The organism is Halorhabdus sp. CUG00001, from assembly GCF_009797925.1.
Lineage (GTDB): Archaea > Halobacteriota > Halobacteria > Halobacteriales > Haloarculaceae > Halorhabdus.
On record NZ_VOLB01000001.1, the window covers coordinates 1,638,174 to 1,750,361 of the forward strand.

Consider the following 112,188-nt stretch of genomic DNA (forward strand, 5'->3'; position numbering starts at 1 on the left):
GCCAGAAATTGGGGATCGAGACGCCCAGCAGTGCCCCGACTTGAGCGGTATGATCGATCCACGTATCGTAATGCACTGCGCTGAGAATGCCAAGCGGAATCGCGATCACGACCGCAACGACGATCGCCGCGATGGCCAACTCGGCCGTGTTTGGCAGGTGCAACGCCAGCAGTTCTCGGACGGACTGGCTGCTGTAATACGACGACCCGAAGTCACCGTGGGCCACGTTCACGAGCCAGGAGAGGTACTGCTGGACGAACGACTCGTCCAGTCCTTGCTCGGCGCGAAAGGCAGCCATTTCCGCGGCGGTCGGTTCACGCCGTAGCTGCTGGGCGAGAATCGTATGGGCCGGATCGCCGGGTGTCAGATAGATCAGGCCGTAGGTGAGCAGTGACGCGCCGAACGCGACGACTGTGACAGACCACAGCCGCGAGAGACCACCGTAGAGAGCGCCCGATAGATCCACGTTGTCGACCATTGTCTTCGCAGTCGACCCCGTCACAGCGGCTTTTCGTAGAAGATAACCTCCCCATCGAGTACCGGATGGGGCTCCCGATGCGTCTCCTCGTAGCCGTGGGCCTCGTACAACGATTGGGCGACGGTCAACACGTCGTCAGTGTGGAGGGTGATGCGATCGAACGCTTCCCGGCGGGCGAACGCTTCCAACTCCTCAAGCAATGCAGTCCCGTAGCCCTGCTGCTGGTGGTCGGGCATCACCCGCAACCGTCGCAGTTCGATCGCATTCTCGTCTTCGGGTCGCATCCCGCCGGTCGCGATCACCGTGTCATCGAGACAGCCGACGAGGAACGTCCCGCCAGTCTCGAAGTAGTGCTCCGGAACGTTCCGGAGATCCTCGTCGAAAGAGGGCTTCGAAACGAACGGGAGCGGTGAGGACTGGATCGTCCGTTTGTGGACGTGCCAGACTCGATCGGCGTCGGCGGATCGAAAGCAGCGGACGGTGAGTGGCGTCACTTCGTCGTCGGGAACCGGGGACTGGCTCATGTGCGATTGCTGTAACAGACCGGAAAAAAGTATTACGGAACTATGATCCAGTAATACTATATCACACTTTATTGTCTCAATATGATACTCTATGACTGGTCCACCGGACAATTGTTCTCGGGCAGATCATCGGAAACGCAAGGACCATCTCGCTCGGTCAAAAGACGCTGCCGGATACCGAGACGCACCCGTTCTCACAGTGAGTGAGGACACACGCTGCTGATCGTGGCCTGTGAGTTGCCAGCAGAAAGAAAGGAGCCAGGTCGCCGCTTACTCTTCGAAGGGCAGTTCCGGCTCGTACCCGACGGCCTCGATCGCTGCATCGAGGACGCCATCGACGTTGTCGTTTTCGGTGACGCTCATGTAGTGATCGGCCGCGACGTCACGGGCTCGGTCGCTCTTGTTGCAAACCGTCAGGACGGGAGCGTCCTCGAAACGTTGGACAACATCGTCTCGGAGGTCGAGTTGGACCTCGATCGGGAAGCCACACTCACCACTGGCATCGACCATGACAAGCACAGCGTCGGCGAGGTGCTCTAAGGCACTGATCGCCTGGTTCTCGATATCGTTGCGCTCCTCCGGGCGGCGATCGAGCAGTCCGGGGGTGTCTACCAGTTGATACCGGATATGGTCGCGTTCGATGTGCCCGACGTGGATCTGCGTCGTCGTGAACGGGTAGGCGGCGATCTCGTTGTCCGCCCGCGTCACGCGGTTGACGAACGACGACTTCCCGACGTTGGGATAGCCCGCGACGACGATCGCCGGTTCGTCGGGACGGATGTCCGGGAACACCCGAAGCGCGTTCCGGGCCTCCCCAAGCGCCGCGAGGTCATCACTCACCTCGCGAGTGACGTCCGCCAGGCGGGCAAAGGCCTGCTTGCGGAGTTTGCGGGCGCCGTCGGTGTCAGCGTTGCGCAGTCGGGATTGGTACTCGTCGCGGATATCGTCGGTCTTCCGGCTGGCCCACGTGACCTCCGAGAGGTGCTGGCGCAACTCGTCGACGTCGCTCTCGGCGTCGGCCAGCTCCCGATAGAACGGGTCGAGTTCGTCGAAGTCCGGCCAGGCCGTGACGACGTTCTCCAAGTTGTCCGAGAGGATGTTCGAGGCGGTCTGGAGCATCGACTCCTGGGCCTCGTGGCCTTGCTTGGCCCGGCCCGCCCGGGCGGCCCGTGAGAAGGCTTTGTCGATGAGTTCCTCCGACGTGGGCGTCGTCGGCAGGGCTTCGAAAGGATGGCTCATTGTCCACGCATAGACCGTGCGACGGGAAAAGGACCGCGAAACGGGCTCGTCCAGGCCGGAAGCCTGCTGTACTGGGATATCACTGGAGCTGACAGTGCCCGCCGGGATCGATGGCTCGGGACAGCCGTTTTTGTCGCTGTGGCCCAAACTGGGGACATGGCACACAGAGACGCCACCGAGATCCTTCCAGGCGGGCATCTTACCGCGCAGGTACTGGACGGCGACGTGACCCAGATCCACCGCGGGCAGGCCTACGCCGCGGAGGGCGACACCTTCGATATCGACGGCACCACGTTCGAAGTCACCGACGTGGCCGAGCGGACGCTCGGGGATCTGACCGACGAGGACGCACAGCGCGAGGGATCTGAGAACTTAGCGGCCTACAAGCAACGCCTCGCGCGGGTCCACGACGAGTTCGAGTGGAACCCCGACAGCGAAGTCGTCCGCCATCGTTTCGAGCCAGCCGAAGAGTGAGCGACGGGCCACGGCGAGTGGGTCCTTGAAGAGGTCGCCGAGTCACCGCTGGAGCGAGTCGCCGACCAGCGGGCAGAGAGTCAGTCGTCGGGCAGGTCTAAGACCCACGCTGCGCCGGAGGTCAGTCCTTGCTCGCCGTCCCGCGTCGCGCCGACGAGACCGACAGTTCCGTCCGCCGAGATGTCGACGCGAGCCCCGAAGCTATCGTTGACCGTTCGGTTGGGAAACTGCGTATACTGTTCGCGCTGTGTCCAGGCGTCCCCGTCGGCTTCGAGCAGATGGACGGACCCGACATCGATGTCTCCGAGACTCCCACCGCCGCCGCTCCCCACGAGTGCCCGTGTCCCGTCGTCGGTGAGGGCGACGGCGTCGCCGAACCGCTCGTTGCCCTCGATGGTGTCGGGCACGACGGTGGCCTGCTGTGTCCACGCCCCGCCGTCAGCCGCGAAGACCGACACCGACCCGGAGGAGTCGCCGGTGGCGGTGTTGTCCAGCTGATCCCCGACCATCGCTGTCGTGCCGTCGCCGGACAGCGACACCGTACTTCCAAACTCGTTGTACTCCTCGCCGCCCTCGGGAACGAGTTTGTCCTGCTGGCCCCAGTCGCTCCCCTCGCCGGAAAAGACGTAGGCAGCGCCGGCCTCCTCGCCGTTCTCGTTTGATTCCTTGCTGGCTCCCAGCAGAGCCGTGGTGCCGTCCGCGGACAGCGCCGCCCGCAGCCCGAAGCCGTGGGCGTCCTCGCTGTCCTCGGCGGTGAGTCGCGTCCGATGTTCCCAGGTTCCGTCGACCCGTTCGAGAACGTGAGCAGATCCGTCGAGGTACTCGTTCGGGTTCTCCTGGGAAAACTGATTTGCGCCGACGAGTGCTGTTGTGCCGTTGGCCGACAGCGCCGCCGAGAGGCCGAATCGCTCGCCCGGCCGTTCTTCGGCCGAGGTCAGTCTGGCCTCGCGGGTCCACTCGCCACCCTCGGCGGAGAGAACGTATACCGTCCCGATGGGAGCGGTCCCCCCTCTCGCACCCGCCGGCACGCCGACCAGCGCCGTCAACCCATCGGCCGACAGCGCCACGGCGTTGCCCAGCAGTCCCGGCGTGTCCTGCTCGTCCGGGCTGACGCTCCTGGCTTGGGTCCATCCGCTTCCGTTCCACTCGAAGATGAAGGCCTGACCGTTGTCTTCGTTCGTCGTCACGTCCCCCACCGCGCCGACGATGGCCGTCGTCCCGTCGCGGGACAGGGCCACGTCGTTGCCCATCCGGTCGTTCTCCCCGATGCTGTCGGGCAACAGTTTCGTGGTCCCCGACGGTTCAGGAACGGGAGTCGATGTCGGAGTGGGTGTGGCGGTTGTCTCGGTCTTCGTCGACCTGTCGGTAGGCTCTGGGGAGGGATTCGCCGACTGCGTCGATGTGTCTGACGGCGTTGGGGTAAGCGTCGCCGACGGTGTGGACGTGCCCCGGTCGCTACTCACCGTCTCGTCGGGCGTCCCAGTCAGCGTGTCGTCTGACGAACCCGCAGTATTGCACCCGGCGATTCCACCGACGACCGCAAACCCGATTGCTCGTAAAAGGTTCCGTCTACTCTGCTTCACGGGGGCAGTGAAGACCTGATGCTCAAAGAATGTTGGTAAGATGCTATGCGCGTCATCTGGGGCGTCACCGCCGCTCGCGCAATTCCGCTCGCAAATCGCTCAAATCCATATCGCTTCCACCTTTTAGTCATCGGGGTCGCAAGCGACCCGCTCGTCGCAAAAGCTGGGCCAAAACTCCTTCGACCTCGCTTCACTCGGTCGAGTGAAACGCCGGCTCCACGCTGGAGATTAGCGACGTTCCCGCAATTCCGCCCGCAGATCCGCCAGATCCATGTCTTTCATCGCCAGCAAAACGAGCAGGTGATAGACGATATCGGCACTCTCGTGGGCAATTTCTTCCCGGTCGTCGTCTTTGGCCGCGAGTAGCAACTCGGTCGACTCCTCGCCCAGCTTCTCCAGAACGGCGTTCTCGCCTTTCTCGTGGGAGAACAGATCGGCCGTGTAGGAGTCCTCGGGCAGCGTCTCCTTGCGGTCCTCGATTACCGCGAACAGCTCGTCGAGAATCGCTTTCTCGTCAGTCATGCTCGGGAGAACACACCACTGGCCCCTAAGCGCGTCGAAGCGATGACGGGGCCGAGACCGAAGACGCCGACTTAGGCGCCGTATCCCTCAGTTTCGATCGGCCCACTGAAGACGCCATAGAGGAATTTGAAGTACCACAACACGACCACCAGCACCGGGAACCCGAGGACGGTCGTGAGGTTCAGCGCGAGCGGTGAGACCACCGCGTCGCTCACGGTCAGCTCCAACCCTGTCGCCGTTGCGGGATAGATCGTCGGATACAACAGGAGAGCGACGAGCGCGCTCAACAGCGTGGGCAAGGCGAGCGCGGTCGCGAGCCACGCCCGGTACCGATCGCGGAGTGCGAGGACGATCCCACTGAGGCCTGCGACCACCGAGAGGCCGACGATAGCGATCCCAGGAGCCGAGAGGATCGTTCCGGCGGCCTCGCCGGCGTCGGTCCAGACGACGACCGCCAGCAAGACGACCACGCCACCGAGGTACGCAAGCGTGGCGACGACGCCGAGATCGCGCATCTCTCCGGCGAGGGCCGGCCCAGTCTTTGCCGCCAGGAACGCCGCGCCGGTGACCGCCGAGACGGCGACCAGACCAACGCCAGTCAGAATCGCAGGCAGCGAGAGCGCACCCACGCTGAACACCCACGAGCCGGCCAGGACGCCAAACAGGAACGGCGCGAGGACACTCCCGCCGACAAAGGAGTAATCACAGGCCCGTTGCCAGTGCTCGTCTTCGCGCTGTTCGCGAAGCTCCGGGCCGATACCGCGGAACAACAACGCCAGGACGAACCCGAGGGCGATCAGGTAGTTGTCGGCCAGTAGCCGCGAGTAGACGTCCGGAAAGGCAGCGAGTGTCATCGTGCCGAACGCGATCAGCCACACCTCGTTGGCGTCCCAGATCGGCCCGAACGCCGCCAGGAGGGTCTCGCGCTCGTGATCGTTGTCGCGGGTCGCATACAGCATCCCGATCCCGAAGTCGAACCCGTCTAAGACGATGTACATCGCCAGGGCGAACATCACGACCCCGAACCAGACGTCCGGCAGGGACGGGACGAGATACGTCTCGACCGGGATGAACAGGGGCTCAATCATCGCTGGTCACCCCCGGGATCGGCCCGTACCAGTGATCGGTGGCCGACTCTGTAACACCCAGTTCGGTGAGCTCGCCCTCGATCAGCCACCGGAGGGTGTACAGCGCGGCCAGGACCAGGCCGATATAGATCACCACGAACGCGGTCAGGCTCGCGGTGGCTTCCGTCGAAGTCAAGGTCGAGGAGACGGCCTCGCTCGTTTTGAGGACGTCTTGAATGACCCAGGGTTGGCGGCCGATTTCGGTGACGTACCAGCCAGTGAGCAAGGCGGCATAGCCCAGTGGCGAGGCGAGTATCATCGCCTTCAGGTACCGGCTGCTGTCGGCAAGCCGGTCGCGGTAGATCAGATAGCCACCCCAGAAGGCCAGCCCGATAAACAGGAAGCCGAGCCCGACCATGAGCCGGAACGACCAGAATACCAGCGCCACGGGCGGGTTATCCTCGTACTCGTTGAGCCCGATCACCTCCGCATCGAAGTCACCCCCGCTGGCGAGGAACGAGCCGACTCGCGGGAGACTGATCGTAAAGAGGTTCTCCGCCCGCGGATCGGTCAGCGCAGAGAGGTCAGTCGGGACAGCAAAGAGGTGGAGATCGGCAGTCCCGGTTTCGTAGTGGCCCTCCATCGCAGCGAACTTCTGTGGCTGAGTGTCCTCGACGTGGCGGGCGTAGGCATCACCGTGGACGGCCTGCAGCGGTGCGGCAACGATCAAGATCAGAATAGCGATTTTCAGTGCCGTCTGCCAGGCTTTCGCGTCGCGTTTCTTCCAGAGGATGTACGCGGCGACACCGGCGACCAGCAACGCGACGGCGATCACCGAGGCGTTGATCATGTGGACGTACATCCAGGTCATCCGCGGCGTGAGGAACGCGGCGATCGGATCGGTCAACTGGGCGACCTCCATCCCGTTGCGTGTGATCATCTCGTAGCCCTTTGGCGTCTGCATCCAGGCGTTGACGACCAGGATCCAAAAGCCCGACAGCCAGGCTCCGAAGCCGACAAGCGCCGAGGAAAGCACGTACAGCCGGTCGCTGACCCGCTCGCGGCCAAACAGCAACACACCGAGGAAGACAGCTTCGAGGAAAAATGCCATCTTCGCCTCGAAGGCCAAGGGGCCGCCGATCAACTCGCCGGCGACCGCCGAGAACTGCGGGAAGTTCGTCCCGAACTGGAAACTCATCGGAATGCCGGTGACTGTTCCCATGACGAACCCGACGGCAAAGACCTTCAGCCAGAACGAGCGCAGCCGTTCGTAACGCTCGCTGTCGGTCCGAACTGCTTTCCACGTGAAATAGACGATAAACGGGGCAAGTCCGATCGAGAGAGCGGCAAAGAGGATGTGGACGCTGATCGTCCAGCCGAACTGGACGCGGCTGGCGAGCTCGGCCGGCAAGAACAGCGCCGTCCCGTCGAGTGCCGCCCCGGCCCCGAACGCGACATCGAGTACGTTAGTGGCTGATTCCATCCGTTGGGCCGCGTTCGAACTACCGAACCGATAAGCTGGCGGTATGCTCTCGCCCGATGGGAATTGGCGAAAATATTTTTATGTTTGGGTAAACTGTATTTCCATAACCGGCAAAATCTGAGGGAAGCAGTCCGGCCTACTCGGTTGCCATCGGAGACAGCCCACCACACCGACCGAGTGAGGCGTCCTGTGGGCTATGCGAAGAACGCGAGATCGTGAATCCGGTGATCGCCGGTCAATTCTGGATGGAAGGAGGTTCCGACGACCGGCCCATCCCGGACTGCAACGGGTCGGCCTTCCCAGGTAGCCAAGACCTCCGCGTCGCCGACTGCGCTGATGACCGGCGCGCGGATAAACACCGCATGAAACGGGTCGTCTAGGCCTTCGACGGAGATCGGTGCCTCGAAGCTGTCTTTCTGGCGGCCAAAGGCGTTGCGCTCGACGGTGAGATCGAGTACGTCGAGAGTGTCGACGCGCTCGTCACCGGCGTCGCGGGCAGCGACGATCAGCCCGGCACAGGTCGCCAAAACGGGCTTGCCGCTGTCGACGTGGGTGCGGATCTCCGACGCGATGCCTTCACGATGGAGCAGTCGAGAGATGGTTGTCGATTCACCCCCAGGTAGCAGAAGGACGTCACACGTCGGCACGAGGCCGGCCTCCCGGATCTCGACGACTTCGACGTCCTCGCCGTGGGTCTCAGCAGCCGACCTGACGGCCTCGGCGTGTTCGCTGACGTCACCCTGGACGGCGACGACACCCGCGTGAAGCGTCATATCGATCGCTATCCGATCGAGCGACAAAACCCTCCCGTTACGCCCCGGGGTCCGAACCGAACCGCTCGGCGAGTTGGCGACCGGCCCGGAGCCCACTCGCCAGGGCAGCGTGAGCCTGCCCGACGTCGGCCACCCAGTCACCGGCGATAGCGAGGCCAAATTCGAGTGGCCGCTCGTAGAGCGCGGCGTCTACGCCGTCCGTCGGGACGCCCTGCCCCCATCGGTGGTGATCCCACCAGTCGGGTTCGCGGAGGCGATCGTCACCGACGAGTCTGGCGACGTAGTGGGCCGACTCGATCGCCGTCTCCCGGGCCGAAGCGTTCGCGTTGGCTGCAGACCACAGCGAGCCGAGTTGCAGCGTCAGGACGGACTCGCCGTCGGGGACGTGACCGCGTTTGCACTGCTCGCGACCCATCCAGACGACGTCACTTGCGCGTTCGATGCTGACGAGCCCGTAGTAATCAGCCCCGAAGGCAAACGGATAGTGGAGGGCCACGACGTCGATCGACCGGTGGGCAATGTCGTCGGCCGCTCTGGCGAGTTCTCTCCGAAGAGTCGCGTCCCAGTCGGCCCCCTCGAACAGCACGACTGCGGCGGCAGCCGGGACAGCGAGGACCGCCGCGTCGAAGGCGCGTCGGTGGCCCGCGGCGGTCACGACCCACTGTCCGCCTCGGCGATCCAGGGCCGTCACTGTCGCCCCTTCTTCGATGCGTGCGCCGCTGGTCTCGAACAGCGACTGAACGAGGGTGTCGATGCCGTCCCGGCCGGAAAAGCGCGGGAACTCCGCCGGTCGTTCGCTGATCGTCCCGTCCGCGTCGAACTGCTTGACGGGGCGATCGATCTCGACGAGGGAGTCACCGGCAGCGTCAGCGACCAGCTCCCGAAGGTCCCCATCAGCCAGCAGCACGTGGTCGGTCCCCACGTCGTAGATGCAGCCCTCACGACGACGGCTGGCGAGACGGCCACCGACTGCACGCGATTCGAAGACGGTCACGTCCAGGGCATCGGGAAGCGCGAGTGCTGCCCCTGCCCCGGCGATCCCGCCACCGATCACGCAGACCGACCGATCCATACGTCGGCTTCGGCCGCCAGCGTTTAAAATCGATGGGCGAGGGACCGTCCGCCCCCACCGACTGGGGGCTGGATAAGCGGCGAGGATACGTGTCTCGGTCGCGGGGTCGACCGCCGGCAGACACTTCCCGACGCCACGCCGAGCAACCAGCATGCCCAAGCGCGATCCGATCCAGCAGTCCCAGGACGGATCCATCGACCGCTACGACATCGTCGAGTGGCAGCCCCGCTCGTGGCTCGACCACCTCGCGATCGGCATCCATCGACGCCTGGCCGTCCTGGCTCGGTCAATCGTCATCGTCCTGGCGGTGGTGATTCTCGCGACGCAACTGCTACTTGGCGGCCTCGGGACCGTGACCGATCCCGTCGTCGGCACGCTGACCGCCCTCTCGGCCGTGCCCGCACTCCTGTTGGCAGTCTACGTCTGGCGGGCCGACGTGACGACCAACGAGCCCATCAGCCTGCTCGTCAGCACGTTCCTACTCGGGGTGCTGTTCGCGGGCTTTGCGGGAATTGTCAATTCGATCTTCGATCCGGTCTTTCTCGCAGTCGGTGCGTTGGTAGGCGATCCGTTCTTCGGCCTGGTGGCGATGTTCTACCTCGTGGTCGGCCCGGTCGAGGAAGGCGTCAAACTCCTGGCGGTCCGACTCGGCGCGTTCCGGGACGATCGCTTCGACGCCGTCGTCGACGGGGCCGTCTACGGCGCGGTCGCAGGCCTCGGTTTCGCGACCATCGAGAACGCGATCTACATCACCGGCCAGACGATGGGCGAGGGCGGGCTGGCCGTCCTCGCGACCGGTGGCTCGACCGCCACGGTTCGAGCGCTGGCTGGGCCGGGCCACGTCATCTACTCGGCGATCGCAGGCTATTATCTCGGCCTGGCGAAGTTCAATCCCGACGACGCGGGACCAATCGTCATCAAAGGACTCGTCGTGGCCACCCTGATGCATGCCACCTACAACGCGCTGGTTTCGGTCGTGCCCTTCGCCCTGGCCGAGGCCCTCCCGATCGGACCGCTGGCAGCGATCGTGATCTTCGTCCTCGCTTTCGACGGGCTGTTCGGGTACGTCCTCCTGGGGAAGCTACGAGCCTACCGACGGGCCTACGAGGCGACGAATGCCGACCAGCAGCCGGCCCTCGACTCCGAGCTGACCGAATTCGACCCGTGACGGCCACGGCGAGATGCTTTTGCCGACCGAGACGAAAGCAACCCCCATGGCTGCCGGACTCTTAGAGACGATCGGGCGCGTGGGAACGGCGGTCGTCGTCGCCCCGATCGCCGTCATCGCGGTCGATTTCCTCGCCAGCGGCCGGGTCGTCGGAGGACTTACCTTTCTTGGAATTATCGGCCTCATCATCGCTGTCGAACGGTACGTCGTCACGCCGGGAGATCTACTACAGCGTGGCCTCTCCGGGCTGGCCGGAACCATCGTCAAAACTGAATCGGCCGACGACGAGTGAGGACGAACGGACGTGCCGCGTAGTCGGTGATCAGTGATTCTCGTTGTAGGCGTCGACCAGATCCTGCATCGACTGCTTGGCGTCGCCAAAGAGCATGCTCGTGTTGTCCTTGGCGAACAGGGGGTTGGGGATCCCCGAGAAGCCGGGCGAGAGGCTGCGCTTGTTGACGATCACCGACCGAGCGTCCCACACTTCGAGCACCGGCATCCCGGCGATCGGGCTATCCTCGTCCTCGTTGGCCGAGGGGTTGACCACGTCGTTGGCGCCGGTGATGATCACCACGTCCGTCTGGGAGAAGGTGGGGTTGACCGACTCCAGTTCCCGCATCTTCTCGTAGTCGACGTCCGCCTCGGCCAGCAGAGCGTTCATGTGGCCCGGCATCCGGCCAGCGACCGGGTGGATGCCGAACTCGACGTCGACGCCGGTCTCTTCGAGCAGGTCAGCCAGTTCGGCAACGGCGTGCTGGGCCTGGGCGACCGCCATCCCGTAGCCCGGCACGATCACGACCCGCTCGGCGGCGTCGAGCATCATCTCGACTTCTTCGGGCGAGGTCTCGGTGATGTTGCCCTCGTAGATGTCGGCCATATCCTCGCCATCGCCGCCCTCGGCCATGCTGCCAAAGAGGACGTTCGTCAGCGACCGATTCATCGAATCACACATGATGAACGTCAAGATGAGTCCGGCCGCGCCGACGAGCGTCCCGGCGACGATCAGGGCCGTGTTGTCGAGGACGAACCCGGTGGTGGCGGCGGCCAGACCGGACATGGAGTTCAGGAGGGCAATCACGACCGGCATGTCTGCACCGCCGATCGGGTACACCAGCAGGATGCCGAAGATCGCCGCGGCGGCGACCAGGACCCAGTAGGCGGGCAGCCACTCGGCCAGGGGCGCCTCACCGAGCAGTCCGGACTGGACGATCAAGAAGAGTCCAGCCAGGACAGCACCGGCGAAAAAGAGCGCCTGCATGACCTGGTTGGTCCGGCCCGTGATCGGCGAATCCCCGACCAGGCCGTGGAGTTTGCCCGCGGCGACGAGACTGCCAAAGAACGTGACTGTCCCGACGATCCCCGCGATGGCCGCCGTGGTGGTCAACTCCAGCCCGAGCCCGCCACCGGTCGCGTCGACGAGTTCAGCACCCGCGACAAGCGTCGAGGCCCCCCCGCCGAAGCCGTTGAACAGCCCGACGAGCTGGGGCATCTCCGTCGTCTCGACGCTCACCGCGAGCCACGCGCCGATCACACCACCGACCAGCAGCGAGGCCGCAAGCAGGATCGGGGAGAGAATCTCGAAATAGAGGACTGTCGCGAGGACAGCCAGGAACATGCCGCCCGAGGAAAGGAGGTTCCCGCGCGTGGCTGTCCGTGGATGGGTCATGTCCCGCAGGCCCTGGACGAAGAAGATCGCCGCGACCAGGTAGGCGAGTTCCAGCGCCGAGGCCGGCAGATGGCCCAAAAGTCCGTCGGCCATTCAGCGCCCACCCCGGTTGAACTGCGAGAGCATAAAGTGACTCACGAGGTACCCGCCGACGACGTTGATCGTCGCCATGACGACCGCGAGTACGCCAAGCGCCGTCGCCAGCATCGTATCGCCCGAGCCAGCCACCAGTACCGACCCGATGAGCGTGATGCCCGAGATGGCGTTCGCCCCGGACATCAGCGGCGTATGGAGGTTCGTCGGGATCTTCGTGATGATCTCATAGCCCAGAAACGCCGCCAGCACGAACAGCGTGAGGTTAGTGACGAGGCTCACGTCCCATCACCTCCGTCGGCGTCCGCTTGGGCTGGGGCCGCGTCTTCGCCGTCTGACGGTTCGTCGTCAGAGCCGTCGTCTCTGTGTGGGTTCCGGACGGTCCCGTCGTGGGTGAGTAAGGTGGCGTCGACGATCTCGTCGTCGGTGTCGATCACCAGTTCGTCGTCTTCGAGCATGTTCTCTAGGAAGTTCACCAGATTGTTAGCGTACAGTTGACTCGCCGTCCGCGGGACCGTCGCCGGCAGATTCGTGGGGCCAAAGACGGTCACGCCCTCGTAGTCGACACGCTCGTCGGGCACCGTCGGGTCGCAGTTGCCGCCGCCGCCCGCGGCCAGGTCGACGACGACCGAGCCGTCGTCCATCCCGGCGATCGCCTCGTCGGTGACGAGTCGCGGCGCATCGCCGCTCGCGACCGCTGCGGTCGTGATCAGCGCATCGGACTCGGCGACGACTTCGCCGAGTTGGGTGCGCTGTTTGCGGTAGAATTCCTCGTCTTGCTCGGTGGCGTGGCCCTCCTCGTCGGAGGCGTCCTCGGCATGGACGTCCAGTTCGACGAACTCCGCACCGACACTCGTGATCTCCTCGGCGGCTTCGGGCCGGATATCGTAGGCCTTCACCGAGGCACCGAGGCGGTTGGCCGTCGAAATGGCCTGCAAGCCGGCGACGCCAGCCCCGATGACGAACACCTCGGCGGGCTGGACGGTGCCGGCTGCAGTCATCTGCATCGGAACCATGCGATCGAGTTCGCCGGCGGCCTGGACAGCAGCCTTGTAGCCGGCGACGTTGGCCTGTGAGGAGTTTGCGTCCATGCTCTGGGCCCGACTGGTCCGGGGGACGAGTTCGAGCGCAAACGCGTCGACGCCCGTCTCGGCCATCTGTTGGACCTGCTGGTCGGCGACATCGAACGGTCCAAGCAATCCGATCACGGCCTGGTCGGCACGGTACTGCTCGGGGTTTGCCTCCTCGACGGCACCGAGTGCCGCGACTTCGAAGACCACGTCGGCGTCGGCGAGAATTTGCCCGCGATCGTCACTGATCTCACAGCCGACGTCCCGATAGGCGTCGTCGGCCCAGCCAGCGCCGTCACCGGCCCCACTCTCGACGTGGACCGCGTGGCCGGCGTCGATCAGGTCAGCCGCGACGGCAGGGACCATCCCAACGCGCGTTTCGTCGTCCGGGGCTGACGGGACCCCGACGATCATGATTTACCTCTCGATACGATCCCGTCGCTGTCGTGCGACTTCGACCGTCCGGTCCGACATGTAATGACGTAGTTCAACATGGACAGTCAGGTAGCGGAGTCACTAGCCTAGCAGTATTATGCCTTTCGTAAATACTGCACCAACCACAACGAGAAGACGACGTGCTCCAGCGACCGACAACACACCAGCCACGATCACGCGACACGCTCGCCAGCGGCCAGATACTCTTCGAGCAGCGGCGGGAACGACCGCCCACGGAGATAGCGGAGCCCAAAATCCTCGGCCCAGTTGATGATCCCAGTATCTTCCGTGACGACCCCGGCATCGAGTTCCCGCGCCAACAGTAACAGGTCGAAGTCCTCCCGGGAGTCTAACACGCCCTGCCGGAGCGCACGACGGTACTCGTCGCGCAGATCGGAGATGACCTGATCCACCTCGCTCATGTGCTCGTGATCTGGCTCCTCGTCACGGGACTGTTCGGCCTTCCGGACGGCCTTCTCGGAGACGCGCAATCCACGGTTGACGCGATCGCTCATCTCGTCGATGAACCCGTAGACGATCTCGGCGGGGATCATCACCTCGTACTGGGCCGGGCTCTTGGTGATGACCCAGGTGTCGAGTTTCTCGATCGTTCCCTCGCTGACGTCGCGGTCTTCGAGCATCGTCGTCAGTTCCTCGTTGATCGAGGGCGGCATGTAACAGGAGATGTTGTGTTCGAGTTTCACTTCGGCGACGAGATCCAACAGCCGCTGTACGGCCGCCTCCAGATCTTCGTTCCCGTCACGGATCTCCGGGGTGATGAACACCGACGTGTCGAGGACGAAGCGCTGTTTCAGCGGGTGCTCGGCCATAGTGGTACTTGACAGGCCTCGGAGAAAGGTGCTCCGGCGGCAACGTCATGTGGTATGGCACCACACCTATATCATCGGCCAACCTACAGGGACATATGGACGCCGATCGCGAACTCGCGGCAACGCTCGGCGTACCCGAGGCCGACCTCGACGCGCTGCTGGAGCAATTCCAACGGGACACGTTCGAGGGGCGGCCCTACCGCCATCTCCCTGACGCCCGCCACGGCATCGAACGCGGGACGGCGATCGTCGACGGCGTGGTCGTCCGCGGCTTCCCCTCGATCCCGCGAACGCTGGTCCTCGATCCGGGCATTGAACGGCACTTCGACGGTCGCCTCACAGTCGAGGAAAAACGCAACGGCTACAACGTCCGGATCGCCCGGATCGACGGCGACATCCTCGGATTCACCCGGAGTGGCTACTGCTGTCCGTACACCACGAGCAAAGTCCGTGACCTGCTCGCTCCCGGCGACTTCTTCGAGGACCATCCCGACTGCATGCTGTGTGGCGAGTTGATCGGCCCCGAGAACCCCTACACCCCACACGACTACCCCGAAGTGGACTCGGCAACCGTCGAGATCTTCGACGTCCGCCACCGGGAGTCCGGGACACCACTCGCGGTCGAGAGACGGCGAGATCTCTGTGAGACGTTCGCGCTAAAACAGGTCCCCGACTTCGGTGAGTTCGCGCCCACAGCCGCACCCGATGCCGTCCGGGAGATCATCGCCGACCTCGACCGAGAGGGCCGGGAAGGAGTCGTCATGCAATCTCTCGATGGGACCCGACAGCTGAAGTACACGACCTCGGCGACCCACCGGGCCGACCTCGAACACGCGTTCTCATTGCCGTTCGATTACGGGCGAGACTTCCTGGTTTCTCGGCTCATCCGGGAGGTGTTCCAGGCGGTCGAACTCGATCACTCGAAAGGCCAGTCTCGCCAGCGAGCCCGGGAACTTGGCGAAGCGATCCTCCTGCCCGCCATCGAGACCGTCCGGGCGGTCGAACGGGACGAAGCCGTCGGCGAGAGACACACGGTCCGTGGCGAGCCGGCCGTAATCGAGGCACTGCTCTCACATCTGCGCGATCAGGGCCTTCCCCTCGAAATCGAGCGGGATACACGCGAGGACGGGACACGCGTCGTCACGTTCGTCAAAGTTGCGGCCGCGACCCGTGACAACACCCGCGATTATCTCGACGGAAAATTGATCGACGAATAGTGGCGTCTGGCAGCGACATCCCGGTCCAAGACGATCGGGCGCCTACACGGCGTGAGAAGCCAGTCTCAGTGGACGACCGTGGCTTCCTCGCCGAGGATGTCACGCAGCATCTCGGCGGGGTCGGTGTCGGTCGGTTCGTCGTTGAGCAAGACGTCGATCGGCAACGTCGGCGCGCCGTCGACGAGGTTCTCCATGACGACCAGTCGTTCCCGTGCCCGGGACATACCCACGTAGAAAACCCGCCGTTCGTTGTCGGTCAGCGTCGGCACCGGGGTAGTGTGTTTGGTGAACTCCTCGTCGCCGGGGATGTCGATCCCTTCCTGTTCTGCGGTCGCGGCCATCTGCTCGACGACCTTCTCGGTCAGATCCGTCGCGACGAAAACGTGGTCGGCTTCGCGGCCCTTCGCGCTGTGGATCGTCCCGACCCGAACACGATCCGGGCTGACATCCTGGTAATCGCCACGGAAGTACGCCTCGATGGTGCGTTCCTGAAAGCTCGTCACTTTTCGGACCATATCGGCCGCTGCGGCTGGTTCAGGGAGGAAGGGGGCGTGTTCTCGCACCAGGTCGGGTTCGAGGTCGATCTCGGCGAGATCGTCCGTGTCGGCGGCCTCGGAGCGCTCGTCGATCGCGTCGAAGAGATCGTCGCGCTCGCCCGTCCCGAAGGCGGTATCGGCGAGCATATCTGCCAGCCGGCGAGCCTCCAGGGCGGTCAGTGGCTCGTCGGTCGAGAGCGATTCGATCCCGCTGACGTAATCGCTCAGTCGGTCGGTCCACATGCGCTGGTCGGTCATCACCGAGAACGGAATCCCGTCGCCGATGAACTCATCGATAAACTGGAACATCTGATAGCGCGCCCGGAAGAGGATCATCAACGTCCCGTCGTCTTCCTCGACAGTGTCCCGGACGTTGCGGACCAGATCGAGCATCGACGGGCGCTTTACCGCGGCGACTCGACCGCCCTCTTTACGTGGCGAGAGGTTCTTCTCCTGGCGCTGATCGATGTGGCTGACCTCCTGTTGGACCACTTCCAGGATCTTCGACGGCAAGCGATAGGACGTATCGAGGATGACGTCTTCACCCTCTTCTTCGAGGAGGAGTCGCGGATCGGCACCTTGCCAGGCGTAGACGACCTGATCGTCGTCACCGCCGATCAACACGCCGTCCATATGGGGTTTCCACTCCTCGTAAACGTCGTACTGCAAGGTCGTGATGTCCTGAAACTCGTCGATGGCCAGATAGTCGACATTGGGTAGCAGCGACCGCTGGGCGACACGTTCGAGCATATCCGCGAAGCCGACGATCCCCTCTTCGCCCTTGTAGGATCGCCAGGCGCGGATGACTTCGGGGACATCGATGCGATCGTCGTCGCTGGGCCAGGTCGGCGTGTACTTGTTACCCGTCTGGGCCGCATCGTCGATCTCAGGGGGGAGCCGAACCGTCTCGTCGTCCCACTTGAAGGGCACGTCGTACCAGTCGCCCACGTCACGGCGAGTTCGCTGGAGCCACTGGCTCGTGGCAATGATCTTGTTCCCGATCGTCGTCGACCGGGCCGATCGACGACGTGAGCCTTCGTACTCGTCCTCGTATTCGATGCCGAACTGTTCACAGAAGTCCTGCTTGTCGGACTCGCCGACGACATCACCACGCGAGAGATTCAATAGCTCGTAGGCTTTCGCGTGCATCGTCGAGACGTTTCCCTTCAGCGACCGCGGCGAGATGTCGAGGCGCTCGGCGAGTCGTTCTCGGACTTCTGAGGCCGCGGCCCGGGTATACGAGACGACCAGAATGTCTCTGACGTCGACGTCTTCCTCCGTAAGCAACTGCTCGACCCGATCCAGCAGGGCTGTCGTCTTCCCGCTCCCTGGCCCGCCAAACAGCCGCGTCACCTGCTCATCGTCGTTCATTGCACAGTTACTAGAGCTACTCCCTCATAAGGGTCGTGACTTTTGCCAGGACCCGGAAATGCGACTCACCGATACAAAGAGAGGTACAGCATCGCGAATCCGATGATGAACGGAACGACCTGGGTGATGTTGAAGAACAATCGCGCCCCGGGGCCGGGATCGGTAGTGAACATCTGAGAGACGATATTGCTCACTGCCACGCCCATGCTGATAAAGGCGAATCCGATGAACGCAAACTGGAGGCGATCGCTCTTGCGTTGCTGGTAGGCCTGGAAGCTGATGACGGTGATCCCCAGCGTCAACCCGAACAAAATGAGCCGCAACAACACCAGAAACGCCTGGCCGTACTGCACGAGACTAGAGACCATCTATGCACCACGGAGTTGACTACCCCCCTATATCAATGTGACTAAATGTCGGCAGAGCTGAAGCGAGACCGGACCACGCTGCCAGGCCGCCATGGGAATCGCAGGCTACCCGACACCCAGTAGAGCCTCACCGACGGGGACGAACACGCGAACGTCGAAGGCGACCACCAGCACGGCACCGACCACGTCGAAGACGAGATCGAGGGCGGTGTCGAGCCACCCGTAGTGGACTAACACCGGTTCGACGTCGAGCCGGTCACCGATGGCCCTGGCGAGGAGTTCGAGTCCCTCCCAGAGAACGCCAACCAGAAGCGTTGTGGTCACTGTAATCACTCTCGGCGACATCGTAGCCCCAGTCGTCTCGCCGAGCGAGACAACGGCTCCGCCGTAGACGAGCGCCGCGACGAGCGCCGCCGAGACGGTATGCGTGAGATGGTCCCACCACCACGTCGATTCGTAGACGCCGAGCATACCGATGGCGTGTAGCAGACTCGCGAGCGCGATCCAACTGGGCAACAACGGCCCGATGGCAGGCCGCTGAGAGCCGATTGCATCGAGCAGCGGGGCAGCAACGAACGGCGTCACGACCAGAAGTGCGCCGGCGAATGCGTTGGTCGCTACCGCGAGATCCCGGCGGCGGATCGCCCACACGAGAATAGCGACCACCGCCGCTTCCATTCCCAGCGCTGGGATCCAGCGCGGATCGACCATACGTGAGGCCCCTGTCTAGATCCGTCACTGCAAGCTGACAATATTCTTTGGGTCAGCGAGCACCGGACCGGCACGCAGCGGCTAGGCGTTTCCGTCAGTCGTCGCCTGTAGTTCGCCGTCGATGCCGTCCCGGTAGCGGTCCGGCAGTCGATCAACGACGGGGCCGGGCACTCGCTCCGCGAGATCGGTCAACACCACCAGCCCAATCGAAGGTAAGTGTCGTCGGACGGCAGTATAGACGACGGCAATCCCCAGCGAGGCGATCACGAGCACTTCGAGCCAGCCATCGGTGATGACGAGCAACGGTACCGCCGAAACGGCTGACAACGCCAGGTCGCTCGGTGACCCATCGTAGCCGATCCAGCGACGCGGCCCAATCCAGCGTCCCCGGTAGTGGTCGTACACCGCCCGGTCGGAGGTTCCTTCCCAGGGACGCAGTTCTAGCCCACCGCCGTAGACGTCGCTGCGACTGTGCAGCGCCGCCCCAGTCACGCCCACGGCGAGCGCGATCGTCAGCGTGCTCGGAACGAAGATCCCGACCGCCACGGCGGGCACAGCAAGACCCGTGTAGACGACCGGGTAGTGGAGGGTCTTCCGGTGGCCCACGTACATATCGAGATCAGGGAACACGCCGCCGAGAAAGCCCGCAAGCAGCCCAATGCCGGCGTACTCCGGGGCGGTCCAGACGACCGGGAGCGCCAGAACCATGCCCCAGAGGGCATGGGTGGGAAGCATCATCGTCCTCCCGTAGCGCGCCGAACGAGTTTAGTATGTCGGTCTCGTGAGGTGTGTTCACAAGAGCCATTCGAACGCAACCCAACGAACAACGCTATTCGGCCGGCAGATCCGGTTTATCGATCACCGCGGGGTCCAACACACCGTCACATCGTCCGTCGTCGGTCGGTGTCACCTCGAATCCGAGAGCTTCGTAGAAGGGACACACACCAGGATCGAATCGGGCGAGCAGCCGCTCGCGCTCGCTGGCAGCGTCTCGAAGCAGTGCCGTCCCGATCCCCTGACTGCGCCGGCGTCGACGGACGGCGATCGAGACGATTTCTGGCCCATCCAGGACGCACGCGCCGATCACCCGTTCGCTGTCTGTGCCTGCGACGGCGACGCGGACGTCGTCCGCTCGAAGGCGGGCGAGAATCCGCTCACGGTCGGTTTCCAGAGCAGCCCCATCGAGGACGTTCAGCACCGCAACCAGCTCCTCGGGTGTCGCCACCCGGACGTAGACGGCCATCAGCCACCTTTGACGACCCGCAGGACTTCGACGCGATCGGCGCTGACCTCGCCGTCCTCGGGCACCGGGCGGCCATCGACCAGGACGGACGCCTCGTGGGGGCTGACGTCACACGCCGCCAGCAAGTCGGCGTAGGTCGCCCCCGATTCGACGTCAAGCTCGCGCGTCTCCTCACCGACGACTTCGACCGTGACGTGCATGTGCGGACGTTCGCCCGCGCGACCATGAGCCCTTCGGCGACGGCCGCCATCGTCCGATCGCGGAGCCGCTTTGCCGGACCGACTCGCGAGGTTTTTCCCCCCGCCCCTCCACATCCGGACCATGAGTGAGGCCGAGCCAGCCCGGGCGGGCCGCCAGGAAGTCTGGATCGAGAAATACCGCCCACAGACTCTGGCGGACATCGCGGGCCACGAGGCGATCACCGAACGCCTCCAGAGCTACGTCGACAGCAACGACCTCAGCCACATGCTGTTCGCCGGGCCGGCCGGCACCGGCAAGACCACCGCCGCCATGGCCATCGCCAAGGAACTGTACGGCGAGGAGTGGGAAGAGAACTTCCTCGAACTCAACGCCTCCGACGAGCGCGGGATCGACGTGGTGCGAGATCGCGTGAAGTCCTTCGCGCGTACTTCTTTTGGCGGCCACGACTACCGCATTATCTTTCTCGACGAGGCTGACGCGCTGTGCGTGCCACCTGGAACCGAAGTCGTTACCGGATATCCTTCGGCTCCGGAAGTGAAAAAGATCGAAGACGTGGCCGAAGACGGAGAGCCGATTCCGTCCGTCGATTTCGAGACCAACGAGATCCAATCCGACAAGGGACACCGCGTCGATTCCGGCGTCGCGGATTTCTTCGAACTCGAACTTGCGGACGGACGGACCATCCAGGCGAGCCTCTCGCATCCGTTTTTCGTAGTCGGTGACGGTGGTAAACTCATCGAGAAAGAGCTACAGGAGCTGGAGCCGGGTGACGAGATCGCGGATTTCAAAGACGACATCGGCGTTTCGCGGTGTGATACTTGTGGTGACTGGACGACGGGCCGGTTCTGCTCGGTCCCGTGCAAGGACGAAGGCCACAGCCGCGAGATGCAAGGGAGCAGTAATCCGATGCACGGGACGGAGTGGTCCGAGGAGCGACGTGAGAAGATCGTCGAGAAGCTCTCCGACGGGAGACTCGAAGGCGAGAACAACCCGAATTACGGGGGCGATTTCCACGGCGTCTCCGTCTGGGAGATGGACGAAGAAAGCATAGAACGATTCTGTGATAATCTCAGCGAGAAACGATCTGGAACGTCCTGGGACGAGTGGGTTGTCGAAGCCGATCCGGAGGCGGTAAAATCGGACATTAGCCAGTCCATGTCCGAGTGGTGGGACAATCTGGACCCGGAGGAGAAGCAAAAACTGATCGAGAAAGCCACCGAGAATTGCGAGTATCCCGTCTGTGACATCACGGGAGACAACAATCCGATGCGTGATCCCGAGGTCGCACAGAAGGTTTCGGACGCGCTACAGGGCCACGAACCGACGGGTGGAAACATCAGGCACAGCGACGAACTCGGCCATCTCGTCCGATCCGACTGGGAGTACGAGGTCGCGAAGGCGTTGCAAGATGCTGGCGTCGAATACGAGTACGAACCGGAGTTCGAACTCTCCGAGTCAGTGTTCCATCCCGATTTCCTCATCGGCGATACTGTCGTGGAGGTCAAAGGCGTCGCCGAGCTGTGGGGCCAGACCGAGAAGGTGAAGGAATTCCTGGACACCTACGGTGAGGAGTACACGTTTGTCGTCGTCGGGGACGGCGAACTACCACACCACGAACACTACGAGAGAGACGATTTCGAACCTGCTCTCGTGACCGACGGTGGACTGGAGGCCGTCGACACGGTTGTGATTGAAAACATCGAATATAGCCATCGTGGGAAGGCGTACAACATCAGCATGGAGGGGACGCCGAACTTCATGCTCGCCAACGGGATTTTGACCCACAACACCAGCGACGCCCAGTCAGCGCTTCGCCGGACGATGGAGCAGTTCTCGAATAACGTCCGGTTCATCCTCTCGTGTAACTACTCCAGTCAAATTATCGATCCGATCCAGTCCCGCTGTGCCGTCTTCCGGTTCTCGCCGCTTGCCGACGATGCCGTCGAGAGCACGATCCACACGATCGCCGAGGAAGAAGCGATCGAGATCACCGAGGATGGCATGGACGCGCTGGTCTACGTGGCCGGCGGGGACATGCGCAAAGCGATCAACGGCCTCCAAGCCGCCTCGATGTCCGGGGATCGGGTCGACGAAGAGGGGGTCTTCGAGATCACCTCGACGGCCCGCCCCGAGGAGATCCGCGAGATGGTCGAGCGCGCACTGGATGGGGATTTCACCGCCGCGCGATCGCAACTGGACACCTTACTGACCGAGGAGGGCATCGCCGGCGGCGACATCATCGATCAACTCCATCGCTCGGTCTGGGAGTTCGGGCTGGAGGACGACGCGGCCGTCCGGATCCTCGATCGGGTCGGCGAGGCCGACTATCGCATTACTGCGGGTGCAAGCGAGCGGATCCAGCTCGAAGCGTTGCTTGCAGCACTGGCTCTCGAAGAGTAAGTAGTGGTCCCGGCGACTCAATCCATAACGGTATCGAGCCGGGTTTCGACACGTTCGAGATTGTCTTCGAGCGTGTCTATCTGGTGTGTTTGGGTGTCGGTTTCGGCTGCGATCGCTTCGACAGCCTCGGCGACCTCGTCGGCTCGATCGGCAACTGTATCGATCATGCTCGCGATCTGTTCGGCGCTTGCTGCCTGGTCGTCCGTCGCACTTGCGATCTCGGTGACGCCCTCGTCAGTCTCCTGAATGGCGGCCCGAATCGTCTCCTGATTCTCGATGATCGCCTCGATGTCCGCCTCGACAGCCTGGATGGAATCGTTGGTCTCCCTGACGCGCTCGGCCGTCTCGGTCGCCATGCCCCGGATCTCCTCGACGGTCGTTTCGATCTCGGTGGCATGTTGTTTCGACTCGTCAGCCAGCTCTTTGATCTCGTCGGCGACGACGGCGAACCCGTCGTTGTTGCCCTCGCTGCGGGCCGCCTCGATGTTTGCGTTCAGCGCGAGCATGTTCGTCTGATCGGCGATGTCGTCGATCACGGCGACGAATTCCTGAATCTCGTCGATCCGTTGGCTGAGACGCTCGGTTTCGGTCGCGACGTCCGCCGCTTCGGTAGCGACGTCGCCGACTTGCTCACTCACATCCGTCGCAGTCTGGACGGAATCGGCAGCCAGTTCGGTAGCCTTGGAACTTTGATTGCTGACTTCCTCGGCACTGGAGGCGATCTCCTCGATGGTCGCACTGAATCCCGAAACTTCCGACTGGACGTCCGTCAAATCCGTTGCCTGCTCGGCAGCGAGGTCGCTGATCTGGCGTGACTGTTGGGCGACGTCACTTGTCGACTCACCGAGTTCGTCGACCGAGGACTGGACACTTTCCGAAAACTCGACCTGTAAGTCGTGTAGCGTCTCACGTTGTTCGACGACTTCACTCACGTCCAAGAGGATCTCGACGGCACCGTGGACTGACCCATCGGGTGCTCGAAGCGGAACCCCGATCGCACGCGCATGGGCCTGTTCCCCGTCTGCATCCCCGGCCGAGCGAAACTCTGACTCTCTGACCGCTTCACCGGTCCGAACGACTGTCTCGGCGAGTGTCTCGGAGTGGCCTTCGGTCCCGAAGATGTCGTAGGCATCCATCCCGATCGCTTCCGAGGCCGGGAGACCGATGAGTGACGCGACGGCGTCGTTCCAATACGTAATCGTCCCCTCCGCGTCGATGGCGAACGCAGCTTCCGGGAGTCCATCGAGCAGCGATTCGAACATGGACCGCCAAACAGTCGAATCGTCGGTTGCGCCAGCGAGTGAGGGTGTGTTGTCGGTCGTCATTTGTGAGAGCAAGCCGATCGAGACGGATAAATACCCGTAATCGATTTCGGCATTTGTCAGCGTCATGGCGTCTCAAACGCTACTCTAGTCCTCGACGGCCCATCCCCGTCGACGAACGTCGTGCTGGAAACGCCGTCCGAGAGATCCGTGCCAGCCGTTGGAAGGAAAACACCGACGAGACAGGCGTTGTCGGGTGAATATTCCAGAACGAGCCCTTCGGAACTGATTTACGCCAGGATGGGCCACAATACACCCAACGAATGAGCGACCTCGAGGAGGAATACCGGCTCGAGTATTTCGAGGAGCACGGATTCCGACGCACAGAGTGTTCAGAATGTGGGGACAACTTCTGGACGCTCGACCCCGACCGGGAAACTTGCGGTGAACCGCCCTGTGAGGAATACAGCTTCATCGACGACGCCGGCTTCGAGGCGGCATTCGAACTGGGAGAGATGCGCGAGGCGTTTCTCTCCTTTTTCGAGGCCCACGACCACGAGCGTATCGACCCGTATCCAGTCGCAGCCAATCGCTGGCGTGACGACGTATTGCTCACGCAAGCGTCGATCTACGACTTCCAGCCACTGGTCACGTCGGGGACGACCCCACCGCCAGCCAATCCCCTCACCGTCAGCCAGCCCTGCATCCGGATGCAGGACATCGACAACGTCGGCGTGACCGGCCGGCACACGATGGCCTTCGAGATGATGGCCCACCACGCGTTCAACGCGCGCGAAGACATCGACGACCCGGACCAGTACGCCTACGAGGGCGAGGTCTACTGGAAAGAAGAGACGGTTGCCTACTGCCTGGAACTGTTCGAGGAACTGGGTGCCGATCCCGCCGAGGTCACGCTGATCGAGGACCCCTGGGTCGGTGGCGGCAACGCCGGCCCGGCCTTCGAAGTGATCTACAAAGGGGCCGAACTGGCGACGCTGGTGTTCATGCAGTTCGAACAGGACCCTGACGGGGACTACGAGATGAAAGACGGCAACCGCTACAGCCCGATGGATACCTACATCGTCGATACGGGCTACGGACTAGAGCGGTGGGCCTGGGTCTCTCAGGGGACCCCGACGGTCTACGAGGCCGTCTACCCCGACACGATCGACTTCCTCACGGACAACGCAGGGATCGATCACACCGACGAAGAAGAGGAGATCGTCCACAAGGCCGCGAAACTCGCCGGCCGGATGGACATCGACGAGGCCGAGGACGTCGAGGCCGCCCGAGACGACATCGCCGCCGAAATCGGTGTCGAGACCGAGCGGCTGCGTGAACTCGTCGAACCGCTGGAGTCGATCTACGCGATCGCCGATCACTCGCGGACGCTCGCGTACATGCTCGGGGACGGAATCGTCCCGAGTAACGTCGGCACGGGCTATCTCGCGCGGATGGTTCTCCGGCGGACAAAGCGACTGGTCGACACTGTGGGCATCGATGCCCCGATGGACGAGCTCGTCGACATGCAGGCCGAGCGCCTGGGCTATTCGAATCGCGATACGATCCGCGATATCGTCCGGACGGAGGTCCAGAAGTACCGCGAAACCCTCGAACGCGGGTCCCGGCGCGTCGAATCGCTCGCCGACGAGTACGCCGAGACGGGCGATCCGATTCCGACCGAGGAACTCGTCGAGCTGTACGATAGCCACGGCATCCAGCCGGACATGGTCGAAGAGATCGCCGCCGAGCGCGGGGTCGACGTCGACGTCCCGGAGGATTTCTACTCGGTGGTAGCCCAGCGCCACGGGCAAGAAGACGCCGCCTCAGCGGCCGAGACGGCCGGCTACGAAGATCGGATCGCGGACCTGCCCGAGACCGAGCGACTCTACTACGAGGACCAGGATCGAGCCGAGTTCGAGGCCGTCGTACTGGAGGTCTTCGAGCGTGATGACGGCGAGTACGACGTCGTGCTCGATCAGACGATGTTCTACCCCGAAGGCGGGGGCCAACCGGCAGACCACGGGACGCTCTCGACGGACGACGTCACCGCCGACGTGACCGACGTCCAGGTCTACGACGGCGTGATCGTCCACCGTGCGGACGAAGATCCCGGGACGGGTGATTTCGTGACCGGACAGGTCGAGTGGTCGCGCCGTCGCCGATTGATGCAACACCACACGGCGACCCACGTCGTCGGCCACGCTGCCCGGCAAGTGCTTGGCGAACACGTCCGCCAGGCCGGTGCCCAAAAGCGGGTCGACTCGGCACGCCTGGACATCCGTCACTACGAGCCGGTTACCCGCAAAGAGGTCAAAGAGATCGAACGCCTCGCCAACGACCTCGTCACCGACAACAGCCACGTGACCCAGGAGTGGCCCGACCGCCACGCGGCCGAAGCCGAACACGGCTTTGATCTCTACCAGGGTGGGATCCCCGAAGGCGAGCAGATACGGCTCATCACGGTCGGCGAAGACGTCCAGGCCTGCGGTGGCACCCACGTCTCCCGGACCGGCGATATCGGGACGATCAAGCTTCTCTCGACGGAGCGTATTCAAGACGGTGTCGTCAGATTGAGCTTCGCGGCGGGCGAGGCCGCCATCGACGCGACCCAGGAGACCGAAGACGCCCTCTACGAAGCAGGTGACGCCCTCGACGTGGACCCGATGGACGTCCCCGAGACGGCCGAGCGGTTCTTCGAGGCCTGGAAAGACCGGGGCAAGGAGATCGAGGAGCTACAGGCACAACTCGCAGCGGCCCGTGCCTCCGGTGCCAGTGACGGCAAAGAAGTCGAGCTCGACGGGACGAAAGCGGTCATCCAGCGAGTCGACGCCGAGATGGACGAGTTGCGGGCGACGGCCAACGCCATCGCCGAAGACGGTTCGGTCGCCGTCATCGGGTCAGGGGCCGACGGTGCACAGTTCGTCGTCGCCGCCCCGGAAGGGAGCGGCGTCGATGCCGGCGCAGTCGTGAGTGAACTCGCCGATCGGGTCGGTGGCGGCGGCGGCGGGCCGTCTGAGTTCGCACAGGGCGGTGGCCCCGATGTGGCGACTCTCGAAGATGCCCTCGCAGACGCCCCGGACGTGCTTCGGCAAGTGATGGACGCCTGAGCAGCCAATCAAGGTCGACAGTAGCCGGTCTATTGTTCGGGTAACGGAACTAGCGTTTGCCGTCCCGTGTCACGACCACGAGAGGGGACCCCTCGATGAGCGCGGCCGATTTGCCCGCCACCGACGAGGACACGTCGCGGGATCGGGGTCGTGCCTGAGAGGTGTCATGGTCTGTCCGGTTCAGAGATCAACTCGGCTGAAAAGCAGTTACTGCCCGTAGGTCGTTTCGAGGTGACCCAGGATTTCGTCGACTAACTGCGGTTCGAACGTCCAGTAGCCCCGGTACTCGTTGGAGCCGATCTCCTCGGCAACCAAGGCAGCCTTGCGGTCGTCGTTGCCGCCGCCGTCGTGGACGACGAACCACGAGGTCTGCAACTCCTTGGAGTCCCCAGCGTGGACAGTCAAATCGTCGGCAAACGACGGAGACTCCCAGCCGCCGATACCGTAGACGTGCGTATCCACGTCCGACGCCGCCAGCGTCCGGTAAGTGGCCTCGGTCCCACGTTCGTCCCGGATCCGGGAGAGTTGCTGAAACGAGGAGTGGAGAGTGCCATCGTCAGTTTCGAGGGCGAGCGATTCGATATGTCTGGAGATGTGGATCAACAGGAATTTCTGTTTGTCCTCGACGGTGAAGGTGACGTCAGAGAGATGGGCAACGACTTCCGGCGTCTCGACATCCTCGACGGGGACGGTCCCGGTCACGTACAGGTCCGAGTTGACCAACAACAGCGTGTCACTGACGTCGTTCATCCGTGAAACCGCAAGCGACCCCGTCTGTTCGTCCTGCAACAGGACGACGTCGCTCGGGGCATCGGGATCGTCGGACTCAGAGACAGTGACTGTCTCCGCGTCGAACATATCAGACAGCATTCGATAGAGCGGATCGACGGACTCCCGGTTGAGGACGGTCACCGTCTTTTCCCGGTCGTCGAACGCATCGATAAATGCCGAAATCCCCATTAGAAGCGTATAGGGACCCAGTACCTAAAGATTCAGTGGTCGGGACAACACGGGCGTCCGTCAGCGGCCTCGCCGCACAGAGTCGGACCCAATGTGCGACCGGCGACCATAAATCAGCCCCGATCTAACTAGAGCGTATGCCGACAGTACGGAACGGCGAGGTCTCCCTCAGGTATGCGACGGCCGGGGAGGGACCGACCGTCGTCTTCGTCAACGACGTCGGGCTCGGGGCGTGGTACTGGAGTTATCTACAGCCGGCCATCGCCGGCCCCTACGAGACGGTCGTCTGGGACCTGCGCGGGACGGGTGACTCAGACACGCCCGATGGCCCATACGCGATGACAACGCTCGTCGAGGATCTGGCGACGGTGGTCGCGGCCCTGGAAGCGCGTCGAATCCACGTGGTCGGGGCCGGACTCGGCGGGGCCATCGCCCTGGAGTACGCGCGAGGCAACGACAACGTGGCGTCGCTGGCTCTACTGGGAGTCGCCGAAGGAGCGGCCGTCGACGCCGACAGGCTGGCGTCGCTGGCAGCGCCATTGGACGACCCCGACGCCTTGCGGGAATCGCTATCGGCCGGGTTCACACGGAGCGTCCCTGCCGAGTATCCGGACGAAATCGAGCGGATGGCCAACTGGCGAGCGACAGACGACGCCGACCCGGACGGTCACGCGGCCCAGCGGGCGGCGTGGCGCGAGGCCGATCTGCCCGATCGCTACGAGGTCACGACGCCCACGCTTCTCGTCAGTGGCGCTGCAGACCGGATCGTCGATCCGGCGGCGACGGCGAGACTGGCAGCCGATCTCCCCCGTGGCGAACACACCCGGATCGAAGGGGGCCATCTGTTTCCCGTCAGCGAGAGCCAGGTCGTTGGCGACGAACTGCGTGCGTGGCTGGACGAACAGACCGAAAGCCGCCTGGAGTAAAGCGGACCGTCGGCGAGCGGGGCGAATGCTGCCAGTACTGAGACGTTTTTACTCATTGGACCCCGACGACGGGCAATGGCACGGCCACGGCTCGCGTTACTCAACGCTGCCCACGACGGCACGGATACCCGGCGAAACTTCCGGCGCGAACTCGACGCCGATCTCGTCGAGTTCGACGCCACCGGGCGTGAGTTACCGGAGACGTTCGCGTTCGATGGCTTCGTGGTGACGGGTTCGCGGGCGTCGGTCTACTGGGCGGAGCCGTGGATCGCGGATCTGAAGGCGTGGGTCGAGGAAGCCATCGAGACAGGTCTTGGCGGCCTGGGCGTCTGTTTCGGCCACCAGCTCGTGGCTGCTGTCCTCGGTGGCGACGTCGAGGCGATGGACGACTACGAGATCGGCTATCGGGAGATCGAACGGACCGGCCCCTCGAGGCTGCTGTCGGGGATCGACCGCACGTTCACCGCGTTTACGACCCACGCCGATCGGGTCGCTACGCTGCCACCGGGCGCGACGCGTTTGGCCGAAAACGAGTACGGCATCCATGCCTTCCGGGCGGGGACCGTCTTCGGCGTCCAGTTCCACCCCGAATACGACCAGGCGACCGCACGCGCCGTTACCCGGAGCAAAGACGAACTCACAGACGAGCGCAAAGCCGCCGTCCTCGATGGCATCACGCGACCGAGCTATCTGGCTGCCTGTACAGCCAAACAGGTCTTCGAAAACGTCACACAGGAGTTGGGAGACAACGAGCACGGCGCTGGGAGCGGGACGGTCGCGGGCGACTGAACGGGCGAAAGTACACCTGAGAGAACAACCGTTGCTGGCTGACGCTTACGAGCGGTCGATATCGAGGTCGAGATCGTCCTCGACGCCCGCAATCCAGTCGCCGTCGGCGAGTTCCGACATCCGCTGATGGAAGTGCTCCTCACAGAGTCCCACCTTCAGGGCATCTTTCTCGACCGCGACCTCGGCCCCGCGGTCACAATAGTGACACTGCATACCTGATACCTGGACGGCAAGCACATTGAAGGCACCGCTGTTGTCTGACAGAAGGCAGACGGTTCGACAGGAGACAGGCAGTCAATACGCCAGCCGAGCGCGAAATCGCTCGTGGGCCGGCCGATCGAGTCCAGCCGTCCCGAGCGTCGTCCCGTGGGCGTCGCTGCCGCCAGTCCCAAGCAGGTCGTCTTCGTCGATCGCGCGCTCGACTGGCGTCCGATCGACGCGCCCGTCGTACGGATAGGCCAGTTCGATTGCATCGAGATCACGAGCGTGTGCGAGCGCAGCGTCCGGATCGTCGTACCGCAACGGATGGGCGAGGCTGACGAGCGAACAGGCCGCGGTCAGCAATTCGTGCCCTCGCTCGAAAGACGGGATCTCGCGGGCAACGTAACACGGGCCGTCCTCGCCGATCAAGTGTTCGAAGGCACCCGCGACGTCGTAGGGGGCCTCGCTGTCGGCGATGGCCGCCGCGATGTGTGGCCGGCCCACGCCCGGCTCGAAGGAGACGTCGAGTTCGACGTCGAGACGGGCCTCGACCTGCGCGACGATCTCTCGGGCGCGCTCGATCCGGTTGGCCTGCAAGCGCTCGAGTTCCGTTCGTAACGCCGCCGTCGGGGTGAGGCCGTAGCCGAGCAGATCGAGCAACTGGTCGTCGGCCCGGACCCGGAGTTCGATCCCGGCGATGACGGTCACACCCTGGCGCTCGACCCATCGTTCCGTAACCGGGGGCAGGCGATCGTGATCTGTGATCGCTACTGCATCCAGCGACGCCCGCCGTGCGGCCTCGGCGACCGATGTGGGCGATAGCTGCCCGTCCGAGCGCGTCGTATGGACGTGCAAGTCGGCGACGACCATGTGTGGCCTTCGAGCGGGCGCGCATTTTCCGGTTCCGGTTGTCCCACCTAACTGTGAGTGACACTCACCCGCAATAATTGTATGATTAATTGTGAAGGTTTATTAGCGTCCGTGACGTGCACAGTCGTATGCGAACGATCCAAGACGCGAGCGATCGACTCGGCATGCACCGGTATCCAACCACGAGAGACGAACTCCTAGCCGCTCACGGTGACATGGAAATCGAGTTTTCCGACGGGTCAGAGACCCTAGCCGAGATCCTCGGTCGCCTCGACAGCGAAACCTACGATAGTCACGAAGAGGCGACAGCTGCGATGTACTCGGCGGTCAGCAGCATGGCCATCGGGCGGAAGTACTACAGCGACAGGGACCCGTTCAGTCCGGGGACAGACGGACGCGACCAGGCCTCGCTGTAACTCACTTTCTGAGGAACTCGGGTAGTCGTTCCCGTTCGAGTTCGTCATCGAGCGGCCGGTCCAGCAGGTCCAGATCGTCCAGTACGGACGGGAGGCCATCCCGCCCACCCGTGGGCACGTCGTCTTCGTCGACCGTCGTTTTCGGCCCGTCGTCCTCGACGAGTGACTCCCAGACGGTCTCGTCGTCATCGATTTCGTCACGCTGTCCGGAGGCCTTTCGCTTGCCCTCCTGGTAAGCGAGTTCGACGATACTACGGTCGTAGGAGTTTGCGACCGTTTCCAGAATCCGTTCGTATTCGTCAGGACGTGGCTCGCCCAGCACGGCCGCGACCCCGAGAGCAAAGGCCCGTTCGGTGGCTGCTGGCTTCTCGAGTGTCTCCCAGTCGGTACCGTAGCTGCGTTCGTACATGTCAGGTCTTGACTTTCCGGTCTGCGTGGACGTGGAGCCCGCCGTCCGAGAATTCGATCTCGCGAATGTCACAGTCGATGGCGGTCCCGCGCATCTTGATCACCTGAATACCCCGTTGCATCCCACCGGACTCTAAGAAGTTGTGGAAGAAGATAACACCGTGGGCCAGATAGTGCTCGTCGGAGTAGGCACTGGGGTCGGTCATCTCCGAGATGAGGATGATCGTCGCGTCAGTCTGTTTCAGCGCCGAGAGAAACCCCGTGATCTCGTCGTCGACGTCACTGAAAAAGTGCTGGAGTAGCATCGTCGAATCGATAACGACCCGATCGATCGCGTTTGACTCGATATACGCGACCAGCCGATTGGTCAGTCCGCCTTCCTTGCCGAACTGCGAGATGGCCCGTTTGCCGGGTTCGGTCACGAGGTTCAGAAACTGCACGGCATTGGACTGGATCGCCCGGTCGAAGCCGAATTCGAAGCCAGCCATGTCCTCGCGTAGTTCCGATTTCGTCTCGTGCATCGTCACGTACAAGCAGTTTTCGCCCGCCTTGGCGCCCTGCGTGATGAACATCGAAGAGAACGTCGTCTTGCCACTGCCCGGCGGCCCGCTGACAACGTAGAGGCGATCGGCCAACAATCCGCCATCGACGAGTTCGTCGAACCCAGGCACGCCACTGGCGACACGCATATCGGTACCGACGGGACCTCGCCACTAAGGTGTTTTCTTCGGCATTCTCAGCGCTGAAAGACCGATCTCTCAACGAAGTTGCCCCAGACACTCCCGGCAGTAAGTGTAGGGCGGTTCGCGCTCGTTGTCCGTCCCGCAGTGGCGACACTGGATCGTCTCCCCAGAATCGGTACCCGGTGGCGCACGCTCACCAGTCTCGGCCGCCGGCCGGACGGGTGAGTCCCGATCGATCGGACTCGAAGACGGGCCATCCAGAGACGCCCCGTCCCCCCGAAGATACCAGTAGATGAGCGCCTGAAAAAACAGGAATCCCAGGAGGGACACCAGGAGCCAGCCCCAGATGGATGGCATGTGGTAACTTATGTCGTCATCGTACTTGTGCGTTGCCCTCAGGCCAAAGCCGAAGTCGACACGAGAGACAGTTCACTCGGAGTGATCCTGGAATTCCGTGAACATAGCCGGGAAGTCCGCGTCATCGACGGAGTGCAGCGTCTCGTCGAGTTGTGCCCGGAGAGTATCCCGGTGGTCGATGAGGTCCTGAAAGGCGTCGCTGCGCCGCAGTTCCGCCTCACTCTTGTTTGCCCGGAGCGTCGCCAGCTTCGTCGTGATGCGATAGAACTTCTGGAACTGCGCCTCGTAGGAGCGAAAGGTGAGCAATCGTTCGATGGTCTCGAACAGTTCCTCACGGGAGACTGGCTTCGTCACGTAGTCGTCGAAGGGCATCTCGATAACGTCGAAATCGGGGTCGACAGCAGTGACCATGGCCACGCGGGAGTCGAGGCCACGGTCGCGGACCGTCGAAAGCACCTCGTCTCCGGAGATGCCCGGCATGCGCCGGTCGAGCAAGACGACGTCGACGGTCTCGTCGACGGTCTCTAAAGCCTCCTGGCCGCTGTAGGCGGTCAACACCGTATACCGCTCTTCGAGTTGGGCCGCGTACGCGTCTGCGACGTCGCTCTCGTCGTCGACGACCAGCACAATCGGTGCGACACTGGCTGACATCTAACGATGAATACTGGCATGGCCCACCAGATAAGGTTTCTGGCGTGCCACCGGACAGCGCCGGGTCGAACGGGTTCTCGACAAGACGTGGGCCGGATGCTCGACTGATACCCCCCATCGTGTCACCGACGGCCGCGAACGCTCGCCGGTATCCCGTGGCTTAAGCCCGACTCGCTACCACGTGCGAGCATGACTGACGACGACGCCGAAGAGTGGCCCCTCCAACGGCTGCTGACCGAGGTCGTCGGCTCCGGCCACAAGTCGGCCGACGACATGACTCGGGAACAGGCCCGGCAAGCGATGGCGCGCATCCTCCGTCGTGACCCGGCCGAAACGACGCTCGGTGCCTTCTGGCTGGCCAACCGCTGGAAGCGCAATACGCCGACCGAACTCGCGGCCTTTCTCGACGTGCTCGAGGCAGAAACGGTCACGCGAGTCCGCCCGGACGTCGATCCCGTCGACTGCGGGGCCAACTACGACGGGAAAGGATCGACGGCCCTGCTTGGGGTCGCTGCGGGGCTGGTCGCCGCCGCGGCCGGGACGCCCGTCGTCGTCCACAGCGGCGATCGCATCCCGACCCAAAAACAGCCGGCCTACAAACACGTACTCGACGAGCTCGGAGTCCGGACCGATCTCGACCCGGACGCGAGCGCCCGAATGGTCGAGGAAGTTGGCTTCGGGTTCTACTACCAGCCCCGGTTCGCACCAGCGGTGACCGCGTTGGCAACCCGGCGCGAAGAGATGGGCGTCAGGACGTTTCTGAACACCATCGAGACGCTTTCCAATCCCGCCGGGTCGTCCGTTCACCTGGGGAGTTTCTACCACCTCGCGTTCGCGAAGAAACTCGCCGGGACGCTCGACCGATCTCGTGAATCGACGTTCGAGCGTGCCCTGTTCATCCAGGGACTGGAAGGCTACGACGACGTTCGCCCAGGTTCGACGACGATCGCCGAGTGGGACGGCGGCGATGGCGTCGCGGACGCGACAATCGAGACCGCCGAGTACGGCTTGGGCGCGAGCGAGGACGCCCTCGAAGTGGCGGACGTGATTGGGGACTCGGCCGCGATCACCGAGGCGGTCCTGGCCGGCGATCGGACCGACGCCTTCGCCGACGCCGTTGCCCTCAACGCGGCACTTCGCATGTACGCCCGCGAGGACGTTCCCGACATCGCAGCCGGCGTCGACACTGCACGCGATATTCTCGACCGTGGTGAGGCGACGGCGAAGCTGGCGGCATTGCGGTCGTTTTGAGTCCCCAGCCAACGCCCGCGGATCTATAGTGGTCCGGACCGTTGTCTCGTGTATGGTCGAAGTTTCGTATTACTGCCCGTACTGTGGGGCGGTCACGAGCATCGAGCGAAGCCCGGAACTCCGGGACGGGTCGGTCCGGCCACAGCCGGACACCGACCGGGAGTACGCGGCGACGACCGGCGACCTCGCGGCCGCCGATGGCATCGAGTTTGTCTGCCTCGGGGACGTCGATGCGCCCGAACGGGCCGTCGAGGACGTTGCCACGTCGACGACCGGCCGGCCAGACGGCCCCATCCCTGGCAAGGACGGCTGTGGCCGGACGTTCTATCTCAATTACTACCGCTCGCCGACGTACGACGATCGACTGTCCTAAGCGGCGAGGACCCAGCCCCCACCCTGATGAAAGCATGGATCCGAAAACCCTGCCCGAACGAGTCGTGCCGGCGTGGTTCCAGGCGGGCCTAGTCGCCCTCGAAGCATTCCTCGAACCGCGGCCGCTGCCGGAATCGGATGCCGTCCTGTGGGCGGTCGTCCTCGTCGGTGCGGCGATCGACGTCGTGACCACGATGGTTGGGGTCGCTGCGGGCGTGCCCGAAGGGAACGCAGTTGCGCGCGCGTTCATGGAAACCTACGGGACGCCGGGCATCGGGGCGTTGAAACTCCTGGCCCTCGTGGTGCTCGTGTTGACCTGGCACTATCTGGATGGCCGGTCGGCACGCCTCGTCCTGTTTGGGTTCGGTATCGTGACGCTGGTGGTAGTCGCCCTCAATACGGTGACACTGGCGGGCCTGTAAACATCTGCCCGCCGCCGACCACCACGGTTATCCATCCCCCACTCGTCGACACAGCCATGAGCGATCTGACTGCGACCCTCGAAACGACACACGGCGATATCGAAGTCGAGCTGTACGACGAGCGTGCGCCCCGCACCGTCGAGAACTTCGTCAACCTCGCGACCCACGACCCGGCGGCAAACGCCGATCCCGCCCCCGACACGCCGACCTGGGAAGATCCCGAAACCGGCGAGACCCGCGGTGACGCCTTCTACGAAGACATCGAGATCCACCGCGTCATCGAGGACTTCATGCTCCAGATGGGCGACCCCACGGGCACCGGCCGGGGCGGCCCGGGCTACACCTTCGACGACGAGTTCCACGACGAATTGGGCCACGACGGCCCCGGCGTCCTCTCGATGGCCAACCGCGGCCCCGACACGAACGGCTCGCAGTTCTTCATCACGCTCGATGCCCAACCGCACCTCGACGGCGACCACCCCGTCTTCGGCGAAGTGATCGACGGGATGGACGTGGTGCGGGAGATCGGCAGCGTCGAGACCGGCCCCCAGGACAACCCGGTCGAAGACGTCCGGCTCGAATCGGTCACGATTCAGGACTGAAGTGGCCCTGCAGTTCGGGCGTGATTTGTGGCGACCGCTAGTGGCATACCGCCGGCGACTGATTGGGTTGATATGAGCGACGACGGGCCAAACGAGGGGGCGATCGATCCCGCCTCGGTCGGTGAGCGCGACGCGCCACCGATCGCGGAAAAACCCTACAAGATCATCTTCGAGGCCAACAAGTGTATCGGCGCGGGCAAGTGCGCTCAGGTGGCCGACAACTGGGACCTCGATCTGGAGACGGGCATCGCCCGGCCGAAGGGCTACTTCATCGACGAGACGGAGCTCGAAGAGAACGTCCGCGCCGCGGCGGTCTGTCCGGCCAAGAAAGACGACGGCGTGATCCACGTGATCGATCGCCGGACTGACGAGGAGATCGCCCCCGATCCTCACGGAGACGGAACCGTCTCGGTCGACTGGTAACGACGCCGGAAGTCACCTCACTCGACGTCGAGATCCCACTCGTCTGCGAGCAGGCCGTACCAGTGGACGTCCCGAAACCCGCCATCGGAGAAGACTGCCTCGCGGTGAACGCCTTCGTGCGTGAATCCGAGATTTTCGAGAACGGTTCGTGAAGGGCCGTTACCGTCGAATACCTTCGCTTCGATGCGGTGAAAGCCCAGGTCGCGAAAGCCGTACTCGACGAGCGTGCCGACGGCATCGGTCGCGTACCCGTTACCGTGATGCTCCGTCGCCACCCAATAGCCGAGTTCTCCACGCCAGGCGTCCGCTGAGACTTCGTGGAAGCTCACCATACCGACCGGCTCTTCGGCGACCGTGATCAGGAGGTGAATCGTCTCCTCGTCGGAGATGGTCTCCTCGTAGAACTCCTGGAGTTGCTCGCTGTTGGAAGGAAACGGCCACCCAAGTGTCCGCCAGACGCCCGGGGCCGAGCGCTCGCGTTGGATGAACCCGAGGTCTTCGTCCTCGATCGTCCGCAGCGTCACCGTCTCTCCGTCCAGAAAGACTGGTCCCGGCATGTCGGCGTCGTTCGACCGATCTGTGGTTAACTGTATCGGAACAACGACCGCTGCGTGTTGTTTCCTGCTGGAGAGAAATGTGAAGGCTTTTTTCATCACAAGTACAAGCGCGGATAGATGAACGAAATCGGTCCGGCTGGTGGGCGAGCATGCTGAGCGACGAGCGTCGCTACCAGTTGCTGTATCTGGTGTTGTACGCCGCTGGAAACGGCATCGCCGGGTATCGAAATATATTCTTCGAGGACATCGGGCTCTCGGAGTCCCAGATGGGACTCATCGGTGCGGTACTGGTCGGTGCAGGCATCGTCGCCCAGCCGATCTGGGGGATGGTGGCCGACGCGTATGGTCGGACGAAACTCGCGATGGCCATCGGCGCAGTGGTGTCGATACTCGGGGGGCTCCTGTTCCCTCTCGGGATGGTTATCGAGTCGCCGTTCGTCCTGATGGTCGTCGCCGCCGGGATCTACTCGGCGTTCCGCTCGCCGATCGTCCCCCTGGCGAACTCGATGGTCCTGTCCAGTGGCATCGACTACGGCAACGTCCGGGCCTTTGGGAGCATCGCTTTCGGTGTCGGGATCCTCGCGCTTGGCCCGCTCGTCGAAACCTTCGGGACGGCGACGATCTTCGCGGTCTACGCGATCGGGATGGTCGTGTTCGTCATCTCGCTTCGCGGGCTCCCGAAGCCGCCGGCGAGCGAGTTGTCGCCGGACTTACGCGAGGACAGTTTACAGCTGTTGACCAAGCCTGCGTTCGTGTTGCTGTTGGCGGTCGGCCTGCTCATCGGCGCCTCAACCACGACGGCAAATTCGTTCTTCTCGGTGTACATCCGCGCGATCGAGGCCAGCGACGCGATGACGGGTGCAGCCTGGTTCGTCCGCACACTGGCCGAGGCGGCCGTGTTCGTCTGGATCGTGCGCCTGGGCTGGCGCCACCGGACGCAGTTGCTCGTGGGAGCGATCGTCCTTGCTCTCAGTTTCGTCCTGTACGTCGTCCCGGGAACGCTTCCCGCCGTCTTCCTGGCCCAAGTTCCACAGGGGGCAGGGTTTGCCCTCTTCACGCTCGCGTCAGTATCACTCGCCCACGAGTACGCGCCCGATGCGATGAGCGCCTCGGCCCAAGCGCTGCTTGCAGCACTCGGCCTCGGAACGGGGCGGGTGTTCGGCCAGGTCGTGGGTGGCTGGATCGCCAACCTGGTCGGCGTCCAAGACATGTACATCTTCGTCGTACTCGGAACAGGACTGGCCGCCCTGTTGACCGTCGGGTTCTTCCATCGAGGCATTCGGGCCACCCAGTGATGCCATTCCAGCCTGCCAGTTGCTCTCCCGGGAGAAACAGCGGTGCCGAGCGGCCTGGCTCGGTCGTGGAGTCGGGCGATTCCGTTTCGAAACCTTCAATTGCATCTGCGAGAGAGACAGAAATGCATCGAACCGAACGGGTTGGTGGTCTAGGTTGGTTATGACACCTCCTTGACATGGAGGAGGTCGGCGGTTCAAATCCGCCCCAACCCACTTCTACGGGCGCTACGTCACCAGCAAAGCGAATGATCAGCGCCGGCTGTTGGCGCAAGCGGATTTGAAGCAGGGAGTGGAACGTGAGCGAGCGGTAGCGAGTGACGTTCAGGCGGTTCAAATCCACGCCCGTCGTTCTGTTCAGGCTGACGGCAGCGATGGAAGACGAAACCGGCAGCGTGGCAAGCAGATATGATCCAGAGAGAACAGACACAGAGAGTGAGTCGTAAGTGAAGCCAGCCCCGACAGAAGCCAGAGATTCGTCACTACCAGCAGTACCGAGCCACGCGGCCCGATAGCATGCTAAATAGTGACACGTTAGGAAGTCAGATTAAAGCGTGGCCGGGAGCCGCCAAAAGAAGAGGAATTATAATTATACTATAGAATAAATATGGCCAAATGCCCGGCACGCCGTCTCATCAACTCGAAATCAGATATAAATGTAGCCAGTACCAGTAAATATAAACGTTCGTCTTTGTTACGTGGTCACATCATGTCTGACGACAGTGAAATGAACCGGCGGCGGTTCCTCAAAGCGACCGGAGCTGCAACGGTGAGTATCGGACTGGCCGGCTGTGGTGGCGGAGACACCGAAACCGAGAGCGGCGAGACGGCAACCGAGACCGAGACCGAAAGCGACGGTGGAGACACCGGAACCGAGGCCGAGAATGACGGATACGAGCCCCCAAGTTCCTACCCCTATGGCCTCAACGAGGCGAAAATCGGTGAAGCCAAGCGGGTGATGGAAGAGGCAGGCTACGGGCCAGACAACAACTACGATCTCGACTGGCTGCAGTACCAGAGCCCGGCGTGGAAGGAGATGGCGAACACGATCCGTGCACGCCTGGAATCCGCACACATCAACATGAACATCAGCGACTCGGACTTCGGGTCGCTGCTCGAAACCACCCAGAGCGGGAACCACGAGGCCTACACGCTCGGGTGGGTCGCCGACTACCCTGGCGCCCAGAACTTCCTCCAGCTCGTCGACCCGGAGAACACGATCTACGACGCCGAAAGCTACACACCGAACGGCGAGACGTTGTTCTGGTCCGAAGACACGAAGGGCGATGAGGAAATTCGCCAGTACGTCACCGAGCAGTTCGATCGGGTCCAGAACAACCCCGGTCTGGGTGACGAGGCCCAGAGCATCCGTGACGAGGCCACCATCAACATCGAGCGAGCGCTGTGGGACTCGGCGGCACTACTCCCGGTCTATCACACCGTCGACCAGCTGTTCTGGTACGATCGCGTCGACTACAACCCGCCGGGCGGGATGGGTCCCTCGCGAGCGAAAGACAGCATCTCTGTCAACAGCTTAGAAGGCGATGACGTCCTCAATGGGACCTCGAGCACGTTCAGCTCCCTGGACCCGACCGCGTCTGGGAACACCCAGAGCGGGGACAAGGTAATGAACATGTTCGACGCGCCGATGAACTACGTCAACGGGACGACGGAAGTCGAATCCCTCCTCGTCGAGGACTACACCGTCAGCGACGATCTCACCGAGTACGAGTTTACGCTCAAAGAGGGGATTCAGTTCCACGGCGACTACGGCGAGGTGACCGCTGACGACGTCGTCTACTCGATGCGGCGACTCATCGAGTCGGACAATTCCACGAACACGTACTTCCCGCTGTCGGTGCTCCAGATCGAACACGAGACCGACGACGACGGTAACGTCGTCGCCGAGACGGCCGCCGTCGAAGCGACGGGCGAGTACACGTTCACGATTTCGCTCGCCGCGCCGTTCGGCTACGCGCTCGAAGTGCTCGCCTACTCGGCGTTCTCGGTCGTCCCCGAAGGGATCGTCGGAGACATCGAAGGCTACGATGGCGATATGGCCTGGGAAGAGTTCTCGACGAGTCCGGTCGGTTGTGGACCGTTCGTCTTCGAGCAGTGGCAAGAGGGCAACGGTGGCGAGTTCCGCGCGACAGCCTTCGAGGACTACCACGGCAAAGTCCCTGACTTCGACCTCCACGACGCGATCATCACCGATACCACCGCCCTTTACAGCTACTTCCAGAACGGGAACGCCGACGTCGCTGGGATCCCGACGGCCCAGTACGATCCCGAGCTGGCTACCGAAGAGTCGACCAACGAGCAGGGCCAGACGCTGGGGACGTACGGGCCGATGAGCGATGGGACGGAAGTGAACATGGTCTCGACACCCTCGATCAACACGTACTACATCGGCTTCAACATGGAGAAGGTGCCAAAGCCCGTCCGCGAGGCAATGGCCTACGTGCTCACCCGTGAGGACTTCGTCGAGAGCGTCTTCAAGGGCCGCGGTGAAGCGGCCTACCACTTGGTTCCCAAACAGGTCTTCCCCGGTGGAGCCGAAGGGTACGACTCGAATTACCAGGAATAGGCACGGACACAGCCGCGATACGAACCCGCTGCTGGACTCCAATCGATATTGTTAAACCGATATAGCCGATACCACGATCGGATAACTTAGTCATGCCCTCGATGGAGCCATCGTCGTGGCTGACGATACCGTCCCCTGAACGACAAGGTATCGTACTGTCGTCTCGATCGTCACCGGACCACCGGAAAGACACAGATAACGACGCTCTCCAGAGTGGCAGGACACACGACCGTCTCAGACAGACGCTGCGTGGAGGGATGAAATGAACCGTTTACTGTACCTGTTCAAACGGCTGTTGCTCGCTGTCCCCGTGTTCCTGTTCGGGATCACGATGAGTTTCATGGTCCTCTATCTGGGGCCGATCGACCCCGTATTGAACATCCTCGGACAGGACGCGACACCGGAAGACATCCGTCAACTGAAAGTTGCACTCGGACTCATCTACCAAGACGGCTCGACAGTCCCACTCTGGTCGCAGTATCTGAAGGTCCTCACCGACCTCCTCACGTTCGATTTCGGCCAGTCGTGGATCATCCAGCGTGGCACGCCAGTCGGTGACCTCATCCTGAACCGAATGCCTGTGACGCTGTGGCTCGGGTTCTGGTCAGTCGCCGTCGCATTGGTGGTCGGTATTCCCGGCGGGCTGTACGCCGGTCTCCGGGCCAACACCTGGCGAGACTACATCGCCTCGGGCGGAGGCATCATCTGGCGGGCGATGCCGAACTTCTGGCTCGCGGTGATGGTAGTCGGATTACTCTCTGCCGGCGGTCTCCTGTCGTTTTACCCCGATCTCTGGATTTCGACCGACGTGATCGGGACGTCCGACGCAGTGTCGAATATGTTCGGAAGCATACATCTATTTGCTGGCATTCCACTGCTAGAAGCGATCTGGATCCCCGTCCCGAAGTGGACAAACATCGCCACTGCAATCAAGTGGATCCTTCCGGCAGCACTCGTCTTGGGATCGTCCTCGATGGGCAACGAGATCCGAATCGGTCGCACAGCCGTCCTCGAGAGTATCAACTCGAAGTACGTCGAGACCGCAAAGGCAAAGGGCGTCTCCGGGCGGCGAATCGTGACCAAACACGTCGGCCGCAACGCCTTGATCCCACTCCTCCCGATCATCATGGGCGAGTTCTATCTGCTGATCGGAGGTTCCGTCCTCGTCGAGAAGGTCTTCTCGATCCGGGGACTTGGCAACATGTTCTTCCGGGGCGTCCTGGGGCCTGACATCCCGCTCGTGATGGCGCTTGTCTTCTTGTTCATCATCGTGCAGGTGACCGTGAACATTGCCCAAGACATCCTGTATACGTTCATCGATCCGCGGATCACGTTGGAGGACACAGAGAGGTGACATCGATGTCGGATACTACAGCTACCACGACGCGCGAGGAGTTGACCGGGTTCGAACGCGTGCGGCTCCGAACGCGAATCGCCGAATCGCCACGGCCGTTCCTCCGGTGGCTCGCCGTGCTACTCGCCTTGATCGCCGTCGAGTTCGGCACGTACGCGGCACTCCTGTTCGCCACACTCGAACGGACGTTCGTCGGCGTGACGGCTCTCGTCGAGTTGCTCGTCGGGGCCGTCGCCGGGGGTGCAACGAGTACAGTCCTCGACGTTCAAGCAGCCGGCTCGACGTTTTTGACGGGTCTGGCGGAGTGGGCCGGCTCGCTCCCGACGCTGTTGGGCCGGGAAACGATCCCCAATCAGGGGTATATGGCCGGCCCGAACGGCCCGTGGAAAGGGACGTTCCTGGGACTGGAGCCTGCACTCGCATGGGCACTGCGACTCACGCTGATCGTCGTCTACGCACTGCTCGTGAGCTACTGGCTGTACCGTGGCTGGAAGGTCTATCGCGATCACTACCGGCAGGCCGACTGGACACCGACCGACGACATGGTCAGACGGCTCCGGGGCCACCGCTGGGGACAGTTCGGCATTCTCGTCCTCTTGTTGTACCTGACGATGGCGATTTTCGGGCCGGCACTCGGGCCGACGACCGTCGAACAGAACATCCAGAGTTCCTACAGCCACGAGATCAAGTACTACGACGCAGAAGCCGAATCAGTCGAAACAGTCTTCGTCGGCGACGCCAACTTCAACTCGAAATCCAAGGGGAGCGGTGAGAACGTGGGGCCGATGACCTACGACAACTTCGACCGGTTCCATCCATTCGGGACACTGAGTAACGGGCGCGATCTGTTCACGTTCCTCATGGGTGGCGCCCGGATCACGATGATCGTCGCTGGGATGGCAATCGGGATTGCGACACTCATCGCGGCCGTACTGTCGATGGTCTCGGCGTACTACGGCGGTTCGATCGATCTGGGCATCCTCACCACTGCCGACGGGATCGTCTCAGTCCCACGGTTGATCCTGTTGATCATGGTGAGTGCGGTCTTCGCGAACCACTGGCTCGGGAACATCTTAGACGGCGGGTTCATCCTCGCGCTCGTGTTCGCGTTTACGACCTGGCCGCTTCTCTGGCGGGCTGTACGTGGGCCGGCCCTCCAGGTGGCCCAAGAGGAGTGGGTCGATGCCGCACGAAGCTTCGGGCAGCGCCCGCGCACGATCATGCGCAAACACATGCTCCCGTACATCGTGGGCTACCTGCTCGTGTACGCCTCGATGACGACCGGTGGTATCATCATCAGCCTCTCGGCGCTGTCGTTCCTCGGTAACGGGCTCGGGATCAGTGCGCCGACGCCGGCCTGGGGACGGGCTGTCTCGCTCGGCCAGAGCTACGTCGCGACGTCATCGTGGCACATCTCGCTGCTCTCTGGGCTGATCATCGTCGTGCTGGTGACCGGCCTCAACGCCTTCGGCGACGGCATTCGGGATGCGATCGATCCCGAGACCGAAAGCGCCGAAGCCAAAGAGGCGGCTGCAGGGGGTGGTGCCTGATGTCCCGTGAGGAAGCTGCCGAGAGCGCACGCGGGGAAGGTGAGCCGCTGCTTTCGGTCCGAGATCTCCAGACAGTCTTCCATACCGACCGGGAGACGATCCGGGCCGTCGACAGCGTGAACTTCGATGTCTATCCCGGCGAAACGGTCGGTATCGTCGGTGAATCGGGCTCGGGCAAGAGCGTCACCGCCCGCTCGATCATGGGTCTGGTCGACTCCCCGGGAGAGGTACTTCCGGAATCGTCGATCCGATTCAAGGGCCAAGAGTTGACGGCATTCTCCGATGCCGAGTATCGGCAAATCCGTGGAAGCGGGATCGGTATGGTCTTTCAGGACCCCCAGCAGTCGCTCAATCCCGTCTATACGATCGGCAATCAGATCCGGGAAGCCTTGGAGATCAATCGCGGGATCACAGGCGCACAAGCAACCAAAGAGGCGACAAAACTACTGGAATCAGTGGGTATCCCCGACGCGAAACGCCGTCTCGACGAGCACCCACACGAGTTTTCCGGAGGGATGCGCCAACGGGCAGTCATCGCGATGATGCTGGCCTGTGAACCAGACCTGCTGATCGCCGACGAGCCGACGACCGCACTCGACGTGACGATTCAAGCACAGATACTGGATCTGCTAAAGGACCTCCAGGCGGAGCGTGACCTTGCAATCCTGTTCATCACGCACGACATGGGAGTCATCGCCGATATCTCCGATCGCGTGAACGTGATGTACGCTGGACAGATCGTCGAGAAGGCGTCAGTCGAGAACCTCTTCGATCGACCAGAGCACCCATACACGCGTGCCCTCATCGAGTCGATACCGGGCGAACACTCCCGTGGAGAGGGGCTCAACACCATCGAAGGCGAAGTGCCGACCCCGAACGCCCCGGCCGACCACTGTCGGTTTGCGCCTCGGTGTCCACAGGCGTTTGGCGCCTGCGACGAGATGGCACCCCAACACATCGACGTCGGCGAGACAGTCGAACACACCGCAGCATGTCTGCTCTATCCCGAAGACAAGACAGAAGACGAGCGGCTCAAGCACCACAGAGCACTAGCAGACCGGGAAGATGTCGAAACAGAGGTGACTACAGATGAGTAGCGGGATCGAACAGCCCGAACAGGCGGCACAGTTGGGTGAGACGCTGATCGAGGTCGAGAATCTGAAAAAACACTACGGTGACGGCGGTATGTTCGCCAGTTCCTCCGTCAAAGCCGTCGACGGCGTGAGCTTCTCGATCAAACGCGGGGAGACACTGGGACTGGTCGGTGAGTCTGGCTGTGGGAAAAGCACGCTCGGGCGAACGCTCGTTCGCCTCGAAGAGGCGACCGAGGGGACCATTTCCTTCGACGGGACTGACATTACGACACTATCGGGCGAGGAGCTGAAAGACTGGCGTCGGAACGCCCAGATGGTCTTTCAGGACCCCCAGTCTAGCCTGAACGACCGGATGACAGTCGGAGAGATCATTCGCGAACCGCTCGACGCCCACGACTGGAAGACCAAAACGGAGCGCCAAGAGCGAGTGTTGGACCTGCTGACGTCGGTCGGGCTCCGGGAGGAACACTACTATCGGTATCCCCACCAGTTCTCGGGCGGCCAGCGCCAGCGAGTCGGCATCGCACGAGCGTTAGCCCTCGAGCCGGAGTTTCTGGTCCTCGACGAACCAGTCAGTGCACTCGACGTCTCCGTGCAAGCGAAGATCATCACGCTGCTCGAGGATCTCCAAGAAGAGTTCGATCTCACGTACCTGTTTATCGCCCACGACTTGGCGGTCGTGAGGCACATCTGTGATCGGGTCGCAGTCATGTACCTCGGGAAAATAATGGAGATAAGCGACACCGAGGCAGTCTATGCGGACGCGCACAATCCCTACACGCGGTCACTCCTCTCGGCGATCCCACATCCGGATCCGTCGGCATCTTCCCGTCGCATCACGCTACCGGGGACTCCACCAAGTCCCCGCGATCCGCCGACAGGCTGTCAGTTCTCGACGCGGTGTCCGGCCAAGATCCGGCCAGAGGGATACGAAGACGTCGACGAGGCGGTCTGGGACGCGATCGAACGCTTCCGGGAAGTCGTCCGTGAGCGGTCACGAATGAATCTCAGTGCCGTCAATCGCCTCAAACGTCAGCTCGGACGGTTCTCGGCGTACGACGACATCGACGAGACAGTCGCAGACTTCTTTGGCGACCTCGATGTCCCGGCAGACGTCGACGAACACATCGAAACGGCTGCCCAACTGGTAAAAGAGGGACGGCCGACAGATGCACGCGACCATCTGAACGACGCGTTCAACGGCGTCTGTGACCTCAAGCGGCCGGACTTTCACCCTGTCGGGGAAGCCGATCACATGAGCTACTGCCACCGTCACGAATCTGACTACGAGGACGTAAAGCCGGTCATCGAACGTCGTACCAGTGACTCTTAGCAGGTTGCGGTACGCCGAGTTCGCGCTGTGGGTCGGGTACGTCTCGGCAGTCGTGGTGCTTGTGCTGGCCATTCTATCGCTAGTGTTTGGCGATGGGCTGATAACACTCAAGTACGCGCTGTTCGTGGTCGGATTTCTGTTGTTCGGCGTTGGCACGTTCGGCATCCAGCCGACGCCACACGGACGTGGGCCGGTCTCCCGGCTGTTCGGGATGAGCGTCGAAGGGGACCAAGCCTTCGGGTTCGAACAACGGATCCACACGTTGCCGCCGCTTGCGGGCACGCACCTCCCACGCGAGGCTTGTGTGAGCCGCGACGTGAAGGTGTTCGTCACCAGCCTCGTCTTGCTGGGTGTTTCGATCCTGCTCGAAGTCGGACTCGGCGTTACCGCCGGGTAAGGGCCACGGCGATGGGCACTCCTTAATGGTGTGGGGCTGTATCAGTACCCATGGTCAGACTCGGCCCCGACGACGTGTCCTTAGACGACGGCGAACGATTGCTCGCGACCAGCGAACAGGCCCACAGTGGGTGGGAACAGACACTACAGGACGCCGAGGCGATGGCGAGAGACCGGGCCGCCAACGGCTTCGAGACGCTCGTACTCACATCCGACGATACGACGCCCAAACCCCCCGACTCGGGCGAGGACGAAGAGTGGGGACTGGTCTACATCGTCCCGAGCAACCAGGCTGGAGAGTTGGAGTCGTTCGCTGATCGGGCAACCTTCGAGGAAACGGTCGTCTACCAGGCGACGAGTAGCGGTCACGCCTTCGTCGTCACAGAATGTCTCGACCTCGACGAACAGCTGGCGCTGTTCGTTGCCGGGACCTACCGGATGCAACACGCCCCGCCACTGGTCCGGGCGGCCCTCGAACGCGAAAAGATGTTCACACACGTCAAACAGCTCGATGGCACGCCGGTGGGAACAATCGAGCACGACGATCCCGAGCAGTTTTTCCCCGATCCCGAGCAGTTCTACGCCTTCGAGATGTAGTCCACTCCAATTACAGGTGATGATATAGTCATTCACACGTAACAGATTTGGCGCTGGGTAGCGAACAGCCACTGTATGGAGTACACGACACTCGGTTCGACCGGAATGGAAGTCAGTGAGCTGTGCCTCGGGGCCATGAGCTTTGGCGACGAGGAGCCCTGGATGCTCGACGAGCAAGCAAGTCGGGAGATCATCGAACGTGCAATCGATCTTGGCGTCAACTTCTTCGATACCGCGAACGCGTATTCCGACGGCAAAAGCGAGGCGATTCTGGGCGATATTCTCGACGAATACGACCGTGACGAGCAAGTTGTCGCGACGAAGGTTCGCTTTCCCGTCGGCGAGGAGACGCCCAACGCCGCCGGGCTCTCACGTAAGACGATCCAACAGGAACTAGCGAACAGTCTCGATCGGTTGGGCATGGACACGATCGATCTCTATCAGACTCACCGAGTCGATCCGAACACGCCACCAGAGACGACGTTGCGGGCGCTGGACGATGCCGTCCGGCAGGGAAAAGTCCGGCACGTCGGGACCTCCTCGATGTGGGCCTATCAACTGGCCGAGCGCCTGCAGGTGAGCGAGCGCGAAGATCTCGTGAGCTACGAGACGATGCAAAACCACTACCACCTGGCTTACCGCGAAGAAGAGCGGGAAATGTTGCCCCTGACCGACGAGGAAGACATGGGTGTGATCCCGTGGGGGCCGCTCGGCCAGGGCTTCCTGACGCGCCCGTTCGAAGAGCTAGAGGCGACCGACCGCGGCGACCCCGAGAACTTCCACAATCCGACCGACCAGTACACCCGTGGCGGAGGCAGAGAGATCAACGAGCGTGTTCAGGAACTGGCCGACGAATACGGCGTGACGATGGCCCAGATCGCCCTGGCCTGGCAGTATCAAAACGAGTACGTTACGGCTCCGATCGTCGGGACGACCAGCGTCGAACACTTAGAGGACGCCGTCGAGGCCATGGAGATCGATCTCACCGAGTCGGACGTCGAGTATCTAGAAGAACCGTACGAGCCCCAACCGATCATCGGTCACGAGTGAGAGCAACTCGGAGGGTTCAAGAGGGCACCGACGAACGCTCAGACGTGGATCGACAGCGCCTGCACGCCCGGCTTGTCGAGCGGTTCGAGGCCGACCAAGACGTTGCTCGGATCGTGGCCCGAGAAGCAACCGACCTGGCGGACCGAGGGGTGTACGAGGCTGATTTCGACGAGTCACTGGGTGTCGAGATCGTCATCACGAATCTGGCCGACGCGCCCGACGGATCGACACTCGCCGAGCGCTGGAACTGGTGGCTCGGGGCATTGGAACTGTCTCACGGAGCCTATCAGCGCTTTCGGGTTCGTCCCGACGTGGTCTGAACTCGCAAACGCCGCGTGTTTCTCAGCGGCCGATACTGTCAGGACCAAAAGCGTAATTGAGGCCCTGTGAGACAATCACGACGAGAACCGATGGGTCCCACAGCAGTCCAGGTAGCCGACCTGGAAAAACGATACGACGACGTACAGGCCCTCCAGGGCGTCTCCTTCAGCGTCGAGCCCGGCGAGATATTCGGACTGGTCGGCCCCAACGGCGCTGGCAAGACCACGACGCTACGGACACTCTCGACACTGTTGAACGTTGACAGCGGAACCGTGTCCGTGTTCGGCACTGACGTCCAGAGCGATCCCAACGCGGTACGTAAGCGTATCCGGTACCTGCCCGAAGACGCCGGGTCCTACGACAACCTCACCGGCCGGCAGTATCTGGAGTTCGTCGCGGACTTCTACAGCGACAGGCCCGAGGAACTCGTCGAGCGTGGCATCGAAATCGCCGACCTGGACGAACGCATCGAGAGCAAGACCAGCGAGTATTCGAAGGGAATGACCCGGAAGCTCCTGCTTGCGAGTACGATCATGACCGAACCGGACCTGGCGATCTTAGACGAGCCGACGTCGGGGTTAGACGTCGAAAACGCCAGGACGATCCGGAAAACGGTCAAGGAATTTCCCGGCCAGGATCGCAGCGTCCTGCTGTCGAGTCACAACATGCTCGAAGTCGAATACTTGTGTGACCGGATCGGGCTACTCAACGACGGCCAGATCGTCGCCGACGGTGCCCCACAGGACGTGATCGAAACGTACGACGCCGAAAATCTCGAAGAGGCCTTTCTGGAGGCGGTGGCATGAATCACTTCTGGCGACTACTCTGGAAGGAGACTCGCGAACTCCTCCGGCCACGGTACCTCCTCCCGATCCTACTGATTCCCGTGATATTCGTCGGGCTGGGTCAAGGAATCGGAGGCATCGACGATACCACAGCTGGTCAACCCGAGATCGGCATCCTCAACGAAGACGACGGCCAGTACGGCGAACTCGTCAACGCGACCATCGGTCAGAACGCCTCGGTCGTCTACTACGCCGAATCGGGCGACCCAGCCGCTGCTGTCGAGATGGTCGACGAACGGGGTGGTGAAGCATTGATCGTCATCCCCGACGGGTTCACCGAACGCATCCACCAGCGGAAGGCTGGCACCGTCGGCGTTCACTCGGTCGTCAGGTCGCTCAGCCTCTCGGGCATCTCGTCGTCGGCACAGGTCGATCAGCGCCTCCAAGCGACCGGTCGCGTCCTGACACTGAACGTCACCGGAACGACACCAGCGATGCTCGATCCGATCCGGCCGGCGTACACGACGTATCTGGAAGGCACGACGCTCGAAAATACCTCGCCCGGGACACTCTCGGGGTCGTTCGCCACGCAGTTCATCTTCATCCCCGTTGTCATCATGTTCGTGATCATCTTCTCCGGCCAGATGGTAATCAACTCGATGGGGGCCGAAAAAGAGAACAAAACGCTCGAAACCCTGTTGACGATGCCCGTCAAACGATCGACGATTGTCGCGGCGAAACTCGTCGGCAGCGCCTCGATCGGACTGCTCGGGGCGGCCCTCTATACAGTCTCGATTTACTACTATCAGTCGTCGTTCACCGACGGCACAGCGAGTGCAGCCCTCTCGCTGGGGATTGTCGACTACGCGATCGTCGGGATCTCGCTGTTCCTCTCGCTGGTCGGCGTCCTCGCGCTAGCACTCGTGTTGGGCATTTTCGCCGGCGACCGCCAGGGTGCACAGATGCTGCTGTTTCCCATCTCCATTCTGGCGATCGTGCCCATGTTCGCGACGATGTTCACCGACGTCGCCAAATTGTCGCTGCCGCTCCGGGCGATCCTGCTCGCGATTCCGTTCACCCACCCGGCGATCGCCCCCAAACGACTGCTGTTGAACGACACCACGATGGTTATCGGCGGGATCGTCTACGAAGCGATCTTCGCGATCGGGATGATCTGGCTCGCGATCCGGGTCTTCAACTCCGATCGGCTCGTGACGGGTAGTTCCGGCCGCGTCGGTCAGTGGTTGAGTCGCCTCCAACAGTAAGCGAGGGCGGCAGGATGCCGCGGGCATCCTATGGTGTTGAGTGAGACGCGCAATACCGTTAACTGTCCGGGGGCCGTATCGACGCGTGATGAGCACCGAAGATTACAGCCAGCGAATTCGCGAACAGCGTGGGGAAAAGGAGACGTATTTCGCCGATCATCCGCGATCCCCGATCCCGAATCACGCCGCGTTCCCCGGACTCGAGTACTACGAGGTAGACCGGGCCTATCGCTTCGAAGTCCCGCTGGAAGAACACGACGAGAAAGCGGAGCTCACGGTCGAAACGACCGCAGACGGCAAGCAACGGTACGTCCGGTACGGCACATTCACTGTCGAGATCGACGACGAATCCGTCACGTTACAGGCCTACCGGCCCGCATCGGGCGAGGATCGCTTCTGGGTGCCGTTCCGCGACGCGACGAACGACGGCGAAACGTACGGCGCTGGCCGGTATCTCGACCTCGAACCCGAAAGCCAGCAGACGGACGACGGCGAATGGATCCTTGACTTCAACCAGGCGTATAACCCAACCTGTGCGTACAATGGGGCCTACGAGTGTCCACTCGTTCCCACGGCAAACTGGCTCGATATCCGTATCGAGGCTGGCGAGAAAGACTATCCAGGCGAAACGGTCGGTCACGACGACTGAGCAGCCAGCCGTGACAGGCAGCTCGCGGGCGATCGGGACCGACAGTTCCTTTGAGCCAGGTCCCGCGACGATACACCATGGACATCGACCGTTCGGAACTTGCGATATACGTCTACAACGTCGCACTCGTCATGTCCGGTGGGTTCCTCGTCGCGGAACTCGGGATCGAGGATCCGCTGGCGATGGGTGGAATGGCCGCCGTGGTCGGCCTCGTCTGGAGTGTCTACTACCATTTCAGTATGATGCCGCGGCTCGAAGCGATGCGACAGGGCGTGTTCATTCCCGAAGACGAGGAGTTCCTCGACGAGGACGACGGTGACGGGCCGGACGAAGACGAAGATCACGAAGGAGCACAGGCACCGTGGGAGGCCTAGTGGCCGGCAGCGTGTCACCACCTCGTGTGGCAACCACGAGTGCCAGCTGTGATCGGGTCGATATCGCGTCTCCAGCCACAAGGAGACAGGATTCTGCCGGGATGTTCACTGCTGTTTCCAGCACGTGGGAACGCGCGCCTGAACTAAACAGGCCGAGCAACAAGTCACAGTTGGAAGTGATACGATGGTAGAAGTTGATCAAAACCTCTGTACGGGCTGTGAGATCTGCGCGAGCGTCGCGCCGGAAACGTTCGAGATGGACGGCGGGCTAGCCAAAGCCGTCAGCGACGAAGTGACGCCGGAGGCCGAACAGGCCGAACAGCAGTGTCCGGTCGACGCGATCTCGCTGTAACGGCACTCGGTATTTTGCCGTCCAGAAATCACATCGAGCGGCAGGACTGGCCGACGACCAACCAATCGGCTCGGTAGGCACGCTTGGACTAGCGAGACTACCTCGGGATGGTGCGCCCATCCCGTTTGCCGTCCACGAGAGTTGTCCACTCGTGACAATACTTTAGCGCTGCCAGGTCGAACGGCCGATATGGGCGAGACACTCGTGGTGATCGGCGGCGACGCGGCCGGGATGAGCGCGGCGAGCAAGGCAAAGCGGGACGACCCTGGGCGGGAGGTTGTGGTCCTCGAACGTGGCGAGTGGGTTTCTTACGGTGCCTGTGGCCTCCCGTACTACGTCAAAGACGAGATCGAGCGGCTCGAAGATCTCGTGGCGATCCCGGCCGACCGATTCAGAGACGAACGAGACGTCGACCTGCGGACCGGTACAGAAGCGACAGCGATCGACCCCGACGAGCGGGAAGTGACGGTGACGACCGGAGATGAAACGTACCAGCAGTCCTACGACGACCTTCTGGTATCGACAGGTGCGAAAGCGATCGAGCCGCCCATCGAGGGACTCGATCGTGATGACGTCTTCACGTTACACACGATGGAGTCCGGTCGTGCGCTCAAAGCCTACGCCGACGAGGCGACCGGCCAGGAGACCGTCGCCATCGTCGGCGGTGGCTACGTCGGTATCGAGATGGCCGAAGCCTTCCGCGGCCGCGGTCTCGACGTCGAAATGTTCGAGATGCGCGAGCACGTACTTTCACCGTTCGGCAGCACGGTCGGCAAAACCGTCGCCGAAACACTCGAGCGCAACGGAATCGATGTCCACACCGGCACACAGGTCAACCGAATCGACGGCAGGAACGGAGTCGAGGCTATCGTCACCGACAAGGGCGAACAGGCGATCGACGCGGCGCTCGTCGCAGCCGGTGTTGCACCGAGGGTGACGGTCGCTGAGACAGCAGGTATCGAGCTGGGTGCAACGGGCGCGATCGCGACCGACGACTATGGGCGAACGAGCGCGGAAGACGTCTATGCCGCGGGCGATTGCGCCGAGATGACGCACGCGGTTACCGGCCAGCCAGCCCACGTTCCGCTGGCACTGACGGCAAACCGGGCCGGCCGCGCGGTCGGGGCGACGGTCGCCGGTGAGCCGACACCAGTCGGAGAGATCGCTGGCACAGCCACGCTCAAAGCCTTCGACCTGGAAGTCGCCCGGACCGGCTTGCTCGATGGCGAACGGCTACGCGCTGCCGGCTTCGACCCGGTGTCGACCTCGATTACCGCACCGTCCCGTGCCCACTACTACCCAGGGGGAGCCGATATCGAGATAACACTCGTCGGCGATGCCGACTCTGGTCGGGTCCTGGGTGCGAGTATGGTCGGCGAGGAGGGCGTCGCCAAGCGGATCGATACGGTCGCCACAGCGATCCAGAACGAAATGACGGTCACCGAACTCGAATACTTAGATCTCTCCTACGCGCCGCCGTTCGGGCCGACGTGGGACCCCATCCTCACGGCAGCGAAAGTGCTTGGAAGCGACCTGGGCAAGTGAACACGGCCGGCGACTCAGCGTTCCCGGGCGACGACGAACGTCGCCAGGTCTTGTAAGTACTGTAGTGCCTGCTGGTTTTCGGCCGCGAGCGCATCGAGTTGATCGAGGGCTGCCTGTGATTCCTCGCGAGCGCGTTCGTCGGCTTCGGCAGGTGACAGGTCGGTCACCTGCACGATCGAGGGCCGTTCCATCGCGGCGTCGTGACCGGTGGGCTTGCCCAACTGGTCTGCATCGGCCGTCGCATCGAGGACATCATCACGCATCTGAAAGGCGACGCCGACGCGTTCAGCGTACTGGCCGAAAGCTTCGACCGTATGAGCATCCGCGTCGGCAGCGATCGCGCCCAGTTCGGCCGCGGCCCGGAACAACGCTCCCGTCTTGCGCTGGGCGAGTTGGCGATAGCCCGCCTCCGAGTCAGGCCTGGCGACGAGTTCAGTCGCTTCGCCTTCGCCGAGATCGACCATCGCTTCCGAGACCGCTCGCATCGCGCGTTCGTCGGTCGAAAACAGTGCAAAGGCCTCACCGAGTAAGCCGTCGCTGGCGACGATCGCTGGCCCGTGACCGAACGCCGACCACGCGCTGGGGGCGTCGCGTCGCAGCTCGGAGTCGTCGATGATGTCGTCGACGACCAGCGAGGCGTTGTGGACGAGCTCGACGCCGACAGCATAATCGACCGCCTCTTCCGGTTTGCCACCCGCGGCCTCACAGACCAACAGGGTCACCGTCGGTCGGACTCGTTTGCCGCCTGAAAGCACGACGTGTTCGAGTTCCGTCGAAAGCGTCTCGGGATCGACCCGTGACAGCACTGCTTCGAGTCGGTCCTCGATGAGACCCCGTCGTCGCTCCAAATACTCCATTGGGGGCTGTAACGGGCTGGTTGACCAAGTACGTGACGAAGGCGTCTATCTTCCGGCACCGAGACGCACGACCCCAGGTCAGTTACTCTTCGTTTTCAAACTCCGGCAGTGAGATGAGGTTTTCGCGGCCGATCCGGAGTTTCTCGACGCGATCATCGTCGGCCATCGAGGAGAGCAACTGAGAAACCTTTGCGTTCGACCAGTCGGTCTCTGAGACGATAGCCGCTTGTTTCATCCGGCCGCCGTTGTGCTCGAGTAACGCCTCGACGTACTCTTCGTCGCTCAACAACTCACGGTCCGGAAGCGAGCCGGCGTCGGTGCCGTCGTCAGTGTCGTCAGCTGGTTGCTCGTCGGGGCCGTCGGCCGGCGCATCTGTGGGTTCCTGGGCGGGTGCTTCGAGCGCCTGCTCGTCGTTGGTGGCCGACGACGAGTCAGCAGCCGTGTCGGATCCATCGGACGCCGGGAACTCGCCACGACGGAACACGTAGATTGAGCCGCCCCCCACGATCAACAGGAAGAGGACAATGGGCACTGGACCGATGCTCCCATCGCTGTCTACCGATCCAGCTGTCGTTTCGGTCACGGTCGGTGTGTTCGTCGTCGCATCGAAACGATACGTGATCGACAGGTACGACGGCTCGAATGCAGTCGGCCCGGCCCAGCGGATCGTCTTGTTGGTAAAGCCCTTGGGAGCGCTGGTAATCTCGAAGCTATCTGGCGCCTCGATCAGGAGTTGCTGGTTGGCAGCCAATCCGTCGAGCCACGTCCCGGTCGGCGATTCGAAAACATCGTCGACATAGAGGTACGTCCCTTCGGCGCGTCCGAAGTTCCGCCAGGTGAACGACAGCGCAAGCTGTCCGGTCCCGTTGTCGACGCTCGCCGTACGAGTAACGTTATCGAGAGCCATCTCTCGATCGGTCGCCTGGCTTGCCAGCGCCCCAAATTGCCGGAACGTCTCGATCGAGAGGACGTCACTGTCACCGGCTTCGAACGCTTTGCCCGTCTGTCTGAACGACTCGATTGCCATCGGGTCCTCCAGAGAGACAGACATTGTCACGTTCCAACGCGCATCGCCGTCGGCCTGGAGGGCGATCGTCATCGTCGTATTACCGTCAACAGCACCATCAGCGACAGCATAGCCATTAGTGCTAGATACAGGCGCACCCGCGGCGATCCCGACCTGAAGGACGATGACGACACCCAGCGCCAGGGCCGCCACGCGGAACAGCGGGGCCATGTACTGCCCACCTATCCTGCCTGGTGGAAAAACCCTTTCCATCTGTGAAACGTTAGCGGGCGGGATAAATCGTCTCGCGGCGTTAAACTGCGTCCCAAAGGCGGCCTTGGAATGCCAAAGCGGCGACTGAACGGACGGTGACGTCAGTGTAGCTGGGTTTTTGTATCCCGCCGCATAATCGAACGCTGATGCGACGACGCTCGGTCCTCGCGACGTGCGGCCTGGTTGCCCTCCTGCTGGTCGGCACTGTCGCTGCCGTCCCATCCCCCGCGAGCACCGGGACGGCCGATTTCCAGACAGTCAGCGCCGAAAACGAGACGATCAACCGGCTGCAGCTCCAAAACGGCGCGACTGGCAGCCAACACACTGTCGATGCCGATCTCTCCAGCACGCTGGCGAGCGATCGTGAGCAGCTCCAGAGTCGTGTAGCTAGCGGAACGTTCCAGCGACAGTTTGCAACCGCCGAGAGTCGATCTGCTCAGATCGACACAGTTCGGAGAGCCGTCGAGCAGTTGCGAACCCGGGGCCAAGGGTTACGAACTGCACGCATCGACGCGGTTCGGGCCTACAACCGGGGCGAGATGACTGCAACCAAACTGTTCGGTACCCTCACCCGGATCGAAGCGGCGGCCCACACCGTCAGAATGCGCGCAGATACCATCGATCGCGTCACGCAACGACACGATGTCTCGTTACCCCCGGCACTGGCCGTCAGTCTCGCCCGTATTGATGCCGAGATCGTCTCGTTGACCGGGCCGCTGATGGAAACCGTCGCCGGCGCGACACGGGGTAACCGGGATCCGGCCCGCGTCGTGACCAGCACGGCTGATGGTGGTATCGTCCTGGCAGGGATCGACGGCAGCACGTACGTCCGGGAAGCGACACGGTGGACAGCGCGTGCCGACAGTGGGACGAACGAGTTCGCGACGAACGGTTCGTCACCGTTGGTCAGCGCCCATCAACGCGCCCAAGCGGTCTATCCGTGGGCGTTCGACAACCTGGTGTCGAACCCGAGTATCAGCGGATTCGGTGACTCGGCGATCTATCCGGTCAGACTCAGCCACGCCCACGGTACTCTGGATGCCTACTTCGATGGACGAACGACGGCTGTCTTCCACGAAGTCCATCGCCTCCAGTTATCCCGGTTGCCGACGACCACCGTCGCCGCAAACGAAACCGAGACACTGGCGATCGAGATCAACCGAACGACGGCTGAGGGGCCCGCAAAGATCGTAGTCAGTACTCCCGAGAGAACCGAACCAGTGGCGGCGACCCTCTCGGTGGAGGACACAACCGTCGGGACGACTGGGGCTGACGGACAATTGTGGCTCGCTCGACTCGACGGCCAGACAGTCACGGCGTCGACGGCACGGGGCAACAGCATCTCGGTCACGATGGGGTGACTGACCGGCGACTTACAGCCACTCGAAGCTACCGTTGAAGTACCAGAGTGGGGCCACCCCTGCTAATGGCCCAGCGCGCCATATCGCCGGTTGTCGGGACAGTTCTCTTGGTGGCGATAACGATCGTGCTGGCGGGGACGGTCGGCGCAGTCGTCTTTACGCCAGACGTCGAGCCTTCGATACCGGCGACTCGGTTCAGCGCCACGGCGGACGCGAGTGCTGACAGTATCACGCTCACACACGAGGGCGGACAAGCGCTAGATCCGGACACCTTGGACGTCCGAATCACAGTCGACGGTCGATCGCTCGATCACCAGCCGCCGATCCCGTTCTTTGCCGCTACGGGATTCGAGAGCGGGCCGACCGGGCCGTTCAACAGCGCAACGCGCGGGAACTGGACCGCAGGCGAAACCGGGGTCCTCGAACTCGCGACTTCGAACGCACCGCTGGTAAGTGATGGTGCAAGCGTCGAGATAACGGTTCGTCGAGACGGGCATGTCCTCACAGAGCTCGAAGTCATCGCCGAGTGACTGGCGGTGGGGCACAGTCGGCTCAGACCGCAGGGACCGGTCACTCGGGAACGCGGGCGACGGTCGTGATCGCGATTTCGGGGTTGTACGAGGGTCCCATCGTCACGTGGTCGACCGACTGGAAGCCGGCTGCCTCGAACATTCGGTCTGCCTCTTGGGCGTCGTAAAACAGCATGATCGCGTCGGCGAGCTTCTGGAAGATCGTCGAGCCAGGGTAGTTCGGGCCAACGATGAGTACCTGCCCGCCCGGGCGGGCGACGCGACGACACTCTTCGAGCGCATCGACGGGATTGGGCCAGTATTCGATCGAACCCGACGACCAAACGACGTCGAAGGTATCCTCGGCGAAGGGCAGGCGCTCGGCGTCACCGAGAGAGAACTGGACTGGGCCGCGAGTCCCGAACTTCTCGAAGGCTTCCGCGAGCTGGTGTGGACTCTGATCGAGTCCGTAGACGTTCTCAGTGTGTTCGAGGAGGCCCTCTGTAGCGAAGCCAGTCCCACAACCGACATCGAGGACACGATCGTCGGCCTCGATCTCGAGGAGATCCAGCGCCTCGGTACGCATCGCCTCGTTCCAGATGAACGGATTGATTCGGTCGTACACCGTCGAGAGGTACTTGTAGAACAGCCGCGCGCGGTCCTTGTCTTCGAGCAGCCCCATTAGGGCTCGCTTGGGGCCACATCGGGTTAATTCCCCGGATCGAACCGAGCAACCCTTGCCGCCAATTTCCAGTGATCGGGACAGACACTTCGCAACACCCATATGGGCGCTCTGGCAAACGACGACTGATAGATGCCCAGGCCCGAGGTTCTCGACCGTATCAAGGAGGCCGAGCGGGAGGCAGAGGAGATCGTCGCTGACGCCGAAGACGAACGCGACCAGCGCCTCGAAGAAGCACGGAACGAAGGCGAGCAGATCCGCGAGCGGGCCCACGAGGAGGCCGAACAGATGGCCGACGAGCGCCTCGAAGCGGCCCGTGAAGAGATCGATGCCGAGCGCGAAGCACGGCTCGAAGAGGGGCAGAAGGCTCGCGAGCGGCTAGAAGCCCAGGCCGATGAACGCGTCGACGAGGTGGTAGAACACGTCATCGAATCCTTCGAGGAGGCGGTACATGCTCAGACCTGAGCGGATGAGCCGGGTCTCGGTGACCGGCTCCAAGGCCGTCATGGCCGACGTAATCGAGACTGTCCACGAACTCGACTTGCTCCACATCACCGAGTACGACGGCTCGTTCGACGGGTTCGAACCGGGAAACCCGACAGAAGGGGCCGACCAAGCGTCGGATAAGCTGGTCACCGTCCGTGCCCTGCAGTCGACGCTCGGAATCGAACCCGAGGATGCCGGGCCAACCCGGCTCGTCACCGACGAGGCCCTAGAAGAGGAACTCGAAGAGATCCGCCAGGAGGTCAACGAACTCGACGACAGACGCGAGGAACTCGAGCACGATCTGCGAGAGGTCGAAGACGGGATCGATCGTATGGAGTTTTTCGTCCGGCTCGGGATCGACCTCGACCTCCTGAAGGGATACGAATCACTGTCCGTTGCGGTCGGCGAGGGAGACCCGGACGGACTACGAAAAGCGCTTGCAGATGCCGACGCGATCGAGGCCTTCGAGGTGTTCGCCGAAGGGTCGACACTGGCGGCCTTCGCCTACCCAGCCGACGAGCAGGCGCTGGATGATGCCCTCGTCGGGGCCGAATTCACGGCTGTCGAACTCCCAGACGGAGAGGGCGATCCCGAAACCTACCTCGAAGAGATCCACCACCGCCGCCAGCAGTTGGAGTCCCAGCTATCGACCGTCGAGAACGAACTCGAAGAACTGAAACTCGACGTCGCAGGGTTCCTACTGGCAGCCGAAGAGAAGCTCACGATCGAGGTCCAAAAACGCGAGGCACCGCTGACCTTCGCGACGACCGACAACGCCTTCGTCGCGGAGGGATGGATCCCGACCGACGAAGTTGCGGACTTCGAGGCCGCGCTCCGGGACACCGTCGGCGAGCACGTCGACATCGACGAGCTCGAACGGGCCGACTACGACGGCGACGGTCATCCGACCGAGAGTGAACCAGTCCCAGAGGCAACACCCGACGCGGACGACGATGAAGCCGCCGAGGTAGCCGCCGACGGTGGCGAATCGACCGCAGCCACCGACGGGGGGACGAGCGGGATCCTGCCGATGAGTACCGGTATGCCACCGGTCGTCCAAGAGAACCCCGGCTCGGTCCGCCCGTTCGAATCGCTGGTCGAAGTCATCAACCGGCCGAAGTACACGGAGCTCGACCCCACGGTCGCGCTGTTCCTGACGTTCCCGCTGTTCTTCGGGTTCATGATCGGCGATCTCGGGTACGGGATCCTGTACTTCCTGCTCGGATATGTGATCTACTCTCGTATGGAAAGCGACGTGCTTCGGAGTCTCGGAGGCGTCGGCATGTGGGCCGGCGGTTTCACCGCGCTCTTTGGCGTCCTCTATGGCGAATTCTTCGGACTCCACCAGCTCGGTGAGATCGTCTGGAACGGCCACCCGCCGATCCACAAAGGGCTCCAGCCACACTACATCGTCTTCGCCCAGGCGTGGCTGTTGGCTAGCATCGTCGCCGGCATCGTGCACCTGATCGGCGGCCGGGTGCTTGACTTTATCAACAACGTACATCACGGCGTCGGCGAGGCGTTCATCGAGAGTGGTTCGTGGATCATGCTCACCGCCGGGATCTGGCTGTGGGTATTCAGTACCGAAGCCCGTGGCCCCAAGCCGGACTTTATGTTCACGGTCTTCTCCAGCGGTGAGGCGGCGGCGCTGCCGCTTGGCTTTACCGGCTTCTCGCCGACGGTCGGGACAGCCGGACTGGTGATGACGGGAGTCGGCCTCGCCCTGGCGATCTACGCCGAAGGTGGGATCGCCCTGGTCGAGAGCATCACACAAGCGTTCGGTCACGTGGTGTCCTATACCCGGCTCGCGGCGGTGTTGCTGGCGAAGGCTGGCATGGCACTGGTCGTCAATCTGCTGGTCTTCGGCGCGACGCTGCATGGAGGAGAGTTCCACTTCATCTTCTTCATGGAGAGTGCGCCAAATCCCGAGTACGTGGTTTTCTCGGGACTGGTCAACGGGAGCGGACCCGTGATGCTCGTCCTTGGCTGGCTCGCCGGCATCATCGTCCTGGTACTCGGGCACCTCGTGGTTCTCCTGCTTGGCGTGTCCTCAGCCGGTCTCCAGGGCGTTCGCCTGGAGTACGTCGAGTTCTTCGGGAAGTTCTACGAGGGCGGCGGGACGGCCTACCGGCCGTTCGGACACGAACGCGAGTACACGGCTGGAGATTGAGCCGCCGGGGAAAGTAGTACGTTGCCGGGAGCGTTCGTTTGCGCTTGACCCCCATCAGCCGGCCGAATTCGACCAGACGGGTGCCTCTCGCCCCGACCGCTTTGAGAAGCTTTATGATGGTTGTGATCCGAAATCAGGATGCTCGAAACCAATGTTCCTGAACCGAACAGGAGCTAGTCGCAAACCTATGACTATGACACTACTTTCGACCGACGATAACGGCGTATCGCGTACCGAACGAGCTGGCCAGTTCTCGGAGGGGTACTGAACATGCCCCTTCTCGAACCGCTTGCGGCCGCGGCACTGGGCGTCGGTCTTGCCTCCCTGGCTGCTGGGTATGCCGAGCGAGGCATCGGATCGGCCGCCGTCGGCGCGCTCGCCGAGGACGACAGCCTGTTCGGACAGGTACTCATCCTGACCGTCCTCCCGGAGACGCTCGTCATTCTAGCACTGGTCGTCGTCTTCTTGACGCTGTAACCGAGGGTCTCGAGATTCATGAGCCTCGAAACGGTCGTCGAAGACATCCGAGAGGAAGCCCGCGCGCGTGCCGAGGAGATCACGTCCGACGCTGACCAGCGGGCCGAGGAGATCATCAGCGAGGCCGAATCCGACGCCGAACAGATCGTCGCCGAGCGAGAACGCGAGATCGAACGCCAGATCGACCAGGAGCGTGAGCGGCGACTCTCGAGTGCGACCCTCGAAGCCAAACAGGAGCGACTCGCCGCCCGACGCGAGGTTCTCGGGACGGTTCGAGAACGCGTCGAATCGGCGCTTGCGTCCCTGGAGGGCGATCGGCGCGAGGAGCTGACCCGGACACTGCTCGAAAGCGGGCTCGAAGAGTTCGAGGACGGCGAGATCGAGGTCTACGGCAGATCGGAGGACGCCGCGATGCTCGAGTCGATCCTCGAGAGTTACGACGCAACGCTTGCGGGCGAGCAGGACTGCCTGGGCGGCGTCGTCATCGAGAGCAGTGCCTCCCGCGTCCGCGTCAAAAACACGTTCGATTCGGTCCTCAATGACGTCTGGGAATCGGAGATCCGCTCGATCAGCGATCGGCTCTTCGGAGACATCGACGACGATCTCGAGGACGTCACGAGCAACGCCGATTCGGACCAATGAGCGGGCGAAGGTCCTTTTCAGCCGACGGACAGACCAACTACGAATACGTCGTCGCCCGGGTTCGTTCCCGGCGAGCCGCGCTGTTCGACGAGAACGACTACCGGAAACTGGTACGGATGGGGACCGGTGAGATCGCCCGGTTCATGGAAGAATCCGAGTACGAGCGCGAGATGAACGCCCTGGGGGCGCGTTACTCCGGGGTCGACCTCATCGAATACGCGCTCACCGAGAACATGGCCAGGCACTTCGAAGACCTGCTCCGGTGGGCCGACGGCGAAGTGTATAACTACGTCGCACGGTACCTCCGGCGGTTCGACGCCTGGAACGTCAAGACGGTGCTCCGTGGAATCTACTCGGGGGCCGACGCCGACGCGATCGATTCGGACCTCATCCGGGCCGGGGAACTCGACGCTGAGACGCTCGACCGGCTCGAAAACGCGGACACGATCGAGGCGGCGATCGAGGGCCTCGAGGGGACGATCTTTCAGGAGCCGTTGGTGTCGGCCTTCGATGACTTCGAAGCCCAAGAGTTGCTCGTCCCCTTAGAGAACGCGGTCGATCGGTCGTTCTACGAGCAACTGATCGAAGGGTTGCCAGACGAGAATCGAGCCGACCGCGCGACCCAGCTGTACCTCGAATTCCTCCAGGCGGAGATCGACTTCCGGAACCTTCGAAACGCGCTGCGGCTGGCCCGGAGCGGGGCGGACATGGACCCAGCCGAATACTACATCGACGGCGGGCAGCTCTTTGACGCCGGCGAAGTCCGGACACTCGTCGGAGACGTCGAGCGCCTGGTCGAACACGTCCGGGAGAGTACGTACGGTGAGGACCTCTCGACCGCACTGGACGATCTCGAATCCGCGGTGGATCTAATCGGGTTCGAACACGCCCTGGACGCTGCACTGTTAGAGTACGCCGATACGCTGTCCTATCGGTATCCGGTGTCGATCACCGCGGTGCTATCGTACATCCTCGCGAAGGAACGGGAGATCGACAACATTCGCGCGATCGCCCGCGGCCGTGAAAGCGGCCTCGAACCGGACGAGATCGAACGAGATCTGGTGATGCTATGAGCAAGGAGATCGCCGTCATCGGGAGTGCCGATTTCACGACCGGCTTCCGGTTGGCCGGCGTCCGCAAGTTCGCGAACGTGCCAGCCGAGCCGGACCGCGAGGAGATGGACGCGGCCGTCACGGAACTACTTGAGGACGAGGAAGTCGGGATCATCGTCATGCACGAGCCGGACCTCGAACACCTGTCGCGTGAAGTACGCGACCGCGTCGAGACGAGCGTCGATCCCGTCTTGGTGACGCTGGGCGGCGGCGCCGGCAGTGGCGGGTTGCGCGACCAGATCAAACGCGCCATCGGTATCGACCTGATGGACGAAGAGGAGCAAACATGAGTCAAGCTACACAATCCGACGTCCGTGAAGACGGCGTCATCGAGAGCGTGAGCGGTCCCGTCGTCACGGCGACGGGCCTTTCCGCCCGGATGAACGACGTGGTCTACGTCGGTTCAGAAGGGCTGATGGGCGAGATCATCGAGATCGAGGGCGACCTGACGACGATTCAGGTCTACGAGGAGACCTCCGACGTCGCCCCCGGCGAACCCGTCGAGAGTACGGGTGCGCCGCTGTCGGTCGACCTCGGGCCGGGGATTCTGGACAACATCTATGACGGTGTCCAGCGCCCCCTCGAAGGGCTCGAAGAGAAGATGGACTCGGCGTTTCTCGACCGTGGGGTCGACGCCCCCGGCATCGACATCGAGAAGACCTGGGAGTTTACCCCCACCGTCGAGGAAGGCGACGAGGTCACCGCCGGTGACATCGTCGGGACCGTTCCCGAAACGGAGAGTATCGAGCACAAAGTGATGGTGCCGCCCGATTACGACGGCGGCGAGGTCATCGACGCCAAGAAGGGGAACTTCACCGTCGACGAGACGGTCGTCGAACTCGACAACGGCGAGGAGATCACCATGCACCAGGAGTGGCCGGTCCGCCAGGCTCGGCCGGCCGGTGACAAGGAGACCCCGACCGACCCGCTGGTGACCGGTCAGCGCATCCTCGATGGCCTGTTTCCCGTCGCGAAAGGTGGGACAGCCGCGATTCCGGGCCCGTTCGGGTCCGGGAAGACGGTCACCCAGCATCAACTCGCCAAGTGGGCCGACGCAGACATCGTCGTCTACGTCGGCTGTGGCGAGCGTGGCAACGAGATGACCGAGGTCATCGAGGACTTCCCCGAGCTGGAAGACCCCAAAACGGGAAAACCCCTCATGTCACGGACGAGTCTCATCGCCAACACGTCGAACATGCCCGTCGCGGCGCGTGAATCGTCGGTCTACACCGGCATCACGATCGCCGAGTACTATCGGGACATGGGCTACGACGTGGCGCTGATGGCCGATTCGACCTCGCGGTGGGCCGAGGCCCTGCGGGAGATTTCTTCGCGACTGGAAGAGATGCCCGGCGAAGAGGGGTATCCGGCGTATCTCGGGGCTCGCCTCAGCGAGTTCTACGAGCGGGCCGGCTACTACCAGAACGCAAACGGCACCGAGGGGTCAGTTACGGTCGTCGGCGCAGTGTCGCCGCCCGGCGGTGACTTCTCGGAACCGGTGACCCAGAACACCCTGCGGATCGTCAAGACCTTCTGGGCGCTTGACGCCGACCTCGCCGAACGGCGACACTTCCCGGCGATCAACTGGGACGAGTCCTACTCGTTGTACCGCGACCAGCTCGACCCGTGGTTCACCGACGAGGTGGCTGACGACTGGCCGGCGATTCGCCAGTGGGTAATCGACACCCTAGACGAGGAAAGCGAGTTACAGGAGATCGTCCAGCTGGTCGGCCAAGATGCGCTGCCGGCCGACCAGCAGTTGACCCTGGAGGTCGCCCGGTACATCCGAGAGGCCTACCTCCAGCAAAACGCGCTGCACGACGTCGACACCTACTGTGAGCCGGCAAAGACCTATCGGATGATGCAGGCCATCAAGACGTTCAACGACGAGGCCTTCGATGCGTTGGACGCGGGTGTCCCGGTCGACGAGATCACGGACCTCGACGCGACGCCGAGGCTCAACCGGATCGGGACGACCGAAGAGTACGAGGCCTTCATCGAGGAGATCGAAGCCGACATTGCAGAGGAGCTACGGGGGATGTACCAATGAAAGAGTATCAGACGATTACCGAAGTCTCGGGGCCACTGGTGTTCGTCGAGACGGACGAACCAGTCGGCTACGACGAAATCGTCGAGATCGAAACCGGCGACGGCGAGATCCGCCGGGGCCAGGTGCTGGAATCGACCAGCGACCACGTCGCCATTCAGGTCTTCGAGAGTACCCAGGGGATCGATCGGGAGTGTTCGGTCCGGTTCCTCGGCGAGACGATGAAAATGCCCGTCACCGAGGATCTCCTCGGTCGGGTACTGGACGGGACCGGTCAGCCGATCGACGACGGCCCAGACATCGTCCCGGATGAGCGCCAGGACATCGTCGGCAAGGCGATCAATCCCGTCTCCCGAGAGTATCCGCGGGAGTTCATCCAGACCGGCATTTCCGCTATCGACGGTATGAACACCCTCGTTCGGGGCCAGAAGCTCCCGCTGTTCTCCGGCTCGGGGTTGCCCCACAACGAACTCGCCCTCCAGATCGCCCGTCAGGCAGAGGTACCAGAAGAGGAAGAAGAAGAAGACGAGGAAAGCGAGTTCGCGGTCGTCTTCGCGGCGATGGGGATCACCGCCGAGGAGGCAAACGAGTTCATGGACGACTTCGAGCGTACGGGCGCACTCGAACGGTCGGTCGTGTTCATGAATCTCGCGGACGACCCCGCGGTCGAGCGGACGATCACGCCGCGGCTGGCGCTGACGACCGCCGAATACCTGGCCTTCGAGAAGGGGTATCACGTCCTGACGATCATGACGAACATGACCAACTACTGTGAGGCCCTGCGGGAGATCGGGGCCGCACGCGAGGAAGTCCCGGGTCGCCGGGGCTACCCCGGGTACATGTACACCGACCTGGCGGGCCTGTACGAACGGGCCGGTCGGATCGAGGGCGTCGAGGGGTCGATCACGCAGATCCCGATCTTGACGATGCCCAGCGACGACGACACCCACCCGATCCCGGACCTCACCGGATACATTACCGAGGGCCAGATCTACGTCAACCGCGACCTCAACAGCCAGGGCGTCCGGCCGCCGATCAACGTCCTGCCATCGCTGTCCCGACTGATGGACGAGGGGATCGGAGAGGGGCTGACCCGCGAGGACCACGGCGACGTCTCCGACCAGTTGTTCGCTGCCTACGCCGAGGGTGAGGATCTGCGTGACCTGGTGAACATCGTCGGTCGCGAGGCCCTCTCGGAACGTGACAACAAGTATCTGGACTTCGCCGATCGCTTCGAGAGCGAGTTCGTCGATCAGGGCTACGACACCGACCGGACGATCGACGAGACACTCGATATCGCCTGGGATCTGCTGTCGATGCTGCCCAAAGAAGAGCTCAACCGCATCGACGAGGACTTCATCGCGGCCAACTACGTCGAGGAAGCGACCGAGACGTCGCCGGAAGCGACGGCCGACTGATCCCCAGCGGTAAGTACCCGCTGTGTGAACGTTTCGGTCATGGTCGAAGCCGACCCAGTTATGCGCGGGGCGCGAAACGGATTTCTCGTTACGGTCGTGGTTTTGGTCGCGATCGGTGGCTATCAGTTCGCCACGGAAGGGACCGTGACAGTGCCGATCGTCGTGACCTGGATCGTTGCCGTGCTCACCTATTACGGCTCACAGTATTACTATCGCTACAGCGAGGACTCGAGAGCCACCGAGCGCTGACCTGCCAGTCGCTCCCCCACCGCCGAAACCTTCCTGCCAGACGACCACCAATCGTGGGCTGTGTCTTCCGTTACCCGGATTTCGGCCGCGACTCGAACCGACGATCCACGTCGGCTGGCCAGCCTGCTCCAGTGGACCGGGTGGCTCCCGCTTGCCGGACTCGCAGTCGCCTATCCGCTGGCAGCGCCCGTGTCTGACCCGGTTCGATATCTGCCATTGCTGGCCAGCGCCGTGGTGTTCGGGATGCCACACGGCGCACTGGATTACGTAGCGCTACCCCGGGCGCTCGATGGGGGGGTCACCCGGCGAGGACTCGGAATCGTTGGTGTCCTCTATGCCGTTCTGGGGGTGGGCTATCTAGCGCTGTGGTGGCTGGTTCCGATCGTGGCTGCGACCGTGTTTATACTATTGACATGGTTTCACTGGGGGCAAGGCGAGCTGTACGTCCTCCGAGACGTCTTCGGAGCGTCCTACGTCGATCGAACCCAGCAAGTGCTGACGACGGGTGTCCGGGGCGGCCTGCCCATGTTAGTGCCGCTGATAGCCTTCCCGGACCGGTATAGCGCCGTCCTAGAGACGTTCGTCGCGCCGTTTGGTGGGGCAGTCGGGACGTGGCCGCTGTTCGAGCCGAACGCCAGGGTCGCGCTGGCAGCGGCTTTTGGCATGCTAACTATCGCCACGCTAGTGCGCGGTCGTCGTCGTTCGGGTAGCTCTCGGGCCTGGCGGCTCGATGCCACCGAGGTGGTGGTGCTGTGGGTCGTGTTCTTGCTTGTCGAGCCGATCCTGGCGATCGGGGTGTACTTCTGTCTGTGGCATTCGGTGCGACATCTCGCTCGGGTCGGGTGGCTCGATGGGCGCGTCCGAACGGCCGTCGAGGATGGCCAGTGGTGGCGGGCGATCGGCCGGGTCGGGCTAGAAGCCGCACCGCTTTCGATCGCCGCGCTCGCACTCATCGGTGGGCTCTTTACTCTGGTCCCGACCGGTAGCTCGATCGGCGGAGCTGTGGGGCTGTATCTCGTCGGGATTGCCGTCTTGACACTCCCACACACGGTTGTCGTCACGTGGATCGACCGTAAGCAAGGCTTCTGGCTCTGAAGCGTTCCCACTGTCAGAAACAGGGGGCTTGGCCGTTCGCGCGCGGACTGAAAAGGATTAACTGGATGGGTTGGGTAAGCCCGAGTAATGGCACAGGACGTCAAACCGACCCGGAAAAACCTCATGCAGATCGAGGACCGGATCGAACTCTCAGAACGGGGCCACGATACCCTAGAGAAGAAGCGAGATGGCCTCATCATGGAGTTTATGGATATCCTCGATCAGGCCCAGGACGTCCGGGCGGATCTAGAGGACACCTACGAAGACGCTCAAGAGCGCATCGACATGGCACGGGCGATGGACGGCGACGTCGCCGTCCGCGGGGCCGCTGCCGCGCTCAAGGAGCATCCCGAAATCTCCACCCAGTCGAAAAACATCATGGGCGTGGTCGTCCCGCAGATCGAGTCGACGAAAGTACGCAAGAGCCTAGACGAGCGGGGCTACGGCGTCCTCGGAACGAGCGCCCGGATCGACGAAGTCGCCGAATCCTACGAGAAACTCCTCGAACAGATCATCCTAGCCGCGGAAGTCGAGACCGCGATGAAAGAGCTGCTCGAAGAGATCGAGACGACCAAGCGTCGGGTCAACGCCCTGGAGTTTACGCTCTTGCCCCAGCTCAACGAGAACAAAGAGTACATCGAGCAGAAACTCGAAGAACAAGAGCGCGAGGAGATCTTCCGGATGAAAAAGATCAAGGCCAACAAGGAAGCCGCCGAGAAAGAAGAGCGAGAAGCAGCCCGCGAAGCCGAGCAAGCGGCGACCCAGTGAGCCGGCGACACGTCAATTGCGACGTAGTTTTTTGTCGTTCAGGCACCCAGGACTGGTATGGACTGTCCGGACTGTGATGCCGCGTTACTTGCCTTTCGAGTCCCGCCGGAGCAACGGGAGTACGTACCGGGCGAACAACCGGGTGCGGCGATCTGCTCGCAGTGTCTCCGACTCCGCCCTGTCGAGGACCCGCCAGCCGAGCCGCCCGATTTCCGGGCGATCGACGATTCCTTCCCCGGGGAAACCGAAGCGGCGATTCCGATGGCACTGGTGGTCGGCCTGTTGTCCTCGCTGGCCGTCTATCGTCAGGAGATCTCGGCACTACTCGAGGTCGTCGAACGCGCCGGCGTCGATCCGCTACTCGTCGTCGACCGCCTCGCTATCGCAGAGGGCATCGAGACATCGATCGATCTCGAAGGACGACGCCGTCAACTCGAGCAGTTGCTCTGAGGGGCACCCAACTGATTGGGCACCGTAGCTTTTCAGGAGGGATGAGAACAAATGGCGTGCAGTGGCCCAGCCACTGTAACTACACCGAGCGCCCGGACGAAATCCGGTGTCGACCCCCCATTCCCACTGGCGCTTCGATGGCGCGTCGCCGGGGTGTCCCGGCGACGATCGCTACGTTCACGCTCCGATAGGGGCCGCTGGCGGTTAGATGCCGGTCGAGTAACGGAGAATGCCCGCGATGCCGCCAAAGGCCGTCAATAGCTGTTCGCCCTTCTCGAAGTCAGTCGAGACAAAGACCGTCTCGGTGCCGCGCTGTTCAGCCAGTTCGATGAGGTGTTCGATGGCGTCTTGGCGTGCTTCGACATCCATCGACTCACCGCAGGTCGAACAGGTCCGTTCTGGCGGTTGTTCGTCCGGGTCGACGAGTTCGTACTCGTCGTGGTCGTTCGGACAGGCATACGAGAGAGCTTCCTTCCGGAGGTCTTCGCTGATGAGGAGTTGCTCGACCGAGCCCATATTGAGGTTCTGTCTGGTTTGCTCGAAGCCGTAGGTCGCTAAGTCACCGTCGTGCAGTTCCTTGAAGAACTGCTCCATGACCTGCTTGTCCTGGAGGATCTCGTGTTCGGCGAGCACGTCCTCGGCAGCATCTACCAGGTCATAGAGGCCAGACTCGTCAGTGTAGGAGACGTCGAATTTCCCCAGAACCATATCCTGAAGTTCGTGATGGAGATAATCGCCATCGAGGAACTCGTCTTTGGTCGGTGAGGGACCGCCGACGAGAATGCCGTCCAGATCGTGGCGCTCGGGGACGAACAGCTCGTTTGCCATCTCGGCGACCTCCTGATAGAAGTTGTCGATAGCCTCCAAACGCAGGCGGGCGAACCGCTGGGCGGACTGGCCCCCTTTGCGCTGTTTGCCCGGGACCAGCGAGGAGGCCGACTTGACTGGGTCGACACGTTTGCCCCGCAGCCAGCCGACGTTGGCTTCGCGGCGGTCGAGAACGACCAACCCGAACAGGCCTTTGTCGGTCAGCATCTCCGCGAGGGGTTCGGTCAGAAACTCCGAGTCGCAATGATACCGAAACGACTGGATCGGCTGGGGCGGATTTTCGAGAACGCGGGTGATCATGTCCGTCCGGCCGCCACCGGTGTCGACAGCACCCGAAAACAGCACCATTCCGTTTTCGGGTGGATACGTCTCGTAGTATCGCAGTCGGTCCTTGATGCTCTTGAGGGCGTCTTGGACGTTCGTTCGGGTGTCTTTGGACTTGATATTGCTGGCCTCACTGTGTTCCTGGGTAACGTGGGCCACTACTTCGCTCACCTGCGTATCGTCCGGGACGTAGATCGTCACGAGCTGGGTACCGGATCCCCGGTAGTCTTCCAGTTCCTCGATGACCTTCCGGAACTCGTATTTCTGCCGGTCGGTCTGGTCGCCTTCCTGTTCCTGGCTACTCATTACCCGTTCTAGCCGGATGCGGGGTAAGTATCCTTTGCCCTCCAGGTTTCGCCCAGGCCGGGGCCGATCGATGCGGTCACGACCGAGGGTGGCCAGGTCAAACACCGAGGGGGTTCCCGGAGACGACAGTGCAAACGCCCTCACGCAGAAGTCTGACGGACAAACGGCTTTATATGCATGCCACGTGAGTGTTCTGACAGTAGCGATGACGGGACACGTCTTTACGATCGCTGGCGGCAAGGGCGGGGTGGGGAAGACCACGACAGCCGTCAACGTCGGGGTCGCACTCCAAGAGGCAGGCCACGACGTCGCGGTCGTCGACGCGGACCTGGGGATGGCGAACCTGGCAGCCATGCTCGACGTGGAGTACGACCATAGTCTCCACGAAGTCCTCGCCGAGGACGCGACAGTCAGCGATACCCTGACGGAAGCACCGGGCGATATCACGGTCGTACCGGGCGAACAGAGTCTGGAGGCGTTCGCCGACGCCGACCCCGCAAAGCTCAACAAGGTGATACGGACGTTGATCAACGCCTACGACGCGGTGTTGATCGACACCGGGGCGGGCCTGAGCCACGAGGCGACGGTGCCACTCGGCCTGGCAGACAGTGTCGTGTTAGTGACGACCCCGGACAGCGTCGCGATCGGGGACGCAAACAAGACAGGCGACCTCGCAGCTCGGGTCGACGGTGAGGTGATCGGCTCGATCCTGACGCGGGCGACCGATCCAAAAGACATCGACGCTGTCGCCGCCGAGATCCAGCACGACCTGCTTGCGGTCATCCCGGACGATCCGGAAGCGACGAGACGGGAACCGCACGTGCTCAACGCGCCGGACAGTCCCGCCGCCACGGCCTACCGGCGACTGGCAGCCTCACTCGAAGGTGTCCTGAGAGGCGAAGCGGCCAAAGCGGTCGTAGCCGAAGAGACGGACTGGTTCCCCACAGAAGACGACGGAGACGAGGACACAGACGAAGGGGACGAATCAGGTGGCGTTTTCGGGCTTTTCAGCCGCTGAGCACGCAATTTTCGTGCCACCCGTTCTCAGCCCACTTGCCGTAGCAGCGTCGCCACAATGCTTACATCGAGTCCGGCGCGGCGACGCCGAGGACGTCGAGTGCGTTCGCGATCGTCGTCTGGGAAGCGGCAACTAACGCCAGTCGCGCCTCCCGGCGATCTTCCTCGGCCTCGAGCACCGGACACTCCCGGTAGAAGGCGTTGAACGCTTCCGCGAAGTCACGCGTGTATGTCGCGACGACGTGTGGGCGCAGGTCCTCTGCCGCCTGTTCGATCACGGCTGGGAAGCGAGCGATCTCACGCAGGAGATCACGTTCCTCGGGGGCCGATAACAGGCCAGCGTCGACCGACGCAGGAACCGCGTGTCCGGCCCCACTCGCTTCCTCGAGGATACCACAGCAGCGAGCGTGGACGTACTGGACGTACGGGGCCGACTGGGCCTCGAAATCCAGCGCGCGATCCCACTCGAAGGTAATTCCCTTGGTCGGTTGTTTGGCGACGATATCGAAGCGAACGGCCCCGATGCCGACCTGGTGGGCGATCCGATCGAGGTCTTCCTCGGTGAGGTCGTCGTTCCGGAGACGGTCGTCGAGTCGGGATTCGACCTCCTCGCGAGCGCGGTCGATCGCCTCGTCGAGCAGGTCGTCGAGGTCGATCCCGGTCCCTTCACGGGTGCTCATCCCACCTTCAGGGAGGTTGACCCACGAGTAGAACACCTGATCGAGACAGTCAGTATCGTGATCGAGCAGATCGAGCGTCGCCGAGAGCTGGTCGGCCTGGAGCTTGTGATCTTCCCCGAGTACCGTCACGGCCCGATCGTAGTTGTCGAACTTCCACTCGTGGTGGGCCAGATCGCGGGTCGTGTACAACGAGGTACCGTCCGACCGCAGGAACACGAGGTTCTTCTCGAAGTCCGGAAGGTCGAGTTGCCAGGCATCGTCCTCGTAGACGGCACACTCCAGGTCCCGGAGACGCTCGACGACGTCGTCGGTCGAGTCGTCACGCATGAACCGAGTTTCCTTGACGAATCGGTCGAAGGCGGCTGGCAACCGCTGGAGCGTGTCGCGCATGCCGCTCAAGACCGTATCGACGACCTCGCTGACCCGTTCGTAGGTTTCCTCGTCGCCATCCTCCAAGCCCTGGAGGATCGCCTGGATCGCCTCCTCGGCGGCCTCACGGTCGGCCTCGTCGGCGTCTTCGAGGTAGGTGTTGCCTTTCCGGTAGTACCGGACCATCTCGTATTCGGGCGAGTTCCGTTCGGGTTCGGGCAACTCTGCTTCGTCGAACGTCTCGTAGGCCCAGGTGAACAACGCGAGCTGACGGCCAGCGTCGTTGACGTAGTAGTGGGTCTCGACATCGTTGCCGGCGTACTCGAGGACGCGGGCCAGTGCGTCGCCGACGATCGGGTTGCGCGCGCGCCCGACGTGGACCGGGCCAGTCGGATTAGCACTGGTGTGCTCGACGACGAGCGAGTCACCGGTCGCGGGCAAGCGCCCGTATTCGTCGTCCTGGGCGGCTTCGAGGGTTTCCTCGAAGTACGTCTCTGCGGGCAGGAAGTTGACGTACGGGCCTTGGGTCTCGATGCTACCCAGGTAGGCGTACTCCGTCGGGTCGATCGTTTGGGCGATGTCGGCAGCGATCTTTGGCGGGGGCGAACCGGCCGCCTCGGCCAGCCGGTAGGCGACGCTAGATGCGATCACCGCGGGGACATCCTCGGGCGGGCGTTCGATCCCGAGATCGTCAACGGGGAGATCCAGCGTCGCGAGCGCGTCTTCGAGCGCGTCGGCCGCCGACGCGCGGAACTCGCGGAACATACCTCTGTTTCCCCATCGGCGACTATAGGGATTACGAGATGGGTGAAAGAGTCCCGGATGTCCCAAACGCTCACGCCGACGGGTCCCAGACAGGTGCCACGCCGTTGTGGGTATCCGTATCCTTATCCGGATCGGCAGGCTATCGGGCGTCGATGAGCGATCAGGCCCGCCAAGTCTCCGATCCCGACTACCACAGCGAGGGCCACACTGCTGCCCAGACCTGCGGGTGGACCGACAACGCCCTCCAGGGTGAGGGCCAGTGCTATAAGTACGCCTTCTATGGCATTCGGTCCCACCGGTGTATCCAGATGACACCCGTCGTCCGGTGTAACGAGCGCTGTGTCTTTTGCTGGCGCGATCACGCCGGTCACACCTACGAACTCGACGACATACAGTGGGACGACCCCGAAGCGGTCGTCGACGCCTCGATCGCCCTCCAGCGGAAACTCCTCTCGGGCTATGGCGGCAACAGCGAGGTTCCCAGAGAGCGCTTCGAGGAGGCGATGGAGCCGCGCCACGTTGCGATTTCCCTGGACGGCGAGCCAACACTGTACCCCCACCTGCCGGAACTGATCGAGGCCTTTCACGACCGGGGCATTACGACGTTTCTCGTCTCGAACGGCACCGATCCCGAGATGCTGGCGAAGTGTGAGCCCACCCAACTGTACGTCTCCGTCGACGGGGCCGATCGGCGGACCTTCGACGATGTGGTCAAGCCCGTCGAGGACGAGGCCTGGGGGCGGTTGATCGAGACGCTGGACGTCCTCGCCGCGAAGGACGACACCCGGACAGTCCTGCGGACGACGCTGATCGACGGCTACAACATGCATCGACCGGCGTGGTACGCCGGCATGGCCGCACGCGCGGATGTCGACTTCTACGAGCTAAAGGCCTACATGCACGTCGGCCACTCCCGGGGCCGACTCGACCGATCGGCGATGCCCGACCACGCCGACGTGATCGATTTCACCGAGGCGGTCGGCGAGCATCTGCCCGAGCACGACGTCATCAAAGAGTCGGCCGATTCTCGGGTCGCGATGCTGGCCCGCAAAGAGGACACCTGGGTGGAGAAACTCGCACCCGAGAGTGACTTCTGGGAGCAGGAAGCGGCCGACTGGACGCCGAAAGGCGGGCGGCCCTGAGATCAATATAGCGGAAGTATCGACCAAGCAGATCACGGAGCCCTGAACGACGAAAATCGGCTACTGCATAGAGAAACTGCATCGGCATACCACTGATTCACGCGAAAATCCCAAACTATACTATCACAACGTCGGCACTATGGCGCATGCCCTCCCCCGATTCGCAGCCCAACTGGACGCGTCCGGAATACGTCGCAACTGTCGTCGGTGTCCTCGCTACGGGCGCTCTCGTGTTCTACAGTTCGCTCGCGCAAACTGGCCCGACCGTTGATGAGATTCTGTTTGTTGTATTAGGTATCACCGTTCCCATGACCATCGCTTACGAGGTGGCTCGTCGGTGGCCGTGACCGATACGCGCCCGATACCTTGCTGCTAGTTGACTGAACTCGGAAAATGAGTGAGCGAGTAGACGAATGCGACGGAACTCCCGAGAAAACCGTCCGTGAGAACGCCCGCCGCCCGATCCCGGTGTGCTTATCCGTCGCCCCGGCCAACCGTCTGGCGATGGTCGAACTCCCGGACGAGGACATCGGGTACGCCGAACTGGCGACGCTGAAGCTGTTGGCGCTGGCCGGGGCCGTCGACGGCGACGCCAAGATCTCCTGTGCCGGGCTGGCGTCGAAACTCGACGCCTCGAACCAGACTGCATCCCGCCGGTTGCAGCGGCTCGAAGATGGGGGCCTGCTGGCCCGGGAGATCGTCAGCGACGGCCAGTGGGTCCGGGTGACCGACGACGGCGAACGGCTCCTTCAAGAGGAGTACGCCGAGTATCAACGCATCTTCGAGCACGGCATCGGCGTAACGCTGTCGGGTAGCGTCTCCAGTGGCATGGGTGAGGGTCGACATTACGTCTCGCTATCGGGCTATCACGACCAGTTCGTCGAAAAACTGGGCTACGAACCCTATCCAGGGACGTTCAATCTGGATCTCGACGACCGCAGTGCGCGCGCCCGAGCGCGGATGAACGCGCTGGATCCGGTCGAGATCGAGGGCTGGGAAGACGGGGACCGGACGTACGGGCCGGCGTACTGTTACCCGATCACCCTAGAGAGCGAAAGTGCAACCTACGAGAACGCCCACGTCATCACGCCCGAACGCACCCACTACGACGACGCCGAACTGGAAATCATCGCCCCGGGCCAACTCCGGACCGTTCTCGACGTCGAAGACGACGACGTGGTGACAGTCCACGTCCACGAGCGGTAACGAGAGATTGCAGTAGGTAGTTCCGCCGCCAGCGAAGCGTGAAGACTCTTAACGGAGGGGTCCTAGGAGGGGCGTATGAGTTTCGACGACATGGACGTCGGGACGATCTGGATGGACGGGGAATTCGTCGACTGGGAAGACGCCCAGGTGCACGTCCTCACGCACGGTCTGCACTACGGAACCGGCGTCTTCGAAGGGGTCCGGTGTTACGACACCGAGAACGGGCCGGCAATCTTCCGGTGGGACGAGCACCTCGATCGGCTCTATCAGTCGGCAAAGCCCTACGACATGGAGATCCCGTTCGAAAAGGACGAACTCACCGAGGCCACGATCGAGTTGATCGACCGCGAGGATCTCCCGTCGTGTTACATTCGCCCGATCGCTTTCTACGGCTACGACATGCTCGGGCTGGATCCCGGCGACGCGCCGGTCAAGGTGTCGATCGCCGCCTGGCCGTGGGGGACGTATCTGGGTGAAGACGCCCTCGAAGAAGGCGTCGACGTGGCAGTCTCGTCCTGGCGAAAGTACGCCTCCAGCCAGATGCCGACCAACGCCAAGACCACGGGGACGTACGTCAACAGCGTGCTGGCGAGTCTGGAAGCCGACAGCAACGACTACACCGAGGCCATTCTGCTCAACAAGGACGGCCAGGTCGCCGAAGGACCGGGCGAGAACCTGTTTCTGGTCCGGGACGGCGAGATCTACACGCCCGGCCTCGCCGAATCGAACCTCGACGGCATTACACGCCGGACGGTGATCGAGTTGGTCAAAGAGCAGGGTTATACAGTCCACGACGACGCGACGATCTCGCGAGGTGAGCTGTACACAGCCGACGAGCTGTTCTTCTCTGGCACCGCAGCAGAAGTGACGCCGATCCGGAGCGTCGACGACGTCGAAATCGGGACCAAAGGTCCAGTCACCGACGATATCCAGCAGACGTTCTTCGATGTGGTCGAGTCGGGCGACCGCGAGGAGTGGTTCACGTACGTCTAAAGCGGTCTCGCTGCCTCGAAAACACCGATCAAGACGAGTCGCTTTCGGCTAGTTCTTCGACGTCGATCTGGGCCGCCTGTTCGTCACTCTCGCCGAATCCAGCCGAGAGGATCCGTGTGAGTGCTTCCTCGACGCGCTCGTCGGTCTTCGTATACTGCTCGGGTTCAACCTCGATGACGAAGCCAGTCGTGATGTTCGGGGCCGTCGGTAAGAACAGCACCTCACGCCCGTCTTCGGTCGTTTTCCCCGTCAAAAACGCGGTCATTCGCATCCCGTTCCACGGTTCGAGCTTCACCGGTGCCTGCAACTCGTCAGTCCCAGTCAAGGCAGTCTCGGCTGCCATCTTCGAGGCGTTGTAGACGACGCGAAGCCCCGGCAGTCGGTTCATCAGATCGTCGATCGCCGATTCGACGATCGCGCCGAAGGCCGTTCGCATCAGATAGCCAACGGCAAACACCAGCAAAACGAACACGACGATCGTCAAAAGCACGCCCAGGGGCTCCGGACTCAGATCGATCTCGGCACCGAAGATGAAAAACGGGTCAGGATCGATCCGGATTGGGACGGCCTTCAAGCGGTTGTACAGCCACACCAGGACGACGACCGTCACGAGCAAGGGAGCCAAGACGATCAAGCCGCTGGCGAAATCACGCTTCCACGTCGAAGCCATCGACTCATGTCTGTAGGGGCATCGTAATCAGCCTTCCTGTTGGGCTCGTGACGGGCACGGACGAGTGGTCTCGATCGGCGTGGCTCGACCGAAACGAAAACCCGTGATCCCCACCGATTCGAATCCGAACAGTGCGCTATCGGAATGCCCTGCTGTTCGTCGTGCTGGCCGCGGTCTGGGGCAGTGCGTTCGTCGCGATCAAGGCCGGATTAGCGGCGTTCCCGCCGGTGCTGTTCGCCGCGATCCGCTACGATATCGCTGGGATCCTCGTGTTGGCCTACGCGGCCATCGTGACTGATCCGCTCCCGCGCTCACGGCGTGATCTGGCGGCGATCGCCGTCGGTGCGACGCTGCTGATCGCCGGCTATCACGCGTTGCTGTTCGTCGGTGAGCAGTCGACGACCAGCGCTGCCGCCGCGGTCGTCGTTAGCCTCTCGCCGGTGTTGACGACCGGGATCGCCCGGCTCGCGCTACCCAGCGAGCGACTTGCGAGGACCGGACTACTGGGGGTCGCCCTCGGATTCGTCGGCGCCGTGATCGTCGCCAGCCCGGACCCAACACAGCTGCTTGCCAGCGACGTGATCGGGAACCTGTTGATCTTCGGCGCGGCGTTGAGTTTCGCCGCCGGCAGCGTCCTGACGCGTTGGCTCGACGCCGAGGTCTCGATCGAGACGATGGAAGCGTGGTCGATGGTCGGCGGGGCGGTAGTGATGCACGCGATCAGCGTCGGTATTGGGGAATCACCCGCCGCAATCACGTGGTCACCACGTGCTCTCGCGGCGCTGGGGTACCTCTCGCTGGTGGCAAGTGCGGCCGGGTTCTTGGTGTATTTCGACCTGCTGGACCGGCTGGGCCCGGTCGAGATCAATCTCGTCTCCTACGTCGCGCCGATCTTCGCTGCGATTGCTGGCCTGGTCGTCCTCGACGAGCAGATCGCGCCGGGCACGGCTGGGGGATTCGTGGTCGTCTTGCTTGGGTTCGTGCTCGTCAAACGCGACGCGATCCGGGCAACCTACGAGCGCCATCGGAGCGGTCGGTCGCCCCAATAGCGGCGACCGAAAACGGGAGTTACTCGCGCTGGTAGGCGTGGCCGACGTACAGCGTGAACACGTTCAGGGCCAGTAAAGCGAGAAACGCCGCGGCGGTCGAGGGCTGTTGCAGTCCGGAGACAAGCAGGGGCAACTGGACGAACGGGAGAGCAATCGCAGCCCAGAACGCCACGCCACGGACTGGTTCGAGCAACCAGCGTCGCGAGCGGGCGGATTGTCTCTCGGCAGGCGGTCCGCGGTCAGAGAGTGGAGGTGTTGAACCGGACATTGGGGACACCGTCTATCCAACCCATCGACCGGCATATCCTTATAGATGCCAGAGCCTTCGGGTACTTTCGGGCCGTTTTATCCTCACGAGGGCACGGAGGCAGTCATTTTATAACTGCTTCTGAGAATCGAAGACATTTTATCGAGTGTTTTCACGCGGTTTCAGGGAGAGGGGCAGTAGCAGGCAACGTGGATACTGACGGGACCGCTCGATCGCCAGTCAGAACGCGACAGCGAATCGCTCACTGAGTAGAGATGGTCAGTTGTGGGCACTCGGAAGCCGCGCTCGCTTGGCAGTGCCGGTCACAGCCGTGGTCGACCAGCGACGCCAGGCGGTCGAGGCCTTCCACAGGGAGTTCGAAGCCGATGTGATAGGCACGGTCGACGTCGATATCGAGGCCGAGTTCGCCCTCGAAGAAGCGTTGCGTGACACAACGACGCCACTGGAGATGGCGTGCCAAAGCCTCACCGTCCGCCGTCAGCGTCGCGCCCCGGTAGTGTTCGTGATCGACGAGCGTGCCGGCACCGAATTTCTCGATCATCTCGGTAACGCTTGCGCGACTGACGTCGAGACGTGTCGCGAGCGTGCCAGTAGCGACGCGATCGCGACCGGCCAGCGCACACCGAAACAGCCCACAGAGGTACTTGCCGCCGGTCCGCGTGATCGAGTGGTCCGAAAGCGTTACGCCGTCGTTGGTCTGTCGAGTGCTGGTCATGATGAGCCCCCCAGTCGGCTGTCACAGCGAGCCACGTCGAACTACCACGAACCGACCGATAATCTTTCGGACGATCCTCACGCGCGTAGAATGCACTCGGGGAGTCAGCCGAGCGCGAGGACGAGACTGGAGGCCCCCTCGACGATCGTCTCCCAAACGGAGACATCGACCGTGACGGCGAGAACGGTATCGGCGGCGAAGAACACGAAAATCGCTGCGCCGGCGAGGTGGGCTTTCCTGAGGTTTACCAAGTGGGCAAAGCGATGGAAGACGTAGGCGTTGAGCAGGCTGATGGGGATGATCGCCAGCATCTCGCCAACCCAGATGGCCGAGGTCGCACCGTACTGGGCTGCCAGATCGATCGTGATAAGCTGGGTCTTATCGCCGAACTCGCCGGCGGCCATCATGACGAAGATCGGCACCCAGCCGCCCAGGAGGGGCGGGACGCTGACGCCGAGGATCGACACGTCGAGATCACCCATCGCAGTGACCCCGCCATCGGTCGTGACTGACTCGGCGTCCGGTGCCGGCATCGAGCGGATCAACAGGACGGCAAACAACAGGAACAGGCCAACGGTGAACGCGTCGAGGTACAGTTCCGGGAGGGCAGTCTTGATCGCGTTCCCGAAGAGGATCTCTAATGCCGTCCAGCCGGCAAAGGCACTGCCGGCCGCCGAGACGACGACGAGCGGGTGATACCGCGTCGACAATCCGGCGATGATGAGCTGTACCTTCTCGCCGGGCAGCACCGACAGCTGGAAGGCAAAGGCGACGACGAGAATTTCGAGGTACTCGCTCACAGCCCCGGCACCTCCTCGCTGAGAGCGTCCTCGCCGGCGCCAGCCGAACGCACGTAGATCCGCTCGGCCGTCGATTCCGGAAGCTGGCGGCTGTCACACGCACATTCGAGGATATAGGTCCCGACGGGCGTGATATCGGCGATCGTCAATTCTCGGCCGGGCACGATCCCCTCCGCTTCGAGATAGCGAAGAGTCTCGGCGTCGCGTTCCCGGACACTCGCGACGACGACAGTGTCGCCTTCCCGACAGGCCGAAAGGGGGTCGACATCGGTCTCGGCGGGTGCCTCCAGATCCGCGTTCGGGATCGGCTCGCCGTGTGGGTCGACCGGCGGGTGGTCGAGTTCCTGGGCGATGCGTTCCTCGAAATCCTCGCTGATGTGGTGTTCGAGCCGCTCGGCCTCGTCGTGGACTTCCTCCCACTCGTAATCGAGGTGCTCGACGAGATAGGCCTCCAGCAACCGGTGATGGCGGATCGTCTCGATGGCGATCGCCCGCCCGTGGTCAGTCAACTCGACGCCGCTGTATTTCTCCCGCTCGATCAGGTCCTCCTCGGCCAATTTCTCCAACATTCGCGTCGCCGTCGGCGCCGTCACGGAGAGTACATCCGCGATTGCCGAGGTTCCCACCGGCGGCCCGTCCTCGCGTTCGCACTCGTAGATCGTCTTGAGATAGTCTTCCATGACAGCCGTATCCATGTTGGCCGAAGTTAGATACGTCTAACTCTTAAGCCTGCCGGATGCAAAGATAGAGTTACAGACCGAAGAACTCAGCGCCGGCCGGGAATACCGGCGCGGTCGAGGAACGTCTCGGCGTCGAGATCGAACCGCAACGCCGGCTTTCGTGTCAGCGCCACCGGATCGGCGTCGGGATCGACCAGATTCCACTCCTCGGCGATCCGATCGATGAGATAGTAGCCCGCCCGTTCGTTGCCCGGTTTGACGTACTTCTCGCTCAGACGAATGGGATCGCGTTCGAACAGTCCGCCGGGTTCCCGACCCGCGACGATGACGACGTATTTGCCCTCGGCACCGTGTCGGTCATGATAGAGAACGCCGTCCACAGCCCGTTTCGCGTGAGCGTTCTCGGCGTGTTCGGCGAGCAGTCGTCGCTGTTCGTCGCGGTCGAGACCCTCGGTACTGACGACCGACTCGACGGTGAAATAGCCGATCAGGTAGCGGTGTGGATCACCACCATCGGCAGGTGCCAGCCCGGCGTAGAACCCGACGATATCGCCCGGATCCAGGGCCTCCAGTAGCGGGACGTAGCGCTGTCTGCGGTCGACACTACCGCGGTGCTCGCCGTAGGTCATCGCCTCGAAGTTCGGGTCCCGGTGGAGCGGCCAGTCGGCGATCCGGTCGCGGTCAGTGATCCAGGACTCGTCGCGGCCGGGCGCAGGTCTGATCTTCGAAAAGAGATCGGCGGCGACACCGCCCTCGCGCAGTTCCCAGGCCCCGACCGTGTCGCGCTCGTCGGTCGCGTCCGTCTTCTCGGGGATGGGAATGTACTCGAACGTGCCGTCGTCGTACAGCGGGAGATTACGGCCGACGTTGGACTGATCGGCCCCGACGCCGGCGAGAACGACTGTCATGGGGGGAGGACGACGGCCACGCGCAAAGTTCCCGCGGCCTCAGAACTCGCCGAGCAAGTCGGCCATCTCGATGGCACTCTCGGCGGCCTCGCTGCCCTTGTTGCCCTGCTTGACGCCCGCCCGATCGATCGCCTGCTCGGTCGTGTCCGTCGTGAGCACGCCGAACGTGATCGGGACGTCTGTGTCCAGGGTCGCCTTGGCGACGCCCTTGGTAGCTTCGTTAGAGACGTATTCGAAGTGTGGCGTCTCCCCGCGGATGACCGCGCCCAGGGCTATCACGGCGTCGTACTCGCCGCTTTCGGCCATCTGCTTGGCCATCAACGGGATTTCCCACGAGCCCGGGACACGGGCCACGTCGATGGCGTCCTCGTCGGCCCCGTGACGCGTCAGCGTATCCAGGGCGCCATCGAGCAGCTTGCCCGTAATGAGGTCGTTGAAGCGGCTGACCACGATACCGAATTCGCGGCCGCTCGCGTCCAGTTCGCCTTCCAGTTCCGTCACTTCGTAGTCTGTCATGGCTAGTCGGTGTTGAAGACGTCGAGTTGATGGCCGAGCTTTTCGGCCTTGGTTGCGAGATACGATTCGTTTTCCGGATTGGGCTCGATCTCCAGCGAGTCGGTCTCGACGTCGAAGCCAAACCGCTGTAAGGCCGTGATTTTTCGGGGGTTGTTCGTCAACAGACGCACCCGGTCGAGGCCGATATCGTGGAGCATCTGAGCAGCGGCATCGAAACGCCGTTCGTCGGGTTCGAACCCGAGTTCACGGTTGGCCTCGACAGTATCGTAGCCCTCTTCCTGGAGTTGGTAGGCTTTGAGCTTGTTCAGCAAGCCGATACCCCGGCCCTCCTGGTCGAGATACAGCAAGACGCCACCCTCCTCGCTGATGCGGGCCATCGTCTCCTCGAGTTGGAAGCCACAGTCACACTTCAGCGAGTGCAACGCATCACCCGTCAGGCACTTCGAGTGGATGCGAACGAGTGGGCGGTCAGTCGCCGGATCGATATCCGCGAGGTTGGCTAAGGCGACGTGGGTTTCACCACGATACTCGTAGCCGTAGAGATCGAACTCGCCAAACTCCGTGGGGAGTCGGGTCTCGACCTCGCGGGAAACCAACGTCTCGTTCAAGTAGCGGTACTCGACGACGTCCGCGACAGTCACGATCGGCAGATCGTGTTCCTCGGCGAATGCGAGGAGACGGTCCTCGCGGGCCATCGTGCCATCGTCGTCGACGACCTCACAGATCACGCCCGCAGGCCGATAGCCGGCGATCCGGGCTAAATCGACCGCCGCTTCGGTGTGGCCGGCCCGGTCGAGAACGCCGTCGGCTCGGGCTTCCAGGGGGAACACGTGGCCCGGCTTCTCGAAGTCGGACGGGTCGCTCTCGGGATCGGCCAGCGCCTGGACCGTCTCTGCGCGGTCGTACGCCGAGATGCCAGTGCCCGTCGAGCCGGCATCGACCGAGACGGTGAAGGCGGTACCCATCTCCTCGGTGTTCTGCGAGCGGGGCACCATCTGTTCGAGCCCGAGGTCGGCAGTCAGCTCCGGGGCCATCGGCGCACAGACCAGCCCGCGCCCGTCCGTGAGCATGAAGTTGAGCTGTTCGGCGGTGGCCGCCTCGGCCGGGACATAGAGGTCACCCTCGTTTTCCCGGCCCGCCTCGTCGACGATCAAGACCATCTCGCCGGCTTCGAGTGCGGCGATCACGTCATCGATGTCGTCGTAGCGGGATCGATCGCGGTCGGAATCGACGATACTCACTGTCTGCCCTCCATTGATGCTAATTTCTCCATGAGATCACCAGAGCCGGTCTCGCCGCTGCCGGCCAGTCGTTCGAGATACCGGGCGATGACGTCGACTTCGATGTTGACCGCATCGCCGACGCTGGTCTCCCGGAGGAGCGTCTCTTCTTCGGTGAAGTCCGTGATCGAGACCCGAAAGGTTCGATCGACGTCGACGACGGTCAAACTGACGCCGTCGATAGCGACCGACCCTTTCGGGGCCAGGTACGGCAGTACGTCTGCTGGGGGCCGGATCGAATAGATCCGGGCTTTCTCTTCGCGGCGGAGATCCGTTACGACGCCAGTGCCGTCGACGTGGCCCGTCACGAGGTGGCCGCCAAGTTCGTCCGACAGCGCCAAGGCTGATTCGAGATTGACTGGGCTATCCGGGCCGAGTTCCTCCAGTGTCGTCCGCCGGTAAGTCTCGGGTGTCACTTCGACGGTGAACGTCTGGGCCGCCCGGTCGACCTCGACGACGGTCAGGCACGGACCGTTAACGGCCACGCTGTCGCCGAGTTCGGGTGCGATCTCCTCGCTGTGAATCGTCACCACTAACGCTTCTGCCCGTCGATCGATCGCCTCGACGGTGCCGACATCTTCGATTATACCCGTGAACATCGCTTGCCCCCATGACTGGATGAGTCAGTCTGCGGACGGTCACTCCGACCGACCGTCGCCGGTCGCCGTCCGTCAGGTCGCTTCATTCCGTTCGTGCTTAGTCACACGCCCGTATAAAATAATTGGAATCGATCCCAATTGTGAAGGTAGCCAGTATCGCTCGTGATTGTTGAGGGTGGGCAGGCGATAGCTGTCAGAACGGGCCGTTTCTACTACCGTCGTGCTCAGAGTGGCAACGGCAAGACCATCCCAGGGTGGGTGGACTTGGGCGCACGTACCGTCGGCCGTCACGCGACTTACACGCTGAGACGTGCCGACAACTCCGGCTACCGACCCACACGAGGTCGCGAAGTCACCGCGCTCTCACGGCCCGTTTATGTCGATCACTCTTTGGAGAAGCAGGTTCGAACCCCACGCCGTCTTTGGATTCTTGTTCCCAGATTGTGAGGACAAGCGGTGCGTATTAGACTGCATCTCCGCTACACGAAACCGATGAGACCGACACAGACTCGACGGCAGTTTCTCACAGCGGGTGGTAGCGCCGTAGCACTCGGCGTTGCCGGGTGCCTGGGATCGCCAAGCGGGGACGACACAGTGAGAGCCGACGATCGGGCCAGCGAGACACCACTGTCGGTGAGTGGCGTCAAGCAGTACAATTCACCCGGTTGTAGCTGCTGTGAACAGTACGCATCGTACCTCCGTAAGAACATCACCGGTGACGTCACCGATACGGTGCCCGCAGACATCGCCGCGATCAAGCGTGACCACGGTGTACCCGCGGAGGTCGAAAGCTGCCATACGACTCTCCTCGGAGACTACGCCGTGGAGGGACACGTCCCTGTACCAGCCATCGCGACGCTTCTCGAAGAGTCGCCGGCGATCGACGGAATCGCACTCCCAGGGATGCCACCGGGGTCGCCCGGGATGGGCGGGACAAAATCCGAACCGTTCGTCGTCGAGAAATTCGTCGACGGAGAGACAAGCGGACGCATGGGGACATTCTAACTGCGATCGCGTTCCCCCTCGCCGACCGGTCGTCGAACGGCGATACTCACGACGACCGGCTCGTGTAGATCACAGATTGCAACTCGAAACCCTGGACTGGCGTAGCCCCTCGATGCCCGCTTAGTCGCTGGCCGGCACCCACGCTACTTCAGGCGGACTTTTCGTTCGCTGTATCTGTTACGTTGCCGACTGCGATCACGAACGCGAGACGCTACCGTAGCGGGTGTGAGGTATCAAAAGGGCCGCAGACACAGGGTGTCTGTTGTGGACTATGGGTGGACAACCTGTAGCTCGCGGCCACGAAATCGTTATTTACCCCAGTACATGAAAGTTTCGAAATATTTCCGAGACAAGTTAGCACACGTACGCCGACCAGACAGTCACGTTCTGAATAAGATGGCCCAACCGGGAGGATCACTAGCGCCGCCGTGAGAGAGTCTGTTCAGCCTCTCGTCGCTGCAATCGATGGGTTCGCGTACAGGGGGGCGGCCGACATCGGGTCACTGACCGGCGTTGTCGGGTTCGGACTTGTGATCGCTGGAACGGTCTCTATTCTCTCAAGGAGCCGAAGTACGTGGCCCTCGCTGGCCGTTCTCACTCTCGTTGTGCGATGGCTATCGATAGCGTGGTGTCCACGAAGCGGCGTGAGTCTGGAAACAATCCCGAAACGCTGACCATCCCTTCTTCGTGGATAGACGAGGTTACAGAAGAGTGCCCGGGGAGGGCTACCGAACGACGAGAACCCGAATATGTCTCTCCCTCAGAGGATTCTCCGCCCGCCACAACGCATTCTCAGAGCAGTGGCTCGCCGACGCGAGCCACGGATAAAGTATGCCCGGGGAGGGCTCCGAACCCTCGATCTCCGCATAACCCAGGTCCGAGGGGACGACCCTCGAGGGCATGCAGACGCACACACGTGGAAAGACCCTATGAGTGCGGCGCTATGTCCAGCTAAGCCACCCGGGCGCGTTTCTGGATTGCGCAAGGGGAGTCTTTAAGCTTCTCATCTTCGAGTCGCCGGAGGGGGCGCCGACCGGAACCCGGCCAGTGGCTGCAAGGACCAGCCCCTCGACAGCCCGACTGGAAGTGCCGGCCAACGCCGTCTACCCGCGGATTTAAGCCGCCGGACTGGCACACCTTGAGCATGGAGATTCCAGACCTCGTCCGGGAGGAACTCGGTGACGAGGAACTTCGGGCAGGCGTGCCGATCGGCGACGAGGACGTGGTCTGTGCGACCCCTTCACGGACGCTCGTCTACAACGCCGAGGGACTGTTGAGCGACGAACGCGTCGATGCGTTCCCCCACGACGCCGACCGCCTCGAACTCACCGAGGGACGGCGCAAGACGACGTTCGAGTTTACCTACGTCGACGGGACGCGTTCGTTTTCTGTGCCCGGCGATCACACGCGGGACGTCCTGACGCTCCTGCTCGAAGGGATCCTCAAGACACACGGCGTCATCGCTGCTGGAGAGTCGGTCGTCGGGGCCTTCCGGTTTAGTGAATTGACACTGGTAATCGCCGAAGACCGCCTCATCAGGCACATCGGCGCGACTGTCTGGGACGACGACTTCCAGACCTACGCCTACGAGGATCTCACGGGCCTGGCTTTCGAAGAGGGGAGCGTCGCCACCGAGCTCGTCGTCTGGATCGACGGCCGGCCCCAACGCATCAAGACGCCACGTGACGACGCACGCCTCGTCGAGGAGACACTCAAGACGGCCGTCTTCGAGTACTACGACGTGGCGACGCTTGCCGAACTCGATCGTATCGTCGGTGTCGACGACGATCCCGAAACCACTCCAGACGGGAACGACCTCGGACTCGGCTCGGACATCGATCCCCTCGTCGCCGAGGGCGACGCCACGGAGTCCCCGGCAGAGCCAGCGACCGATACGGACGCCGGGACAGACGTCGAAGCGACACCCCCCACAAGCAACCCCGACCAGACAGAACCACAGCAGACGGAGCAATCGGCGGCCGAGACGAGCCAAAGCGTGGCCGACGACAGCCCCATCGACACCGATATCGGCGACGGCGAGCGTGGCAGCCCGGACCGCAACGACGAGTCGCTTGAGGTATCTGCCGAGCCAGATCCCGCGGTTGCGACCGCCAAAGAAGTCGAAGAGCTCCGAGAACAGATGGACGAACTCTCGACGGCGGTCGACCGACAGAACCAGCTGCTGAAAAAACAGCACAACGCCATCAAGGAACTGGTCGAGCAGTTGCGCAACCAGTGATCGCTCGTCGAAGGGCCATCACTCCCGACCAGTCACCTTCCGGATGCACGACGAGCCAAAGGGACCGAGTTCGCCTGCATCGAAGTTGACAAAGTGACCCGTCGAGATCTCGGCTCCGCATCGTTGGCAGGTAAACTCCCCGTCTCGGACGATTATCTGGCGGTCGAAGTTGACGTAGTTGCCACCGACAGGTTCGATCGTCGTCTCCTCGCGTTCGATGATCCCGTCTGCCTCGGCCGTCTCTAAGATTTCGCGAGTGACGCGGGGATCGGTCGTGATCGTCTCTAGGCGATCGACCGCCTCGGCGACCGACAACGCCGGATCCTCACAATGGGCCAGCAACGCCACCCCGAGTTCGACCGGATCTGGGTCCCCGGGGTCTGGCCCGCCAGACTCGGCCGGCATCCCCGGGTTAGCGGGGCCAGCGGTACGGCGATCGACTGGTTCGTCCGGGTCGGCTTCACGCTTGTCGGTCACGGTCGACGATTCGGGCGCGAGCGCAAAGAATCATCGGGCAGCGACCACAAGAGGTTTGCCAGGCTCACCCCCACTACCCAGTGATGCACCCGGCGGTCCGACGACAGGCGGTGGCAATCGGGGTGGTCCTCGTGGTCGCTGCGCTCGCGACCGTGACGAGTTCGCCCACAGACGTACTCGCCGCCGTCGAAGCTGTCACGGACTCGCCACTCGCGTTCATCGGCGTCCTCACTGTCTGCTATGCCGTCCGGCCGCTGGTTCTCTGGCCGATCTCGCTTCTCTCGATTCTCGCCGGCTACGGACTGGGCGCGGCCATCGGTGTCCCCGTCGCACTGGTTGGGGCGGTACTCACCTGTCTGCCACCCTACGTCCTGGCCAGGCGTGCTCCCCGAGAGACAGGCCTGTTCGGTCGCCTCCACCGGCGAAGCCGCGAGGCCGTCACAGCGGTGGGTGAGCGCCGTGGAGTCGTCGCCGCCCGCCTGTTACCCGTGCCCGCCGATGTGATCTCGTACGGTGCCGGACTCTCGACGGTATCGACCCGCGCGTTCGTCACCGGCACCTTCCTCGGCGAGATTCCGTGGGTCGCCGCGGGCGTCCTGACTGGCTCGTCGATGCGGACGCTCACGCTTGCGGGAGCCAGCGAGAGCTTGCCGCTACTGCTCGGTGCAGGTGGACTGGGGATCCTCGTCCTGGCTGGCCCGACGATCCGCCATCTCCAGCGCCGGGATCGACTCCCGACGCTGGACTCGCTGAGTTCCTGAGCCAGCAGCCGAACGGAGTCAATAGAACGTGTCCGCACAGTCGTAGACGACGCCGTGGGCCGGGCAGACGTACTTGCAGTGGCGCGAAAAGAGGGGGCGACCACAGCGGGGACAGGGACGGCCACCGGTCTCGCTCATACGGTGATGTCGACAGCCGGGGCGCTTGACAGTTCGGAAAGCGGAAAAACCGGGCGGCCGGGACCGCTACCGTCTACGGTCGCTACTCAGCACTCAGACCAGCCACAGGACTCGCAGGTCTTGCAACCCTCAGAGTAGTACAGCGACATCGAGCCACACTCGGGACACTCGGGACTCTCGCCGTTGGCAATGATGTCTTGCTGATCGGCAAGCGAAGGCGAGTCGGTAGCTGTTGCCCCGCCGTCGGTCGAGCGGTCGTCCGGACTGGACATCGCGACCGCTTCCTCGGCGGAGACGTCCTCGTCGGCCGTCTCCTCTAAGGTGCGCTGTTGTGGGTACGTGCGGTCGATCTCGTCGTCGAGATACCGCCGCAGTGCCGTCCCGAAGGCATCTGGGATGGAGTTGATCTGCTCGCCTTTGTCCCAGGCGACCTTCGGTGACCGGATGCCCTGGAGCTTGTCGACGATCTCGTCGGGATCGACACCCGACCGGAGGGCGACGGAGATCGTCTTCGCCAGCGCGTCGGTAAAGGAGTTGGTGAACCCACCGGAGTGGCCCGTGTTAGCGAACAACTCGAACGGTTCGCCGGTCTGGGGGTCCTCGTTGATCGTCACGTAGAGTTTGCCGTAGCCCGTCTCGATGCGCTGGGTGACGCCGTGGAGCTGATCGGGCCGGGGCTTCTTTTCGGCGTACTTGCGCGCGGTATCGCCGTTGAGGAGGTCCTCGATGTCCGCGGTGAGTTGGGCACGCACGTCGTCGTTCTCGAGGAACGCCTCCAGCCCGCCAAAGACCTCGTCGATGCGTGTAACGATCGTCTCGGCTGCCTCGTCTTCGTCCATGTCCGCGAAGTCGGTGTTTTCGGCTCGCGTCGTCAACACCTGCTTGCTCCGGGTGCCGTCACGGTAGTAGGTGACGCCCTTGCCACCGTGTTCGTAGATGTACTCGAAGACGTCCTTGGCATCCTCGACGTTCGAGTCGTTGGGCGCGTTGACCGTCTTGGAGATGGCCGAGTCGACACCATCCTGCAAGGCACACTGGATCGAAGCGTGTTGCTTGGGCGAGAGGTCGCCCGTCGTGACGAACAGTTCGCCGATGGCGTCGGGTACCGTCGACAGCCCTTCGACGCCGTCGAACTCGTTTGTGGCCATCTGCTCTTGGGCCTCGCGCTTGACGGCCTCGACGTCGATGTCGTTCTCCTCTAAGACCCGCAGGAAGTAGTCGTCGAACTCGACGAGCATCTCCTCGCCCTGGACGTCATCGGAGACGTTCTTGTAGTAGGCGACGTTGTAGACGGGTTCACACCCGCCGGTCGTGTTGCCGACCATCGAGGTCGTCCCGGTCGGGGCGATCGTCGTCGTGTTGTGATTGCGGATCGCGAACCCCTCTGTCCAGTCCTCGGCGTCTTCACCGACGTAGTGTTCGAACCACTCGTCGTACTCGGTGGGATCGGCGTACTTCGAATCGTCCCACTCCGCAAAGGAGCCCCGTTCCTCGGCGAGTTCGTGACTCGCCCACTTGGACTCGTAGTTGATGTGTTGCATGACCTGACGAGCGATCTCGTCGGCTTCGTCGCTGCCGTACTTGACGCCGAGTTGGATGTACAGCTGGGCCAGGCCCATGATGCCCAGGCCGATCTTACGCATGTTCCGGACCTTCTCCTCGATCTCTGTGACCGGGAAGTCCGACATGGTAACGACGTTTTCGAGGAACCGCGTCCCCATCGCGATACGGTGATCGAGTTCCGCGAAGTCGATGGCCTCGTCGAGATAGGCCTCGACCGCATCATCGAAGTCATCGTACTCCTCGGCGTGACGGTCGGCCCAGACCCGCCAGTCTGGCGCGTCGGTGTCGGCGACCGTCGAGAGGTTGATGTGCCCGAGGTTGCAGGCCTCGTACTCCTCCAACGGTTGCTCACCGCAGTTGTGGGTCACGAGACCGTTCGCGACGAACGAATGCGTCTCCGGTTCCGTCAGATCGTAGACGGCTTCGTGTCCGTCATGCACGACGGATTCGACTGTCGCGTCGAACGATTCACTGTAGGGACCGCGATCGTACGCATCGAGACGGTCATCGAGCGTCTCGTTCTTGGAATCGAGCAGGAAGCCGATCTCGTTACGGAATCGGAGGAGATCGTCCTTCGAGATCAGGAGGTCGTGATCGGCCTGCCGCTCGTACTCGGCAGTACCGCCATTTCCGTCAGGCATTTCCTGCAGGCCTGGCTCGTGACGTTCTTCGTAGATCTTGCTGAAGATCCCGAAGTTGAGCAACAGCCGCTGGACGTCTTTGAGCATAGCGACGTCAGTGCTCGTCAGTCGAACCGAGACGCCCTTCTCGACGTTGCCCTGTACGCTCCCGTCGGCACTGAACAATGCCTGCAAGAATCCGCGAGCCATCTCCTCGCTACCGCGCATGACGGCGTCGGGAACCTGCAGTTTGTCTTCGACTAAACCAGCCTCTTGAGCGTATTCGTAGAGCCGCGTCGATCGAATGCGTTGTTCGATAGCTTGCGCGCCTCGGTAGTCGTCGTTCCGGGAAACATCGTTGACACCGATCTCGTAATCTGCATTCCCGGTCGGCTCTCGAACTACCTCGTTAACATCCTCCGAGAACTGTTCGGAGATCTCTGCGTCCTCGTCATAGAAGTTGAGGACTGCTCGCTCTTCCCCATTCTTGAGATGGCCGTCGCCGACGAGCCAGCCGAGGACGCGGCCCTCTTCGGCCGACCCGTGTTGACCGAATTCGCCCTTCTGGTTTTGGACGTGAACAGTATCTCCAGGTTCGAGGTTCCCCGCTTCGATCCAGCCATCGTCGGCCATCACGCGATGGTCAGCTGTCAGGCGGAGTTCGTAGCCCTCCTCGGTCGTCAACTCGTAGACGTCCTTCTCGCCGGTCTTGAAGACGCTACTGGCCTCCTTGACGCGGTCCTCGCTCAGACGGCCGTCGACGACGACATCCTGTGCGACGCCCTGTTCGTACAGTTCTTCGGCCGGGACGAGCCCGTTTTCGGTACTGATGAGCGTTTCTCCGGTAACACACGGATTGGTCGCGAGGATCTGGTGGTCCGGATTCGCCTCGACGTCGAATGAGTGTTCCTTGTTGACACGCTCTAAGTAGATCACGCCAGGTTCGCCGTTCTCGTGGGCCCCTTCGACGATATCGTCCCACAGTTCTTCGGCGGGCACGGACAGCTCCTCGCCGACCGTGACGTATTCGCCGAGGCCGAACATGTCGTACAGTTCTTTGGTTTCCTCGGTGACGATGTGGGCCTCGCCCGTCCGGGGGTTGGTGAAGGTGAACTCCTCGCCGGCTTCCAGAGCATCCATGAAGTCGTCGGTGATACCGACCGAGATGTTGAAATTCGAGAGATGGCCCTCGACGGCGTTGCGGAGGTGTTCTGGCACCCGGCCCTCGTCGTCGATCAACTCGCGGGCCTCCTCTAAGGCGTCGGCGAAGGAGGTATGCGTGAAGTCGTCGGGGTCGTTCAGCCGGAGGGTGTTGGCCAGGGAGACGTCCTTGTTCTTGGCGTGGATGAACTGGATGACGTCCGGATGGGAGACCCGCATGACGCCCATCTGGGCGCCCCGCCGGGCGCCGCCCTGGGCGATCGTCTCACACATCTGGTCGAAGGTGCGCATGAACGTAATCGGCCCCGATGCGATGCCGCCGGTCGATCCGACAGCATCACCGTACGGGCGGAGTTTCCAGAAGGCATAGCCCATGCCGCCGCCGCTGTTGTGTGAGACAACTGAACTTGCCACGTACTCGTGATTATCAGCGACGGTCACGTCGTAGACGGTGGCCGTTCCTGCGTCCTCGACGGCCTCGACGGGGACGTGCCACGTCGAACCGTCGCGCGTTCCGACGCTCGGCCCGTCCGAGTCGATGGACGTGAGCGTCTCGGCCATCGTCTCCGAGCGGGAGTCGACGAAACCGATCAGATCCTGGAACTGCTCGAGTCCGTGCTCGCCGGTCGGCCCGACGTTGAAGTAATCACGGTCCTCGGTGTCGTAGTCCCACTTGATTGCAGGGACGCCGAGACCGAGAAGCAACTGCTGGACACCCTCGATCAGATCCTCCGAGGAGCTCCACAGTCGCGGATAGACGTCCTTCTGGAGACTCCCGTCGGTCGAGTACAGTCCCCGGAGGAACGCGCCGATCGTCTCGCGATCGGCTTGCCAGACGGACTCGGGAACGGACGCCGACGTCGCGTCGGGCTTTGCATCCCCGAAGTTTGCGAGCCACCAGCGCTTGACCTCGTGGCTGTGGACGACGGCCTCGTAACAGCCCTCGTCCCAGCGCCAGTCGAGACCGACGTCGAAGAGGTCACGGGCAAGTCGATCGGCGCGTTCGAGCGTCTCCTCGCGGTTGAGATGGAATCGGATCCCGTCTTCGTGTTTCGACCCGTCGCCGACCCACATGCCAACCATCTCGGCCAGATCCGGCGTCAGTTCGGTCGGCTGTTCGACAACCTTGACGGCCTCGCCGTTGGCGTCGAGCGCGTTGTTCTGGCGGTATCGGGCGACGCTCCGGGTCGAGACGCCGAGCTTCCGGGCGATCTCGCCGTCGGAATGGCCGCCGTCGTGGAGCGACTCGAACTCGCTCTCGTCGAAGCTCACGTTTCCACCGGAGCGGCCGCCGCTACCGTTCGGGTCCAGCCCGAGTTCGAGCGATCGGCGGCGCTGGATCGTCGAGGCCGAACTGTCGAGTCGGTCGGCGATCTCGTAATCGCTGAGCCCATCGGCGTACAGTTCGAGGATGTCGTCGTTCGAAACGGTGCGGCTTTCCGCCCACTGTGCACCGCCGGCGACGGTCGTGAGTTCGGGAGCTTCGTTCGCGCCGTCGACCCAACCGAGCCGGAGTGACAGCGTATCGCCGGGTTCGATCTCGTCGATTCGCGTCCAGTCCCCCTCGACGAGCAGTTCGTGGTTCGGCGTTCCTGTCAGTCCCACACCGGCCTTCGTCTCGACGCGCTCGACCGGTGAATCGTCGTATGCGTGTGTTTCGTCGACATTCTGGACGCGATGATCGTCGCCGTCCCGCTGGACGATCCGATCACCGGGCTCGACATCCGCGATGGAGACGACGCCCTTTCCTTCGACGGTAACGGTCGTGTCTTCGGTCAGACACTGGAACACCTGGGCGGCCTCCTTTGCCGTCTGGTGGATGTCGTCGATATCGTCGGCGGGGCTGTCGACGAAACAGGCAGACAGCTGCTGGAGTTCGTCGCCGGCGTTCATCAGCGTCGGCGAGTTCGGCATGAACGAAAGGTCCGCCATCAGTCGCTGGAACTCCGCGGCGGTGTCTTCGACGTGCTCGCGGACAGCAGCCGGCAGTTCGGGGACGACCGTCTCGTAGGCGAACTTGTTGACGTTGTAGACAGAAAGTGTCGTCTCGGCGTCGTCAGTCGCCGTGGTGCCTTTCCCGAAAACCTCCGCGGCGAGTTCGTCCCGCCGCGGGTGGTCTGGTTTGAGCTGGTCTGGCGTGACCATGATATCGACGTCTTCGTTTTGGGCCTCGTAGACCGCCTCGGCCAGGGCGATGTTCTTGGCGACTCGTTCGAAGAGATCCTCCTGATCTTCGACGAGATCGCCGTCGGCGTCCTTCCGGAGATACCGCGCCGGCAAGATGTTGTGATATGCGTTGTCAGTCAGTCGGTCGGCGAGCGTCTCACCGTCGGTGCGCTTGATCGGCAGCGTCACTTCGTCGACGCTGAGTTCGGCGTCGCTCACTGCTCGGCCCCCCCGGTACTGGCGGGCGACTGACCGTCGATCCGTCCCGTCGATCGTCGCTGCGTTCGTGTCATTTGTGTCGAAGTTCGATTGGCTCGGCTACGGGATAACCCCTTGGTTTGTTTGATCGGGTGCGTTTCCAGTCGGTGTCACGGTAGAGAGACGTGACCGCGAAAGCCCCGGCTCGCGGGGTACTCGCGCACGCTGAAATGGAAGGGTATGGGTGCACATAAGACTTCCCAGACCGGAGTGAAAGTGATCGAGTGCAAGGAAGTAGCGGTCCCGTCCGGTGGGTCGGAGTCGAACGAGAGGGGTGGGTCACACCCCAGCGAGGAAGTTCCGGATCACGTCGTGACCCACCGCAGTCAGCACGGATTCGGGGTGAAACTGGACGGCTTCGATCGGATGCTCCCGGTGACGAATCCCCATGACGAGTTCCGTCCCGTCGGCCCCAGCAGTCGTCGCCGTCACGTCGAAACAATCGGGGACGTCGCTGGCGACCAGCGAGTGGTATCGCCCACCCTGAAATCCCTGATCGAGGCCCGCAAAGACGCCCTCACCGTCGTGTTCGATCGAGGCAGCCTTCCCGTGAATCGGTTCGGGAGCGTGCCCGACGGTCCCGCCGTAGGCATGAACGGCGGCTTCCAATCCGAGACAGACGCCCAGCGTCGGGACGTCCGGGCTGATTTCCCGAAGGACATCGATCGTCACGCCGACATCGCGGTCGTTTTTCGGATGGCCCGGCCCCGGCGAGATGACGATTGCGTCGGGATCGGTCGCCCGCACGTCGCCGAGAGACGCTGTGTTCTTCAAGACCGTCGTCGTGGCATGCTGAGAGACGTATTCCACGAGATTGTACGTGAACGAGTCGAAGTTGTCAACGAACAACACGTCGAGATCGTCGGTAGCAACCCCCGTCGATTCAGCCGTGGTGGAGTCGCTCATCGGGACACCCCCTCGATCGATGCTTCAGCGTCGGTCTCGATGCGTTCGAGGGCGTCGATCACGCCGCCCATCTTCTGTTCAGTCTCCGCGTACTCGCTTGCCGGATCGCTGTCGGCGACGATCCCGGCACCGGCCTGGACGGTGATCCGGTCGTTGCCACCATTGGCAACAGTGGCATCGACACCGTGTTCGACTGCCGCCGACCGAATGACGATCGCAAAGTCGGCGTCGCCGTTCCAGGAGAAATACCCCACGCCCCCGCCGTAGACGCCGCGTGGGTCGGATTCCAGGTCCTCGATGAGTTCCATGGCACGGATCTTCGGCGCACCGGAAAGGGTCCCCGCCGGGAACGCCGCCCGCGTCGCATCGAAGCTGTCGGAGTCGGCCCCAAGCGTGCCCGTCACCGTCGACTCGATGTGTTGGACGTGGCTGTATTTCAGGACGTTCATGAACTCCTGGACGCGGACGCTGCCCGGCTCGGCCACGCGGCGCACGTCGTTGCGGGCCAGATCGACCAGCATTGTGTGTTCGGCTCGCTCCTTCTCGTCGGCGAGCATCTCGCCAGCCAGTCGGCGGTCCTCGACGGGACTGGTCCCCCGGGGGCAGGTGCCAGCGATCGGATTCGAGGTAACGACGTCGCCCCCGACCGAGACCAGGGTTTCCGGACTCGCGCCGACGATCGTCAGATCGTCGTACCCGAGTAAGTACATGTACGGCGAGGGATTGATCGTCCGGAGCGAGTCATACAGCGCGAGCGGATCGACGTCGCCGTACAGTTCGCGCTTGCGGGAGATCACGCCCTGGTAGATCTCGCCGTCGAGGACGCCCGCCTTTGCGCGTTCGACCGCTTGCTCGTAGGAGTCTTTCGGGCCGGCAGTCTCGTTCGTGCGGGTGAACCCGCCCGTTTGCGGACCCACAGCACTCACGAGGAGCGATTCGACGCGCTCGGCCTCCGAGCGCAATTCGTCGTATCGTTCCCCAGCGTCTTCACCGGGCCGAACGACGGGCGTAAACACCACCGAGAGCGTATCCGTGCCGTGATCGAACACCAGCGTCTGGGTATTCAGGACAAACTGGGCGTCCGGGAACCGGGAGTCGGGCCGCTCGATGCCGACCTCTTCGAGCCAGAGGTCGTACACCGCCTCGTAGGCCAGAAAGCCGACGAGCCCACCCGAGAGCGTCTGGCGGTCGTGATCGGGGAAGCCGCGCCGCGGTACGTCCGGAAGTGTCGCCCGCAACGCATCGAGAACGTCGCCGCCGTTGGTGTCGAGCAATTCGGCGTAGCGGTCGTCGATGGTCTCGACCGCAGTTTCGTCTCGATCGACGGTCGCGACAGCGACGGGATCGTAGCCGACGAACGAGTACCGGGCGTGGCGGTCGTCGGTCGTCGGCGCGAACGCGCCGTCGGGGTCGCTAGAGGCAACCTTCTCGGCGCTTTCGAGCAGGAACGCGTAGTCGGCTGACTCGGCGTCAGTACTGCGACCAGTCAGGGCAGCGTAGGCGGTGAGTGGATCGACGTCGACATCGAGGTCGATCGCGACGTGGATCACGCCCGGTTGGTCGGCGTCGGCCAGGTCCAGAAACCGCGACCGGGACAGCGATGGCTCGCCGGTCATACGCCCACCTGCCCGCAAGTGGCCCGATCGACGAACGACGCGACGGCCTCGTGGTCCGTGTCGCCGCCGTCGCGCTCGACGCCGCTGGCCGTATCGACACCGTACGGCGCGACTGTCTCGACGGCTTCGGCGACGTTTTCCGGCGTGAGCCCGCCCGCGAGCACGATAGGGATATCGAGTGTCTCGACGGCCGCGGCGGTCCGTTCCCAGTCGTGGGTCTGGCCGGTCCCGCCGCCACCGTCAGCGTCGAACGTGTCGACGACGAGCGCGTCTGCGGCCGTCGCGTAGGCGTCGAAATCCGCGTCGTGGTCGACGGCGACCAGCACAGGCTGGGCGATCGACGCCGCCAAAGCGGCCACCTCGTCGGGGTCGAGCGTCCCGTGGACTTGCACCGCATCGGGCTCGGTCGCTGCAACGAGATCGCGGGCCGCAGCGACCGTTTCCGGCATCGTCACGAGCGTCCCGGAGACGAACGGTGGGACGGCGGCCAACAGCGTCGTGGCCGTCTCTCGGGTGACATCCCGGGGAGTCTCGACGGGGACGTCGGCGATAACACCCACGGCGTCAACACCCGCGTCCACACTCACACGCACGTCGTCTATCTGTGTGTGGCCACAGATTTTCACCCGCGTCATGCGCCAACTCCGCGCAACTCGTGGAGTTTCTCGCCGGCCGCCCCCGAATCGATCGCCTGGCGTGCAGCCTCGACGCCATCTTCGAGGGAGGCTGCCTCGCCGGCGACGTAGATCGCCGCGCCGGCGTTGGCGAGGATGATGTCGCGTTTCGCACCGTCGATCTCGCCACGGACGATTCCACGGAGGGCGTCTGCGTTTTCGTCGGGCGTCCCGCCGGCGACGTCGGTGATATCGTAGTGGCCCACGCCCATGTCTTCGGGCGAGAGCGTGTACTCTTCGACGGTCTCGCCTTCGACCTCGGCGACGGCCGTCTCGTCGTGAACGGCGATCTCGTCGAGGCCGCTGCCGTGGACGACCAGCGCGTGTTCGACGGGCATGTGCGCGAGCGAACGAGCAATGATCGGAACCAGGTCGGGATCGTAGACGCCAAGAACCTGTGCGTCCGCGCCGGCAGGGTTCGTCAATGGGCCGAGAATGTTGAAGATCGTCCGCATGCCGAGTTCCTTCCGCGGGCCGATGACGGCCTCCATCGCCGGATGGAAGACGGGCGCAAGCATGAATCCGATCCCCGTCTGTTCGATGGCGTCCGCGACGGCCGGCGGTTCGGCGTCGACAGTGACGCCGACTTCCGCTAAGACGTCAGCGCTACCGGAGGACGACGACACCGAGTAGTTGCCGTGCTTGGCGATCGGGACATCCGCGCCCGCAGCGACGATCGAACTCGTCGTCGAGACGTTGATCGTGTCGTAGTCGTCACCGCCGGTCCCGACGATGTCGACCAACGGGTCACGATCGGGGTCGATTGTTCGGGCCGCCTCGCGCATCCCCTGGGCAAAGCCCGCGATCTCGGCCTCGGTCTCGCCTTTCGCACGCAAGGCAGCGAGCAACGCCCCGATCTGTGCCGCTGTGGCGTCGGCAAATACCGCCCGCGAAGCCTGGCGTGCCTGCTCGACGGTCAGATTCTCTCCGTCTGTGACCCGCTCGACGTATTCCTGCATTGTGGACATCGATGTACTCATTCGAGTTATAGTGTACAACTCCGTACACTAACTTAAGCGTGTTGGACCCCAGTCACCGACGCTGTCGGACCGGAAGCCACCCAGTCCCGAACTACTATGTGTGTAAGTTTATCACAATCTAGCATGGGATCGAACAGCGAGCACGGTCGGTCGAAGCTGTCTCGTCGTCGGGTTCTTCGGAGTGCGACAGCGGCCGTCGCCGTCGGGATCGCAGGCTGTACTGGGTCGGACGACGAGACACCGACCTCCACGAGCACACCGACAGCAACGGCGACGCCAACTGGGACAGTAACCGAAACAGCGACCCCGGAGCTTCCCAACATCGAGAAACAGACCATTCAACGGGACAAAGCCGCAATCACGCACATCAACAGTCGCGTTTCGGGGACAGTTGCGTGGCCCGAAATGACGACGATCTACCCGAGTGACCTTTATGGGACCTGGAACCTCAACAACGGGGACGAACAGATCCGGTTCAACCGCGATCGGTCGTTCAGTATCACCGGGCAAAACGGGGATTTCGGGGGCGAGTACGTCGTCAGGCAAGGACCGCGGGTTGTTCTCCAAACCGATGGCGGAGAAACGGCGGGGTACAACTACCAGCGCGCTGACCAGGGAGAAACAGCGATCCTCGAACTCTCCCGCAACGGCGAGCTCGTCGGCCGGTACGAGCGGACAGCGGCACCCGACCTCGACGTACTCGAAGTGGTGCAAGATGCCAAACTCCGCCGTGACGAGCGCGAAAGCGCCGGGACCGAGAGCGGCCAACTCCAGAACGGGGCGACCGGATCGGGCTTTATCGTCTCCCCGGACGGGTACATCGTCACGAACGCCCACGTCGTGCTGGCGGACGACGACCCGGAAAATCTCCTGTATCAACATCTCGCCTCGATCACTGCGGGGGCGATCCGCGAATCGCTAGCCGAGAGTTTCGCTGACTCGGATTTGACGGACACCGAGACACAAGAGATCGAGAACACGCTCTACGAGAAGTTGATGGACTACTACATCGAGTACAGCGAACTATCCGGGGTCGAAACCGAGTTCAACGCCCTGAACGGGCGCGCGACGCCGGACGACGACATCGCGGTCGAAAGCTGGTCGGCCGAGGTCTTAGACCAGGGAACCGTCGTCGAAGAAGTCAACGGCGAGCCGACCTGGGGCCGGGACGTTGCCGTCCTGAAAGTCGACCAGACGAACCTGCCGTCGGTCACGATGGGCAGCGCCGAAGGTGTCGAAGCCGGCGACGAACTGTTCGTCATCGGCTATCCGAACATTGGCATTCAGGACCTCTTCGAAGATCGGGAACAGGCACTCCAGCCGACGCTGACGACCGGCATCGTCAGCGCCCGTCGCCGCCTCAATTCGGGCATCAACACGATCCAGACCGACGCCGCGATCAACAGCGGCAACAGCGGCGGACCGATGTACAACAGCGACGGCGAAGTGGTCGGGATCGCGACGTTTGGCCCGTCTGACGCCAACATTCAAGAGATCAAATTTGGCCTGCCAATCGAGGTCGCGACGGAAATGCTGGCCGGCCTGGGCGTCGAAAACGAGTCCGGGGAACTCGACACTGCCTTCGACGACGGACTGTTGGCCTACTGGCGTGGAGACTGTGAGACAGCAACGACAAAAATGGAGACGGTCCTCGATCTCTATCCCGATCACCCCTACGCCCAGGAGTACATCGACGACTGCGAATCCGGCGACGCCCCGGGTCAATAACTCACCGACCAATTCGACGGACTGGCGAGTCGTGACCGAAACCGATTTTCCGCTGTCGGCCAGAGTGGTGCATGCGCGAGGGTGGCTGAGCGGCCAAAGGCGGCGGGCTTAAGACCCGCTCCCGAAGGGGTCCATGGGTTCGAATCCCATCCCTCGCATAGCGAGACCGACTGAAAAGAGGTCTCGAATATCGCGAGCAGCGAGGTCGAACGAACGTGAGACCTCGATTTTACGAGCGTATTGCACCGCACCGAATCGTGTTAACGTTCGGGGCAGCTTCAGTCTGTGTAGCCGGAGATATCCACCCAGTAGACAGTCCCGTCGTACCGGACCAGGTACTCGCCGTCGACGTACTCGGGGTCGTTAGTGTCGAGCGCGTAGACGGGATCGGCGGCGGCGAATCGCTCGACCAAGCGCGTCCAGGCGTCCGACTCGCTGTCGACATAATGGGAGTCACCGATCGCCTTGGTCACGATCGAGCGCTCTCCGGAGGAGAGATTCGAGAGTGTAAACAGAGAGGCCGCTTCGAGTCGCCCGGCAAGTGCCTCGCTGCTATTGGCCACCGGCGACGCGTCGTATCGATAGGTGGAGATCGTCTTCGGCGACGGGCCATCGACCGTGAGACGGACCGTCCGAGCCCCGAACTCGACGAGTTCGTAGCGAGGTTCGGAAACCAGCACGGACAGTTCCTGCTCGCTCTCGTTGTAGACGGCCAGCGTCGCGATGTCCTCGTCGTCTGCGATCAACCCCGAATCGGGGGCAGGGAGCGCACGCCGATCGACGGCCGGTAGCTCCTCATACGCGATGGACCCACCGGTTGTGTTCGTCGGGCTCTTCTCGAGTGTGAGTGCGAACTCGGGCACTTGCTTGGAATCGATAGCCGACCAGGTGACGGTGTAGTACCGTCCGTCGACTGCGACCGGTCGGTCGGGCCTGAACGGCGGATGATCACCCTCCGCGGTGGGGCCAGAGTCCGCGACGGCCCCGCGGACGAGACGCGAAGGCTCAGTGTCGAGGTCGGCGAGGTCGATCGAGGCGTGGTTGGCGATCGCCGTTGCGTTGGGTGCCGGATCCATAGAGAGTGACCCCTCGGCCGAACACCCCGAAAGGCCGATCAACAGGAGGACAAGCACGGCGAGGAGGGCTGAGCGGCGTTGCATGCGATAAGATCATACAGTATATTGCCATTTATTTTGTGGTCGAATTTCGAACACCGGGGCAGGAGACCGATCGGGAAACAGAATGGCAACGAGTACCGCGACGCGCTTTTTGCTGGGCCGTCCGAACTGGGCGCAATGACAGCGGACTTGCCGACTGCGGTCGCCGACGCGATGGCGGCCCACGACGCCTTCGAAGCGGGCAACGATAGGTATCGTGTGACGACAACCGCCTTCGACGGGACGGTGACGGCGACCGAGACGGACGGCGTCGGTTACGAGTTCACGGTGACGGTCCGGGCACCGATGCTCGGCGCGGCCATCGAAGACGAGGTGGTCGGGCCGGCCGTCGAGGAAGGATGGTTCGACACCTACGAACGCCGGCTCGAAGACGCGCCGAAGGCGACACGGGCACAGGTCGAGTTGGACAGCTACGACCTCCGCGAACAGGGACGGGAGGCGATCGCGACGTTTAGGTTCACCTTCGGCGACGCGGCGCGTGGCGTCGAAATCGCAAAGACGATCGTCGAGTACGTCGAAGGGACCTACGTCGAAGGCGTCGTGCCTGGCTACGAGTACGGATCGCCGGTGGCAGACCTCCTACAGCGAGCGACGACCACCGGGAGCGAGCCCGAGGCTGAGAGCGATGACTCGGGCGGAAGACGTGGGGGCACACCGCTGTAACTCGACCAAGACGGGTTCGGTACCCGAAAGCGCCCTCAGTCCATAGCGATGTAGGTCTGGGTGTCTTCGACGCCCTCGATCTCCTGGATCTGGGATGCGGCAATCTGCTTGACGGCGGCCGGTGATCCAACGTCTACCTTCGCGATGAAATCGACGTCACCGGCAACGACGTGGGTACTCACCACACCGTCGATGGCCGCGATTGCGTTTTGCAGTCGATCCGCCTCGCCAGTGTGTGCTTTGACCATAATGTATGCAATGACCATATCAGACCCCTCCGATTGCCGGTTGGCCGGTATCCTCGCCGACGATCAACTGCCGGACGTCGCCCAGGACGGTGAAGTCCGCGAGAATGACCACCCGGTCGCCGGCTTCCAGTGAGTTATCGACGTCCGGCACGTCGACTGGATCGTCGTGTTTGCCAAACGCCAACAACCGTGCGTTGGCTGGGAGTTCGAGTTCGTTCAGGCTGTAGCCGTTGATCGGTGCCTGCTCGGTGACGGTGAATTGGATCAACTGGAGATGCTGGGCGATGTCCGCGATCGCGACGCTGTTGCCACCGAGCAGCGCGTTTTTCGCGGCGATCGCCCCCAGCCGCTCCGGGTAGATCACCTCGTCGACGGCATCGGCGTACTTCCGGTAGATCTCCTCGCGATAGTCCTCGTCGATACGCAGTACTGTCCGACAGCCGTGATGATCGGCGACCAGACAGGCGACGAAGTTGTCGTTGAGATCGCCCGTCAGCGCGCCAAGCGCATCCGCCGAGGCGAGATCAGCCTTCTCCAAGACCGGTTCGAGGCCGCCGTCTCCCTGGATGACCTCGAAACTGGCTTCGCGGGCGCGGTCGGCCGACTTCGGGTCGACTTCGACGAAGACGACCTCGTGGCCGCTCTCCCGAAGCGCCCGGCCGGTCCGCAACCCGACGCGCCCGGCACCCACGATAACGAATCGCATGGATCAACTATCCACGTGCGGACGAATAAAGCTATCCACGCCGGCGAAACCAGCGAGCGGTCGGCACCCCGCGAGAGCCGTTCCAGGGAAACCTTCATGTCATGGTATATCGTACCGTGACTAACATGGTACGAGCGTTCATCATGGTCAAGACGGTGGCTGGGAAAGCCGAGGGGATACTCGGCGACGTACGGACGGCAATCGGCGTCGAAGAAGCCCACGTCGTCGCAGGTCAGTACGATCTCATCGTCGAGGCCGAGCGCAACAGCGTCTACGAGGTCATGGAGTCCGTCGCCAGCGGGATCCGCGATATAGAGGGTGTCGCGGACACGCGGACGTACATGTGTCTAGAGTGACCCAGCAGGCCTGATCCGTTGGTCACCGCAAACGACATTGCAAAGAGAGTTCGGACCGTCGAGACGATATGGTCAGCGCTGTCGACGCTGTCGGGCTCGCCGTGATCGTGCTCGCGAACACGGCGATTGCCGCGCTCCTCACCCGGTTTTTCCGTGTCCGTCTACAGACCAAGTGGGGTGGCCCCGTCTTCGCTGTGCTGTTGGGGTCGCTGACGCTGGTGATCTCGACACTCGTCCTTGGCGGGTTCCTCCAACTCGGGCCGAACCTACAGAGCCACGGGACAGTCATCGGGATCACGATTGTTGCGCCGCTGGCCGTCGGACTCACGTTCGATTACTTCTGGATGCCGGCCCCGGCGGAGATCGACCTTCCCGAACGGGACGAACAGCGACCGCCCGAAAGCCGCTGATCGACGGTTCGAACGCTCTGAGCAGGCGGTGGCGACTGCACATGTTACACACCGAAACGTCGAGCGGAGGGATGCCGTATTTCACTTTCACCACGGTGTTAACGAGGCTTTATATGACAGGGCGAGCAACGCCGTGGTATGGCAGCATCCGAAGACCTCGAAGACCTACCGGGCGTCGGCCCGGCCACAGCCGAGAAGCTCACCGAGAACGGGTTCGACTCCTATCAGGGCATCGCCGTTGCGAGCCCGGGCGAGTTGTCCAACACGGCGGATATCGGCGAATCGAGTGCCTCAGATATCATCCAGGCCGCCCGCGAGGCCGCAGACATCGGCGGCTTCGAGTCCGGCGCTCAGGTACTAGAGCGGCGTGAACAGATCGGCAAGCTCACGTGGGGCGTCGACGAGATCGACGAGCTGCTGGGTGGCGGCGTCGAAACCCAGTCGATCACCGAAGTCTACGGAGAGTTCGGTGCCGGCAAGTCCCAGGTTACCCATCAGCTGTCGGTCAACGTCCAGTTGCCAGCCGAGCACGGCGGTCTGGAAGGCAGCGCGATTTTCATCGACAGTGAGGATACGTTCCGACCCGAGCGGATCGAGCAGATGGTCAAAGGGCTTGACGAAGAGGTAATCGCAGACACGATGGTTCTCCACGGGGTCGCCGGGGAAGACGAAGCCGACGCGGCCAACGAAGAGCTCGTCTCCGCCCTCGTCGAGTCGATCCTCGATAAGATCCACGTCGCCAAGGCCTTCAATTCGAACCACCAGATCCTACTGGCCGAAAAGGCCCAGGAACTCGCCAGCGAGGGCCAAGACGAGGAATTCCCCGTCCGCTTGCTCTCTGTGGACTCGCTGACAGCCCACTTCCGGGCCGAATACGTCGGCCGTGGCGAACTGGCCGACCGCCAACAGAAACTCAACAAGCACCTCCACGACCTGATGCGGGTTGGGGACCTCAACAACACCGCCGTCATCGTCACCAACCAGGTCTCGGCGAACCCGGACTCCTTTTTCGGTGATCCGACCCAGCCGATCGGCGGAAACATCCTCGGGCACACCTCGACGTTCCGGCTGTATCTCCGCAAGTCCAAAGGCGACAAGCGGATCGTCCGGCTGGTCGACGCGCCGAATCTACCCGACGGCGAGGGCGTGATGCGTGTCGAGGAAGGCGGGCTGATGCCCGAGTAAGGGACACGCGATCGCCTCTAGAAGAGGTCGATATCGCCCGGAAAGAGGACTAACGGCAACCCATTTGACCCCTGCCCCCCGTATGGGAGGCCATGACCAAACGCCGCGTTTCCTTTCCGCCGTTTGCCGAGGAAGGGCTCGAAGAGTTTCTCGCGGAGGTCGACGAGCGTCTCAGTAGCGACGAAGACACCTGCGGTGTAGTCGAGGACATCCTCGTCGATCTGCACGGCGACCGGGAGGCCTACGAACGCTGGCAGGACGGCGGGGACGTGACACCGGCCGAGCGGGTACGACTGCAGGGATACGACCCCTGTAACGCGACTGTAGAGAGCGAGTACTACGCCGAGAAAGACGAAGACCGCTACGAGGAGTCGAAATACCTACAGTGGCTCTGGCGGCAGTTCGACTCGACGCCGATGGCCGACAACGTTGCCTTCGCCCTTCGCTTCCGGCGGATGCTCGCCGGTCACCTCTTCGAGGACTGTGGGGAGGGCTGTCGGTTTTTCAAGGGAATCACGTTCTCGTACGGCCACAACATCACTGTCGGGGACAACGTCGTCATCCACGACGACGTCCACTTGGACGACCGCGGCCAGTTGACGATCGGCGATCGCGTCTCGATCGCGGACGATGTCCACGTCTACAGTCACGACCACGACGTCGTCGACCAGACGACGGTCCGCAACTACCACACGATCGTCGAAGACGACGTGCGATTGACCTACGATTCGATGGTCCGGGCCGGCGTGCGGGTCGGCGAGAACGCGATCCTCGCGGCAAAAGGCGTCGCCCAATCGGACATTCCAGCCCACCACGTGGCGGCCGGCACGCCAGCTACATCGATCAGCGTCAAGCCGGGCTGGGAGTCCGTGGCCGAGCCGATCGAGGGCGCAACCGAGGACCGCCGAGAGGAGCGCCGCCTCGAGATGGATATTCCGGACGGGCTGAACACGTTCGACGAGTTCCAGCGGGAGCTACAGCCACCAGATACCTGAAAGTCGGCCCCACCGGACGGTCTGACTGATTCGAGCAGTTCGCTCAAAACCGAGCGAGGGGGAGACCCACACTACAGTGTTTCGTCGTCGTCGTTGTGCAGAAGGTACGCACTGAGACCGAACAGCCCGAGGATCATGCTCACGACCGTAAAGCCTGGGCCACTGGTCGTCGTCGCCGTCGGTTCTGGCTCAGTTTTGGACTGTTGCTGTGGCGACTCGGGTGTCTCGGTCGCCGTCTCGGTTGCGGTCGGCGTGGCAGTTTCGGTCGGCGTCTCCTCGCCACCGCCGTCGAAGCGCATCCAGTCGAAGTTCCAGGCACCGCCGTCGGCGACGACACGGACGACGTGATCGCCGCCCGCTAACTGGACGTCTTTGGCTCCAGTCACCGTAGTATAGCCGGTCCAGCTACCGGTATTTGGCACGTCGATCTGGCCGGTGACGTCTTCGCCGTCGACCTCGATGTGAATCGGGCCGCCGCCTTCGGCAGAGGCGACGCTGACGATAATGTCGTACTCGGCGGTCGATTCGACAGTGACCGAGTATTCGAGCCACTCGCCTTCCGGGATGTAGCCGATCGTGTAGTTGCCGCCACCGGCGTCGCCGATGTCGACCGGGCCGTCCCGATAGTCGGCACCGGCCTGGTTGACATCGCTCGTCTCGTGATAGGAGACACCTTCACCGCCCTGGTCGAAGTGTTCGGCTTCGATCTTCCCGGGGATCTGGCGGCGCTCCCCCTGGAAGGGGCGCTGGGTCGCGCCTTCGGCGACAGTCTGTGCATCGACCGTGACCGGCCGGGATTCGTTGCCCGCTCCGTCGACCGCGACGACGCCAAACGTGTATTTCGTCCCGGGATCGAGATCGTCGAGCGCCACGCTCGTCTCTGCGGTCGTCGTGTACTCTTGGCCGTCGACGAGGACGGCGTAGTGATCGATACCGCTGCCTTCGCCGACGTCGCTGGCCGCCTCCCAGGAGAGATCGATCGACGTTTTCGACGGCGATCCAGTCTGGGGATTCCGTGGGGCGTTCGGGGGTGCCGTGTCCTCGCTATCGGTCGTGACGTCGATCGTCGCCTGTGGGGAGGCGTTCCCGAACGGATCGACTGCCTCGACGGCGATCGTGTAGTCGGTGCCCCGCGAGAGCTCGTCGATGCGGACTTCGGGGGCCCCGACCGTCGTGTACTCCTCGCCGTCGAGATACACGGCGTAATACTGGATTCCGGAGGGGTCCGTGGACCCGTCCCACGCGAGTTCGGTCGCGTAACTGTTGGTCATCGTCGCTTCGAGGTTCGACGGCGTGGACGGGGCCGCGGTATCCGGCTCGTAGTGCTCGGCGGTCGATTCGACGACGATCTCCCCGGCAGGGACGGACAGTTCCATCCCGTCGGAGAAGCTGGCAGTGATCTCTGCCGAGTCGGCGTTGTAGGCGACGTACGTTCGCGTCTCGCCGTCCTCGAAGACCTGGTGGAAGGGGACGTCGCCGACGACATCCGTATCGACCAGGCCAGCGCCCTCGATGAAGTGGACGAAGTTGTAGATGAACGGCGAGGAGTTGCCGCCCGGACCGACCGGCAGTGCCTCGTCGACGAGTGAGGCAGCTTCCGATGGGTTCGACATCGCCCGATAGCCCCACGCAGTAGGCTCGAAGCCACCCAGGAATCCGGTTTCCGGGTTCTCGCCGTCGAGGTGACGGTCACGCGCGTCCAGCAGTGCCTGCCAGTTCGCGTTGGCGTACGTGGTGTCGTGGCCGAGATAGAACGAGTGGCCGCCGATCGGCAACCAGTTGATGCCAAAGACCTCGATAGGATCGGATGCGGCCCACCACAGCGACCGCCAATAGCCACCACCCCAGACGTTCGAGGCGTACTCGAAGTCCGGCCCCGCGGTCCCAAAGGAATCGAAGTTCGCGCCCCAGTCGTCGGGCAGGGAGTCGTCTTCGGGGTCGAACCAGTAGTCCCAGACCGAGGCCGTCTCCTGAGTGTACAGGAAGATACCGGCGTCCCGGAGGGCGTCGTCACCGGTCATCTCGCCCCAGCGGATCATCGCCGCGTAGGCCATGACCGCCTCGGAAGACGATTCCTGGTTGTTGCCCTTGGGGTTCCCAACGGTCCCGCCAGCCCAGGAGTGGCCACCATAGACGTCGAAGTTCCGCAGGAATGGGAAGGCGTTTTTCGGATCGCCGGCGGGATCGAGGGCCGCGTCGTGGTCGGGCCGTTCCCAGTTTGCGTAATCCCGGATCAAACGGTTGACCATGCCGCCCCAGTTGTCCTCACTTGCCCACTCGGGATTCGTTCGTGCGGCCTCGGCGGCCCCGTAGACGAAGTACCCGTAGTGGAAGTGGTGGTCGGTGATCGCTGCGACCGAGCCAAAGTCGGTCGGGTATTCGAACAGCGAGCCCAGCGCGTCGTCGTAGTAGAACAGCTCCTGACCGGCCTCGGTCCCCATCGAGGTATCGCCCGCCGTCAACCAGGCTTCGAGCCGATCAGTGACGGCGGTGGTGAAGTACTCTTGGGCTTCGGTCTGGCCGGTCTGTTGGGCGATCGGCGCGACCACGCTGTTACGATAGAAGTCCTTGCCGACCCAGTAGGCGCTGTGTGGCGCTGGCCACTCGTACCGATCGTTATCTTCCATCAGGCCCGTAACGTACGATTCCAGCTGAGCCATGTCCTGGGTCCCGTCTGTCGACTCGAAGGGGAGGATTCCCTGGTAGGTATGGGCCGTCGTGAACGACGTGCCCGTCTTGACCTTCATCTCGCCCCGTGGCGACCAGTAGGTGACGTCGGCGAATGGCTCCTCGGCGTACTTCCACTGGTGGGGAAACAGCGCCGTCAGCGTGCCCTCAGCCGTACTCTCGGGCTTGGCCTCGGTCTCGAAGGAGTAGGTCGTCCGGACTTCGGAGACGGGGTTGCCCTCGTCGTCGGTCTGGACGTACTCCCAATCGATCGTCGTCCCGACGACGTGGTTGTACGCGTATTCTTCGAACGTCGAGAGCAGATCAGTGCTCGCCTCCGGGAGGACTGCGACCGTCAGGGAGGTGCCGTCACCGAGCCCAGAGGTGAGTGTCGCCGTCCCGAGTCCCTCCCAGCTCGCCGAAGACGGGGCGAAGATGCCAAAGTGCTGGTCGTAGTGTTCGCCTTCGACGGTCACGCCGAGCACGTTGCCCTGGTCGGCAAACACCGAGACCTGCTCGTCTTGGGCCGGTTCGTCCGCGGCATCTGTCAGCGTGAGTTCGGCGGGGCCGCCAACACACTCGGCGAACAAAAAGGGCGAGCCCCGCGCCTGCGTCACGTCCACCCACATATTCGCGGTGGCCCCCAATCGCGTCTGGACGTGCCAGTCGCCCCAGTCGTTGACACGTGCATCCTCGAATTCGTCGACTCTCTGGTGACCGACGACCAGTCCAGGCGTGTTGTCCCAGTCAGCGACGATCGTGTCCTGCTCGGCCGGATCGCCCGCCCACGCCGTCGGGTGTTTGATAGTCAAGCCGTTCTCGCCGGGATCGGAATAGTAGGGGAGGCCAATGACAGGGCCGGAACTGAACGTTCCAAACAGCAGCCCACTCCACCAATCGTTGGTCGGAATCGGTGGCGACACGTTCTCCGTGACGTATTCGGGTGTCGGGGGGGACGGATAGTCGTACCCTGCCGGGATCGCTGTCGTGAAGCTCCCTGAACCGACGGAGACGACGTCGTCGTCGTTAACTTCGGCCGCTACGGTACCTGCTGTCGCGCCGGCAGCACCTGCAGCACCAACGCCTTTGACGAACGTCCGCCGGGAAAGATCCAGCGACGGCGTATCGGTATTGTCTGACATAGTTGAATCGTAGAGCAGGCTCTCTCACGCGGGCTACCATGTCCGGTGCATCGCGACCGTGGCCCCCTCGGAGCCACGGCGACACCGGATGTCCACCACATTGCCACACGGTGAGGAGTTCCTGTCCGGTGAGTGCGTACCTTCCCCCCATACTTTATTATATTGTAAGAAAAAGTTCGTTCATTCTTCTACCTAAAATTTTTCTGATATGTGGCGACTCAGTACGCATCGGGTGAGAGCTGAGAGTCGAGTCCAGTTCGGGGGATGGGTAAAAAGAGAGCAGGCGCCAGACAGGTTGCCAACGAAGGTGTCGGGGTCGACACAGAGACGAGTGAGAAGACATACTGGGCCGTGACCGTGGACTTAACTTCGCGTGCGTGCAATCAGCAAGTAGTTATGCAACACGTGAAGATTCCGCAGGACCGGATTGGTGTGGTGATCGGCGAGGGAGGTGAGACGATGCGAGAGATCGAAGATCGGGCCGAGGTTCGCTTGGACATCGATTCCGAGACCGGCCAGGTCGCTATCGAGTCGGTCGGCGATCCCGTCACCGGCCTGAAAGGGCCGGATATCGTGAAGGCGATCGGGCGCGGATTCGCCCCCGAAGACGCCTTCCGATTGCTCGAAGAAGACATGGCGCTGTTCGACGTCGTCGACATCGACGCTGCTGCGCGCAATCCGAACGATCTCAAACGCATCAAAGGTCGACTCATCGGCGAAGACGGTCGAACCCGGGAGTTGATGGAGGAATTGACTGGCGCAGCGGTCGTCATCTACGGGTCGACACTATCGATCATCGGCGGCCCCGAACAGGTCGAAGCCGTCAGGGACGCCACGGAAATGATCCTCGACGGCGCGCCACACGGGTCGGTGTATTCGTTCCTCGAACGCCGCCACAACGAGATGAAGCGAGCCGGTCTGGAATACCACCAGTTCACCGGCTAACTACCGGGCGCGAGCAGCCACTTAAACGCCTCTGCGAAACGTTACCACAGGCAGCAAAACGCCCGTCTGTGAGGGCGGCCGTGGCGAAGGACCGACGGATTTATATAGAATCACATTCAATCATCGTTTGACTATGGCTCAACAGATGGGTAACCAGCCCCTTATCGTACTCTCAGAGGACAGCCAGCGAACCTCCGGGAAAGACGCGCAGTCGATGAACATCACGGCCGGGAAGGCCGTCGCCGAGTCCGTCCGGACCACACTGGGTCCGAAGGGCATGGACAAGATGCTCGTCGACGACGTCGGTGGAGTCGTCGTCACCAACGACGGCGTGACCATCCTCGAAGAGATGGACATCGAGCATCCGGCCGCGAACATGATCGTCGAAGTCGCCCAGACCCAAGAGGACGAGGTCGGCGACGGGACGACCACGGCAGTCGTCATCGCGGGCGAACTTCTGACGAAGGCCGAGGATCTCCTCGATCAGGACATCCACGCCACCATTCTCGCACAGGGCTATCGCCAGGCCGCAGAGAAGGCAAAAGAGATTCTCGAGGAGAACGCCATCGACATCTCCGCCGATGACACCGAGAAGCTCGAATCCATCGCCGCGACGGCGATGACCGGCAAAGGCGCCGAGTCCGCCCGGGACACGCTCTCGGAGCTCGTCGTCCAGGCCGTCCAGTCAGTGGCCGACGAAAACGAGATCGACACGGACAACGTCCAGCTCGAAACCGTCGTCGGCGGTTCGATCGACGAGTCCGAACTCGTCGAAGGCGTCCTCATCGACAAGGAGCGCGTTCACGAGAACATGCCCTACGCCGTCGAGGACGCCGACGTCGCGTTGCTCGACACCGCAATCGAAGTCCGCGAGACCGAGGTCGACGCCGAGGTCAACGTCACCGACCCCGACCAGCTCCAGGAGTTCCTCGACCAGGAAGAAGAACAGCTCGAAGAGATGGTCGAGAAACTCAAGGCGGCCGGTGCTGACGTCGTCTTCTGTCAGAAGGGCATCGACGACATGGCCCAGCACTACCTCGCCCAGGAGGGCATTCTCGCGGTCCGCCGCGCGAAAACCTCCGACATGAAGGCTCTCTCGCGTGCCACGGGCGCACGCCTCGTCTCCAACATCGACGACATCACCGAGGAAGACCTCGGCTTTGCCGGCAGCGTCGCCCAGAAGGAAGTCGCTGGCGACAGCCGGATCTTCGTCGAAGATGTCGACGACGCCAAGGCCGTCACGATGATCCTCCGCGGTGGCACCGAACACGTCGCCGACGAGGTCAAACGCGCCATCGAGGACGCGCTGGGTGTCGTCCGCGTCACGCTCGAAGACGGCAAGGTCCTGCCTGGCGG

At 62.8% G+C, this 112,188-nt stretch carries 112 protein-coding genes, 3 tRNA genes and 3 pseudogenes (2 of these 118 running past the window's edge); 64 read left to right on the forward strand and 54 right to left on the reverse strand.

Annotation, left to right across the window (positions count from 1 at the left end; translation table 11 throughout):
- The 3 genes from nikB to FR699_RS08250 all read right to left on the reverse strand — a co-directional run.
- Positions 1–478, reverse strand: the 5' end (the start) of a protein-coding gene (gene nikB, locus FR699_RS08240; RefSeq protein WP_158855127.1) for a nickel ABC transporter permease. It extends 491 nt beyond the left edge of the window; the window shows 478 of its 969 coding nt (coding positions 1–478); the start codon lies at positions 476–478; its stop codon lies beyond the left edge, outside the window.
- 20 nt (positions 479–498) lie between these two features.
- On the reverse strand, positions 499–1,002 hold the full coding sequence (locus FR699_RS08245) for a GNAT family N-acetyltransferase (RefSeq protein WP_154550943.1): 504 nt from the start codon (positions 1,000–1,002) through the stop codon (positions 499–501).
- 270 nt (positions 1,003–1,272) lie between these two features.
- On the reverse strand, positions 1,273–2,241 hold the full coding sequence (locus tag FR699_RS08250; RefSeq protein ID WP_154550942.1) for a GTPase: 969 nt from the start codon (positions 2,239–2,241) through the stop codon (positions 1,273–1,275).
- A gap of 156 nt (positions 2,242–2,397) precedes the next feature.
- On the opposite strand from FR699_RS08250, the gene FR699_RS08255 reads away from it, so the two are divergent.
- Positions 2,398–2,715, forward strand: a complete 318-nt coding sequence (locus FR699_RS08255; RefSeq protein WP_154550941.1) for an ASCH domain-containing protein — start codon at positions 2,398–2,400, stop codon at positions 2,713–2,715.
- 80 nt (positions 2,716–2,795) lie between these two features.
- Here FR699_RS08255 and FR699_RS08260 read toward each other — a convergent pair whose 3' ends face one another.
- The gene (locus FR699_RS08260; protein ID WP_233263387.1) at positions 2,796–3,965 is read right to left on the reverse strand and encodes an FG-GAP repeat protein; all 1,170 of its coding nucleotides are present in this window, start codon (positions 3,963–3,965) and stop codon (positions 2,796–2,798) included.
- Between the two features lie 16 nt (positions 3,966–3,981).
- Between FR699_RS08260 and FR699_RS08265 the strand changes: the two genes are divergently transcribed.
- Complete coding sequence (locus FR699_RS08265) at positions 3,982–4,317, forward strand: hypothetical protein (RefSeq protein WP_158855129.1); 336 nt, start codon at positions 3,982–3,984, stop codon at positions 4,315–4,317.
- A gap of 209 nt (positions 4,318–4,526) precedes the next feature.
- On the opposite strand, the gene hisE is transcribed toward FR699_RS08265, so the two are convergent.
- The 5 genes from hisE to FR699_RS08290 all read right to left on the reverse strand — a co-directional run bounded on the left by hisE (position 4,527) and on the right by FR699_RS08290 (position 9,215).
- Complete coding sequence (hisE, locus tag FR699_RS08270; RefSeq protein WP_154550938.1) at positions 4,527–4,820, reverse strand: phosphoribosyl-ATP diphosphatase; 294 nt, start codon at positions 4,818–4,820, stop codon at positions 4,527–4,529.
- A 71-nt stretch (positions 4,821–4,891) separates the two neighbouring features.
- On the reverse strand, positions 4,892–5,908 hold the full coding sequence (locus FR699_RS08275; RefSeq protein WP_154550937.1) for a cytochrome d ubiquinol oxidase subunit II: 1,017 nt from the start codon (positions 5,906–5,908) through the stop codon (positions 4,892–4,894).
- Positions 5,901–7,370, reverse strand: coding sequence for a cytochrome ubiquinol oxidase subunit I (locus tag FR699_RS08280; RefSeq protein WP_154550936.1), 1,470 nt, complete (start codon positions 7,368–7,370; stop codon positions 5,901–5,903). Before FR699_RS08280 ends, FR699_RS08275 begins: the two co-directional genes overlap by 8 nt.
- A gap of 194 nt (positions 7,371–7,564) precedes the next feature.
- The gene (gene pdxT, locus FR699_RS08285) at positions 7,565–8,143 is read right to left on the reverse strand and encodes a pyridoxal 5'-phosphate synthase glutaminase subunit PdxT (RefSeq protein WP_158855130.1); all 579 of its coding nucleotides are present in this window, start codon (positions 8,141–8,143) and stop codon (positions 7,565–7,567) included.
- A 37-nt stretch (positions 8,144–8,180) separates the two neighbouring features.
- Complete coding sequence (locus FR699_RS08290; RefSeq protein WP_158855131.1) at positions 8,181–9,215, reverse strand: FAD-dependent oxidoreductase; 1,035 nt, start codon at positions 9,213–9,215, stop codon at positions 8,181–8,183.
- Between the two features lie 151 nt (positions 9,216–9,366).
- Between FR699_RS08290 and FR699_RS08295 the strand changes: the two genes are divergently transcribed.
- On the forward strand, positions 9,367–10,383 hold the full coding sequence (locus tag FR699_RS08295; RefSeq protein WP_154550933.1) for a PrsW family intramembrane metalloprotease: 1,017 nt from the start codon (positions 9,367–9,369) through the stop codon (positions 10,381–10,383).
- A 46-nt stretch (positions 10,384–10,429) separates the two neighbouring features.
- Entirely contained in the window at positions 10,430–10,675 is a 246-nt protein-coding gene (locus tag FR699_RS08300) for a hypothetical protein (protein WP_154550932.1), read from the forward strand.
- Positions 10,676–10,705: 30 nt separating this feature from the next.
- On the opposite strand, the gene FR699_RS08305 is transcribed toward FR699_RS08300, so the two are convergent.
- From FR699_RS08305 to FR699_RS08320, 4 genes are all read right to left on the reverse strand, one after another.
- Positions 10,706–12,142 (reverse strand): NAD(P)(+) transhydrogenase (Re/Si-specific) subunit beta, encoded by a 1,437-nt coding sequence (locus FR699_RS08305; protein WP_199268306.1) that lies wholly within the window; start codon positions 12,140–12,142, stop codon positions 10,706–10,708.
- Positions 12,143–12,424, reverse strand: a complete 282-nt coding sequence (locus tag FR699_RS08310; RefSeq protein ID WP_154550931.1) for an NAD(P) transhydrogenase subunit alpha — start codon at positions 12,422–12,424, stop codon at positions 12,143–12,145.
- A complete protein-coding gene (locus FR699_RS08315; protein WP_158855132.1) occupies positions 12,421–13,626 on the reverse strand; it encodes an NAD(P) transhydrogenase subunit alpha in 1,206 nt (401 codons plus the stop codon). The genes FR699_RS08310 and FR699_RS08315 overlap by 4 nt, the downstream gene beginning before the upstream one ends.
- A 194-nt stretch (positions 13,627–13,820) precedes the next feature.
- On the reverse strand, positions 13,821–14,477 hold the full coding sequence (locus FR699_RS08320; RefSeq protein ID WP_158855133.1) for an RNA ligase partner protein: 657 nt from the start codon (positions 14,475–14,477) through the stop codon (positions 13,821–13,823).
- 95 nt (positions 14,478–14,572) lie between these two features.
- Here FR699_RS08320 and FR699_RS08325 point away from each other — a divergent pair, with 95 nt between their 5' ends.
- A complete protein-coding gene (locus FR699_RS08325; RefSeq protein WP_154550928.1) occupies positions 14,573–15,694 on the forward strand; it encodes an RNA ligase in 1,122 nt (373 codons plus the stop codon).
- 65 nt (positions 15,695–15,759) lie between these two features.
- Here FR699_RS08325 and FR699_RS08330 read toward each other — a convergent pair whose 3' ends face one another.
- The 6 genes from FR699_RS08330 to FR699_RS08355 all read right to left on the reverse strand — a co-directional run bounded on the left by FR699_RS08330 (position 15,760) and on the right by FR699_RS08355 (position 20,123).
- Entirely contained in the window at positions 15,760–17,601 is a 1,842-nt protein-coding gene (locus FR699_RS08330) for a UvrD-helicase domain-containing protein (protein ID WP_158855134.1), read from the reverse strand.
- Positions 17,602–17,666: 65 nt separating this feature from the next.
- The gene (locus tag FR699_RS08335) at positions 17,667–17,969 is read right to left on the reverse strand and encodes a hypothetical protein (protein WP_154550926.1); all 303 of its coding nucleotides are present in this window, start codon (positions 17,967–17,969) and stop codon (positions 17,667–17,669) included.
- A gap of 105 nt (positions 17,970–18,074) precedes the next feature.
- The gene (locus tag FR699_RS08340) at positions 18,075–18,680 is read right to left on the reverse strand and encodes a hypothetical protein (RefSeq protein ID WP_158855135.1); all 606 of its coding nucleotides are present in this window, start codon (positions 18,678–18,680) and stop codon (positions 18,075–18,077) included.
- Positions 18,681–18,761: 81 nt separating this feature from the next.
- A complete protein-coding gene (locus FR699_RS08345) occupies positions 18,762–19,418 on the reverse strand; it encodes a metal-dependent hydrolase (RefSeq protein WP_158855136.1) in 657 nt (218 codons plus the stop codon).
- A gap of 91 nt (positions 19,419–19,509) precedes the next feature.
- On the reverse strand, positions 19,510–19,923 hold the full coding sequence (locus FR699_RS08350; protein ID WP_158855137.1) for a GNAT family N-acetyltransferase: 414 nt from the start codon (positions 19,921–19,923) through the stop codon (positions 19,510–19,512).
- A complete protein-coding gene (locus FR699_RS08355; protein WP_154550922.1) occupies positions 19,923–20,123 on the reverse strand; it encodes a ubiquitin-like small modifier protein 2 in 201 nt (66 codons plus the stop codon). The genes FR699_RS08350 and FR699_RS08355 overlap by 1 nt, the downstream gene beginning before the upstream one ends.
- 121 nt (positions 20,124–20,244) lie before the next feature.
- Between FR699_RS08355 and FR699_RS13325 the strand changes: the two are divergent.
- Both FR699_RS13325 and FR699_RS13330 read left to right on the forward strand, forming a co-directional pair.
- A pseudogene (locus FR699_RS13325) lies at positions 20,245–21,909 on the forward strand (AAA family ATPase); the annotation flags it as partial.
- Positions 21,910–21,912: 3 nt separating this feature from the next.
- Positions 21,913–22,524 (forward strand): annotated as a pseudogene (locus FR699_RS13330) (replication factor C small subunit); the annotation flags it as partial.
- 17 nt (positions 22,525–22,541) lie between these two features.
- Here the strand turns inward: FR699_RS13330 and FR699_RS08365 are convergent.
- Positions 22,542–23,849 carry a methyl-accepting chemotaxis protein gene (locus FR699_RS08365; RefSeq protein WP_195837602.1) on the reverse strand — a complete coding sequence of 436 codons (1,308 nt, stop codon included), beginning with the start codon at positions 23,847–23,849 and terminating at the stop codon, positions 22,542–22,544.
- A 260-nt stretch (positions 23,850–24,109) separates the two neighbouring features.
- Between FR699_RS08365 and alaS the strand changes: the two genes are divergently transcribed.
- Positions 24,110–26,896: an alanine--tRNA ligase gene (alaS, locus tag FR699_RS08370; RefSeq protein WP_158855139.1), complete on the forward strand. Its 2,787-nt coding sequence runs from the start codon at positions 24,110–24,112 to the stop codon at positions 26,894–26,896.
- A gap of 207 nt (positions 26,897–27,103) precedes the next feature.
- Here alaS and FR699_RS08375 read toward each other — a convergent pair whose 3' ends face one another.
- Positions 27,104–27,856 carry a DICT sensory domain-containing protein gene (locus FR699_RS08375; protein ID WP_158855140.1) on the reverse strand — a complete coding sequence of 251 codons (753 nt, stop codon included), beginning with the start codon at positions 27,854–27,856 and terminating at the stop codon, positions 27,104–27,106.
- Between the two features lie 137 nt (positions 27,857–27,993).
- Here FR699_RS08375 and FR699_RS08380 point away from each other — a divergent pair, with 137 nt between their 5' ends.
- Both FR699_RS08380 and FR699_RS08385 read left to right on the forward strand, forming a co-directional pair.
- Positions 27,994–28,782, forward strand: coding sequence for an alpha/beta fold hydrolase (locus FR699_RS08380; protein ID WP_158855141.1), 789 nt, complete (start codon positions 27,994–27,996; stop codon positions 28,780–28,782).
- A gap of 75 nt (positions 28,783–28,857) precedes the next feature.
- A complete protein-coding gene (locus FR699_RS08385; protein WP_158855142.1) occupies positions 28,858–29,571 on the forward strand; it encodes a type 1 glutamine amidotransferase in 714 nt (237 codons plus the stop codon).
- A gap of 45 nt (positions 29,572–29,616) precedes the next feature.
- Here the strand turns inward: FR699_RS08385 and FR699_RS13190 are convergent, their stop codons facing one another.
- Positions 29,617–29,784, reverse strand: coding sequence for a DUF6757 family protein (locus FR699_RS13190; protein ID WP_195837601.1), 168 nt, complete (start codon positions 29,782–29,784; stop codon positions 29,617–29,619).
- A gap of 81 nt (positions 29,785–29,865) precedes the next feature.
- A complete protein-coding gene (locus FR699_RS08390; RefSeq protein ID WP_158855143.1) occupies positions 29,866–30,642 on the reverse strand; it encodes a PHP domain-containing protein in 777 nt (258 codons plus the stop codon).
- 128 nt (positions 30,643–30,770) lie between these two features.
- Here FR699_RS08390 and FR699_RS08395 point away from each other — a divergent pair, with 128 nt between their 5' ends.
- A complete protein-coding gene (locus FR699_RS08395) occupies positions 30,771–31,058 on the forward strand; it encodes a DUF2795 domain-containing protein (protein WP_158855144.1) in 288 nt (95 codons plus the stop codon).
- 1 nt (position 31,059) lies between these two features.
- On the opposite strand, the gene FR699_RS08400 is transcribed toward FR699_RS08395, so the two are convergent.
- The 4 genes from FR699_RS08400 to FR699_RS08415 form a co-directional block, all read right to left on the reverse strand.
- A complete protein-coding gene (locus FR699_RS08400) occupies positions 31,060–31,467 on the reverse strand; it encodes a hypothetical protein (RefSeq protein WP_158855145.1) in 408 nt (135 codons plus the stop codon).
- A 1-nt stretch (position 31,468) separates the two neighbouring features.
- On the reverse strand, positions 31,469–32,155 hold the full coding sequence (locus tag FR699_RS08405; protein ID WP_154550913.1) for an ATPase domain-containing protein: 687 nt from the start codon (positions 32,153–32,155) through the stop codon (positions 31,469–31,471).
- Between the two features lie 69 nt (positions 32,156–32,224).
- Entirely contained in the window at positions 32,225–32,506 is a 282-nt protein-coding gene (locus FR699_RS08410) for a hypothetical protein (protein ID WP_154550912.1), read from the reverse strand.
- 72 nt (positions 32,507–32,578) lie between these two features.
- Positions 32,579–33,157 carry a response regulator transcription factor gene (locus FR699_RS08415; protein WP_158855146.1) on the reverse strand — a complete coding sequence of 193 codons (579 nt, stop codon included), beginning with the start codon at positions 33,155–33,157 and terminating at the stop codon, positions 32,579–32,581.
- Positions 33,158–33,346: 189 nt separating this feature from the next.
- On the opposite strand from FR699_RS08415, the gene FR699_RS08420 reads away from it, so the two are divergent.
- From FR699_RS08420 to FR699_RS08440, 5 genes are all read left to right on the forward strand, one after another.
- Positions 33,347–34,408 (forward strand): anthranilate phosphoribosyltransferase, encoded by a 1,062-nt coding sequence (locus FR699_RS08420; protein WP_158855147.1) that lies wholly within the window; start codon positions 33,347–33,349, stop codon positions 34,406–34,408.
- 52 nt (positions 34,409–34,460) lie between these two features.
- The gene (locus FR699_RS08425) at positions 34,461–34,781 is read left to right on the forward strand and encodes a hypothetical protein (RefSeq protein ID WP_154550909.1); all 321 of its coding nucleotides are present in this window, start codon (positions 34,461–34,463) and stop codon (positions 34,779–34,781) included.
- 34 nt (positions 34,782–34,815) lie between these two features.
- On the forward strand, positions 34,816–35,202 hold the full coding sequence (locus FR699_RS08430) for a DUF5658 family protein (protein ID WP_154550908.1): 387 nt from the start codon (positions 34,816–34,818) through the stop codon (positions 35,200–35,202).
- 56 nt (positions 35,203–35,258) lie between these two features.
- Positions 35,259–35,804 (forward strand): peptidylprolyl isomerase, encoded by a 546-nt coding sequence (locus tag FR699_RS08435; RefSeq protein ID WP_195837600.1) that lies wholly within the window; start codon positions 35,259–35,261, stop codon positions 35,802–35,804.
- Between the two features lie 72 nt (positions 35,805–35,876).
- Complete coding sequence (locus FR699_RS08440; protein ID WP_154550907.1) at positions 35,877–36,227, forward strand: ferredoxin; 351 nt, start codon at positions 35,877–35,879, stop codon at positions 36,225–36,227.
- Between the two features lie 17 nt (positions 36,228–36,244).
- On the opposite strand, the gene FR699_RS08445 is transcribed toward FR699_RS08440, so the two are convergent.
- Positions 36,245–36,784: a GNAT family N-acetyltransferase gene (locus FR699_RS08445; RefSeq protein ID WP_154550906.1), complete on the reverse strand. Its 540-nt coding sequence runs from the start codon at positions 36,782–36,784 to the stop codon at positions 36,245–36,247.
- 149 nt (positions 36,785–36,933) lie between these two features.
- Between FR699_RS08445 and FR699_RS08450 the strand changes: the two genes are divergently transcribed.
- From FR699_RS08450 to FR699_RS08530, 17 genes are all read left to right on the forward strand, one after another.
- Complete coding sequence (locus FR699_RS08450) at positions 36,934–38,079, forward strand: MFS transporter (protein ID WP_158855148.1); 1,146 nt, start codon at positions 36,934–36,936, stop codon at positions 38,077–38,079.
- Positions 38,080–38,217: 138 nt separating this feature from the next.
- Positions 38,218–38,292, forward strand: a tRNA-Val gene (locus FR699_RS08455).
- Between the two features lie 493 nt (positions 38,293–38,785).
- Positions 38,786–40,663, forward strand: a complete 1,878-nt coding sequence (locus FR699_RS08460) for an ABC transporter substrate-binding protein (protein WP_158855149.1) — start codon at positions 38,786–38,788, stop codon at positions 40,661–40,663.
- A gap of 262 nt (positions 40,664–40,925) precedes the next feature.
- On the forward strand, positions 40,926–42,017 hold the full coding sequence (locus FR699_RS08465) for an ABC transporter permease (protein WP_154550902.1): 1,092 nt from the start codon (positions 40,926–40,928) through the stop codon (positions 42,015–42,017).
- A gap of 5 nt (positions 42,018–42,022) precedes the next feature.
- Positions 42,023–43,567 carry an ABC transporter permease gene (locus FR699_RS08470; RefSeq protein WP_158855150.1) on the forward strand — a complete coding sequence of 515 codons (1,545 nt, stop codon included), beginning with the start codon at positions 42,023–42,025 and terminating at the stop codon, positions 43,565–43,567.
- Positions 43,567–44,664, forward strand: a complete 1,098-nt coding sequence (locus tag FR699_RS08475) for an ABC transporter ATP-binding protein (RefSeq protein WP_158855151.1) — start codon at positions 43,567–43,569, stop codon at positions 44,662–44,664. The genes FR699_RS08470 and FR699_RS08475 overlap by 1 nt, the downstream gene beginning before the upstream one ends.
- Positions 44,657–45,994, forward strand: a complete 1,338-nt coding sequence (locus tag FR699_RS08480) for an ABC transporter ATP-binding protein (protein ID WP_158855152.1) — start codon at positions 44,657–44,659, stop codon at positions 45,992–45,994. Before FR699_RS08475 ends, FR699_RS08480 begins: the two co-directional genes overlap by 8 nt.
- The gene (locus FR699_RS08485; RefSeq protein WP_158855153.1) at positions 45,984–46,391 is read left to right on the forward strand and encodes a hypothetical protein; all 408 of its coding nucleotides are present in this window, start codon (positions 45,984–45,986) and stop codon (positions 46,389–46,391) included. Before FR699_RS08480 ends, FR699_RS08485 begins: the two co-directional genes overlap by 11 nt.
- 50 nt (positions 46,392–46,441) lie before the next feature.
- Entirely contained in the window at positions 46,442–46,987 is a 546-nt protein-coding gene (locus tag FR699_RS08490) for a hypothetical protein (RefSeq protein WP_154550898.1), read from the forward strand.
- A 75-nt stretch (positions 46,988–47,062) separates the two neighbouring features.
- Entirely contained in the window at positions 47,063–48,037 is a 975-nt protein-coding gene (locus tag FR699_RS08495) for an aldo/keto reductase (RefSeq protein WP_154550897.1), read from the forward strand.
- A 44-nt stretch (positions 48,038–48,081) separates the two neighbouring features.
- The gene (locus FR699_RS08500; protein WP_158855154.1) at positions 48,082–48,357 is read left to right on the forward strand and encodes a hypothetical protein; all 276 of its coding nucleotides are present in this window, start codon (positions 48,082–48,084) and stop codon (positions 48,355–48,357) included.
- Positions 48,358–48,447: 90 nt separating this feature from the next.
- Complete coding sequence (locus FR699_RS08505) at positions 48,448–49,164, forward strand: ABC transporter ATP-binding protein (RefSeq protein WP_158855155.1); 717 nt, start codon at positions 48,448–48,450, stop codon at positions 49,162–49,164.
- Positions 49,161–50,408, forward strand: coding sequence for an ABC transporter permease (locus FR699_RS08510; RefSeq protein WP_154550894.1), 1,248 nt, complete (start codon positions 49,161–49,163; stop codon positions 50,406–50,408). Before FR699_RS08505 ends, FR699_RS08510 begins: the two co-directional genes overlap by 4 nt.
- Positions 50,409–50,496: 88 nt before the next feature.
- Entirely contained in the window at positions 50,497–51,057 is a 561-nt protein-coding gene (locus FR699_RS08515; protein ID WP_158855156.1) for a DUF1684 domain-containing protein, read from the forward strand.
- A 77-nt stretch (positions 51,058–51,134) separates the two neighbouring features.
- Positions 51,135–51,431: a hypothetical protein gene (locus FR699_RS08520; protein ID WP_154550892.1), complete on the forward strand. Its 297-nt coding sequence runs from the start codon at positions 51,135–51,137 to the stop codon at positions 51,429–51,431.
- A 184-nt stretch (positions 51,432–51,615) separates the two neighbouring features.
- Positions 51,616–51,783 carry a ferredoxin gene (locus FR699_RS08525; RefSeq protein WP_154550891.1) on the forward strand — a complete coding sequence of 56 codons (168 nt, stop codon included), beginning with the start codon at positions 51,616–51,618 and terminating at the stop codon, positions 51,781–51,783.
- Between the two features lie 189 nt (positions 51,784–51,972).
- On the forward strand, positions 51,973–53,328 hold the full coding sequence (locus FR699_RS08530; RefSeq protein WP_158855157.1) for an FAD-dependent oxidoreductase: 1,356 nt from the start codon (positions 51,973–51,975) through the stop codon (positions 53,326–53,328).
- Positions 53,329–53,342: 14 nt separating this feature from the next.
- On the opposite strand, the gene FR699_RS08535 is transcribed toward FR699_RS08530, so the two are convergent.
- Complete coding sequence (locus FR699_RS08535; protein ID WP_154550889.1) at positions 53,343–54,185, reverse strand: polyprenyl synthetase family protein; 843 nt, start codon at positions 54,183–54,185, stop codon at positions 53,343–53,345.
- A gap of 82 nt (positions 54,186–54,267) precedes the next feature.
- A complete protein-coding gene (locus FR699_RS08540) occupies positions 54,268–55,422 on the reverse strand; it encodes a hypothetical protein (protein ID WP_158855158.1) in 1,155 nt (384 codons plus the stop codon).
- Positions 55,423–55,610: 188 nt separating this feature from the next.
- Here FR699_RS08540 and FR699_RS08545 point away from each other — a divergent pair, with 188 nt between their 5' ends.
- Positions 55,611–56,825: a hypothetical protein gene (locus FR699_RS08545; protein ID WP_158855159.1), complete on the forward strand. Its 1,215-nt coding sequence runs from the start codon at positions 55,611–55,613 to the stop codon at positions 56,823–56,825.
- 65 nt (positions 56,826–56,890) lie between these two features.
- Positions 56,891–57,355 (forward strand): type IV pilin, encoded by a 465-nt coding sequence (locus FR699_RS08550; protein WP_158855160.1) that lies wholly within the window; start codon positions 56,891–56,893, stop codon positions 57,353–57,355.
- Positions 57,356–57,395: 40 nt separating this feature from the next.
- On the opposite strand, the gene FR699_RS08555 is transcribed toward FR699_RS08550, so the two are convergent.
- Positions 57,396–58,016 carry a methyltransferase domain-containing protein gene (locus tag FR699_RS08555; RefSeq protein WP_154550885.1) on the reverse strand — a complete coding sequence of 207 codons (621 nt, stop codon included), beginning with the start codon at positions 58,014–58,016 and terminating at the stop codon, positions 57,396–57,398.
- A gap of 132 nt (positions 58,017–58,148) precedes the next feature.
- Here FR699_RS08555 and ahaH point away from each other — a divergent pair, with 132 nt between their 5' ends.
- From ahaH to FR699_RS08615, 12 genes are all read left to right on the forward strand, one after another.
- Positions 58,149–58,481, forward strand: a complete 333-nt coding sequence (gene ahaH, locus FR699_RS08560) for an ATP synthase archaeal subunit H (protein WP_158855161.1) — start codon at positions 58,149–58,151, stop codon at positions 58,479–58,481.
- Positions 58,468–60,672, forward strand: a complete 2,205-nt coding sequence (locus tag FR699_RS08565) for a V-type ATP synthase subunit I (protein ID WP_158855162.1) — start codon at positions 58,468–58,470, stop codon at positions 60,670–60,672. Before ahaH ends, FR699_RS08565 begins: the two co-directional genes overlap by 14 nt.
- Positions 60,673–60,942: 270 nt before the next feature.
- Positions 60,943–61,149, forward strand: coding sequence for a hypothetical protein (locus FR699_RS08570; protein WP_154550882.1), 207 nt, complete (start codon positions 60,943–60,945; stop codon positions 61,147–61,149).
- Positions 61,150–61,167: 18 nt separating this feature from the next.
- Positions 61,168–61,791, forward strand: coding sequence for a V-type ATP synthase subunit E (locus FR699_RS08575; RefSeq protein ID WP_158855163.1), 624 nt, complete (start codon positions 61,168–61,170; stop codon positions 61,789–61,791).
- Positions 61,788–62,864, forward strand: coding sequence for a V-type ATP synthase subunit C (locus FR699_RS08580; RefSeq protein WP_158855164.1), 1,077 nt, complete (start codon positions 61,788–61,790; stop codon positions 62,862–62,864). The genes FR699_RS08575 and FR699_RS08580 overlap by 4 nt, the downstream gene beginning before the upstream one ends.
- On the forward strand, positions 62,861–63,193 hold the full coding sequence (locus FR699_RS08585) for a V-type ATP synthase subunit F (RefSeq protein WP_154550879.1): 333 nt from the start codon (positions 62,861–62,863) through the stop codon (positions 63,191–63,193). Before FR699_RS08580 ends, FR699_RS08585 begins: the two co-directional genes overlap by 4 nt.
- The gene (locus FR699_RS08590) at positions 63,190–64,953 is read left to right on the forward strand and encodes an ATP synthase subunit A (RefSeq protein ID WP_158855165.1); all 1,764 of its coding nucleotides are present in this window, start codon (positions 63,190–63,192) and stop codon (positions 64,951–64,953) included. The genes FR699_RS08585 and FR699_RS08590 overlap by 4 nt, the downstream gene beginning before the upstream one ends.
- A complete protein-coding gene (locus tag FR699_RS08595) occupies positions 64,950–66,368 on the forward strand; it encodes a V-type ATP synthase subunit B (protein WP_158855166.1) in 1,419 nt (472 codons plus the stop codon). The genes FR699_RS08590 and FR699_RS08595 overlap by 4 nt, the downstream gene beginning before the upstream one ends.
- A gap of 39 nt (positions 66,369–66,407) precedes the next feature.
- Positions 66,408–66,617, forward strand: coding sequence for a hypothetical protein (locus FR699_RS08600; RefSeq protein WP_158855167.1), 210 nt, complete (start codon positions 66,408–66,410; stop codon positions 66,615–66,617).
- Between the two features lie 60 nt (positions 66,618–66,677).
- Positions 66,678–67,712: a Brp/Blh family beta-carotene 15,15'-dioxygenase gene (locus FR699_RS08605; protein ID WP_154550876.1), complete on the forward strand. Its 1,035-nt coding sequence runs from the start codon at positions 66,678–66,680 to the stop codon at positions 67,710–67,712.
- A gap of 87 nt (positions 67,713–67,799) precedes the next feature.
- Positions 67,800–68,480 (forward strand): V-type ATP synthase subunit D, encoded by a 681-nt coding sequence (locus tag FR699_RS08610; protein WP_154550875.1) that lies wholly within the window; start codon positions 67,800–67,802, stop codon positions 68,478–68,480.
- 57 nt (positions 68,481–68,537) lie between these two features.
- Positions 68,538–68,930: a DUF6276 family protein gene (locus tag FR699_RS08615; RefSeq protein ID WP_154550874.1), complete on the forward strand. Its 393-nt coding sequence runs from the start codon at positions 68,538–68,540 to the stop codon at positions 68,928–68,930.
- Between the two features lie 204 nt (positions 68,931–69,134).
- Here FR699_RS08615 and prf1 read toward each other — a convergent pair whose 3' ends face one another.
- Positions 69,135–70,388: a peptide chain release factor aRF-1 gene (gene prf1, locus FR699_RS08620; protein WP_154550873.1), complete on the reverse strand. Its 1,254-nt coding sequence runs from the start codon at positions 70,386–70,388 to the stop codon at positions 69,135–69,137.
- 205 nt (positions 70,389–70,593) lie between these two features.
- Between prf1 and FR699_RS08625 the strand changes: the two genes are divergently transcribed.
- Positions 70,594–71,406 (forward strand): AAA family ATPase, encoded by an 813-nt coding sequence (locus FR699_RS08625; protein ID WP_158855724.1) that lies wholly within the window; start codon positions 70,594–70,596, stop codon positions 71,404–71,406.
- A gap of 61 nt (positions 71,407–71,467) precedes the next feature.
- Here the strand turns inward: FR699_RS08625 and argS are convergent, their stop codons facing one another.
- Positions 71,468–73,219, reverse strand: a complete 1,752-nt coding sequence (gene argS / locus FR699_RS08630) for an arginine--tRNA ligase (protein ID WP_154550871.1) — start codon at positions 73,217–73,219, stop codon at positions 71,468–71,470.
- 152 nt (positions 73,220–73,371) lie between these two features.
- On the opposite strand from argS, the gene twy1 reads away from it, so the two are divergent.
- The 3 genes from twy1 to FR699_RS08645 all read left to right on the forward strand — a co-directional run bounded on the left by twy1 (position 73,372) and on the right by FR699_RS08645 (position 76,560).
- Positions 73,372–74,361 carry a 4-demethylwyosine synthase TYW1 gene (gene twy1, locus FR699_RS08635; protein ID WP_158855168.1) on the forward strand — a complete coding sequence of 330 codons (990 nt, stop codon included), beginning with the start codon at positions 73,372–73,374 and terminating at the stop codon, positions 74,359–74,361.
- Positions 74,362–74,865: 504 nt separating this feature from the next.
- Positions 74,866–75,567 carry a DUF120 domain-containing protein gene (locus FR699_RS08640; protein WP_154550869.1) on the forward strand — a complete coding sequence of 234 codons (702 nt, stop codon included), beginning with the start codon at positions 74,866–74,868 and terminating at the stop codon, positions 75,565–75,567.
- Between the two features lie 75 nt (positions 75,568–75,642).
- Entirely contained in the window at positions 75,643–76,560 is a 918-nt protein-coding gene (locus FR699_RS08645; protein WP_158855169.1) for a branched-chain amino acid transaminase, read from the forward strand.
- Between the two features lie 28 nt (positions 76,561–76,588).
- On the opposite strand, the gene FR699_RS08650 is transcribed toward FR699_RS08645, so the two are convergent.
- Entirely contained in the window at positions 76,589–77,230 is a 642-nt protein-coding gene (locus FR699_RS08650) for a DUF502 domain-containing protein (RefSeq protein WP_154550867.1), read from the reverse strand.
- Positions 77,231–77,361: 131 nt separating this feature from the next.
- Here FR699_RS08650 and FR699_RS08655 point away from each other — a divergent pair, with 131 nt between their 5' ends.
- On the forward strand, positions 77,362–78,279 hold the full coding sequence (locus FR699_RS08655) for a DMT family transporter (protein ID WP_158855170.1): 918 nt from the start codon (positions 77,362–77,364) through the stop codon (positions 78,277–78,279).
- Between the two features lie 19 nt (positions 78,280–78,298).
- Here FR699_RS08655 and FR699_RS08660 read toward each other — a convergent pair whose 3' ends face one another.
- The 8 genes from FR699_RS08660 to FR699_RS08695 form a co-directional block, all read right to left on the reverse strand.
- Complete coding sequence (locus tag FR699_RS08660; protein ID WP_154550866.1) at positions 78,299–78,547, reverse strand: hypothetical protein; 249 nt, start codon at positions 78,545–78,547, stop codon at positions 78,299–78,301.
- 241 nt (positions 78,548–78,788) lie between these two features.
- A complete protein-coding gene (locus tag FR699_RS08665; RefSeq protein WP_154550865.1) occupies positions 78,789–79,262 on the reverse strand; it encodes a metal-dependent transcriptional regulator in 474 nt (157 codons plus the stop codon).
- 104 nt (positions 79,263–79,366) lie between these two features.
- The gene (locus FR699_RS08670) at positions 79,367–80,062 is read right to left on the reverse strand and encodes a TMEM165/GDT1 family protein (RefSeq protein WP_154550864.1); all 696 of its coding nucleotides are present in this window, start codon (positions 80,060–80,062) and stop codon (positions 79,367–79,369) included.
- Positions 80,059–80,757 carry a metal-dependent transcriptional regulator gene (locus tag FR699_RS08675; RefSeq protein ID WP_158855171.1) on the reverse strand — a complete coding sequence of 233 codons (699 nt, stop codon included), beginning with the start codon at positions 80,755–80,757 and terminating at the stop codon, positions 80,059–80,061. Before FR699_RS08675 ends, FR699_RS08670 begins: the two co-directional genes overlap by 4 nt.
- Before the next feature lie 71 nt (positions 80,758–80,828).
- Positions 80,829–81,650, reverse strand: coding sequence for a hypothetical protein (locus FR699_RS08680; protein WP_158855172.1), 822 nt, complete (start codon positions 81,648–81,650; stop codon positions 80,829–80,831).
- Between the two features lie 39 nt (positions 81,651–81,689).
- Positions 81,690–82,166 carry a 6,7-dimethyl-8-ribityllumazine synthase gene (gene ribE / locus FR699_RS08685; RefSeq protein WP_199268307.1) on the reverse strand — a complete coding sequence of 159 codons (477 nt, stop codon included), beginning with the start codon at positions 82,164–82,166 and terminating at the stop codon, positions 81,690–81,692.
- Between the two features lie 2 nt (positions 82,167–82,168).
- Positions 82,169–83,407, reverse strand: a complete 1,239-nt coding sequence (gene ribB, locus FR699_RS08690; RefSeq protein ID WP_154550861.1) for a 3,4-dihydroxy-2-butanone-4-phosphate synthase — start codon at positions 83,405–83,407, stop codon at positions 82,169–82,171.
- The gene (locus tag FR699_RS08695) at positions 83,404–84,045 is read right to left on the reverse strand and encodes a riboflavin synthase (RefSeq protein ID WP_158855173.1); all 642 of its coding nucleotides are present in this window, start codon (positions 84,043–84,045) and stop codon (positions 83,404–83,406) included. Before FR699_RS08695 ends, ribB begins: the two co-directional genes overlap by 4 nt.
- Positions 84,046–84,537: 492 nt before the next feature.
- On the opposite strand from FR699_RS08695, the gene FR699_RS08700 reads away from it, so the two are divergent.
- Positions 84,538–85,050 carry a DUF411 domain-containing protein gene (locus FR699_RS08700; protein WP_154550859.1) on the forward strand — a complete coding sequence of 171 codons (513 nt, stop codon included), beginning with the start codon at positions 84,538–84,540 and terminating at the stop codon, positions 85,048–85,050.
- A gap of 832 nt (positions 85,051–85,882) precedes the next feature.
- Here FR699_RS08700 and FR699_RS08705 read toward each other — a convergent pair.
- A tRNA-Met gene (locus FR699_RS08705) sits at positions 85,883–86,016 on the reverse strand.
- A 178-nt stretch (positions 86,017–86,194) separates the two neighbouring features.
- Between FR699_RS08705 and FR699_RS08710 the strand changes: the two genes are divergently transcribed.
- On the forward strand, positions 86,195–87,289 hold the full coding sequence (locus tag FR699_RS08710; RefSeq protein ID WP_158855174.1) for a hypothetical protein: 1,095 nt from the start codon (positions 86,195–86,197) through the stop codon (positions 87,287–87,289).
- A gap of 18 nt (positions 87,290–87,307) precedes the next feature.
- Here FR699_RS08710 and FR699_RS08715 read toward each other — a convergent pair whose 3' ends face one another.
- Complete coding sequence (locus tag FR699_RS08715; RefSeq protein ID WP_158855726.1) at positions 87,308–87,694, reverse strand: DUF5830 family protein; 387 nt, start codon at positions 87,692–87,694, stop codon at positions 87,308–87,310.
- Positions 87,695–87,849: 155 nt separating this feature from the next.
- Between FR699_RS08715 and FR699_RS08720 the strand changes: the two genes are divergently transcribed.
- On the forward strand, positions 87,850–88,527 hold the full coding sequence (locus FR699_RS08720) for a TVP38/TMEM64 family protein (protein ID WP_154550818.1): 678 nt from the start codon (positions 87,850–87,852) through the stop codon (positions 88,525–88,527).
- An 18-nt stretch (positions 88,528–88,545) separates the two neighbouring features.
- On the opposite strand, the gene FR699_RS13450 is transcribed toward FR699_RS08720, so the two are convergent.
- The 6 genes and pseudogenes from FR699_RS13450 to trpD all read right to left on the reverse strand — a co-directional run bounded on the left by FR699_RS13450 (position 88,546) and on the right by trpD (position 98,588).
- The gene (locus FR699_RS13450; RefSeq protein WP_305037643.1) at positions 88,546–88,665 is read right to left on the reverse strand and encodes an HVO_2523 family zinc finger protein; all 120 of its coding nucleotides are present in this window, start codon (positions 88,663–88,665) and stop codon (positions 88,546–88,548) included.
- Positions 88,666–89,380: 715 nt separating this feature from the next.
- A pseudogene (locus tag FR699_RS08725) lies at positions 89,381–94,394 on the reverse strand (LAGLIDADG family homing endonuclease); the annotation flags it as partial.
- A 318-nt stretch (positions 94,395–94,712) separates the two neighbouring features.
- A complete protein-coding gene (gene trpG, locus FR699_RS08730) occupies positions 94,713–95,339 on the reverse strand; it encodes an anthranilate synthase component II (protein WP_154553155.1) in 627 nt (208 codons plus the stop codon).
- The gene (gene trpE, locus FR699_RS08735; RefSeq protein WP_158855176.1) at positions 95,336–96,955 is read right to left on the reverse strand and encodes an anthranilate synthase component I; all 1,620 of its coding nucleotides are present in this window, start codon (positions 96,953–96,955) and stop codon (positions 95,336–95,338) included. Before trpE ends, trpG begins: the two co-directional genes overlap by 4 nt.
- Positions 96,952–97,590 carry a phosphoribosylanthranilate isomerase gene (locus tag FR699_RS08740; protein WP_158855177.1) on the reverse strand — a complete coding sequence of 213 codons (639 nt, stop codon included), beginning with the start codon at positions 97,588–97,590 and terminating at the stop codon, positions 96,952–96,954. Before FR699_RS08740 ends, trpE begins: the two co-directional genes overlap by 4 nt.
- On the reverse strand, positions 97,587–98,588 hold the full coding sequence (gene trpD / locus FR699_RS08745; RefSeq protein ID WP_154553258.1) for an anthranilate phosphoribosyltransferase: 1,002 nt from the start codon (positions 98,586–98,588) through the stop codon (positions 97,587–97,589). Before trpD ends, FR699_RS08740 begins: the two co-directional genes overlap by 4 nt.
- Positions 98,589–98,732: 144 nt before the next feature.
- Here trpD and FR699_RS08750 point away from each other — a divergent pair, with 144 nt between their 5' ends.
- Together FR699_RS08750 and FR699_RS08755 are read left to right on the forward strand one after the other, a co-directional pair.
- Entirely contained in the window at positions 98,733–100,337 is a 1,605-nt protein-coding gene (locus FR699_RS08750) for a S1C family serine protease (protein ID WP_158855178.1), read from the forward strand.
- Between the two features lie 75 nt (positions 100,338–100,412).
- Positions 100,413–100,495 (forward strand) — tRNA-Leu (locus FR699_RS08755).
- Between the two features lie 120 nt (positions 100,496–100,615).
- Here the strand turns inward: FR699_RS08755 and FR699_RS08760 are convergent.
- On the reverse strand, positions 100,616–101,497 hold the full coding sequence (locus FR699_RS08760; RefSeq protein ID WP_158855179.1) for a hypothetical protein: 882 nt from the start codon (positions 101,495–101,497) through the stop codon (positions 100,616–100,618).
- 135 nt (positions 101,498–101,632) lie between these two features.
- Between FR699_RS08760 and FR699_RS08765 the strand changes: the two genes are divergently transcribed.
- Entirely contained in the window at positions 101,633–102,178 is a 546-nt protein-coding gene (locus FR699_RS08765; protein WP_154553150.1) for a DUF5813 family protein, read from the forward strand.
- A 35-nt stretch (positions 102,179–102,213) separates the two neighbouring features.
- On the opposite strand, the gene FR699_RS08770 is transcribed toward FR699_RS08765, so the two are convergent.
- Positions 102,214–102,444, reverse strand: a complete 231-nt coding sequence (locus tag FR699_RS08770) for an Lrp/AsnC family transcriptional regulator (protein WP_154553149.1) — start codon at positions 102,442–102,444, stop codon at positions 102,214–102,216.
- A gap of 1 nt (position 102,445) precedes the next feature.
- Entirely contained in the window at positions 102,446–103,132 is a 687-nt protein-coding gene (locus FR699_RS08775; protein ID WP_158855180.1) for a TrkA family potassium uptake protein, read from the reverse strand.
- Between the two features lie 125 nt (positions 103,133–103,257).
- Here FR699_RS08775 and FR699_RS08780 point away from each other — a divergent pair, with 125 nt between their 5' ends.
- From FR699_RS08780 to FR699_RS08795, 4 genes are all read left to right on the forward strand, one after another.
- Positions 103,258–103,488 carry an Lrp/AsnC ligand binding domain-containing protein gene (locus FR699_RS08780; RefSeq protein WP_154553147.1) on the forward strand — a complete coding sequence of 77 codons (231 nt, stop codon included), beginning with the start codon at positions 103,258–103,260 and terminating at the stop codon, positions 103,486–103,488.
- A 68-nt stretch (positions 103,489–103,556) separates the two neighbouring features.
- Positions 103,557–103,898, forward strand: a complete 342-nt coding sequence (locus tag FR699_RS08785; RefSeq protein WP_154553146.1) for a hypothetical protein — start codon at positions 103,557–103,559, stop codon at positions 103,896–103,898.
- Between the two features lie 138 nt (positions 103,899–104,036).
- Positions 104,037–105,083 (forward strand): DNA repair and recombination protein RadA, encoded by a 1,047-nt coding sequence (radA, locus tag FR699_RS08790; protein ID WP_154553145.1) that lies wholly within the window; start codon positions 104,037–104,039, stop codon positions 105,081–105,083.
- A gap of 92 nt (positions 105,084–105,175) precedes the next feature.
- Positions 105,176–106,078 carry an acyltransferase gene (locus FR699_RS08795; RefSeq protein ID WP_158855181.1) on the forward strand — a complete coding sequence of 301 codons (903 nt, stop codon included), beginning with the start codon at positions 105,176–105,178 and terminating at the stop codon, positions 106,076–106,078.
- A gap of 71 nt (positions 106,079–106,149) precedes the next feature.
- On the opposite strand, the gene FR699_RS08800 is transcribed toward FR699_RS08795, so the two are convergent.
- Complete coding sequence (locus tag FR699_RS08800) at positions 106,150–109,887, reverse strand: glycosyl hydrolase (RefSeq protein WP_158855182.1); 3,738 nt, start codon at positions 109,885–109,887, stop codon at positions 106,150–106,152.
- 396 nt (positions 109,888–110,283) lie between these two features.
- Between FR699_RS08800 and FR699_RS08805 the strand changes: the two genes are divergently transcribed.
- Together FR699_RS08805 and thsA are read left to right on the forward strand one after the other, a co-directional pair.
- Entirely contained in the window at positions 110,284–110,832 is a 549-nt protein-coding gene (locus FR699_RS08805; RefSeq protein ID WP_154553142.1) for a KH domain-containing protein, read from the forward strand.
- Positions 110,833–110,977: 145 nt separating this feature from the next.
- Positions 110,978–112,188, forward strand: the 5' portion of a protein-coding gene (gene thsA / locus FR699_RS08810; RefSeq protein WP_158855183.1) for a thermosome subunit alpha. Its footprint extends 466 nt past the window's final position; the window shows 1,211 of its 1,677 coding nt (coding positions 1–1,211); the start codon lies at positions 110,978–110,980; the stop codon falls past the right edge of the window.

Coding starts and splice junctions, on each gene's coding strand:
- FR699_RS08245 (WP_154550943.1), bottom strand. CDS start 1,002: ATGAGCCAGTCCCCGGTTCCCGACGACGAAGTGACGCCACTCACCGTC.
- FR699_RS08250 (WP_154550942.1), bottom strand. CDS start 2,241: ATGAGCCATCCTTTCGAAGCCCTGCCGACGACGCCCACGTCGGAGGAA.
- FR699_RS08255 (WP_154550941.1), top strand. CDS start 2,398: ATGGCACACAGAGACGCCACCGAGATCCTTCCAGGCGGGCATCTTACC.
- FR699_RS08260 (WP_233263387.1), bottom strand. CDS start 3,965: ATGGGCAACGACGTGGCCCTGTCCCGCGACGGGACGACGGCCATCGTC.
- FR699_RS08265 (WP_158855129.1), top strand. CDS start 3,982: ATGCTGTCGGGCAACAGTTTCGTGGTCCCCGACGGTTCAGGAACGGGA.
- hisE (WP_154550938.1), bottom strand. CDS start 4,820: ATGACTGACGAGAAAGCGATTCTCGACGAGCTGTTCGCGGTAATCGAG.
- FR699_RS08275 (WP_154550937.1), bottom strand. CDS start 5,908: ATGATTGAGCCCCTGTTCATCCCGGTCGAGACGTATCTCGTCCCGTCC.
- FR699_RS08280 (WP_154550936.1), bottom strand. CDS start 7,370: ATGGAATCAGCCACTAACGTACTCGATGTCGCGTTCGGGGCCGGGGCG.
- pdxT (WP_158855130.1), bottom strand. CDS start 8,143: ATGACGCTTCACGCGGGTGTCGTCGCCGTCCAGGGTGACGTCAGCGAA.
- FR699_RS08290 (WP_158855131.1), bottom strand. CDS start 9,215: ATGGATCGGTCGGTCTGCGTGATCGGTGGCGGGATCGCCGGGGCAGGG.
- FR699_RS08295 (WP_154550933.1), top strand. CDS start 9,367: ATGCCCAAGCGCGATCCGATCCAGCAGTCCCAGGACGGATCCATCGAC.
- FR699_RS08300 (WP_154550932.1), top strand. CDS start 10,430: ATGGCTGCCGGACTCTTAGAGACGATCGGGCGCGTGGGAACGGCGGTC.
- FR699_RS08305 (WP_199268306.1), bottom strand. CDS start 12,142: ATGGCCGACGGACTTTTGGGCCATCTGCCGGCCTCGGCGCTGGAACTC.
- FR699_RS08315 (WP_158855132.1), bottom strand. CDS start 13,626: ATGATCGTCGGGGTCCCGTCAGCCCCGGACGACGAAACGCGCGTTGGG.
- FR699_RS08320 (WP_158855133.1), bottom strand. CDS start 14,477: ATGGCCGAGCACCCGCTGAAACAGCGCTTCGTCCTCGACACGTCGGTG.
- FR699_RS08325 (WP_154550928.1), top strand. CDS start 14,573: ATGGACGCCGATCGCGAACTCGCGGCAACGCTCGGCGTACCCGAGGCC.
- FR699_RS08330 (WP_158855134.1), bottom strand. CDS start 17,601: ATGAACGACGATGAGCAGGTGACGCGGCTGTTTGGCGGGCCAGGGAGC.
- FR699_RS08335 (WP_154550926.1), bottom strand. CDS start 17,969: ATGGTCTCTAGTCTCGTGCAGTACGGCCAGGCGTTTCTGGTGTTGTTG.
- FR699_RS08340 (WP_158855135.1), bottom strand. CDS start 18,680: ATGGTCGATCCGCGCTGGATCCCAGCGCTGGGAATGGAAGCGGCGGTG.
- FR699_RS08345 (WP_158855136.1), bottom strand. CDS start 19,418: ATGATGCTTCCCACCCATGCCCTCTGGGGCATGGTTCTGGCGCTCCCG.
- FR699_RS08350 (WP_158855137.1), bottom strand. CDS start 19,923: ATGGCCGTCTACGTCCGGGTGGCGACACCCGAGGAGCTGGTTGCGGTG.
- FR699_RS08355 (WP_154550922.1), bottom strand. CDS start 20,123: ATGCACGTCACGGTCGAAGTCGTCGGTGAGGAGACGCGCGAGCTTGAC.
- FR699_RS08365 (WP_195837602.1), bottom strand. CDS start 23,849: ATGACGACCGACAACACACCCTCACTCGCTGGCGCAACCGACGATTCG.
- alaS (WP_158855139.1), top strand. CDS start 24,110: ATGAGCGACCTCGAGGAGGAATACCGGCTCGAGTATTTCGAGGAGCAC.
- FR699_RS08375 (WP_158855140.1), bottom strand. CDS start 27,856: ATGGGGATTTCGGCATTTATCGATGCGTTCGACGACCGGGAAAAGACG.
- FR699_RS08380 (WP_158855141.1), top strand. CDS start 27,994: ATGCCGACAGTACGGAACGGCGAGGTCTCCCTCAGGTATGCGACGGCC.
- FR699_RS08385 (WP_158855142.1), top strand. CDS start 28,858: ATGGCACGGCCACGGCTCGCGTTACTCAACGCTGCCCACGACGGCACG.
- FR699_RS13190 (WP_195837601.1), bottom strand. CDS start 29,784: ATGCAGTGTCACTATTGTGACCGCGGGGCCGAGGTCGCGGTCGAGAAA.
- FR699_RS08390 (WP_158855143.1), bottom strand. CDS start 30,642: ATGGTCGTCGCCGACTTGCACGTCCATACGACGCGCTCGGACGGGCAG.
- FR699_RS08395 (WP_158855144.1), top strand. CDS start 30,771: ATGCGAACGATCCAAGACGCGAGCGATCGACTCGGCATGCACCGGTAT.
- FR699_RS08400 (WP_158855145.1), bottom strand. CDS start 31,467: ATGTACGAACGCAGCTACGGTACCGACTGGGAGACACTCGAGAAGCCA.
- FR699_RS08405 (WP_154550913.1), bottom strand. CDS start 32,155: ATGCGTGTCGCCAGTGGCGTGCCTGGGTTCGACGAACTCGTCGATGGC.
- FR699_RS08410 (WP_154550912.1), bottom strand. CDS start 32,506: ATGCCATCCATCTGGGGCTGGCTCCTGGTGTCCCTCCTGGGATTCCTG.
- FR699_RS08415 (WP_158855146.1), bottom strand. CDS start 33,157: ATGTCAGCCAGTGTCGCACCGATTGTGCTGGTCGTCGACGACGAGAGC.
- FR699_RS08420 (WP_158855147.1), top strand. CDS start 33,347: ATGACTGACGACGACGCCGAAGAGTGGCCCCTCCAACGGCTGCTGACC.
- FR699_RS08425 (WP_154550909.1), top strand. CDS start 34,461: ATGGTCGAAGTTTCGTATTACTGCCCGTACTGTGGGGCGGTCACGAGC.
- FR699_RS08430 (WP_154550908.1), top strand. CDS start 34,816: ATGGATCCGAAAACCCTGCCCGAACGAGTCGTGCCGGCGTGGTTCCAG.
- FR699_RS08435 (WP_195837600.1), top strand. CDS start 35,259: ATGAGCGATCTGACTGCGACCCTCGAAACGACACACGGCGATATCGAA.
- FR699_RS08440 (WP_154550907.1), top strand. CDS start 35,877: ATGAGCGACGACGGGCCAAACGAGGGGGCGATCGATCCCGCCTCGGTC.
- FR699_RS08445 (WP_154550906.1), bottom strand. CDS start 36,784: ATGCCGGGACCAGTCTTTCTGGACGGAGAGACGGTGACGCTGCGGACG.
- FR699_RS08450 (WP_158855148.1), top strand. CDS start 36,934: ATGCTGAGCGACGAGCGTCGCTACCAGTTGCTGTATCTGGTGTTGTAC.
- FR699_RS08460 (WP_158855149.1), top strand. CDS start 38,786: ATGTCTGACGACAGTGAAATGAACCGGCGGCGGTTCCTCAAAGCGACC.
- FR699_RS08465 (WP_154550902.1), top strand. CDS start 40,926: ATGAACCGTTTACTGTACCTGTTCAAACGGCTGTTGCTCGCTGTCCCC.
- FR699_RS08470 (WP_158855150.1), top strand. CDS start 42,023: ATGTCGGATACTACAGCTACCACGACGCGCGAGGAGTTGACCGGGTTC.
- FR699_RS08475 (WP_158855151.1), top strand. CDS start 43,567: ATGTCCCGTGAGGAAGCTGCCGAGAGCGCACGCGGGGAAGGTGAGCCG.
- FR699_RS08480 (WP_158855152.1), top strand. CDS start 44,657: ATGAGTAGCGGGATCGAACAGCCCGAACAGGCGGCACAGTTGGGTGAG.
- FR699_RS08490 (WP_154550898.1), top strand. CDS start 46,442: ATGGTCAGACTCGGCCCCGACGACGTGTCCTTAGACGACGGCGAACGA.
- FR699_RS08495 (WP_154550897.1), top strand. CDS start 47,063: ATGGAGTACACGACACTCGGTTCGACCGGAATGGAAGTCAGTGAGCTG.
- FR699_RS08505 (WP_158855155.1), top strand. CDS start 48,448: ATGGGTCCCACAGCAGTCCAGGTAGCCGACCTGGAAAAACGATACGAC.
- FR699_RS08510 (WP_154550894.1), top strand. CDS start 49,161: ATGAATCACTTCTGGCGACTACTCTGGAAGGAGACTCGCGAACTCCTC.
- FR699_RS08515 (WP_158855156.1), top strand. CDS start 50,497: ATGAGCACCGAAGATTACAGCCAGCGAATTCGCGAACAGCGTGGGGAA.
- FR699_RS08520 (WP_154550892.1), top strand. CDS start 51,135: ATGGACATCGACCGTTCGGAACTTGCGATATACGTCTACAACGTCGCA.
- FR699_RS08525 (WP_154550891.1), top strand. CDS start 51,616: ATGGTAGAAGTTGATCAAAACCTCTGTACGGGCTGTGAGATCTGCGCG.
- FR699_RS08530 (WP_158855157.1), top strand. CDS start 51,973: ATGGGCGAGACACTCGTGGTGATCGGCGGCGACGCGGCCGGGATGAGC.
- FR699_RS08535 (WP_154550889.1), bottom strand. CDS start 54,185: ATGGAGTATTTGGAGCGACGACGGGGTCTCATCGAGGACCGACTCGAA.
- FR699_RS08540 (WP_158855158.1), bottom strand. CDS start 55,422: ATGGCCCCGCTGTTCCGCGTGGCGGCCCTGGCGCTGGGTGTCGTCATC.
- FR699_RS08545 (WP_158855159.1), top strand. CDS start 55,611: ATGCGACGACGCTCGGTCCTCGCGACGTGCGGCCTGGTTGCCCTCCTG.
- FR699_RS08550 (WP_158855160.1), top strand. CDS start 56,891: ATGGCCCAGCGCGCCATATCGCCGGTTGTCGGGACAGTTCTCTTGGTG.
- FR699_RS08555 (WP_154550885.1), bottom strand. CDS start 58,016: ATGGGGCTGCTCGAAGACAAGGACCGCGCGCGGCTGTTCTACAAGTAC.
- ahaH (WP_158855161.1), top strand. CDS start 58,149: ATGCCCAGGCCCGAGGTTCTCGACCGTATCAAGGAGGCCGAGCGGGAG.
- FR699_RS08565 (WP_158855162.1), top strand. CDS start 58,468: ATGCTCAGACCTGAGCGGATGAGCCGGGTCTCGGTGACCGGCTCCAAG.
- FR699_RS08570 (WP_154550882.1), top strand. CDS start 60,943: ATGCCCCTTCTCGAACCGCTTGCGGCCGCGGCACTGGGCGTCGGTCTT.
- FR699_RS08575 (WP_158855163.1), top strand. CDS start 61,168: ATGAGCCTCGAAACGGTCGTCGAAGACATCCGAGAGGAAGCCCGCGCG.
- FR699_RS08580 (WP_158855164.1), top strand. CDS start 61,788: ATGAGCGGGCGAAGGTCCTTTTCAGCCGACGGACAGACCAACTACGAA.
- FR699_RS08585 (WP_154550879.1), top strand. CDS start 62,861: ATGAGCAAGGAGATCGCCGTCATCGGGAGTGCCGATTTCACGACCGGC.
- FR699_RS08590 (WP_158855165.1), top strand. CDS start 63,190: ATGAGTCAAGCTACACAATCCGACGTCCGTGAAGACGGCGTCATCGAG.
- FR699_RS08595 (WP_158855166.1), top strand. CDS start 64,950: ATGAAAGAGTATCAGACGATTACCGAAGTCTCGGGGCCACTGGTGTTC.
- FR699_RS08600 (WP_158855167.1), top strand. CDS start 66,408: ATGGTCGAAGCCGACCCAGTTATGCGCGGGGCGCGAAACGGATTTCTC.
- FR699_RS08610 (WP_154550875.1), top strand. CDS start 67,800: ATGGCACAGGACGTCAAACCGACCCGGAAAAACCTCATGCAGATCGAG.
- FR699_RS08615 (WP_154550874.1), top strand. CDS start 68,538: ATGGACTGTCCGGACTGTGATGCCGCGTTACTTGCCTTTCGAGTCCCG.
- prf1 (WP_154550873.1), bottom strand. CDS start 70,388: ATGAGTAGCCAGGAACAGGAAGGCGACCAGACCGACCGGCAGAAATAC.
- FR699_RS08625 (WP_158855724.1), top strand. CDS start 70,594: ATGACGGGACACGTCTTTACGATCGCTGGCGGCAAGGGCGGGGTGGGG.
- argS (WP_154550871.1), bottom strand. CDS start 73,219: ATGTTCCGCGAGTTCCGCGCGTCGGCGGCCGACGCGCTCGAAGACGCG.
- twy1 (WP_158855168.1), top strand. CDS start 73,372: ATGAGCGATCAGGCCCGCCAAGTCTCCGATCCCGACTACCACAGCGAG.
- FR699_RS08640 (WP_154550869.1), top strand. CDS start 74,866: ATGGTCGAACTCCCGGACGAGGACATCGGGTACGCCGAACTGGCGACG.
- FR699_RS08645 (WP_158855169.1), top strand. CDS start 75,643: ATGAGTTTCGACGACATGGACGTCGGGACGATCTGGATGGACGGGGAA.
- FR699_RS08650 (WP_154550867.1), bottom strand. CDS start 77,230: ATGGCTTCGACGTGGAAGCGTGATTTCGCCAGCGGCTTGATCGTCTTG.
- FR699_RS08660 (WP_154550866.1), bottom strand. CDS start 78,547: ATGTCCGGTTCAACACCTCCACTCTCTGACCGCGGACCGCCTGCCGAG.
- FR699_RS08665 (WP_154550865.1), bottom strand. CDS start 79,262: ATGACCAGCACTCGACAGACCAACGACGGCGTAACGCTTTCGGACCAC.
- FR699_RS08675 (WP_158855171.1), bottom strand. CDS start 80,757: ATGGATACGGCTGTCATGGAAGACTATCTCAAGACGATCTACGAGTGC.
- FR699_RS08680 (WP_158855172.1), bottom strand. CDS start 81,650: ATGACAGTCGTTCTCGCCGGCGTCGGGGCCGATCAGTCCAACGTCGGC.
- ribE (WP_199268307.1), bottom strand. CDS start 82,166: ATGACAGACTACGAAGTGACGGAACTGGAAGGCGAACTGGACGCGAGC.
- FR699_RS08695 (WP_158855173.1), bottom strand. CDS start 84,045: ATGTTCACGGGTATAATCGAAGATGTCGGCACCGTCGAGGCGATCGAT.
- FR699_RS08700 (WP_154550859.1), top strand. CDS start 84,538: ATGAGACCGACACAGACTCGACGGCAGTTTCTCACAGCGGGTGGTAGC.
- FR699_RS08710 (WP_158855174.1), top strand. CDS start 86,195: ATGGAGATTCCAGACCTCGTCCGGGAGGAACTCGGTGACGAGGAACTT.
- FR699_RS08715 (WP_158855726.1), bottom strand. CDS start 87,694: ATGCCGGCCGAGTCTGGCGGGCCAGACCCCGGGGACCCAGATCCGGTC.
- FR699_RS08720 (WP_154550818.1), top strand. CDS start 87,850: ATGCACCCGGCGGTCCGACGACAGGCGGTGGCAATCGGGGTGGTCCTC.
- FR699_RS13450 (WP_305037643.1), bottom strand. CDS start 88,665: ATGAGCGAGACCGGTGGCCGTCCCTGTCCCCGCTGTGGTCGCCCCCTC.
- trpG (WP_154553155.1), bottom strand. CDS start 95,339: ATGAGCGACTCCACCACGGCTGAATCGACGGGGGTTGCTACCGACGAT.
- trpE (WP_158855176.1), bottom strand. CDS start 96,955: ATGACCGGCGAGCCATCGCTGTCCCGGTCGCGGTTTCTGGACCTGGCC.
- FR699_RS08740 (WP_158855177.1), bottom strand. CDS start 97,590: ATGACGCGGGTGAAAATCTGTGGCCACACACAGATAGACGACGTGCGT.
- trpD (WP_154553258.1), bottom strand. CDS start 98,588: ATGCAGGAATACGTCGAGCGGGTCACAGACGGAGAGAATCTGACCGTC.
- FR699_RS08750 (WP_158855178.1), top strand. CDS start 98,733: ATGGGATCGAACAGCGAGCACGGTCGGTCGAAGCTGTCTCGTCGTCGG.
- FR699_RS08760 (WP_158855179.1), bottom strand. CDS start 101,497: ATGCAACGCCGCTCAGCCCTCCTCGCCGTGCTTGTCCTCCTGTTGATC.
- FR699_RS08765 (WP_154553150.1), top strand. CDS start 101,633: ATGACAGCGGACTTGCCGACTGCGGTCGCCGACGCGATGGCGGCCCAC.
- FR699_RS08770 (WP_154553149.1), bottom strand. CDS start 102,444: ATGGTCATTGCATACATTATGGTCAAAGCACACACTGGCGAGGCGGAT.
- FR699_RS08775 (WP_158855180.1), bottom strand. CDS start 103,132: ATGCGATTCGTTATCGTGGGTGCCGGGCGCGTCGGGTTGCGGACCGGC.
- FR699_RS08780 (WP_154553147.1), top strand. CDS start 103,258: ATGGTACGAGCGTTCATCATGGTCAAGACGGTGGCTGGGAAAGCCGAG.
- FR699_RS08785 (WP_154553146.1), top strand. CDS start 103,557: ATGGTCAGCGCTGTCGACGCTGTCGGGCTCGCCGTGATCGTGCTCGCG.
- radA (WP_154553145.1), top strand. CDS start 104,037: ATGGCAGCATCCGAAGACCTCGAAGACCTACCGGGCGTCGGCCCGGCC.
- FR699_RS08795 (WP_158855181.1), top strand. CDS start 105,176: ATGACCAAACGCCGCGTTTCCTTTCCGCCGTTTGCCGAGGAAGGGCTC.
- FR699_RS08800 (WP_158855182.1), bottom strand. CDS start 109,887: ATGTCAGACAATACCGATACGCCGTCGCTGGATCTTTCCCGGCGGACG.
- FR699_RS08805 (WP_154553142.1), top strand. CDS start 110,284: ATGCAACACGTGAAGATTCCGCAGGACCGGATTGGTGTGGTGATCGGC.